General features: G+C 54.9%; 119 protein-coding genes, 1 tRNA gene, 1 other RNA gene and 1 pseudogene (2 of these 122 only partly in view). 52 read left to right on the plus strand and 70 right to left on the minus strand.

The features are described 5' to 3' along the window. A protein-coding gene (locus tag ACI48J_RS18885) for a DNA polymerase IV (RefSeq protein WP_326056347.1) crosses the window boundary here: on the minus strand, positions 1-274 show its 5' end (the start). The gene continues 1,007 nt to the left of window position 1, outside the view; the window shows 274 of its 1,281 coding nt (coding positions 1-274); its start codon is at positions 272-274; the stop codon falls past the left edge of the window. A 255-nt stretch (positions 275-529) separates the two neighbouring features. Here ACI48J_RS18885 and cimA point away from each other — a divergent pair, with 255 nt between their 5' ends. After that, positions 530-2,146: a citramalate synthase gene (cimA, locus tag ACI48J_RS18890; RefSeq protein WP_326056350.1), complete on the plus strand. Its 1,617-nt coding sequence runs from the start codon at positions 530-532 to the stop codon at positions 2,144-2,146. A 124-nt stretch (positions 2,147-2,270) separates the two neighbouring features. Here the strand turns inward: cimA and ACI48J_RS18895 are convergent, their stop codons facing one another. Next, the gene (locus tag ACI48J_RS18895; protein WP_326056351.1) at positions 2,271-2,807 is read right to left on the minus strand and encodes a TlpA disulfide reductase family protein; all 537 of its coding nucleotides are present in this window, start codon (positions 2,805-2,807) and stop codon (positions 2,271-2,273) included. 183 nt (positions 2,808-2,990) lie between these two features. Here ACI48J_RS18895 and ACI48J_RS18900 point away from each other — a divergent pair, with 183 nt between their 5' ends. Then, on the plus strand, positions 2,991-4,292 hold the full coding sequence (locus ACI48J_RS18900) for an MFS transporter (protein WP_405079725.1): 1,302 nt from the start codon (positions 2,991-2,993) through the stop codon (positions 4,290-4,292). 39 nt (positions 4,293-4,331) lie between these two features. Continuing rightward, positions 4,332-4,991 carry a Mov34/MPN/PAD-1 family protein gene (locus ACI48J_RS18905; protein ID WP_405079727.1) on the plus strand — a complete coding sequence of 220 codons (660 nt, stop codon included), beginning with the start codon at positions 4,332-4,334 and terminating at the stop codon, positions 4,989-4,991. Between the two features lie 87 nt (positions 4,992-5,078). Here ACI48J_RS18905 and ACI48J_RS18910 read toward each other — a convergent pair whose 3' ends face one another. The 3 genes from ACI48J_RS18910 to ACI48J_RS18920 are packed head-to-tail and all read right to left on the minus strand — an operon-like array spanning position 5,079 to position 8,422. Then, a complete protein-coding gene (locus tag ACI48J_RS18910) occupies positions 5,079-5,807 on the minus strand; it encodes an exonuclease domain-containing protein (RefSeq protein ID WP_326056358.1) in 729 nt (242 codons plus the stop codon). A gap of 21 nt (positions 5,808-5,828) precedes the next feature. Continuing rightward, on the minus strand, positions 5,829-6,956 hold the full coding sequence (locus ACI48J_RS18915; RefSeq protein ID WP_405079729.1) for a DUF294 nucleotidyltransferase-like domain-containing protein: 1,128 nt from the start codon (positions 6,954-6,956) through the stop codon (positions 5,829-5,831). A 38-nt stretch (positions 6,957-6,994) separates the two neighbouring features. Further along, positions 6,995-8,422 carry an ammonium transporter gene (locus ACI48J_RS18920; RefSeq protein ID WP_405079730.1) on the minus strand — a complete coding sequence of 476 codons (1,428 nt, stop codon included), beginning with the start codon at positions 8,420-8,422 and terminating at the stop codon, positions 6,995-6,997. Positions 8,423-8,728: 306 nt separating this feature from the next. Here ACI48J_RS18920 and ACI48J_RS18925 point away from each other — a divergent pair, with 306 nt between their 5' ends. Together ACI48J_RS18925 and ACI48J_RS18930 are read left to right on the plus strand one after the other, a co-directional pair. After that, a complete protein-coding gene (locus ACI48J_RS18925; protein WP_009674805.1) occupies positions 8,729-9,160 on the plus strand; it encodes a MerR family transcriptional regulator in 432 nt (143 codons plus the stop codon). Between the two features lie 40 nt (positions 9,161-9,200). Beyond that, entirely contained in the window at positions 9,201-9,887 is a 687-nt protein-coding gene (locus ACI48J_RS18930; RefSeq protein WP_405079732.1) for a zinc metallopeptidase, read from the plus strand. 154 nt (positions 9,888-10,041) lie between these two features. Here ACI48J_RS18930 and ACI48J_RS18935 read toward each other — a convergent pair whose 3' ends face one another. Continuing rightward, a complete protein-coding gene (locus tag ACI48J_RS18935; RefSeq protein ID WP_405079733.1) occupies positions 10,042-10,953 on the minus strand; it encodes a LysR family transcriptional regulator in 912 nt (303 codons plus the stop codon). 185 nt (positions 10,954-11,138) lie between these two features. Here ACI48J_RS18935 and tpx point away from each other — a divergent pair, with 185 nt between their 5' ends. After that, positions 11,139-11,657 (plus strand): thiol peroxidase, encoded by a 519-nt coding sequence (gene tpx, locus ACI48J_RS18940; RefSeq protein WP_016423958.1) that lies wholly within the window; start codon positions 11,139-11,141, stop codon positions 11,655-11,657. Between the two features lie 98 nt (positions 11,658-11,755). Here tpx and ACI48J_RS18945 read toward each other — a convergent pair whose 3' ends face one another. The 4 genes from ACI48J_RS18945 to ACI48J_RS18960 form a co-directional block, all read right to left on the minus strand. After that, a complete protein-coding gene (locus ACI48J_RS18945) occupies positions 11,756-12,166 on the minus strand; it encodes a DUF1499 domain-containing protein (protein ID WP_009675019.1) in 411 nt (136 codons plus the stop codon). 237 nt (positions 12,167-12,403) lie between these two features. Next, positions 12,404-13,060 (minus strand): fructose-6-phosphate aldolase, encoded by a 657-nt coding sequence (gene fsa, locus ACI48J_RS18950; RefSeq protein WP_009674996.1) that lies wholly within the window; start codon positions 13,058-13,060, stop codon positions 12,404-12,406. 205 nt (positions 13,061-13,265) lie between these two features. Beyond that, a non-coding RNA gene (gene ssrS / locus ACI48J_RS18955) (6S RNA) lies at positions 13,266-13,446 on the minus strand. 109 nt (positions 13,447-13,555) lie between these two features. After that, entirely contained in the window at positions 13,556-14,362 is an 807-nt protein-coding gene (locus ACI48J_RS18960) for a DUF624 domain-containing protein (RefSeq protein WP_326056373.1), read from the minus strand. A gap of 139 nt (positions 14,363-14,501) precedes the next feature. On the opposite strand from ACI48J_RS18960, the gene ACI48J_RS18965 reads away from it, so the two are divergent. Next, entirely contained in the window at positions 14,502-14,594 is a 93-nt protein-coding gene (locus ACI48J_RS18965; protein ID WP_326056375.1) for a YjcZ family sporulation protein, read from the plus strand. Positions 14,595-14,687: 93 nt separating this feature from the next. On the opposite strand, the gene ACI48J_RS18970 is transcribed toward ACI48J_RS18965, so the two are convergent. Beyond that, complete coding sequence (locus tag ACI48J_RS18970; RefSeq protein WP_405079735.1) at positions 14,688-16,283, minus strand: DEAD/DEAH box helicase; 1,596 nt, start codon at positions 16,281-16,283, stop codon at positions 14,688-14,690. A gap of 301 nt (positions 16,284-16,584) precedes the next feature. On the opposite strand from ACI48J_RS18970, the gene ACI48J_RS18975 reads away from it, so the two are divergent. The 6 genes from ACI48J_RS18975 to tatA all read left to right on the plus strand — a co-directional run bounded on the left by ACI48J_RS18975 (position 16,585) and on the right by tatA (position 20,275). After that, positions 16,585-17,118, plus strand: coding sequence for a DUF4178 domain-containing protein (locus tag ACI48J_RS18975; RefSeq protein WP_009674989.1), 534 nt, complete (start codon positions 16,585-16,587; stop codon positions 17,116-17,118). 152 nt (positions 17,119-17,270) lie between these two features. After that, positions 17,271-17,978: a DUF4247 domain-containing protein gene (locus ACI48J_RS18980; protein WP_405079736.1), complete on the plus strand. Its 708-nt coding sequence runs from the start codon at positions 17,271-17,273 to the stop codon at positions 17,976-17,978. 200 nt (positions 17,979-18,178) lie between these two features. Further along, entirely contained in the window at positions 18,179-18,595 is a 417-nt protein-coding gene (locus ACI48J_RS18985) for a DUF2188 domain-containing protein (RefSeq protein WP_405079738.1), read from the plus strand. Between the two features lie 158 nt (positions 18,596-18,753). Then, a complete protein-coding gene (locus ACI48J_RS18990) occupies positions 18,754-19,575 on the plus strand; it encodes a YitT family protein (RefSeq protein ID WP_405079739.1) in 822 nt (273 codons plus the stop codon). Between the two features lie 156 nt (positions 19,576-19,731). Further along, positions 19,732-19,920, plus strand: coding sequence for a hypothetical protein (locus ACI48J_RS18995; RefSeq protein WP_369995027.1), 189 nt, complete (start codon positions 19,732-19,734; stop codon positions 19,918-19,920). 133 nt (positions 19,921-20,053) lie between these two features. Continuing rightward, positions 20,054-20,275, plus strand: a complete 222-nt coding sequence (gene tatA, locus ACI48J_RS19000) for a twin-arginine translocase TatA/TatE family subunit (protein ID WP_103997610.1) — start codon at positions 20,054-20,056, stop codon at positions 20,273-20,275. Between the two features lie 174 nt (positions 20,276-20,449). Here tatA and ACI48J_RS19005 read toward each other — a convergent pair whose 3' ends face one another. Genes ACI48J_RS19005 through ACI48J_RS19015 form a run of 3 tightly spaced genes read right to left on the minus strand, consistent with a single transcriptional unit; the run spans position 20,450 to position 22,159 of the window. Continuing rightward, a complete protein-coding gene (locus tag ACI48J_RS19005) occupies positions 20,450-21,346 on the minus strand; it encodes an aldo/keto reductase (protein WP_405079741.1) in 897 nt (298 codons plus the stop codon). Between the two features lie 26 nt (positions 21,347-21,372). Beyond that, positions 21,373-21,915: an NADPH-dependent FMN reductase gene (locus ACI48J_RS19010; RefSeq protein ID WP_405079742.1), complete on the minus strand. Its 543-nt coding sequence runs from the start codon at positions 21,913-21,915 to the stop codon at positions 21,373-21,375. A 19-nt stretch (positions 21,916-21,934) separates the two neighbouring features. Then, positions 21,935-22,159: a DUF3906 family protein gene (locus tag ACI48J_RS19015; protein WP_326056395.1), complete on the minus strand. Its 225-nt coding sequence runs from the start codon at positions 22,157-22,159 to the stop codon at positions 21,935-21,937. 155 nt (positions 22,160-22,314) lie between these two features. Here ACI48J_RS19015 and ACI48J_RS19020 point away from each other — a divergent pair, with 155 nt between their 5' ends. Next, positions 22,315-23,271 (plus strand): D-2-hydroxyacid dehydrogenase, encoded by a 957-nt coding sequence (locus ACI48J_RS19020; RefSeq protein WP_405079744.1) that lies wholly within the window; start codon positions 22,315-22,317, stop codon positions 23,269-23,271. A 163-nt stretch (positions 23,272-23,434) separates the two neighbouring features. Here ACI48J_RS19020 and pfkA read toward each other — a convergent pair whose 3' ends face one another. The 4 genes from pfkA to ACI48J_RS19040 all read right to left on the minus strand — a co-directional run bounded on the left by pfkA (position 23,435) and on the right by ACI48J_RS19040 (position 26,629). Beyond that, positions 23,435-24,403, minus strand: a complete 969-nt coding sequence (gene pfkA, locus ACI48J_RS19025; RefSeq protein WP_326056398.1) for a 6-phosphofructokinase — start codon at positions 24,401-24,403, stop codon at positions 23,435-23,437. A gap of 42 nt (positions 24,404-24,445) precedes the next feature. Further along, positions 24,446-25,471, minus strand: a complete 1,026-nt coding sequence (locus ACI48J_RS19030; protein WP_405083251.1) for a tetraprenyl-beta-curcumene synthase family protein — start codon at positions 25,469-25,471, stop codon at positions 24,446-24,448. 37 nt (positions 25,472-25,508) lie between these two features. Further along, complete coding sequence (locus ACI48J_RS19035) at positions 25,509-26,138, minus strand: hypothetical protein (protein WP_405079745.1); 630 nt, start codon at positions 26,136-26,138, stop codon at positions 25,509-25,511. Between the two features lie 176 nt (positions 26,139-26,314). Next, entirely contained in the window at positions 26,315-26,629 is a 315-nt protein-coding gene (locus tag ACI48J_RS19040; RefSeq protein WP_405079746.1) for a hypothetical protein, read from the minus strand. A 413-nt stretch (positions 26,630-27,042) separates the two neighbouring features. Here ACI48J_RS19040 and ACI48J_RS19045 point away from each other — a divergent pair, with 413 nt between their 5' ends. The 6 genes from ACI48J_RS19045 to ACI48J_RS19070 all read left to right on the plus strand — a co-directional run bounded on the left by ACI48J_RS19045 (position 27,043) and on the right by ACI48J_RS19070 (position 33,259). After that, positions 27,043-28,245, plus strand: a complete 1,203-nt coding sequence (locus tag ACI48J_RS19045) for an MFS transporter (RefSeq protein WP_405079748.1) — start codon at positions 27,043-27,045, stop codon at positions 28,243-28,245. Beyond that, positions 28,238-29,020, plus strand: a complete 783-nt coding sequence (locus ACI48J_RS19050; RefSeq protein WP_326056406.1) for an ABC transporter ATP-binding protein — start codon at positions 28,238-28,240, stop codon at positions 29,018-29,020. Before ACI48J_RS19045 ends, ACI48J_RS19050 begins: the two co-directional genes overlap by 8 nt. Continuing rightward, the gene (locus ACI48J_RS19055) at positions 29,017-30,414 is read left to right on the plus strand and encodes an ABC transporter permease (RefSeq protein WP_405079750.1); all 1,398 of its coding nucleotides are present in this window, start codon (positions 29,017-29,019) and stop codon (positions 30,412-30,414) included. The genes ACI48J_RS19050 and ACI48J_RS19055 overlap by 4 nt, the downstream gene beginning before the upstream one ends. A 17-nt stretch (positions 30,415-30,431) precedes the next feature. Further along, complete coding sequence (locus ACI48J_RS19060) at positions 30,432-31,529, plus strand: efflux RND transporter periplasmic adaptor subunit (RefSeq protein WP_405079752.1); 1,098 nt, start codon at positions 30,432-30,434, stop codon at positions 31,527-31,529. 143 nt (positions 31,530-31,672) lie between these two features. Beyond that, positions 31,673-32,320, plus strand: coding sequence for a nitroreductase family protein (locus ACI48J_RS19065; RefSeq protein ID WP_326056413.1), 648 nt, complete (start codon positions 31,673-31,675; stop codon positions 32,318-32,320). A 114-nt stretch (positions 32,321-32,434) separates the two neighbouring features. Continuing rightward, positions 32,435-33,259, plus strand: a complete 825-nt coding sequence (locus ACI48J_RS19070) for a GNAT family N-acetyltransferase (RefSeq protein ID WP_405079754.1) — start codon at positions 32,435-32,437, stop codon at positions 33,257-33,259. Between the two features lie 76 nt (positions 33,260-33,335). Here ACI48J_RS19070 and ACI48J_RS19075 read toward each other — a convergent pair whose 3' ends face one another. Continuing rightward, on the minus strand, positions 33,336-35,579 hold the full coding sequence (locus tag ACI48J_RS19075; protein ID WP_405079755.1) for an MMPL family transporter: 2,244 nt from the start codon (positions 35,577-35,579) through the stop codon (positions 33,336-33,338). Positions 35,580-35,837: 258 nt separating this feature from the next. Between ACI48J_RS19075 and ACI48J_RS19080 the strand changes: the two genes are divergently transcribed. Continuing rightward, on the plus strand, positions 35,838-36,467 hold the full coding sequence (locus ACI48J_RS19080; protein WP_326056417.1) for a TetR/AcrR family transcriptional regulator: 630 nt from the start codon (positions 35,838-35,840) through the stop codon (positions 36,465-36,467). A gap of 111 nt (positions 36,468-36,578) precedes the next feature. Here ACI48J_RS19080 and ACI48J_RS19085 read toward each other — a convergent pair whose 3' ends face one another. Next, entirely contained in the window at positions 36,579-36,776 is a 198-nt protein-coding gene (locus ACI48J_RS19085; RefSeq protein WP_009675016.1) for a cold shock domain-containing protein, read from the minus strand. A 70-nt stretch (positions 36,777-36,846) separates the two neighbouring features. Next, complete coding sequence (locus ACI48J_RS19090; protein WP_405079757.1) at positions 36,847-37,581, minus strand: class I SAM-dependent methyltransferase; 735 nt, start codon at positions 37,579-37,581, stop codon at positions 36,847-36,849. A 264-nt stretch (positions 37,582-37,845) separates the two neighbouring features. On the opposite strand from ACI48J_RS19090, the gene ACI48J_RS19095 reads away from it, so the two are divergent. The 5 genes from ACI48J_RS19095 (at position 37,846) to ACI48J_RS19115 (ending at position 42,083) form a co-directional block, all read left to right on the plus strand. Beyond that, positions 37,846-38,079: a hypothetical protein gene (locus tag ACI48J_RS19095; RefSeq protein ID WP_036740500.1), complete on the plus strand. Its 234-nt coding sequence runs from the start codon at positions 37,846-37,848 to the stop codon at positions 38,077-38,079. Between the two features lie 322 nt (positions 38,080-38,401). Next, positions 38,402-39,238, plus strand: a complete 837-nt coding sequence (locus ACI48J_RS19100) for a TerC family protein (RefSeq protein WP_326056423.1) — start codon at positions 38,402-38,404, stop codon at positions 39,236-39,238. A 160-nt stretch (positions 39,239-39,398) separates the two neighbouring features. Then, positions 39,399-39,587 (plus strand): hypothetical protein, encoded by a 189-nt coding sequence (locus tag ACI48J_RS19105; protein ID WP_042230884.1) that lies wholly within the window; start codon positions 39,399-39,401, stop codon positions 39,585-39,587. Between the two features lie 236 nt (positions 39,588-39,823). Further along, entirely contained in the window at positions 39,824-41,614 is a 1,791-nt protein-coding gene (pepF, locus tag ACI48J_RS19110; RefSeq protein ID WP_405083252.1) for an oligoendopeptidase F, read from the plus strand. A gap of 79 nt (positions 41,615-41,693) precedes the next feature. Further along, a complete protein-coding gene (locus ACI48J_RS19115) occupies positions 41,694-42,083 on the plus strand; it encodes a lipopolysaccharide assembly LapA domain-containing protein (protein ID WP_405079758.1) in 390 nt (129 codons plus the stop codon). Between the two features lie 372 nt (positions 42,084-42,455). Here ACI48J_RS19115 and ACI48J_RS19120 read toward each other — a convergent pair whose 3' ends face one another. Next, positions 42,456-43,337, minus strand: coding sequence for a DUF92 domain-containing protein (locus tag ACI48J_RS19120; RefSeq protein ID WP_405079759.1), 882 nt, complete (start codon positions 43,335-43,337; stop codon positions 42,456-42,458). 152 nt (positions 43,338-43,489) lie between these two features. Here ACI48J_RS19120 and ACI48J_RS19125 point away from each other — a divergent pair, with 152 nt between their 5' ends. Then, positions 43,490-43,822 carry a hypothetical protein gene (locus ACI48J_RS19125; protein WP_326056438.1) on the plus strand — a complete coding sequence of 111 codons (333 nt, stop codon included), beginning with the start codon at positions 43,490-43,492 and terminating at the stop codon, positions 43,820-43,822. A gap of 81 nt (positions 43,823-43,903) precedes the next feature. On the opposite strand, the gene ACI48J_RS19130 is transcribed toward ACI48J_RS19125, so the two are convergent. The 4 genes from ACI48J_RS19130 to ACI48J_RS19145 all read right to left on the minus strand — a co-directional run bounded on the left by ACI48J_RS19130 (position 43,904) and on the right by ACI48J_RS19145 (position 47,288). Continuing rightward, positions 43,904-45,019, minus strand: coding sequence for a CapA family protein (locus ACI48J_RS19130; RefSeq protein WP_405079760.1), 1,116 nt, complete (start codon positions 45,017-45,019; stop codon positions 43,904-43,906). After that, the gene (locus ACI48J_RS19135; protein WP_405079761.1) at positions 44,991-45,221 is read right to left on the minus strand and encodes a hypothetical protein; all 231 of its coding nucleotides are present in this window, start codon (positions 45,219-45,221) and stop codon (positions 44,991-44,993) included. Before ACI48J_RS19135 ends, ACI48J_RS19130 begins: the two co-directional genes overlap by 29 nt. Before the next feature lie 46 nt (positions 45,222-45,267). Further along, positions 45,268-45,894, minus strand: a complete 627-nt coding sequence (locus ACI48J_RS19140; protein WP_405079762.1) for a fumarylacetoacetate hydrolase family protein — start codon at positions 45,892-45,894, stop codon at positions 45,268-45,270. 155 nt (positions 45,895-46,049) lie between these two features. After that, positions 46,050-47,288 carry a spore coat protein gene (locus ACI48J_RS19145; protein ID WP_405079763.1) on the minus strand — a complete coding sequence of 413 codons (1,239 nt, stop codon included), beginning with the start codon at positions 47,286-47,288 and terminating at the stop codon, positions 46,050-46,052. A gap of 249 nt (positions 47,289-47,537) precedes the next feature. Here ACI48J_RS19145 and ACI48J_RS19150 point away from each other — a divergent pair, with 249 nt between their 5' ends. After that, positions 47,538-48,749 (plus strand): MFS transporter, encoded by a 1,212-nt coding sequence (locus ACI48J_RS19150; RefSeq protein WP_405079764.1) that lies wholly within the window; start codon positions 47,538-47,540, stop codon positions 48,747-48,749. A gap of 191 nt (positions 48,750-48,940) precedes the next feature. On the opposite strand, the gene ACI48J_RS19155 is transcribed toward ACI48J_RS19150, so the two are convergent. Beyond that, entirely contained in the window at positions 48,941-49,615 is a 675-nt protein-coding gene (locus ACI48J_RS19155; protein WP_405079765.1) for an O-methyltransferase, read from the minus strand. Positions 49,616-49,891: 276 nt separating this feature from the next. On the opposite strand from ACI48J_RS19155, the gene ACI48J_RS19160 reads away from it, so the two are divergent. Together ACI48J_RS19160 and ACI48J_RS19165 are read left to right on the plus strand one after the other, a co-directional pair. Further along, on the plus strand, positions 49,892-51,052 hold the full coding sequence (locus tag ACI48J_RS19160; RefSeq protein WP_405079766.1) for a class I SAM-dependent RNA methyltransferase: 1,161 nt from the start codon (positions 49,892-49,894) through the stop codon (positions 51,050-51,052). Positions 51,053-51,440: 388 nt separating this feature from the next. Further along, positions 51,441-51,683: a hypothetical protein gene (locus ACI48J_RS19165; protein WP_369994988.1), complete on the plus strand. Its 243-nt coding sequence runs from the start codon at positions 51,441-51,443 to the stop codon at positions 51,681-51,683. A 169-nt stretch (positions 51,684-51,852) separates the two neighbouring features. On the opposite strand, the gene ACI48J_RS19170 is transcribed toward ACI48J_RS19165, so the two are convergent. The 3 genes from ACI48J_RS19170 to ACI48J_RS19180 form a co-directional block, all read right to left on the minus strand. Beyond that, positions 51,853-53,085, minus strand: a complete 1,233-nt coding sequence (locus ACI48J_RS19170) for an MDR family MFS transporter (RefSeq protein ID WP_405079768.1) — start codon at positions 53,083-53,085, stop codon at positions 51,853-51,855. Between the two features lie 317 nt (positions 53,086-53,402). Beyond that, on the minus strand, positions 53,403-54,350 hold the full coding sequence (locus tag ACI48J_RS19175) for an aminopeptidase (protein WP_405083253.1): 948 nt from the start codon (positions 54,348-54,350) through the stop codon (positions 53,403-53,405). Positions 54,351-54,483: 133 nt separating this feature from the next. Beyond that, positions 54,484-55,620, minus strand: a complete 1,137-nt coding sequence (locus ACI48J_RS19180; RefSeq protein WP_405079770.1) for a GNAT family N-acetyltransferase — start codon at positions 55,618-55,620, stop codon at positions 54,484-54,486. Positions 55,621-55,854: 234 nt separating this feature from the next. Between ACI48J_RS19180 and ACI48J_RS19185 the strand changes: the two genes are divergently transcribed. Continuing rightward, complete coding sequence (locus tag ACI48J_RS19185) at positions 55,855-56,760, plus strand: TIGR01777 family oxidoreductase (RefSeq protein WP_326052789.1); 906 nt, start codon at positions 55,855-55,857, stop codon at positions 56,758-56,760. A 63-nt stretch (positions 56,761-56,823) separates the two neighbouring features. On the opposite strand, the gene ACI48J_RS19190 is transcribed toward ACI48J_RS19185, so the two are convergent. Both ACI48J_RS19190 and ACI48J_RS19195 read right to left on the minus strand, forming a co-directional pair. Continuing rightward, complete coding sequence (locus ACI48J_RS19190) at positions 56,824-57,045, minus strand: DUF1450 domain-containing protein (RefSeq protein ID WP_009676710.1); 222 nt, start codon at positions 57,043-57,045, stop codon at positions 56,824-56,826. Further along, positions 57,045-57,347 (minus strand): heme biosynthesis protein HemY, encoded by a 303-nt coding sequence (locus ACI48J_RS19195; protein WP_009676739.1) that lies wholly within the window; start codon positions 57,345-57,347, stop codon positions 57,045-57,047. Before ACI48J_RS19195 ends, ACI48J_RS19190 begins: the two co-directional genes overlap by 1 nt. Before the next feature lie 108 nt (positions 57,348-57,455). Here ACI48J_RS19195 and fosB point away from each other — a divergent pair, with 108 nt between their 5' ends. From fosB to ACI48J_RS19225, 6 genes are all read left to right on the plus strand, one after another. Further along, complete coding sequence (gene fosB, locus ACI48J_RS19200; protein ID WP_405079772.1) at positions 57,456-57,890, plus strand: metallothiol transferase FosB; 435 nt, start codon at positions 57,456-57,458, stop codon at positions 57,888-57,890. 319 nt (positions 57,891-58,209) lie between these two features. Beyond that, on the plus strand, positions 58,210-58,956 hold the full coding sequence (map, locus tag ACI48J_RS19205; RefSeq protein WP_009676742.1) for a type I methionyl aminopeptidase: 747 nt from the start codon (positions 58,210-58,212) through the stop codon (positions 58,954-58,956). 178 nt (positions 58,957-59,134) lie between these two features. Then, positions 59,135-60,241, plus strand: coding sequence for a sporulation integral membrane protein YtvI (gene ytvI / locus ACI48J_RS19210; protein WP_405079773.1), 1,107 nt, complete (start codon positions 59,135-59,137; stop codon positions 60,239-60,241). Positions 60,242-60,368: 127 nt separating this feature from the next. Further along, positions 60,369-60,923 (plus strand): signal peptidase I, encoded by a 555-nt coding sequence (gene lepB / locus ACI48J_RS19215; protein ID WP_326052794.1) that lies wholly within the window; start codon positions 60,369-60,371, stop codon positions 60,921-60,923. Between the two features lie 212 nt (positions 60,924-61,135). Beyond that, complete coding sequence (locus tag ACI48J_RS19220; RefSeq protein ID WP_405079774.1) at positions 61,136-61,315, plus strand: hypothetical protein; 180 nt, start codon at positions 61,136-61,138, stop codon at positions 61,313-61,315. Positions 61,316-61,627: 312 nt separating this feature from the next. After that, positions 61,628-61,831, plus strand: a complete 204-nt coding sequence (locus tag ACI48J_RS19225; RefSeq protein WP_405079776.1) for a DUF2524 domain-containing protein — start codon at positions 61,628-61,630, stop codon at positions 61,829-61,831. Between the two features lie 246 nt (positions 61,832-62,077). Here ACI48J_RS19225 and ACI48J_RS19230 read toward each other — a convergent pair whose 3' ends face one another. The 5 genes from ACI48J_RS19230 to ACI48J_RS19250 form a co-directional block, all read right to left on the minus strand. Continuing rightward, positions 62,078-62,311 carry a hypothetical protein gene (locus tag ACI48J_RS19230; RefSeq protein ID WP_405079777.1) on the minus strand — a complete coding sequence of 78 codons (234 nt, stop codon included), beginning with the start codon at positions 62,309-62,311 and terminating at the stop codon, positions 62,078-62,080. A 237-nt stretch (positions 62,312-62,548) separates the two neighbouring features. Next, positions 62,549-63,064, minus strand: a complete 516-nt coding sequence (locus tag ACI48J_RS19235) for a hypothetical protein (RefSeq protein WP_009676709.1) — start codon at positions 63,062-63,064, stop codon at positions 62,549-62,551. Between the two features lie 562 nt (positions 63,065-63,626). Then, complete coding sequence (locus ACI48J_RS19240; protein ID WP_405079779.1) at positions 63,627-64,829, minus strand: M14 family zinc carboxypeptidase; 1,203 nt, start codon at positions 64,827-64,829, stop codon at positions 63,627-63,629. 210 nt (positions 64,830-65,039) lie between these two features. Further along, entirely contained in the window at positions 65,040-65,849 is an 810-nt protein-coding gene (gene racE, locus ACI48J_RS19245) for a glutamate racemase (RefSeq protein ID WP_405079781.1), read from the minus strand. Between the two features lie 204 nt (positions 65,850-66,053). After that, positions 66,054-67,097, minus strand: a complete 1,044-nt coding sequence (locus tag ACI48J_RS19250) for a polysaccharide deacetylase family protein (RefSeq protein ID WP_405079782.1) — start codon at positions 67,095-67,097, stop codon at positions 66,054-66,056. Between the two features lie 159 nt (positions 67,098-67,256). Between ACI48J_RS19250 and ACI48J_RS19255 the strand changes: the two genes are divergently transcribed. Further along, on the plus strand, positions 67,257-68,714 hold the full coding sequence (locus ACI48J_RS19255; RefSeq protein ID WP_405079783.1) for a YcdB/YcdC domain-containing protein: 1,458 nt from the start codon (positions 67,257-67,259) through the stop codon (positions 68,712-68,714). A 242-nt stretch (positions 68,715-68,956) separates the two neighbouring features. Here ACI48J_RS19255 and ACI48J_RS19260 read toward each other — a convergent pair whose 3' ends face one another. The 8 genes from ACI48J_RS19260 to ACI48J_RS19295 all read right to left on the minus strand — a co-directional run bounded on the left by ACI48J_RS19260 (position 68,957) and on the right by ACI48J_RS19295 (position 77,886). Beyond that, entirely contained in the window at positions 68,957-70,150 is a 1,194-nt protein-coding gene (locus ACI48J_RS19260; RefSeq protein WP_405079785.1) for an acyltransferase family protein, read from the minus strand. Positions 70,151-70,167: 17 nt separating this feature from the next. Beyond that, positions 70,168-71,214, minus strand: coding sequence for a Gfo/Idh/MocA family protein (locus ACI48J_RS19265; RefSeq protein ID WP_405079786.1), 1,047 nt, complete (start codon positions 71,212-71,214; stop codon positions 70,168-70,170). A 220-nt stretch (positions 71,215-71,434) separates the two neighbouring features. After that, positions 71,435-72,289, minus strand: coding sequence for a sugar phosphate isomerase/epimerase family protein (locus ACI48J_RS19270; protein WP_405079787.1), 855 nt, complete (start codon positions 72,287-72,289; stop codon positions 71,435-71,437). Positions 72,290-72,359: 70 nt separating this feature from the next. After that, positions 72,360-73,274: a carbohydrate ABC transporter permease gene (locus ACI48J_RS19275; RefSeq protein ID WP_405079788.1), complete on the minus strand. Its 915-nt coding sequence runs from the start codon at positions 73,272-73,274 to the stop codon at positions 72,360-72,362. Then, positions 73,275-74,219, minus strand: a complete 945-nt coding sequence (locus ACI48J_RS19280; protein ID WP_405079789.1) for a carbohydrate ABC transporter permease — start codon at positions 74,217-74,219, stop codon at positions 73,275-73,277. It abuts the gene before it with no gap. A gap of 194 nt (positions 74,220-74,413) precedes the next feature. Then, positions 74,414-75,679 (minus strand): ABC transporter substrate-binding protein, encoded by a 1,266-nt coding sequence (locus tag ACI48J_RS19285; protein ID WP_405079791.1) that lies wholly within the window; start codon positions 75,677-75,679, stop codon positions 74,414-74,416. Positions 75,680-76,042: 363 nt separating this feature from the next. Continuing rightward, positions 76,043-77,344, minus strand: a complete 1,302-nt coding sequence (locus ACI48J_RS19290; RefSeq protein WP_405079792.1) for an alpha-glucosidase/alpha-galactosidase — start codon at positions 77,342-77,344, stop codon at positions 76,043-76,045. 146 nt (positions 77,345-77,490) lie between these two features. Then, positions 77,491-77,886, minus strand: a complete 396-nt coding sequence (locus ACI48J_RS19295) for a disulfide oxidoreductase (RefSeq protein WP_405083254.1) — start codon at positions 77,884-77,886, stop codon at positions 77,491-77,493. 143 nt (positions 77,887-78,029) lie between these two features. Between ACI48J_RS19295 and ACI48J_RS19300 the strand changes: the two genes are divergently transcribed. From ACI48J_RS19300 to ACI48J_RS19310, 3 genes are all read left to right on the plus strand, one after another. Then, entirely contained in the window at positions 78,030-78,890 is an 861-nt protein-coding gene (locus tag ACI48J_RS19300) for an AraC family transcriptional regulator (RefSeq protein WP_405079794.1), read from the plus strand. 543 nt (positions 78,891-79,433) lie between these two features. Continuing rightward, positions 79,434-80,009: a GNAT family N-acetyltransferase gene (locus tag ACI48J_RS19305; RefSeq protein WP_405079795.1), complete on the plus strand. Its 576-nt coding sequence runs from the start codon at positions 79,434-79,436 to the stop codon at positions 80,007-80,009. A gap of 289 nt (positions 80,010-80,298) precedes the next feature. Next, a complete protein-coding gene (locus ACI48J_RS19310) occupies positions 80,299-80,718 on the plus strand; it encodes a hypothetical protein (RefSeq protein WP_405079797.1) in 420 nt (139 codons plus the stop codon). A gap of 57 nt (positions 80,719-80,775) precedes the next feature. On the opposite strand, the gene ACI48J_RS19315 is transcribed toward ACI48J_RS19310, so the two are convergent. From ACI48J_RS19315 to ACI48J_RS19325, 3 genes are all read right to left on the minus strand, one after another. Continuing rightward, positions 80,776-82,089 (minus strand): ABC transporter substrate-binding protein, encoded by a 1,314-nt coding sequence (locus ACI48J_RS19315; protein WP_326056152.1) that lies wholly within the window; start codon positions 82,087-82,089, stop codon positions 80,776-80,778. Positions 82,090-82,263: 174 nt separating this feature from the next. Then, on the minus strand, positions 82,264-83,100 hold the full coding sequence (locus ACI48J_RS19320) for a carbohydrate ABC transporter permease (RefSeq protein ID WP_326056155.1): 837 nt from the start codon (positions 83,098-83,100) through the stop codon (positions 82,264-82,266). Then, complete coding sequence (locus ACI48J_RS19325) at positions 83,097-83,981, minus strand: sugar ABC transporter permease (protein WP_326056157.1); 885 nt, start codon at positions 83,979-83,981, stop codon at positions 83,097-83,099. Before ACI48J_RS19325 ends, ACI48J_RS19320 begins: the two co-directional genes overlap by 4 nt. A 239-nt stretch (positions 83,982-84,220) precedes the next feature. On the opposite strand from ACI48J_RS19325, the gene ACI48J_RS19330 reads away from it, so the two are divergent. Together ACI48J_RS19330 and ACI48J_RS19335 are read left to right on the plus strand one after the other, a co-directional pair. Continuing rightward, positions 84,221-86,038 carry a sensor histidine kinase gene (locus ACI48J_RS19330; protein ID WP_405079798.1) on the plus strand — a complete coding sequence of 606 codons (1,818 nt, stop codon included), beginning with the start codon at positions 84,221-84,223 and terminating at the stop codon, positions 86,036-86,038. Further along, positions 86,035-87,660: a response regulator gene (locus ACI48J_RS19335; protein ID WP_405079799.1), complete on the plus strand. Its 1,626-nt coding sequence runs from the start codon at positions 86,035-86,037 to the stop codon at positions 87,658-87,660. Before ACI48J_RS19330 ends, ACI48J_RS19335 begins: the two co-directional genes overlap by 4 nt. Before the next feature lie 133 nt (positions 87,661-87,793). On the opposite strand, the gene ACI48J_RS19340 is transcribed toward ACI48J_RS19335, so the two are convergent. The 4 genes from ACI48J_RS19340 to selD all read right to left on the minus strand — a co-directional run bounded on the left by ACI48J_RS19340 (position 87,794) and on the right by selD (position 91,428). Next, on the minus strand, positions 87,794-88,135 hold the full coding sequence (locus tag ACI48J_RS19340; protein WP_405079800.1) for a YtxH domain-containing protein: 342 nt from the start codon (positions 88,133-88,135) through the stop codon (positions 87,794-87,796). A 407-nt stretch (positions 88,136-88,542) separates the two neighbouring features. Beyond that, positions 88,543-89,064 carry a DUF948 domain-containing protein gene (locus ACI48J_RS19345; protein WP_326056167.1) on the minus strand — a complete coding sequence of 174 codons (522 nt, stop codon included), beginning with the start codon at positions 89,062-89,064 and terminating at the stop codon, positions 88,543-88,545. Between the two features lie 192 nt (positions 89,065-89,256). After that, positions 89,257-90,327 (minus strand): tRNA 2-selenouridine(34) synthase MnmH, encoded by a 1,071-nt coding sequence (gene mnmH, locus ACI48J_RS19350; RefSeq protein ID WP_405079801.1) that lies wholly within the window; start codon positions 90,325-90,327, stop codon positions 89,257-89,259. Between the two features lie 39 nt (positions 90,328-90,366). Next, positions 90,367-91,428, minus strand: a complete 1,062-nt coding sequence (gene selD, locus ACI48J_RS19355) for a selenide, water dikinase SelD (RefSeq protein ID WP_405079802.1) — start codon at positions 91,426-91,428, stop codon at positions 90,367-90,369. Positions 91,429-91,775: 347 nt separating this feature from the next. Between selD and ACI48J_RS19360 the strand changes: the two genes are divergently transcribed. Both ACI48J_RS19360 and ACI48J_RS19365 read left to right on the plus strand, forming a co-directional pair. Beyond that, on the plus strand, positions 91,776-92,435 hold the full coding sequence (locus ACI48J_RS19360; RefSeq protein WP_405079804.1) for a bifunctional 4-hydroxy-2-oxoglutarate aldolase/2-dehydro-3-deoxy-phosphogluconate aldolase: 660 nt from the start codon (positions 91,776-91,778) through the stop codon (positions 92,433-92,435). Next, positions 92,423-93,208 carry an MBL fold metallo-hydrolase gene (locus ACI48J_RS19365; protein WP_405079805.1) on the plus strand — a complete coding sequence of 262 codons (786 nt, stop codon included), beginning with the start codon at positions 92,423-92,425 and terminating at the stop codon, positions 93,206-93,208. Before ACI48J_RS19360 ends, ACI48J_RS19365 begins: the two co-directional genes overlap by 13 nt. 310 nt (positions 93,209-93,518) lie before the next feature. Here the strand turns inward: ACI48J_RS19365 and ACI48J_RS19370 are convergent, their stop codons facing one another. The 4 genes from ACI48J_RS19370 to ACI48J_RS19385 all read right to left on the minus strand — a co-directional run bounded on the left by ACI48J_RS19370 (position 93,519) and on the right by ACI48J_RS19385 (position 95,667). Continuing rightward, the gene (locus ACI48J_RS19370) at positions 93,519-94,157 is read right to left on the minus strand and encodes a metalloregulator ArsR/SmtB family transcription factor (RefSeq protein WP_009671457.1); all 639 of its coding nucleotides are present in this window, start codon (positions 94,155-94,157) and stop codon (positions 93,519-93,521) included. Positions 94,158-94,268: 111 nt separating this feature from the next. Beyond that, a complete protein-coding gene (locus ACI48J_RS19375) occupies positions 94,269-94,700 on the minus strand; it encodes a DUF86 domain-containing protein (RefSeq protein WP_405079807.1) in 432 nt (143 codons plus the stop codon). Between the two features lie 5 nt (positions 94,701-94,705). Then, positions 94,706-94,930 (minus strand): hypothetical protein, encoded by a 225-nt coding sequence (locus ACI48J_RS19380; protein WP_326056180.1) that lies wholly within the window; start codon positions 94,928-94,930, stop codon positions 94,706-94,708. 71 nt (positions 94,931-95,001) lie between these two features. Further along, entirely contained in the window at positions 95,002-95,667 is a 666-nt protein-coding gene (locus ACI48J_RS19385; RefSeq protein ID WP_405079808.1) for a tetratricopeptide repeat protein, read from the minus strand. 204 nt (positions 95,668-95,871) lie between these two features. Here ACI48J_RS19385 and ACI48J_RS19390 point away from each other — a divergent pair, with 204 nt between their 5' ends. Further along, positions 95,872-96,165 carry a hypothetical protein gene (locus tag ACI48J_RS19390; RefSeq protein ID WP_326056182.1) on the plus strand — a complete coding sequence of 98 codons (294 nt, stop codon included), beginning with the start codon at positions 95,872-95,874 and terminating at the stop codon, positions 96,163-96,165. 352 nt (positions 96,166-96,517) lie between these two features. Here the strand turns inward: ACI48J_RS19390 and ACI48J_RS19395 are convergent, their stop codons facing one another. The 3 genes from ACI48J_RS19395 to ACI48J_RS19405 form a co-directional block, all read right to left on the minus strand. After that, positions 96,518-96,886 (minus strand): hypothetical protein, encoded by a 369-nt coding sequence (locus tag ACI48J_RS19395; protein ID WP_405079810.1) that lies wholly within the window; start codon positions 96,884-96,886, stop codon positions 96,518-96,520. A gap of 63 nt (positions 96,887-96,949) precedes the next feature. Beyond that, complete coding sequence (locus ACI48J_RS19400; protein ID WP_405079811.1) at positions 96,950-97,453, minus strand: VanZ family protein; 504 nt, start codon at positions 97,451-97,453, stop codon at positions 96,950-96,952. A 65-nt stretch (positions 97,454-97,518) separates the two neighbouring features. Further along, complete coding sequence (locus ACI48J_RS19405; RefSeq protein WP_326056190.1) at positions 97,519-97,857, minus strand: hypothetical protein; 339 nt, start codon at positions 97,855-97,857, stop codon at positions 97,519-97,521. Between the two features lie 200 nt (positions 97,858-98,057). On the opposite strand from ACI48J_RS19405, the gene ACI48J_RS19410 reads away from it, so the two are divergent. Then, positions 98,058-98,130, plus strand: a tRNA-Ala gene (locus ACI48J_RS19410). A gap of 314 nt (positions 98,131-98,444) precedes the next feature. On the opposite strand, the pseudogene ACI48J_RS19415 reads toward ACI48J_RS19410, so the two are convergent. Beyond that, a pseudogene (locus ACI48J_RS19415) lies at positions 98,445-99,041 on the minus strand (Rpn family recombination-promoting nuclease/putative transposase); the annotation flags it as partial. Between the two features lie 186 nt (positions 99,042-99,227). Beyond that, entirely contained in the window at positions 99,228-100,229 is a 1,002-nt protein-coding gene (locus ACI48J_RS19420; RefSeq protein WP_405079813.1) for an NADH:flavin oxidoreductase, read from the minus strand. A gap of 146 nt (positions 100,230-100,375) precedes the next feature. Here ACI48J_RS19420 and ACI48J_RS19425 point away from each other — a divergent pair, with 146 nt between their 5' ends. Both ACI48J_RS19425 and ACI48J_RS19430 read left to right on the plus strand, forming a co-directional pair. Beyond that, complete coding sequence (locus tag ACI48J_RS19425) at positions 100,376-100,810, plus strand: winged helix-turn-helix transcriptional regulator (RefSeq protein ID WP_326056198.1); 435 nt, start codon at positions 100,376-100,378, stop codon at positions 100,808-100,810. 399 nt (positions 100,811-101,209) lie between these two features. Next, the gene (locus tag ACI48J_RS19430; RefSeq protein WP_405079814.1) at positions 101,210-101,869 is read left to right on the plus strand and encodes a FusB/FusC family EF-G-binding protein; all 660 of its coding nucleotides are present in this window, start codon (positions 101,210-101,212) and stop codon (positions 101,867-101,869) included. 252 nt (positions 101,870-102,121) lie between these two features. On the opposite strand, the gene ACI48J_RS19435 is transcribed toward ACI48J_RS19430, so the two are convergent. After that, on the minus strand, positions 102,122-102,457 hold the full coding sequence (locus ACI48J_RS19435; protein ID WP_326056201.1) for a ribosomal protein L7/L12: 336 nt from the start codon (positions 102,455-102,457) through the stop codon (positions 102,122-102,124). Between the two features lie 186 nt (positions 102,458-102,643). On the opposite strand from ACI48J_RS19435, the gene ACI48J_RS19440 reads away from it, so the two are divergent. Beyond that, a complete protein-coding gene (locus ACI48J_RS19440; protein WP_405079815.1) occupies positions 102,644-103,096 on the plus strand; it encodes a DUF441 domain-containing protein in 453 nt (150 codons plus the stop codon). A 98-nt stretch (positions 103,097-103,194) separates the two neighbouring features. Here ACI48J_RS19440 and ACI48J_RS19445 read toward each other — a convergent pair whose 3' ends face one another. The 3 genes from ACI48J_RS19445 to nrdR form a co-directional block, all read right to left on the minus strand. Beyond that, positions 103,195-103,842, minus strand: coding sequence for an FMN-dependent NADH-azoreductase (locus ACI48J_RS19445; RefSeq protein WP_405079817.1), 648 nt, complete (start codon positions 103,840-103,842; stop codon positions 103,195-103,197). A gap of 188 nt (positions 103,843-104,030) precedes the next feature. Further along, entirely contained in the window at positions 104,031-104,642 is a 612-nt protein-coding gene (locus tag ACI48J_RS19450; protein WP_405079818.1) for a YuzF family protein, read from the minus strand. A gap of 186 nt (positions 104,643-104,828) precedes the next feature. Further along, on the minus strand, positions 104,829-105,311 hold the full coding sequence (gene nrdR / locus ACI48J_RS19455; RefSeq protein ID WP_405079820.1) for a transcriptional regulator NrdR: 483 nt from the start codon (positions 105,309-105,311) through the stop codon (positions 104,829-104,831). Between the two features lie 110 nt (positions 105,312-105,421). On the opposite strand from nrdR, the gene ACI48J_RS19460 reads away from it, so the two are divergent. After that, complete coding sequence (locus ACI48J_RS19460; protein ID WP_103997351.1) at positions 105,422-105,652, plus strand: alpha/beta-type small acid-soluble spore protein; 231 nt, start codon at positions 105,422-105,424, stop codon at positions 105,650-105,652. A 70-nt stretch (positions 105,653-105,722) separates the two neighbouring features. On the opposite strand, the gene ACI48J_RS19465 is transcribed toward ACI48J_RS19460, so the two are convergent. The 5 genes from ACI48J_RS19465 to polA all read right to left on the minus strand — a co-directional run bounded on the left by ACI48J_RS19465 (position 105,723) and on the right by polA (position 111,342). Beyond that, complete coding sequence (locus tag ACI48J_RS19465; protein WP_405079822.1) at positions 105,723-106,301, minus strand: lytic transglycosylase domain-containing protein; 579 nt, start codon at positions 106,299-106,301, stop codon at positions 105,723-105,725. Then, positions 106,301-106,894 (minus strand): dephospho-CoA kinase, encoded by a 594-nt coding sequence (coaE, locus tag ACI48J_RS19470; protein ID WP_326056214.1) that lies wholly within the window; start codon positions 106,892-106,894, stop codon positions 106,301-106,303. The genes ACI48J_RS19465 and coaE overlap by 1 nt, the downstream gene beginning before the upstream one ends. 43 nt (positions 106,895-106,937) lie before the next feature. Further along, entirely contained in the window at positions 106,938-107,705 is a 768-nt protein-coding gene (locus ACI48J_RS19475; protein WP_405079823.1) for an MntP/YtaF family protein, read from the minus strand. Between the two features lie 63 nt (positions 107,706-107,768). Beyond that, entirely contained in the window at positions 107,769-108,629 is an 861-nt protein-coding gene (gene mutM / locus ACI48J_RS19480) for a DNA-formamidopyrimidine glycosylase (protein WP_405079825.1), read from the minus strand. A gap of 46 nt (positions 108,630-108,675) precedes the next feature. Continuing rightward, entirely contained in the window at positions 108,676-111,342 is a 2,667-nt protein-coding gene (gene polA, locus ACI48J_RS19485; protein ID WP_326056219.1) for a DNA polymerase I, read from the minus strand. 208 nt (positions 111,343-111,550) lie between these two features. Between polA and ACI48J_RS19490 the strand changes: the two genes are divergently transcribed. Then, on the plus strand, positions 111,551-111,650 hold the 5' end (the start) of the coding sequence (locus ACI48J_RS19490) for an HAD family hydrolase (RefSeq protein ID WP_405079826.1). 650 nt of this gene lie beyond the right edge of the window; the window shows 100 of its 750 coding nt (coding positions 1-100); it begins with the start codon at positions 111,551-111,553; its stop codon lies off the right edge, out of view.

The following is a 111,650-nucleotide window of genomic DNA, read 5'->3' on the forward strand; positions in this document are numbered from 1 at the left end:
GCCGGTACAAATCGAAGTTCGGCTTGATGAGCACAAGCTCCGGACAAAGCCTCATCGCCTGCCGGACGAGCATTCCCGTCTTGACTCCGCGCGCCCTGGCGGGATAGGAGGAGGTTACGATGATGCCCTTGCGCTGTTCGACGCTGCCCGATACCGCGATCGGCTTGCCCCGGTACAGCTCGGGCTCCACGACTTCGTGTACGGAACAGTAAAACGCGTTCATATCGATATGTAAAATGACTCGTCCGTTCTTGGGATACCCTTCCTGTGCCATTATCCGGTTTCCTCCTTCCTGCGGGCGCGCGAAGTCCCGATTAGCATATCGAAAGCGGCCGTAGGGCGCTTTATCCTCTTTATTTCTTCTAATTCTTAGTCTATTCCTGTCCGCCTGAGGAATCAAGAACGGCTATCGTCCAAAATTTGCGAAAATTCATTCTTTATGGTTGAAATTATGGTATAATCGTGCATTATACATTCGAGAAAACATTCGAAAAATGAACAGCCACACGTTTAGAGGGGGAGCACCGAAATGTCCGATTCAATCAAAATCTTTGACACTACGCTTCGTGACGGAACCCAGGGCGAAGGAATCAGCCTGTCCGTGGAGGACAAACTGAAAATTGCCCAGAAGCTCGACGAGCTGGGCGTTCATTATATAGAAGGCGGCTGGCCCGGAAGCAACGGCAAAGACATTGAATTTTTTAACCGTGTTCAGGAACTGAATCTTAAGCATGCGAAAGTAACGGCATTCGGCAGCACCCGCCGCAAGAACACCAAAGCCGAAGAAGATCCCAATCTGACGACGCTGGTGGCGTCCGGCGTTAAAGTCGCGACGATTTTCGGAAAATCGTGGGATTTCCACGTTCACACTGCCATTCAGACGACGCTGGAAGAAAATCTCGCGATGATTTTCGATTCCGTCCGGTATCTGAAAAGCTGCGGTCTTGAAGTCATTTACGACGGCGAGCATTTTTTTGACGGCTACAAAAACAACCCTGACTACGCCCTCCAGACAATCCGCCAGGCGCAGGAAGCCGGCGCGGACTGGATCGTGCTGTGCGATACGAACGGCGGATCGATGCCGGAGGAAATTTTCGAGATCGTTTCGGAAGTCAAGAAACAGATCACGACGCCCGTGGGCATCCACGCCCACAACGACTGCGAGCTGGGCGTCGCCAATTCCCTGGCAGCCGTGAGAGCCGGCGCCCGCCAGGTACAGGGCACGATGAACGGGTACGGCGAGCGCTGCGGGAACGCGAATCTGTGCTCCGTCATTCCGAATCTGCAGCTGAAGCTCGGCTTCGCCTGCATTTCGGATGAGCAGCTGGAATCGCTGGGGCCCGTCGCCCGTTACGTCAGCGAGATCGCGAACATGCACATGCCGATGAACCAGCCGTATGTCGGCAGCGCGGCTTTCGCCCACAAAGGCGGTATCCACGTGTCCGCTATCCTCAAGCACGCGAGCACGTATGAGCATATCGTTCCCGAGAAGGTCGGCAACAAGCAGCGCGTTCTCGTTTCGGAGCTGGCGGGGCAGAGCAATCTCGTTTCGAAAGCGGCCGAGCTCGGCCTCAATCTGGAACAGCAGGACGGCAAAGCGAAAGAAATCATTTCACGCATCAAAGACCTCGAACACGAGGGTTACCAGTTCGAAGGTGCGGACGCTTCGCTTGAACTGATGATGCGTGAAGCCTCCGGCGAGCTGCAGGAGCCGTTCGTGCTGGAATCGTTCAAAATTTTCGTGGAAAAGTCGGCGGATCGTCCGGTCAGCTCCGAAGCTTTCGTCAAGGTGAACGTGAACGGCGAATCCATGTATACCGCCGCGGAAGGCGACGGACCCGTCAACGCGCTCGATAACGCGCTGCGTAAAGCCCTGCTGCCTTTCTATCCGGACATTCACAGAATGCACCTGTCCGACTATAAGGTGCGCGTGCTTGACGACAAAGGAGCGACCGCTTCCAAAGTCCGCGTTCTCATCGAATCCCGCAATTTCGAGAACGAATGGAATACCGTCGGCGTTTCCTCCAATATTATCGAAGCCAGCTGGCATGCGCTCGTCGACAGCTTCCGGTATGCCCTGATCGGCAAGTCCTGCATCGAGAGAGAATCGCTGGATCCAAGACCGGTCGGTCTAGTGAACCACTAATTTATTTTTCCTTACAAAAAGATAAGCCCCGTTTCTTCCGTGTGGGCGGCCTCGCCTTACACACGGACCCGAAACGGGGCTTTTTAAACGTCTCCGAAAATCGGCAGGCTAGACGCGGAACCTTCTAGCGGCCCTTGATCAAAGCATTGATTTTCTTTTCCCACTCCGCCTTTGGAAGAAGGTTTACCACTTCCTGCACGACTCCGTTCTTGTCCACAAGGAAGCTCGTCGGGATCGCCAGAAACTTGAACGATTCCGAGACTTTACCGGGTTCATCCAGCAGCACCGGAAAATTGATTCCATACTCCTTGGCGAAGGCCCTTGCCTTTTGCTCGTCATCCTGACTCGTTACATTTATAGCCACCAGGTCCACTTTGTCCCCGTATTTTGTCTGAAGATCAATCAAATCCGGCACTTCCATCTTGCATGGACCGCACCAGGACGCCCAGAAATTCAAAATAAGCGGCTTATCGCGCGCGCCTCCGACCCGGTAGAGCTTACCGTCCAAATCCGGCAGGCTGAAAGAAGGCACATACATTCCCGGACGGGGGCCCGTTTGGGTAGGCGCAGCCGTTTGTTTTTCGTCTTTTTTGCCGATCTGGACAAATATAGCCGCGGCCAGAAGAAGCACGATGGCCAGAATCGCTGCATTCCGTTTCAATTTCAGCCCTCATTTCCGCATCATTCGCTTTTTATTCTATCACACGGGAAGCTCAAAATCAGGTACATACACGGTCAGTATCCCCATCTTTATCCGATTCCAACATTATGAACGGTTTAAAAAGTATGATCTTCCGCCCCGAGGAAACCCTATCCGTACCAAGTCAGAAGAGAGGTCAACCACATGGAAAAATCGAAATCCCGAGGGCTTGACATCATTTTCGAAAGTGATCAGGACGAGGACTACCAGTTTACCGCCGAACAGACGGCTGAAGGCGGCGACAAAAGCGGAGGCAAAGGCCGGCTTCTTGAATTTATGGCCATTGCGACGGTACCGCTCGTGCTGGTACTCGGCAACTCGATGCTTGTCCCTATTCTCCCGCAATTGGAAACGGAGCTGGGCATCACCAAGTTTCAAAGCAGTCTGGTTATCACACTGTTTTCGATTACCGCAGGACTGATCATCCCTATCTCCGGCTACTTGTCCGACAGGTTTACAAGGAAATCGGTGATCATCCCGTCTCTTATTATATATGGGGCGGCCGGAGTTTTGGCGGCGTTCGGGGCGATCTGGAAATCCTATATGATCCTTATTATAGCCAGAGCCATTCAGGGCATCGGCGCAGCCGGCACGGCTCCCATCGCGATGGCTCTCGTCGGGGATTTGTATAAGGGGGGGACGGAAAGCAAGGCACTCGGCCTGACGGAAGCATCCAACGGGTTCGGTAAGGTGCTCAGTCCCATCATCGGCTCCCTGCTTGCTCTTATTGTCTGGTATATGCCTTTTTTCGCCTTTCCGATCTTTTGTCTTCTGGCTCTGTTGGCTATGATGTTTCTCATTCACGAACCCAAAACCAAAAAGGAACCGACGAAACTGAAGCCTTATCTCCACAAAATCGGAACCATTCTGAAAAAGAAAGGACGCTGGCTGATCACTTCCTTCTTTGCGGGTTCTCTTGCGCTTTTTATCCTGTTCGGTGTCCTGTTTTATCTCTCCAACATATTGGAGGAGCCCCCTTACCACATAGAAGGCGTCAAAAAAGGGCTAGTCCTGGCGATCCCGCTGCTGGGCATGGTCATTACCTCCTACACAACCGGAGCCCTGATCAAGAAAAACGGCACCGTGATGCGCTGGCTGATCAACATCGGCCTTTTAGTTATGACGCTGTCGCTGGCATCCACGATATTCGTTCTCCAAAATCTGTATTTGTTTATCGGGCTGCTTACCTTAAGCGCCATTGGCACCGGGCTGCTTCTCCCCTGTCTTAACACGATGATCACCGGCTCCGTGGAAAAAAGCGAACGCGGTATGATCACGTCTATCTATAACAGCCTCCGGTTTATCGGCGTGGCCTTCGGTCCGCCCATCTTCGGCTGGCTGATGGACAAATCGGACCGGCTCATTTTTATAACCGTATCCTCTCTGGCGGGGTTGACGCTCGTTCTTGTGTTTTTTCTGGTTAAACCGCAGGGAAAAATCAGCTGATCCGTTGAGTGCGGTAAAGGATTCCGTTATAATTAGCGCATGATAAACGCGAAACGGTTAACCGAAATCAACATAAGCCTGACCTTATACACGGAATGGCTGGCGGGGTTCGGCAGCTTTCCGGATGAAGAGGCGTGCGGATTCGTATACGGAAGGATTCGGAGGGAGACCGCTTATGTCTCCTCTTTCGTATGGGTTCCGAATGTTTCGGCTTGCCCCACCCGGTCTTTCCGCATATCCCCCTCCGATATTATGCGTCACTTAGGGGGCGGACAAGCCCCTAGCGACCGGCCCGCGTGCTCTTCATTAGAGGGTCCCGTGCTGCTCGGACTGTTCCACTCCCACCCGCGTACGCCTGCTTCGCCGTCTTGCGAGGACATCTCGGTCTTGCGGCTGTGGCCGGAGCTGCCTTCCTTCTGGATCGTCTCCCTGGAACGTTCCGTTCCCGAAACAGCGGTATACGCGCGGGCGGAACCGCAAGAGAGCGCACTCGGGCCGTCCGAATCGGCGGATTCCGCCTACAAGACTGTCACGACCGAGGATACGGGGCAGACCGGATCGGTTGGTCCCTCCGACACGGACACCCGGACCGATCGGACCTTACGGCGTGCAGTATCCGCTCCGTCGTCCAATCGGTCGGATCCGATGAAAAGTCTCTCGAGCCTCCGTCACATCCCGCTTACCATAGAAGCGCTATGAATCAAAAAAGCAAGCAGGTAACCGCGGCTTCCCGCATTCCTGCTTGCTTTTTCATATCACAGCCTTCTTCTTCGCTTACCGGGAGCCCTAGGCTTTACTGAGAAGCGCGTAAAGATCTCCGAGCGTATCCACGCCCATTTCACTGATTTCTTCCAGAAGCTTCTTCCACAGCTCGGCGGTCATCAAAGAATCGTCCAGGGCGTGGTGTCTTCTCAGCACCGGAATCTCGTACAGCTCCAGCAGAGAATCGAGGGTATAGTCTTTGCGCCGGGGCATCAGCCATTTGGCTACCATCATCGAATCCAGCACCCGGTGGGAGAGACTGACTTTAGAAGTTTTCCAGAGCGCCGCATTCAAAAACGCTTTGTCATGAGCCGAGCCGTGCGCCAGCAAAACCCTTGCCCCTACAAACTCGAAAAATTCACGCAGGGCCGTAATCAAGTCCGGCGCTTCGGCCGCCTCTTCCGTCCGGATGCCGGTCAGCTCCTCGATATGAGGAGGAATCGGGCGGTTCGGATTCGCAAGGGTGTAAAACGTCTTGTCTTCGAGCTTGTCCCCGGCCATAGACACGGCGCCGATCGAAATAATCTCGTCCGCCGTCGATGAGAAGCCTGTTGTTTCCAGATCAAAAACAACGACTTTGAGATTATGCAGGCGAGTGTCCAGCAGCGAATGTCTGCGTTGATCCTTCAGGAGCTGACGGATAAACGCCATCTGCTGGGCGTTGCGCGGGTTAAACATGGATGTAATCGCCGGGGTCAAGCCGCCCATCTTGTAAAGCCTCCACATACCGCCGTCGGGGCCGCTCTCTTTCATCGTTTTACTCCTTTCCCGGTCCTATTGTCCCGTATGCTCGCGCAGGTTGGCGGAAGAAGCGTCCCCGCCTTGCTTGACGGAACCCCGCACCTGACGGATGACCTGCCGCTGAAGCCGCTTTCCGAATTTAAGGCCTCTTTTCAGTTCCGCCCGGCACTTGCGGGTCAGCATTCCGGCAGGCACTATACCCGCAGTCGCGAAGTGTCCGTTTTCCCTGTAATAAGGCGTGTTCAATCTCATCTTCAAGGAGTGCAGAAACACTTCCCGGCAAGCTGTGCCGAACTCAACCGTAACGGCTCCGCGGTCGATGAGCGCATCGATCCTTTTAAGGGTGGAAGAATCGGAAATGCCGTTTTCCAGAGCCAGAAGACGGACCGCATTTACAAGCGGGATATAAAGTCCGTATTTGATGTCGACGCCGCCCGCGTAAGGCCCGTACCGTTCCGTCACCAGACGCCCCAGCAGTCCCAGGGACACTTTATGGTGCAGAGTGTTAGTCAGAAGCGGCAGGAGCAGCTCGCGGTTGAGCGCTATGCTCTCGTGGAAGGCCTGCTTGATCCGGTCCGCCAGAGCTTCGCTGCCGTATACGCACCTCAGGTCGGCCGCGATAAGCAAGTAGCGAGCGTTCTCCCAGACGGGCTCCGCAAACCAGCCGTTAAGCTGATCTTTCCACCCCGCTTCGCTTCTTCTCCACAGCTGGTTTTCGGCCAGCACCTTCCCCGTGCACGGAGGATAACCTACCAGCTCCAGACCTTGGCGGATTCGCTGGGCCAGTTTGCTGAAATATCCGTCCGCCGCCGCTTCCGTGCCTTCCGGGGGATTCTCGTAAACCAGTCCGTTGTCCTGATCGCTCCATGGCGTCTGTTCCTCCCGGCCGCCGCTTCCCATAAGCAGGAATGCGTAAGGGAGCGGGGGCTCCCCCGCTCCTTCCGCTGCCAGGCGTTTTTCCGCCAAGGAAATCATTTTCCGGATCATGGTATCGTGTGTAAAATTGAGTTCTTCGTACAGCAAGGCCGCCGTTTCCTCGCCGAGTTCCCTCCGGAACAAATCCTGCATATCCGCGCGGATCAGGGCCAGTTCATCCGATCCGGCGGCACGGTTGATCCTTGTGCGTAGCAGTTGCCAAGCCGAGCCTAATATCGGTTCCATGACGGCATCTCCTTAGATGAGACCGGTCCGGGACGCGGTCACGAAACCGGCACCGAGCGACCGCCTTCATTGGACTTTTTTGCCGAAGTGTGCGCTTCGACCGCGTGATTCATTTGCTCCGGATACCCGTATGTGCCGTGCTCGGCGAGATCCAGCCCCATGATTTCTTCTTCCTCCGTAACGCGCAGACCCGTCGTAACTTTAATCAGGTAGAGGACGATGAAGGAAACAACAAGGACGAAGACAAGTGCGCCTACTATTCCGATAAACTGCACCCACAGCTGATGGAAACCGCCGCCGTAGAACAAGCCCGCTCCGCCTACATTGACCGTTTTGGCCAGCTCCGGCGTAGCGAAAAACCCTGTGGACAACGTTCCCCAAATCCCGGCGATGCCATGCACGGAGAAAGCGTAGACCGGATCGTCGATCCCTTTCTTTTCAAACCAGATCGCCGTGAAGAAAGTGACCCCTCCAGCGATGGCTCCGATGGCGATCGATGCCAGAGGCGTAACGAAAGCGCAGGAAGCCGTGATCGCGACAAGCGCGGCAAGTACGCCGTTAAGCATGCTTGGAATATCGGATTTGCCGAAGTAAATCCAGGAGACCGCCATAGCGGCCACGCCGCCCGCTGCCGCGGCCAGGTTTGTCGTCAAGGCGATATAGCCGAAGAAACCGTCTCCCATTGCGCTCAGCGTACTTCCCGGGTTAAAACCGAACCACCCGATCCAGATGATGATGACGCCAAGCACGGACAGCACTTGATTGTGGCCCGGAATTTTATTCGGCGAACCGTCTTTATTGAATTTGCCGATACGCGGCTTCAGAAGGATGGTAGCCACAAGCGCCGCTGTAGCACCCTGAAGATGCACAACCGTGGAGCCTGCAAAGTCCTGCATGCCGATTTTGGACAGCCAGCCGCCGCCCCATACCCAGTGAGCCACGATCGGATAAATCACTACGGTGAAAAGCAGTCCGAAAATAAAGTAAACCGGGAGCTTGGCGCGTTCGGCGAAGCCTCCCCACGCGATTGCCAGGGATACACCCGCAAACGCCAGTTGGAACAAAAACTTAATTGTGATCGGGACATCCGAAGCGCTCAAGGAAACGAAGGCATCCGCGTTGACTCCGTCCATGAAGAAGCCGGACAAGCCGAACAGATTGTTATTGAACAATCCGGCCCCGTCTCCGAAAGCGAGCCCGAAACCGAACGCCCAGAATGCGATGGCGCAAATCCCGAAAGTCAGAATGGTTTTACCCGCCACGTGACCGGCATTTTTCATCCGGGTTGAGCCTGCTTCAAGCAAAGCGAAACCGGCCTGCATAAAGACGACCAGCATAGCGGCGACCAGCACCCATACCGAGTTGATGGCGGCTTGCAGTTGCGCCGGTGTCGGAGCTTCCGCAAACGCCAAAGTCGGGAAAACCATACTGAGCAGCGCTAACCCGATCAGTGTCTTTTTAATCATTGATACCAGCCCCTTCATGTTAGGTTTCTTTACAAGTTAATTGATTATTGTCATTATACGCGAACGTTTCGCGAAAAAACAATAGGTTTCGTTCACTTTTCAGATGTTTTTTATTAAAAAATCGACTCTTTTTCAGATTTTTTCAATATATTTATCATGTTGTGTAATATATATGTTAGATATATGCTTGTTCATGAAAATGTCAAAAGCATTACGTTTGACTGTACGGTTTAGGATCGGGTATCATTAGGCTGAGGTAAACACGTGCGAACAACAATTTTAAAGGAGGGGCAAAATCATGGGGATATGAAGCTTCATAGAATCGGAGAGTTGTCCCGGTTGGCCGGAGTCAGCCCCAGGACGATCGATTATTACACCAAGCTGGGCCTGATTCATCCCGAGAAAAGATCGGACACCAATTACCGCCTGTATTCGGATGAAACCTTGCTGCGGCTCAAACGTATTGAAGAGATGAAAAAAGAGAAATATACGTTGGAAGAAATCCGTACAACAATGCTGAAGCTGGATAAAGCCGCCCACGACGAACATGTGACCGACAAGCTGACATCCTACCAGGTGCTGCTCGGCCAGCTGCAGAAAGAAATCAAGGAACTTGATCCTATGATTCAGCAGCTAAAACCGAATCAGCTCAAAAAGATTTATAATCTGATTACCCAGCCCACCGCCGCATGCGTCGAAGCACTGCTCTATTTGCTCGGCAAAGGTCCCTTTACGTAACGGATCCCCACGACTATCTTGACTATGGAGGTCTGCAGCTATGTTTTTTCATCCTATGGATTTTCTTATTCTCATTGCCTTCGGCTTATCCATGTGGGCTTCATTCCGGGTCCGCGGTACGTTCAACCGCTGGTCCCAGGTACCCGTTCAATCCGGTATGACCGGATACGAGGCGGCCCGCCGCATGCTTGATGCGGAAGGGCTGTACGATGTTCCGATCGAACCGGTTCCCGGAGCTCTCACGGATCATTACGATCCGATCTCCAGAACGGTACGTCTTTCCGAGCCTGTCTACTACGAGAGCACCATCTCGGCCGTTTCGGTCGCTTGTCACGAAGTGGGACACGCGATCCAGCACCAAGTTCATTATCCGATGCTTGTTGCGCGCCACAAGATGTTCCCGGTCGTAAACTTCGCTTCAGGCGTGGCTCCGCTTCTACTTATCGCCGGCCTTATTTTTCAGCAGTTTGATATTCTGCTTCTTCTGGGAATCGTCTTCTTCTCCGCCGCGGTGCTTTTCCAGCTCGTGACTCTGCCGGTCGAATTCAATGCCAGCAACCGGGCCCGGGAGCTCATGATTGCAGGCGGCTTTATCACCAACGAAGAAGAGCAGGGCGTAGCGAAAGTGCTTAACGCGGCAGCCTTGACTTATGTGGCTGCGGCTCTTATCTCGCTGCTTGAGCTCATTAAGTACGTAATGATTTTCAACAGCCGTTCCGATGATTAAAACGGCCGTATCCAACCCGGACGCAGCAGATGATGCTGTAACCGCAATAAGCTTTCGTCTACAGTAGACGAAAGCTTTTTTTCTGTATATACACGGAAACGACAGATTATAAGGACAGAGTGTTTTTTCGCACCGTTATCCAGCTAAGATCCGTTTAATCTGCCATGGGCCTGCCCGGATCGGCAGAGGGCTGAAACTCCATCAGAAACCGGCGGAAAAGTTCAGTCACGAGCGGAAGCTTCTCGCCTCTCCGGCGAATGACTCCTACGGTACGCGTCACTTTCGGATCGACCTTCACCACACACGGTTCGATATGCGTCGTATAGCGCAGCGCCAGCTCGGGAAGAAGACTGACGCCCATCCCCGCCGCGACAAGCCCGCGGATCGTATCCGTTTCGTCTCCTTCGAATTCGATCTTCGGCACAAATCCTGCCTTTAGGCAGGCGTTCATAACGATCGGACGAAGGGAATACTGTTCGCCGAACATAACAAACGGCTCCTCCTTAAGCTGCTCCAGCCGGATGCTTTTGCAGCCGGCCAGCGCATGGTTAGGCGGAAGCACCGCTAACAACTCCTCCGTGAGCATGACTTCTCCCTTGACGAGCTCGTGCGTCTCCGGACACGGCGATATGATCGCCAGATCGATTTCCCCTTCCGTAACGTCACGGATGAGACTGGTGTAAGTTCCTTGCTTTAACCGAAATTTAACGTTGGGATGCTCTTTCTTGAAGCAGGATATAAACGCCGGAAGAATGGAAACGGATACACTATGGGGAAAACCGACCCGGATCTCCCCGGCTTCGGGGTTCAGGAATTCCCGCACTTCGCCCACCGCGCGTTCCAAGTCGGTCAAAATATGTTCCGCACGGCTCAGAAACAGACTCCCGGCGGGAGTCAGCTGCAGATTGCGGCCTTTCTGGACAAACAGACGGACACCGAGTTCCTCCTCCAAATGGCGGATTTGCCGGCTTACGGCAGACTGGGCCACGCGAAGCTCTTCGGCCGCTTGTGTCATATGCTGCTTTTTAGCCACTTTCACGTAATACTGAAGTTGTCGTAACTCCACAGATTCCTCCATTAGTAATTTCTGCTATCCCTACCTATTATAGCCGATTTAGGTGCTCCGGAGAACCGTTTCGGGGTCCCATTTGTTTAATAAAGAGTGTATTGGACAACCCCTTTAACGCGAGGGTATAATAGGGAGGGCTGGAATTTCCAGTTCTTTCGGATAATCGATAAGGAGGAATACATATGTCTCAAGAACGCAAGGGTGCAGCCACTTTTAAGGGCAACCCGATCACACTCGTCGGTCCCGAGCTTAAAGCGGGCGATGCAGCACCGGATTTCAAACTGAACAAAGACCTCCTGAACGAAGTTTCCCTTTCCGATTATGCCGGCAAGGTGAAGCTGATCAGCGTGGTCCCTTCCATCGATACGGGCGTATGCGACGCTCAAACCCGCCGTTTTAACGAAGAAGCCGCCAAACTCGGCGATAACGTTGCCGTTCTCACTGTCAGCGTCGATCTTCCGTTCGCGCAAGCCCGCTGGTGCGGTGCCGCAGGCATCGACCAAGTCGTCCTGCTGTCCGATTACAAAGCGAAGTCTTTCGGACAGGCTTACGGCGTTCTGATTCAAGAACTCCAGCTCGACATGCGTTCCATCTTCGTCATTGATGCCAATGACAAGATCCAATACGTGGAGTATCTCGGTGAAATGACAGAGCACCCGAACTACGAGGCCGCGATCGAAGCGGTTAAAAAGCTCGTATAAACTTCGGCACAAAAGAAAACAGCACAGGAATCGATGCGCTCATCGAATCCTCTGCTGTTTTTTTATGCCTGCGAAGCTGCCCGCAAGCTGCCCAATCGTTAGCGACTGATTTTGTAAGCCGCCAGTTTTTTGTCCAGCTGCTTGTAAATGTCCAGGATGGTCCGGTAATTGGAACCGAGATCCCCCATGTTCCCACGGGAAGCCGAATAAATATCAATAGCCGTTGTCGTCGGATTAACCGCAAACAAAGTAATCGTAATATCCTGAGTACGTCCGAGAGCCGTACGTTTTTCCACCACAATCTCTCCGACATTTTTCACTTCGTGAAGGAGTTTGTAGCCGGGTGTTTTTTTGATCATCCCGACGGTTTCTTCCCACACCTGGTCTTTGGATAATTTGTAGTAACGGGTTTTTAATTCCGGATCTTTGGCTTTCTCACCGGTTGTCTCGAAACTGCGAAGCAAACCGACTAACGTTCGTTTCAAAGTCGTTCCCCCTTCATGAAGCATATCCAGACTGCTTGCCAAACCACACTAAAAACAATCTTACCATTCTTTGCAGGGAAGCAAAAGAGGAGAACCGTAAAAACCGGGCATAAATCCCTGGTCATTTTATTGAACAGCGGCTAAATAACCAATTTCATCCATCCTTACCGCTTTTGTATGAATAAAAAGCCTCTCCGCAGAGAGGCTCCTCTAATTCAATGGGGGTTCCGTTCACCCTAACTATGCGCCCCCGGATTATGTTTAGAACGTTTTCTGGTTGGCGCTTTCCCAGTCTTTCATAAACCGTTCCACGCCGGCGTCGGTCAGCGGATGCTTCATCATGGCTTCAATTACTTTGAACGGCACCGTAGCGATATGAGAGCCTAGAAGAGCGGCCTCGATCACATGCGTAGAATGACGCACGCTGGCTGCGATAATTTGTGTCGGCAGCTCGTGCACCGAAATAATTTGGCTCACTTCTTCAATCAGATGCATGCCCACCTGGTTAATATCGTCGAGCCGTCCGATGAACGGAGATACATAGGTCGCTCCCGCTCGTGCCGCCAGAAGCGCTTGTGTGGAACTGAATACAAGGGTCACGTTTGTTTTAATGCCTTGGTCGCTGAAACGCTTCGTCGCCTTAAGGCCGTCCGCAGTCATCGGCACCTTGATGACAATCCCGCTGCCGATTTTGGCAAGTTTCTCGCCTTGCTGGACCATTCCTTCCACGTCCGTGGCGACAACTTCGGCACTGATCGGCAGATCGCCTACGATGCCTACAATTTCTTTGAGGGTCTCAAAGAAATCTCGTCCCTCTTTGGCAATCAGAGACGGATTCGTCGTAATTCCGGAAATAACCCCCAGCTCGTGCGCTTCTTTAATCTCGTTTACATTGGCCGTATCAAGAAACAGCTTCATACACGATCCACCACTTTCGGCAAAATTTTTGATCTCTATGTACATTCACATTCCACTTTTTTACCATAGCATAAAATGGGGTCTAATACAAAAAGGGTCCGTGCCTGTAGCCTCTCTTTAAATTACCCTCTTTCGGACAAAATAAAAACAGCCCCGTTTACGGAGCTGTGTCTTTTTTTATACATATAAAATCCATGATTACATAAGAAAACCCGCAAATGCCGTCCGGTTTAATAGTTTCAAACCTGCTTTAGCAGGTGGGTGATCGCAGAAACGTTTTTGAAGTCCCTTTTCGGGGGCATGTCAGCCGCGCTTCAATATGGATCTCCCGAGAAACAATCATTGGTTTAAAACAAAAGAAACCGAAACGTACATCGCAGGATTTTGTTTGTATCCCTATTATAAGACAATCGCGAACCGGATTCAACTGGAATCGACTGTCTTTTGTAAGAATAGGCCTATCGCTTCAGAACGCCGCTGAAAAAGGGACCAGGGCTACAGTTTGTCAGACTCTTTCTTTGTCGAATCGTCTTCCCGGACGGCCGCCGTATCCAGTTCAGACGCTTGTCCGTTCTCTTCCTGCTCCCGCTCGCGTTCAGCTTCTTCCATCGCCTCCTGCTTGCGTTTGATTTTCTCGAAGCTCCGGTTGAACTGCCAGAACGTAAAAGTCGCGCTGACGCTGCCCGCAAAAAATACGAGCAGGAAACTGAAACGGAAACTGATGATCACGATCGCCACGTTCCCGATAATCGTCATCACGCTAGTCACGGGGTTGCCGATCGTCAGCAGGATGGCGTTTTTGATAATTTGAAGAACCTTCATATGAAGATGGGACATGATGCAGAAAAAATTGAAAAAGGCGCCGATCAGCAGGATTCCCATGGCCAAGAACATATAGGAAAGAAGGGAAAGCGCGCTGTCGAGACCCGCATAAAAACGGTAGCTCACGAACAAAATCAGGGCAAATAAGACGAAGGCGATGCCTCCGATCATACTCTGCAGAAAGTTCTCTTTGTAGCCGCGGAAGAAGGTCTTGAACAGGGGCACATCCTCATCGCCGGTCACCCACTTACGGGCTACCGTGAACATCGCAGCCGTAGAAGGAAACAGTGTAAACGGTGCCAATATTCCCATTAAAACGAGCGATTGCATCATGATATCCGCTTGGCCCGAAGTAAGCCCGGCTAATGCAAAAAAGAAAAACGGAATGCTGCAAAGAATCCACAGCAAATTAATGGCGGACAGCCTCATGATCCATTCGGAAATCCGGTAAAAGCCGCCCATTAGTCCTCTAAATTCCAAACCCTTGTCCCCCTCTGTAGATGTTAATCTTATTATAGCCTATTTTGTAGAGCATAGGTAGCCGCCCTTTCTTTTCTTCCCCTCAGGCATATTCTGTTAAGGTAATACCGATTTAAATTATTCACGAGGAGGAGATTACATGTCTGGTGTTGGCGGTGCTTGGACTTCCACAGGTGCGATTCTGGTGCTCTTCATTCTGCTGGTTATCATCTCTCGTTCTTTCCTCTACTAATCATTCCTTAACAGATCCGCAGGAACCAATTTAACGCGAATCTCCAAAAAAAATGACGACCCGTCAGGGTCGTCATTTTGATATTCGAATCCATTAAGCGTTGGAATCTTCACTGCGGCGGGAGCTGCCGGAACGATCGGAACCGCCGCTGCGGGAGCCGTATCCGCCACCGGAACGGCTGTCACGGTCACGGTCGCGGTAATCGCGTCCGCCGTCTCTTCCACGGGAGGAAGAAGAACCGTAGCGCGATCCGCCTTGGCCGGAGCGGGAGCCGTAGCCTCCGCCGGAACGGCCGTCGCTTCTGCGGTCGCTGCCGTAGCTGAACTTGCGTCCGGAGCTGCGCACATCAACGCGGCGCTTCTTCGCACGAATCGGATCTTCCGGAGTCAGCTCGACGGATACTTCCTTCTTCTCACCACCGGTAAGAAGCTGAAGAGCCGCTGCCAGCAGGTTGACGGAATCGTATTCCTCAAGAAGCTGGATAGCTACGCCTTTGAATTCGTTATGCTTGTCTTCTTGAAGCAAGTTGATGATGCGTTCAGCCGTTACCTTCTGCTTGCCTTCCATAGCCTCGGCCGGGCTCGGCATAGGCTTCTTAGGAATGCGGTGACGGGTCACTTTCTCGATGAAGTGCAGGTGATCGATCTCACGCGGCGTTACGAACGTCCAAGCCGTTCCTTCTTTGCCCGCGCGGCCCGTACGGCCGATCCGGTGAACGTAGCTTTCCGGATCCTGCGGAAGGTCGAAGTTAACGACGTGCGTGACGCCGGAAACGTCGAGACCGCGCGCCGCTACGTCCGTAGCGACAAGCACTTCGATGCTGCCGTCACGGAATTTGCGCATCACGTTGTCGCGCTGATTCTGGGACAAGTCGCCGTGCAGGCCTTCCGCGGCATAACCGCGCTTCTGCAGGGCTTCCGCCAGCTCGTCTACACGGCGCTTCGTACGTCCGAACACGATCGCCAGTTCCGGGGATTCCATGTCGATGAGACGGCTAAGCGCTTCGAATTTCTGCTTCTCATGCACTTCGACGTAAGCCTGGTCGATAAGCGGAGCGCTTACGTGCTTAGGAATAACCGATACATGCTGAGGGTTCGTCAGGAACTGTTGAGCCAGCTTCTGGATGTTAGGAGGCATGGTTGCCGAGAAGAGCATAGTGTGGCGCTCTGCCGGTACAAGGCTCAGAATGGACTGGATGTCATCCATGAAGCCCATGTCGAGCATTTCATCCGCTTCGTCGAGAACGACGGTTTTAACGTCTTCGAGCTTGATCGTTTTACGGTTGATGTGGTCAAGCAGACGTCCCGGCGTACCGATGATGATCTGAGGTCTTTTCTTCAGCGCGCGGATTTGCTTGCCGATATCTTGTCCGCCGTAAATCGGCAGGGAGCGGATGCCTTTGAAGCGTCCGAGTTTGCTCACTTCTTCCGCAACCTGGATGGCAAGTTCGCGGGTCGGGCACATGATAAGTGCAACGATCCTGTCTTCGCTTGGCTCGATTTTGCTTACGAGAGGAATACCGAAAGCGGCCGTTTTACCCGTACCGGTCTGCGCCTGGCCGATCAGATCGTGTCCTTCAATCGCAAGCGGAATCGTTTTCTCCTGAATCGGGGTCGATTCTTCGAAACCCATTTCTGTAATAGCTTTAATTACTTTTGCATCTAAATCAAATTCTGAAAAATTTTTCAATCCGTTCATTCTCCTTTTATCCGATGAAGATTTCTCTTCTTTTATATACCCTTAAGCACGACTTTTCTTCCTTAATATCCGTTCATCCGTGCGGAAACCCTATCCCGAATTGCCCTTATCCTAATTCGTAGAGCCGCCCTTAAGAATATCTCGACTAGTATAACATATTATGCTCAAGCTTTTCCAGTGACTATTTGCCCATGTGCAGGGAGGAAGAGGGTCTGTCATCGAAACCTTAATCGCTTTTCATCGTATATAATGGACAGAAGAACACCAGATTAAACGTAAGGAGCGTCCCTTTATGTCTATATTCAAACGCGTAGGCAACATTATCCGCAGCAATAAACAGCAAGAACCGGTCAGACAAGCGAATCCCTTCGAGGAATCCCGCGTCGGCGATATCGTCAACGTCGATCTCGAGGAATACGTCGTTTCCGGGAAAGTGATTTATTTCGACCGCGGTTTCGAGCCTCACCGGTATGCGTACTATCTTCAAAGCGGCAAAGATGTCCGCTGCCTGCTGATCGAGAAAGGCCGTTCTTACGAGTGCTTCCTCTGCGATTTTATGGAGGGAGCGCTCGACGACCCGAACGACGTGCCTTCCCGGCTCGAGCTTGACGGAGAAGACACGTTCGAACTGGAGCATCACCGCAGCGATGTGACCCGTACGGAAGGCAGCACCGATTTCCGCAGCGGCGACGAAGTCATGATCTGGAGGTACTTCGGACCGGACGACCGCTATTTCTTCCTGCAGTGGCAGGACGGCAAATTCGTCGCCATGCAAGGCGAACGCACGCCGGCCTCGCAGGTCAAATTTATGCGGGCGACGCTTTAACGTCCGGCGGGCGGGAAACCGGTTTGTTCATTCCGGCGGCACACGGCGCTGAGGCTGCAGACGGCCGCACAGACTGTCTGTGCGGCTTCTCCAGTTCAAACGGAGGCTTCTGTTTTTGATTCCCCCTTCAGCCTTCAGGAGGTGCCTTCCGCTTGAACAGATGGACATCATGGATTTCCGGCCTGCTAGTATTTGTTCTGCTCACGGGCTGCGCCCCCAACGCCAGCGATTTCGTCCGGCAAGAGTATACTCTCACCAGCGCCGACGGATCGGGCAGCAATTTATCGAAAGTATACACCGCCGAGAATAAAGACGTCCCGGCAGTGGCCAAGGAACTCGCCGACCGGGAGAAGCCGCGCGAAATAAGCAAGGAATCGCAGGATCAGATGTTTCTGCTCTATCCCGACAAGGTCATCAACCTGCAGCGGGACGATCAGAACCCGGCGAACACCCTGGTCCAGGTGGATTCGATCCAATATGCCAGGGAGCATTACTCGCCCTCCTTCCTGCAGACCTTTCTGACCGTAGCCATGCTTCAATCCGTTCTCGGCGGCGGGTTTTTCAACAACCGCGGGGTCAGCGATTACCGCGGCTACCGCTCTACGCCGACCTACCGGGGGACGCCCGGGGGGTATTCGCCCGGCACGGGTACGGGCACGACCAAGCCGCCCGTAACGTCGGACCGCGAAGGGTCGTTCCGGACTCCGGGCAGCCCTTCCGGCACTACCGGCGGGATCGGTGCCGGAACGGGAGCCGGCGACCGCCGCAGCGAGATCACCAATCCCGGGCGCACAAAGGCCGGGATCGGGACAAGACCCGGAACAAGCGGCCGTTCCGGGTCGTTCAAAAGGCGGCGGTAAACCGGATGCCGGCGGCTGCCCCCTTTCCTTGCAGTACGTGCCAGTTCCCGCGCTATGCCGGGAACTGGCGAGCCGTGCGGCCGTTCGTTAAACGGCCGCACGGCTTTTTTACATAGATCGCTCCTGCTTAATTCTTCCGCGTTTCGGGTAAAAGAACAACGAACGAGCAACAGAACCGTTGCCCGGAAGGAGGAAAGATCATGCCTTGGACCAAGAACGACTATCCGCCCTCAATGAAAAATTTGCCCGAGCGGGTCCGCGATAAAGCCGTTGAAATCGCCAACGCCCTGCTGGATGACGGATACGAGGAAGGCCGCGCGATCGCGATCGCTACCGCGAAGGCGGAGGAATGGGAAGAAAATCATCCCGATCACCGGAGCGGCGGCAAAAGCGGTACGGGACGCCGGGCTTCTTCCTCTCACTCCTCACCGCTCCATGTCGTACCGGACGGCGACGGCTGGGCCGTTAAAGCCGAGGGCGAAGATAAGCCTCGTTATGAAGCGGACACGAAAAGCGAGGCGGTCAAAAAAGCCGACGAACTTGCTTCGGACGCCAACACGAGAGCCGTCATCCACCGGAAGGACGGCACCGTTCAGAACTCGCACAATTACTCCTAACCCCACAAACGGACCGGCTGAAAGTAACCTGAGCGGCAGAATGACAGGTTTATTTTCGAAAAGGTCCGTTTTTTTATTATCCTCCGGTCAATTCCTCTTGATGTTTATCCCGGATGAGTGGTACTTTTAATCTGCATACTACTTCTTGAGGTGATCGTGTGGACAAAAAAGCGATTTCCATCGCGGTTGTAATACTCGGCGCGGCACTCGTCGCGTTCGGCTTTAACATGTTTCTTATTCCGCACGAACTCCTGAGCGGCGGAGTATCCGGTATTGCGATGGTAATCGGTTACTTGACGAACATGAATATTTCCATTTTATACTTCGTCCTGAACCTGCCCTTGATCATCTGGGGGCTTGTCATTATCGGACGCCGGTTCATCATTATCAGCATCGGTTCCGTTATCGCTACGACCTGGTTCATGCAGATCATACCGGTCCGTGAGCTTGTGCAGGAGCCTATACTCGGAGCCGTATTCGGCGGCGTGCTTGTGGGAATCGGCGCCGGCATCACGATGCGGGCGGGCGGCTCCACGGGCGGGTTCGACATCGTGGGGTCCATTCTGACGCGCAAGCGCGATTTTCCTCTCGGCCAGATGCTGTTCGCTTTGAACGGCGGCGTTATTTTTATGCTCGGTTATTTTAAAAACAACTGGGACCTCGCCCTCTTTTCGATGCTGTCCATTTATATTGCCGGCAAGGTGATCGATACGATTCATATCCGCCATATCAAAGTGACCGCCTTCATCGTGACGAAGCAGAGGGAGGCGCTTCTGGAGAAGCTTCTCGTGATTCCGCGCGGGGTGACCGTTATCCGTACGGAAGGGGCTTATACGAATCAAGAGCAGAGTCTGCTGATGACGGTAACGACGCGTTACGAACTGGTCGGCCTGCAGAAAATCATTAAAGAAACCGATCCTAAAGCATTCGTGAACGTGGTCGAAACGGTCGGTGTCCTCGGAGAATTCCGCCGTCAATAGCACCGGATTTAATCGGGAGCCCTCCACGATGTGCCAATGCAACCCGCCGCTCTTTATGGTATAATGAAAGAAGGCTTCAGCTTGGCTTTATTTCGGTTTACGAGTAATATTTCCGCTTAGCTTTCTCATCAAATCCGGATAGGAAGGATGATGGAAATGGAAACCGTAAAACTGTCTCATATCGTGAAGACTTACACCCCAGAGCTTTATACGTTTTTAACGCGTACGGAACTCAATTCCGAAATCGTCCTCGTGAACGGAATGCAGTCCCTGGATCAGGAAGATGTGATTGAAATTGTACAGTTTAGCATAAACGAGAACCGCAAAGACGCCTTCCTCCAGTAGGAGGGCGTCTTTTTTACGAGCATGTTCACAAAAAAGTAGCAAATGAACTGGATTGGTGTCCCATTACATGGTATGATAAGGTCACGATTGAATAGCCTGGTTGCATGCCGGCATCGAATTGGAGGTACATGTAATGAATTTTTTCTCTCCATGGCATTTACTGCTCGTTGTTCTAGTTGCTTTACTGCTATTCGGACCAAGCAAACTGCCTGAACTGGGACGCGGCTTCGGACGGATGTTCAGAGAATTCAAAGACGCGACTAACGGTCTCGTTTCCGACGAACCGAATCAAGCGGCTCCGGCGCGTAAAGAAGTCAACACTAATTCTTCCGTTGAAGAAGAAGCGCGGAAATAATTTTATACGCCCCTCTATACACACAAGACTCCGCGTCGATGCATGCAGGGTCTTTTTTATTTGTACATAAGCTGTAAAATAAAAAACAGACCGGCGAGAGAGTTCTCCAGCCGGTCTGTTTTGCGAAAGGCTCTTGCGGATTGAACCATCCGGACGAAGCGTCCCGGCTCTGTTTCAGCGCAATCCCGGCCAGTTCCCCCGGGACGCCTGCTGCCAGCGGCCTCTGATTTCGGCAATCGCTTCGATCGGCAGCGGCCCCCGGGAGAGGAAGGCCGCATTCTCTTCCCAGCGTCCCGGACGCGTCGTTCCCACGATGGCCGTATGGACGCCGGGCACCGACAGAGTGAACCGGAGCGCATAAGCGATGGCTTCCGGTACGGATTCGTTCAGAAAATAGTACCTCAGCTGCTTCAAGCGCTCCCAGTACTCGTGGTGATAACTGTCGGCAGGCTTCTCTCCCGTCCGCCAAGCGGCGTTAGCAAGGGGCCTCTTCGCGATGACGCCCATCCCCCGCTGCCGGGCTTCGGGAATCGTCAGCTCGATCGCCTCCTGATCGGCTATGCTGAGCGACGTCTGAAGCGTGTCGAACAACCCCGTCCGGACGGCGTACAGGGCGGCTTGCCCGTCTCCGCTGCATCCGATGAAGCGGGTTTTGCCCTGCTTCTTGAACTTCTCAAGAAGCCCGATCACTTCCCCCCGGCGTAAAATCTCCTCCGGGCAGCTGTGCAGCTGAAGCAAATCCACATAGTCGGTTTTCAGACGCTTCAGGCTGCGGTCGATGCTTTTCTCAAGCATTCCCAAATCCCAGTCTTCTTCTTGAAAGCCGGCGTTATGGCCGATTTTGGTAAACAAGCTGAATTCCGCCCGGCGGTGCGAGACGGCTTTTCCGATTAATTCTTCGGAATCTTTGTAGCATTCTCCGGTATCGATGACGGTAAGTCCCGCGTCCAGCGCACGGCCCAGCAGATTTTCCACCGTTTCCGGGTCAATGCTCTGGTAGCCGATTTCGGCGCCTCCGAATCCAAGCGGGCTTACCTGCAGGCCTGTCCGGCCCAAAATCCTCTTTTCCATCCCGATGCCCGACTCTCCTTTCGACCTTAAACGGATTTACGGAAAGTCTCTGTCATGGACAGGAAGTAAGTGACCGTTCTAAGAATACGTTCGCGGATTTGAACCGTTTCCGGCTCGCCCTGTTCGTTAAACGTCCGGCCCGCGCCCCCGATGGAAATCCATTCCGGGCAGTTAACGCCGTGAAGGTTGCGGACAACCGTCTGAAGCTGCTGCAGCGAGCTGACTCCGACAGCGCCGCCCGCGGAACTCATCGACAGCACGACTTTGCCGTCCACGTACTGGGCGTCCATGTGATCGAGCGCGTTTTTCAGTACGCCGCTCATGGCGCCATGGTATTCCGGCGTAGCCAGAACGATGCCGTCCGCCTCCATGACCGCTTTTTTCATATGGATCAGATTCTCGTCCTCGACTACGCTCGGATCCGGGCTGTAGAGCGGGACAGGCTGTTTGTACAGGTCGACCAGGGTCACTTCCGCCCCCTTTTCCGTCAATACTTGTCCGACATAGGCGCTCAAAAGGGTTGTGCTTGCCCCTTCGCGGTTGCTCCCGCTAATAATTACGATTTTCATTTTTCCGTTTCCTCTTTTCCTAAACCGGACTCTCGACGGCGGATTCGATTACGTACCCCGCGCCGTTTCCGACCCGTTTTTTCTCAATGATCGTCGTTTGCACGACTTCAGGCGCCACTGTGAAATGACGGACAAGATGACCTTCTACCGCATCGAACGCCTTAGCGTCCGTTTCGGCCACAACAATCAGATAAGCCAAACTTTCTTTAAGCTCCAGCTCTATTTTGTATAAGAACACCTTCATACCCTCCTTCTCCCACCGATATACTCGGCATCTCTGCAAGATTCCCTTTATGTTACCAAATTGTCATGGATTTGCCTAGATGATCCTCGGCTGCCCGCGCTTGTTTTCTTTCTCTTCCTCTTTTGTTTAATATATAGAAAAAGGAGCTGACCCCTATGCTGACTATAACGGCCTTGACGAAAATGGACTTGACGTATTTGCAGGATCATCTGCCTGAAGATTTAAAAAACGCCGTCTCTCTGGCGCAATTTCCGACTGCCGAAGAGGCGGGAGACCGGCTCGCTTCCACGGATATACTTCTCACTTCCGGAGCGTTTCAAGACGACTGGCTCCCTCTGCTGCCCAAGCTGCGCTGGTTTCAAAGCCTCTCGGCCGGTGTCGACAAGCTGCCTCTCCGCCAATTGGACGAGAAAGGCATCCAGGTAACCAACATGAGCGGTGTCCACTCCATCCAAATGAGCGAATATGCGCTGTCCGTCATGCTGGACTTCGTCCGCCGTACACATACGCTTAGGGAGAGCCAGAGCCGCAAGGAATGGAATCACCGGATTCGTACCGCAGAGCTCCACGGCCAGACGCTCGGCCTTATCGGCACGGGAGCGATAGGTTCGGAAGTAGCCCGGAAGGCGAAGGCATTCGATATGAAGGTGATCGGCTACAGCCGCTCCGGCCGGGACAAGGAATATTTCGACGATATGCGAAAAGGAAAGAGCGGCCTTCACTCTCTCCTGCGCGAATCCGATTTTGTCGTCGTGATCGTCCCCGCCACGCGCGAAACGGAAAACCTGATCCGGGCCGAAGAGCTGGCCCTCATGAAACCGTCGGCGTTTCTCGTCAATATGGCCCGCGGCAGCGTGATCGATGAGACGGCTCTGATCGAGGCACTGCGGAAAGGCACCCTTGCCGGTGCGGCGCTGGACGTATTCCGGGAAGAGCCGCTTCCCGCGGATTCCCCGCTCTGGGGAATGGAGCAGGCTGCCCTTACGCCTCATATCGCGGGAAATACGCCGAAATATGTAGAGCGGTGCGCGGAAATTTTATTTCCGAATATCCGCCGTTTTATCGAAAATAAACCGTTGATGAACCGGATCGATCCGGACCACGGTTATTAATAAGCGCCGCTTTGCGCCGGGTCTGCAGTCGGATAGGACGGGACTCGATGCGGCCGCATTTATCACAAAAGCCTTCCTCCTCCATATGCCCGCTGAGGCCGTGGAGAAGGAAGGCTTTTGTCTGCTTGCTTGTCCCGGCGTACCGGCCACCTGCATCGCAGGATTACTGCGACAAGCGGAGTGCAAGATTGTACAATTCCATGTTGAACGGACGCTTCGTATTCACGACAAGATCGATATCCGTCGCAACGAGTTCGCCTTTGATCACGCCGCAGGATTTGCCGGAGTCGCCCTCGATGAGTCTGCGCACGGCGAAGTCTCCGAGGCGGCTTGCCAGAATGCGGTCCGTATGAGTCGGCGTTCCGCCGCGCTGAATGTGGCCGAGAACGGTCACGCGGGCATCAATTCCGTTATGCTCCATGATCTGGCGGGCGATGTCGTCCCCTTTGCCGGCGCCTTCGGCAACGAGAATAATGCTGTGACGCTTGCCGTGGGCGAAGTTATCGCTCATCCGTTTCGCGATTTCCTGGCAGTCGTGAGGCACTTCCGGCACGAGGATCGTCTCGGCGCCGCTCGCGAGTCCCGCGTACAGGGCGATTTCGCCGCAGTGACGGCCCATGACTTCGACCACCGAGGAGCGCTCATGCGAAGTCATCGTATCGCGGAGCTTGTTAATCGCGTCTACGACGATGCTGACAGCGGTGTCGAATCCGATGGTGAAATCGGTGAAGGCAATGTCGTTGTCGATGGTGCCCGGAAGACCCATGGTCTTGATTCCGAGCTTGCTCAGCTTGTTAGCCCCTTGATAAGAGCCGTCTCCGCCGATAACGATCAGGCCGTCGATGCCTCTGCTGCGGAGATTGTCCGCCCCGAGCTGCTGGCCTTCCGGCGTCATGAATTCCTTGGAACGGGCCGTCTGCAGGATCGTTCCTCCACGCTGGATAATATCTCCTACGCTTCTTAGATCCATTTCCGTAATATCGTTCTTAATCAGTCCCTGGTAGCCGCGCTGGACCCCGAAAACCTTCACACCGTGATAGAGTGCGCTGCGCACAACGGCGCGTACGGCTGCGTTCATTCCTTGGGAATCGCCGCCGCTCGTAAGAACTGCGATGGATTTTACTGCTGTCATTAAAGTTCCTCCTTGCTTATCTATGAGCAATATAATGAGAGATCAGGACGTTTTGCGGATCACAAGGCTGTTTATCCAGAAAAACAAACGGCTGATCGTACTGTCTTTCATCAAATTCCGGGATATTTGCCGGACAACCGGCTGGTCTTTCACTTTGGGGTCGGACAAATAAAGGGCAAGCAGCCCTTCAATAACCATGCGGTGGAAAGCGGCGTCTTCCAGCTTCGAAGCGCCTTCCTTGGCCTGTTCGGCCACATAAGCGATCCGCCGGATCGTTTCATCCATATCCGCGTAGTAAAAACAAAAATTCAAATCTCCCCCGACACGGTCTTCTTCCTGGTCGATGAGATAATCCAGCAGAATATGAAGCCCGCATACGTAAGGGAAATAGGCGCTTTTAATCCCCTCCACCCGCCGACGGTCCAAATTGCGGTCCGAAGCCGCCGCGAACAGCATGAACATGCCGAGCGTCGAGCCGGTTGCCGCCGAAAATTCGTTCCAAGTCAAATCGGGGTAGTTCGCGCTATGTTCCTCCCACCAGTCCAGCAGGGCTTGTTCGCGAAGTTCCGGGCGAATATGTTTGTATACCTGCAAATCACAATACAGCCCCACAAGCGAGCGGACCGCATCGGCCGCCAGCCCGTATGAAGGAAGCTCGGCAATGCTTTTCTGGCAGGTCTGTACGAGTTTGACCAGATAGCCGTTGTCTTCTTTCTCAAGACGGTAGGCGTAATAATCGTGAAGGGGGGCCGCCGGGTCGACCGCGTCCAGCATGGATTGATGCAGCATCCGGAAATCCTGCGGGTCCAGTGAAGTACTGCGGTCGCACAGGTTGTCCAAGTAGTCGCTGATGGTCTGGAACGCGACAATCAGCGAAATGAGCGCCTGCCTCATCGGTAAATTGATTACCGCATAAATGGCGCCGCCCTGACAGTGAAACTGTTTGGATGTCATGCTGGCAATCGCCTGCGTCCGCAGCTCCGCGTCCGGAATCCGCTCCGCTTCGCGGCGCCAGCCCTCCAATTCCCGTTTAACGCCCGGAAGCACATATTTGTATACCCGGTACATTAGGCCCAAAGGCCCCCGGGGAACGTTTAAAGATGGTTTATTCGGCAAGTTCAACGAGTTCTCCTCCATAACACTGGCGATAGCAGTAGGCAAGCAGCAGTTTAAACTCCAGGTATTGGATATGGGTGAGCCAAGCTTCAATGTCCGGATTTTGCAGCAGGGTTACCTGAAGCTCGACGGCATCCGCAAATACGGAGGAATTCCATTCTGGAGAAGTGACGAGAACGTCAATCTTCGCTTTCATCGCTTCATGCTCTATCGCCCGGAGCCCCGGCTGACGGTCCAGAAAGGACCGGACCTCGTTGACCAGGTCGGTATGGATCGGATGGTTGCCCGCGTCCTGCAGCCAATACTTCGCATTGCTGTAGTCGCCTTCCATCCGGTGCATCAGACCGTGCCAATAGCTTCCGGTTTCATTTGTAATGGACTGGGAAATTTCATGACTGTTGTCAAGACTCTCATTTAACAGATAGAGTCCCGATTTTAGCGCCAGTGCATAAGGTTCTTTATCTGAATTGTCTCCGCTTAACGCGGAAACCTGAAGTTTGTCGATCCGGACATCGATCAGCGAATCCCATTCTTCGATCGGATACAGCGAAGGCTGCCTCCCGAGCAAAGGCTTGACGATCAGTCTGATCCAAGACGGTTTCTCATTTTCTGTTGGCACCTCGAGCACTCCTTCCTGCGGCTCAGACCTGGCGCTTCAGATCCAATCTCAATTTTTCTTTCTATCTTACCAGAATTGCGGAGCTTTTACACCTTGTCTCCTCCGGCAGTCCTGCCGCAGCAGAAACCCGTGCGTATCCGCGCAGAGAGAAAATCACCGGAAGGAGCCCTCTGCCGTTAACCGTGTATCTTGCTTTCCACTTCCTGATTCATCCGGAACCAGAGATGAAGGTCGTTGATGGCGCTGGCCAGATCGGCAATCTGCGAATTAAGCGTGCAGGAAACCGGAAAATCGTCCTCGACGTTCAACTTGTTCTGCTTGGCGATAATCTGTCCTTCAAGCTGCTTGATCCGGTCCGGTATCGTTCCGCGTATTTGCTCCCACTGAAACAGTATGGACTCTCTTTCCCTTAAAGAGTATTCTTCCCACTCCTTATCGAACTCGGGGACCGGGATTCCCAATCGCTCGTCAAAAATAAAACGGCAGGTCACAAGGCACCCCCTTCAGCTTAATCCGGCGCGATGTCTAACAATCTTATCTTCTAATGTATCACGATGCGCCGTGACCTTTCCACTACAAGTTACCGGTAATTTGCACCCTGCCGTTACCCGCATCCTACTCCATCCCAATTATACCGGGATATGACTTTTGTCATGGCCTCGGAGGGTCCATGCAGGTCCTCAGGACTAATGAACGGACCCCAACGCCTCTGAGCCGGGATATGGCACCGGATTTGTTCGTATAGGAGCAACCGGGATAAGTAGCCGCCCCTATTCTCCAAACGACTGCCGATAGCGGTGAAATGCTCAATTGCGCCACTGCCTGCGGCCTCCGTATACTGGATGGAAAGAATAAGGGACGCCCTTACGGCGTCCTCCGTTTTTTTACAGAACAAAGAAGACAGGTGGTCGCCTTGAAAAAACAAAATGATTTCGTCTTGCGGGGATTTACGTTTTCCTATTATATGATGATGGCCATTATCGCCTCATTCTTCCCTCTTTACTTCGATTCGCGCGGCTATTCCAAAGCCGAGATCGGACTACTGTACTCCATCGGGCCGATGGTCAGCATCTTTGCCAACCTCGCCTGGGGATTCGCGAGCGACCGGCTGCAAAAGATCAAGCCGATTATGATCACCCTGTATGTCGGACAGCTCGTTTTTGTCGTCTCCATGTTCGGAACCGATTCGTTTACCGTGCTATACGCCTTGATGGCCGGGTTTTACTTCTTCCAGCAGCCCGCCCAATCCCTGAACGACAGCCAGCTCCTGCTGCATGCCAGCCAGACGGGAAAGAGCTATTCCTCCTTCCGGATATTCGGCTCCATCGGCTTTGCTTTCTCGGCGCTTTTTTTCGGGCTCCTTATAAAAGAAACTAATATCGGCCTTACTTCGTCTATTAGTATAGCGGTTATTGTCATCGGGCTGATTTTCACCTTCGGCCTGGTCGATACACGGGTTGCTTACAGCAAAATGGACTTTAAGGGCATGGGAAAAGTGATCGGTTCTCCCCGGCTGCTGATCTTCCTCCTGCTCGTCCTTATCATGTCGATTTCGCACCGGATCAATGACGGCTTTCTGGCTCTGCATCTGCGCGAGCTGGGGGCCTCGGATATGACGGTCGGTACGGCGATGATGCTTTCGTCACTAAGCGAAATTCCGGTGTTTTTTCTGCTGGGCAAATACGGGAACCGCTACAAAGAGCTGCCGCTTCTGGCCATTGCCGGATTTATGTACGCCATCCGCTTCCTGATCGTCAGTCTGTCGGATCATACCGGCTGGGTTCTGTTCGCGCAGACGATGCACAGCGTGACCTTCGGCATTTTCTTCGTCACGGCGCTGCGCTACCTCGCCCAGATCATTCCGGATGAGTACAGAGCGTCCGGGCAGGCTATTTTCGCCGTTACGTGGGCCGGCCTTGCCGGGATCATCAGCGGAAGATTCGGCGGCCTGATCTATACGGATTACGGAAGCACGGTCCTCTACGGAATCGGATCGGGGCTTGCCGTTGCGGCTGCGGCCGGTTTCCTCGTATTCCATGCCCGTCTGAACGCGCTGGAAGCCAAATTAACTGCTATTTCAACGAAAAAGGAGGATTCGCATGCTTGAGGTAAGCGGGCTTTCGCATACCTTTCTAAGCGGTACGGAACAGTCCCAGGTGTTGAAAGACATCAATTTTACCGTGAACAAAGGAGAAATCGTAGCCCTGCTCGGAAGCTCCGGCTCCGGTAAATCCACCCTGCTCAACCTGATGGCCGGACTTATGAAGCCGACGGAGGGCAGCATTCTGATCGACGGACAGCCGATCGAGCGCATGAGCGAAAACAAGCTCGCCGAATTCCGGCGCCATCATATCGGATTTATTTTTCAATCCTATGAGCTCATCTCGCATTTGACCGTCCGGGAGAACGTCGAGCTTCCGCTCGTCTTTCAAAGCGTCAAGCCCGGCGAACGGCGCGAGCGCGCCATGAGTCTGCTAACGCAGGTCGGACTGGCGGAGAAGACGGAACTCTTCCCCTCCCAACTGTCCGGCGGACAACAGCAGCGCGTATCGATCGCGCGTTCGCTGATCACCCGTCCTCCCGTCGTCTTCGCGGACGAACCTACGGGGAATCTGGACACCAAGACCGAGAAGGAGATCATCGACCTGCTGCTCGAATTGAACCGCACGCTTCAGCTAACGTTCATTATCGTCACGCATGAACGAGAAGTGGCGGCCAGAACGCAGCGGGTCATTCAGCTGAAAGACGGACGGCTCGCCGAAGACAGCGATTACCTGCACGGTGAGGATGAGACGGCTGCGGCCCTGGCCGATGAAGCTCCTCCGGCAATCGCGCCGGATCCCCTGCTCCACGCCGGACAAGCCGGAGGTGAGCGGCCATGAAGATGCGCGATTACATGGGGCTCGGCTGGGATCAGCTCAAACGCCGGAAAGTCGTCACCGCTCTGTGCGCGCTCGGGATTTCCATCGGGTCCGCCGCTATCGTTGTCGCCCTCGCCGTAGGGGAATCCGCTTCTCACTACAGCGAGCAGCAGATGAAAGCGTACCTGAAAACCGATGAGATTACGATCCGCAGCGACCAGAGCCAGGACCGGGGGTCAGAGGGCTCCGCACCGGACAAATCCGGGTCCGCTGCCGGCTCCATTACAAATCAGAAGCTCGATCTGATCCGGACGCTGCCGCACGTCAAAGCCGTCGCCAGCTTTCAGCAGGTCGGTCACTTCTTCTTTAAGCTCGACGACGGCAAAATCGGCAGTTTCGAGCTGGTCGCCACGGATCTGGATACGCTCGAAAAGTTCGGGCACGAGTTCCAGCAGGGCGGTCCTTCCGATATCGAAAACACGATTATTTTGAACCCCGGCGCCACTATGGGACTTCTCGACGAAGAAACCATGAAGAACCGGGATCGTCAAATGCGGGCGAATCAGAACGATCCGGCGATATGGGAAACGTTCCGGGAATTCGATAAAATTCCGACATCTCTTTATCAGAAGAAGATTACGCTGACGCTGGAACACCCAAGCGCATCGGAAGGCAAAGCGCAGGCGCAAATCCCCGTACGAGTCGCAGGCGTCCTGAAAAAAGGGGAAAGTGTGCCCGCCAATATGGTTATGTATGACAAGAAAGGGTACATATCCCACGCCCTTGCCAAACAAATCCGCGAAGCCATTAAAGCTTCGGCACCCCCGGACAGCGAAACTGCCAAGCGGATGGGAGCGGGCGAATCCTACTCGGAGGTACTGGTTAAAGTCGAGAACTCGAGCCATATCGAAACCGTCGACAAGCAGATTCAGAAGCTTCGTCTGAATACCCAGAACAATCTTCATCAGGAAGAGAGAATGCAGGGAGAATTCGTCATCATCCGGGTCGTCTTTCTCGGCGTCGGATTGTTCGTCCTGTTCATCGCCTCCATTTCCATTGTGGTTGCCATGACAATGTCCACCTACCAGAGACGACGCCAAATCGGCATCATGAAGGTGCTAGGAGCCAATCTGAGGCAAATCCGTAACATGTTCATCGTAGAGTCGGCGCTCCTGGGGCTGCTGGGCGGAATTCTCGGCATTCTGCTGTCCTACTGGGTCGTCTGGGGGATTAACGCTCTAACCTTCATGATGGGCAAAAATTCTGCGGGCGAAGACTCTCAAATCTTGTTTATCTCCACCTGGATCCTTCCCGTAGGTCTCTTCTTTGCCATCATGACAGGGGTTCTCTCAGGTATCTATCCCGCTGTGAAAGCGTCCAAAACCGACGCCCTGACAGCTATCAAACGCGAATAGGAGTGAAAACGGTAACGATGAAGAAAAAAGTGTGGGCACTGGCGGCGGCGGTTGTCGTCATAGGAATCAGCGCGTTTTTATACATAAAAAGCCATCCTCAAACAGGTCCTAATCCCGCCGATATGGCGATGAACAATCCCCTTTCTTTCAAAGTGACCCGCGAAGAGCTGGTCGGCTCCATTGAAGTGAAAGGCAAATCATCTTATGAAAAAGAGACCTGGGTACACGCCCCGTTCAGCGGGGATATCGTGAAGTGGAATGTAACCGAAGGCGCTCAAGTGAAAAAGGGCGACTCTCTTTTCGTCCTCGACAGTACGGCAATCGAAGCCGAAATCGTTCAGATGCAGGCCAATCTGAAAAAACAGGACCTGGAAGCGCAGCTCGCCAAATTCCAGGAGCGTTCCGCCGATGCTCCGGCAGGTTCCGGCGAATCCGGCGGCATGTCGGAATCGGACGCCAAGAAACGCTATGTCGATGCCGAAAGCGCCAAAGTCCAGGCCCAGCTCAATACCATGAACCGCGAGACGGCCCAGAATCAGCTGGGAGAAAAACAGAAAATGCTCGCCAAAGCGAATTTTAAAGCACCAGAAAGCGGCATTTTTCTTTTCGAGGATTCGTCCAAAATTCCGCAGGCCCTTCAGGCCAATAACCGGATCGGCAAAATTGTCGATTTGTCCAAGCTGGAGCTGCTCTGTTATGTGGGAGAATTCGATGTTTTCCAAATCAAGCCGGATATGCCGGTCCAAGTCAAGATCAATGCACTTGCAGACGTTCCGCTGAAAGGCAAAGTCAAACAAGTGTCCAAATTCGCCAAATCGGGAACGGAAGCGGCGGCGGCCTCCGCCACAGCCCAGTTTGAAGTCATCGTCTCTCTGGAGCCCAACGACAGGCTTATCGCCGGACTCAGTTTAACAGGGACCATTGAAACGGCCCGCAAGGCCGACGCTCTTGTCGTTCCTACCCTTGCCGTACAGCGTGATAAAGACAAGCATTTCGTCATGCTTGAGACACCGGGCGGCGTGGAGCGCAAAGAAATTGCAATCGGCATGGAAACCGCCGATAAAACCGAAGTGATCAGCGGCTTGAACGAAGGAGATACCGTCGTCCTCCAGTAATCATTCCGGGCCGAGAAGACCGCTTGTCCGTCATCGGCTTTCCCTATGCAAACTGCCGGATTTGGACTATAATTAGGAGAAGATATTAGTACCAAGTCTTAAGAACAGTATCCAGGAACCAGCGGAAAGTAGGGACTGTACGCATGAACTATGAAGATTTCAAATCCGTCGTGCTCGAAAGACGGAGCGTCCGGAAATTTACGGAAGACCCTGTCTCGGTTGAGGACGTACGCGAACTGATTGACTGCGCCAGATACGCACCGAGCGATACAAACTCACAAACATGGAAATTTATTGCCGTCATGAACGGCGACCTCATCAAAACGATCGAAGACGTAACGTGGGAAGAACTCCACAAAAGAGCGGCCGATGCCGAAGAACGCGGCTTATCCCGTGAAGGCCGCCTTCTCGTCAAGTCTTTCGGACCGTATGCGACCGCGTTCTCAGGCGCGCCCGTGCTGATTATTTGCCTGGCCACCCCTTACGCGTCCAAATTCCGTGAGCGCATTTTCGACCCGATCGAACTCGTGGAAAACTCCGTTTGGGATGAAGAAGGCATCAAGAGCTCCTGCCTCGCCGCCCAGAACCTGATGCTTGCCGCTCATGCGCGCGGCTTGGCGACTTGTCCCATGACCGGACCGGTCCTCCTTGCCCAGCACAGGCTCCGCGAGCTTCTCCCGATTCCGGAAGAAGCGCAGGTCAACATGGTCATCGCCCTCGGTCATCCGCAGGAACGTCCGGGCAAGCTGGCCCGTAAAGAAGTGGATGAGATACTCGAAATCATCAACTGACCGAACTAACGCAGGCAAACTTTCAAAGCCTCCCCTTTCCAAACCGGAAACCGGGAGGCTTTCTTTTCACGTTTTCTATTTATGCTCACCCCGTAACAAACTTCAGGAGGCGGTATGATGGCACAATTACCCGTACTTACACAAGAACTTGTAAAGCGCCTGGAGCAGGCGGAAACGGCTTTCTGGACCTCGCGCGTAGAAGCCATCGGAAGCCGCGAAGGCAACCCGATGGGCGTTCATACGGCGCGGTTCGGTCATACAAGCGCGATTTGCACGGAAAATATGCCCTGGCCCTTGTTCAACACCGTCAGGGGCCTGGGTTCCGGCGATGTCGGAGAACTCGGGGCGATTCTCCGTTTTTACGCGGAATACGGCCGTTCCTGCACGTTCGAGCTCACTCCCGGCAAAGCGGACAAGTCCGTTACATACGCGCTGGCACGACAAGGCTTTTATCAGGAAAGCTTTCACGCTTATATGTACGGTCTGCCGGAACCTATCGCTCCCGTGCTCCCGCCTCACATCCGGATTGAGCCGGTAACGTCGGCAGACCGGTTCGACCTATACGGGGAACTGCACTGCCTGGGAACAGGGATGGAGATTAGCGCGAAGCAGCATTTCATCGACAACAACATCGTTCTGCTTAACCGGCCGGGATGGCATATATACGTGGGCTATGTAAACGACGAGCCGGCCGGCATCGGCGTGATGCACATCGACGGCGACATCGCTTCTTTCACCCTGGCCGCGACCGTGCCGCAGTACAGGGGCCGCGGCCTGCACTCCGCTATGCTGCAGGTGCGCATGCATGAGGCGGCCAAACGAGGCTGCCGGCTAGTGGCCGCGCAGGCCGCCTTCGGCAGCGTGAGCCAGAACAACATGGAGCGTGCCGGCATGAGGCTCGCCTATACGCGCGCCGTCTGGAGCGCCTTGGGCGAGTAGCCCGGCGCGGCCGCCCTGGCGCGGTACACAAAAAGGGAGAGCGGAACGGCTAATGCCGCTGCTCTCCCTTTTTGTGTCAATTTCCCGGCCGCGATGCGCTCCGCTCGCCCGCCGGCGTTCCCGGCTTGCCCGGCCAGAAGGCCGCTCTGCCGAGCAGAAGCGTGATCGTCGGCACAAGAAACGGACGGACGATGAACGTGTCCAGCAGAACGCCGACCGCACAGATCACGCCGAACTGCACGAGCACCTGAATCGGCAGCACGGACAGCACCGCAAACGTGCCTGCCAGAATCAGTCCCGCCGAAGTGATCACACTGCTCGTCGAGCTGACGCCAAGCCGGATCGCTTCTTTCAGCTTGTGCGTTTTGCTTGCTTTCCATATCCCCGATACCATGAAAATATTGTAATCTTCGCCCAAAGCGACCAGGAACACGAACGCGTAAAGCGGAATCAGCCCCTGAATCGCTTCGGTTCCGAAGAACGTGTGCAAAATAAGCCAGCCGGCTCCAAGAGCCGAGAAATAAGACAGCAGAACGGTGGCCATCAGATAGATCATCGCAACGAACGAACGGAGGTAGACGAGAAGCAGCAGCGCGATGATCCCGATTACAATCGGGATGACCACCTTCGTGTCCTTGCTCGTCACATTCTCGGTGTCGTACTGCTCGGCGGTTTGTCCCGAAACCCTCACACGGAAGCCGGCGTCCGCAACTCCCGCATCTTGAAGGGATGCTTCCGCCGCCGCATACAGATCCGGAATGCGGTGAATCGATTCCAGCTCGAACGGATCCTCCTTGAACAGCACATCATAGGCTACGATGTCGGGATTCGTTTTCCCTTGTACAGGTTCGGAGACGGAATCCACAAAAGAGAGTGCCTTCAGTCTGGCTCCAGCATCCACCTTATTCCCTTCCGTGTCCACCATCACTTTGGCCGGAGCCAGAGTCCCCGGAGAATAGTGTTCCGAAAGCAGAGTAAACCCTTCTCTGGACGGCATCGTTTCCGGAAAAGAGGAAAGCAGATTAAATGTATATTTGATCTGCGACGAAACCCCCGCCAGTGCAATCAGCGCAACAAGGCTTATGACCAGAATCGTCTTCGGCTTTTCCGTTACCATCCGCCCCAAAGTTTCGCTCATACGCCCGACGGCCCGCTGTCCGCGGACGGGTTTTCCCCGCTTCGCTTCCTTCACGGCTCTCTGTTCCGGCGTAAGCGGAGCAAACGGATAGAAAGACTTGCGTCCCAGAATGCCTAGAATCGCCGGCACAAGCGTTACGCTCGCTGCGGCCATGATGAAAACGGCCAGAGAGAACGGGATGGCAAACCGGTGGTTGGCCCCGTATTTGGCGAAAAGCAGCGCCAGCATCGAAACGATTACCGTCAGCCCGCTCATCCCGATCGCACCGCCCGAACCGAGCAGCGCTTCTTTTACGGCGAGGTGCTTATTCTCGTGCTCCAGGAGCGCAGTCCGGTACCGGGTTGCAAAAAACAGGCAATAGTCCGTCCCCGCCCCGAAAAGCAGCACAGTCATAATCGAAATAGATTGCGCATCCACCACGATCCAGCCAAGCTGCGCCAGCTTTCCGAGTATCGGCGAAATAACGCCGTAAGCGAAGGCCACCCCGACAAGCGGCACAATCGCCATAACCGGCGACCGGTAAAGCAGAATCAGCAGCACGAGCACGAGAACGACGGTCGCCATCAGCAGCGAGAAATCCGCTCCTTTGAACAAATCGTTCGCATCCATGGAAATTCCGACTGGACCGGTAATACGCGCGATCAGGCCGTCCCCTTTCAGGTCTTTAACGGCAAAAGGATCGCTTCCCGTCACGGCGGCGGATATCTCTTTGAGCTGTGCCGCGCTCTCCTTGAGCACCTTGGTTTCCGTTTTTTCTTTAAACGAGACCGGAAGCACGATGGTGGTCCCGTCTTTGCTCACGGACTGCTTAAGGGCCGGTAAAGGCAGCTTGTCAAAAGGAGCCACCGAAGCCTGCTCCGGAAGCGGCGTTTCCGTCAGCCGGCCCGCTATTTTCTGCAGGGCGCCAAGATCTCCTTCGGTCAGTCCGGCCTGCCGGTAAAAGACCACCAGCGCCGGGACTCCGCCGCTTGCGGGAAACTGCTCTTTCTCGAGCGCCGCGGCCTGCACGGAGAGCGAATCCGCGGGAAGCTGGTCCGCCGCGTTATTTTCCTGACTGTTGACGCCAGGCCACAGAGCGCTCAGCAGAACGGTCAGCACGATCCAGACTGCTACCGTAACCCATTTGCTTCTGGGACCCGCAACCCGGGAAAGCACTCCCTCCATAAAGGACGATGATTTCATTGAGACGTTCTCTCCTTTTATCCGGATATTTAAAACGGTAAGTTCCTTCTCTATAGCAGAAAACATTCAGGCCCGCTATAATTATATATACCGGTCAGTTAATTAATCAACCAAAAATTTTCCGGTTCCCGCTTCTTATCCTTTTTTAAGAACCGCGAGACTTGCCCCTAAGGCGCTTTGACCGAGATCCTTTCCCGGTTTGTGGTATACTACTTTTTAATGAGCTTCTCAGATTCCGTTTTGAAAGGAACACTGCCAATGTCATCCACTTCCCGAAAATCTCCCGGAAGGCCCCGTTCCAGCGAGCAGGCGGCCCCCGTTTCCGACCGGATTCTCCAGATAGCCATGCACGAATTTATCCGCAGCGGATATGATGCCGTTTCCATGGACGATATAGCGAAAGCGAGCGGCGTCACCAAAGCGTCGGTCTATTATTATTTTCCGTCCAAAGCCGTGCTGCTCACCGAATCGACGATCCGGCTTATGAATGTGGTGCGTGCGGCCACGCTGAAAATTCTCCAGAAGCCCCTTCCTCTCCGGGAACGGCTGCTGGAAGTCACTTACAATCACCTTCAAGCCACGACAAGCTTCGATTTCGAGGGCTTTATGAACAAAATCGAGACCGTCCTCACTCCCGAGCAGACGGAAAATATGCGAAAAGCGGAGCATCAGCTTCTGGAAGCGCTGGCCGACGCATTCGCCGAAGCTTCGGACAAGGGGGAAATCGGCACCGCGGATTCCTGGCTCGCGGCACGTTCTTACATGGCCCTGCTTATGATCGGACACAGCAAGCAGCCCGACGGGTCGTTTACCTACCCCGACAAGCGGCTCGCCGCCGATAAAATCGTCAGCATGCTCTGGGACGGAATAGGAAACAGTCCCGCATGAGCCGGTTATCTACAAATTTAGACCGCAAAAAAGACAGTTCCCAATCTTTCGATCGGGAGCTGTCTTGGTTTGCTATGACACTATTTATAAGAAGGTGGTTATCCCTGGATCTTATAACTTGGTGACGTTAGCTGCTTGAGGACCGCGGTTACCATCCGTGATCTCGAATTCTACTTCTTGGCCTTCGTCAAGAGTTTTGAATCCATCGCCTTGAATAGCGGAAAAATGAACGAATACGTCTTCGCCGCCTTCTACTTGGATGAAGCCATAGCCCTTCTCTGCGTTAAACCATTTAACTGTACCTTTCAAGTGAACAACCTCCTAAATGTATCGCCATCTATGGCGAATATGGATATTATATCATCCTTTGTCTGCCAGTTCAACTGCCAGAAAGGGGTCTATCCGCAACTTGATGCAAAGTCAAGTAGTCCCTCGAACCCGGGATAAAAGCGAGCCGTGTCGGCCTATATACGGCGGTGACACCCTCTCCGGCTAGCTCTGCCAGCAGCTCGGGAAGCTGAGGATACAGCTCTCCGCCGAATGTCAGCAGCGGATAAATCCGCACTTCTCCGCCCGGTTTACAAACCCTTAGCAGTTCTCTCATCGCCTGGAGGTGAAATTCGGGGCTGAACTGCTCTCCGTACAGAAACAGGAAGTGGCTGCACAGCACAAGATCGAACTCGCCTTCCGAGTACGGAAGCTCCGGCAGCGAAGCCGCCGTGTATCTCTCTCCGCGGGAAGCGGGATTCGCATAATCGGCGGCGAAATCCGCGAAGGATCGTTTGCGCAGCTCCTTCAGGAGCTCGGGCCCCCCGTAGAAATCCCAATTGTACATGTGTCTTCTCTCCGTCAGCTTGGCAATAAACCGGTCGATCTCCTCCAGACCCAGCCCTTCGATTTCCGAAGGCTCCATTGCATACAGGGGATCTGCCGCACTGGCCTTGATTTCCCTGCGGGAAGCCTCGGCCGTAAATGCCGAAGCGCCGGCGCCGGTATCGAGCACGCGCTTGCCGCGCAGCTTCTCCGGCTCCAAGTCAAACATCCGGACGTATTCCTCGAAATTGCGGCATGTCATAGCGACACCCGTCTGCTCATAAAAGCGTTTTGTCTCCATCTCAACTGCACTCTCCTCTTCTCGGCTCATCTCAACTGATTTTCCGTCCCTGCGGACGTACGGATAAGCGACGGCGGCTCTCTATCTACCCCATCCAACTTTTCCCATAAAGATTGAATGTATTGTACCACCTCCGCCCGATCCAAGCTAGTGAAATTTTCAATCCCTTATGCTAAAGTAAGATGCAAGCGGTTGGGGCATTCTTACCTTTATATTCGTCCCTCATCCTTCAAACCAGATTAAAGGAGAATTCTCATGTCACACGTGATAAAAAAACATGTCATCTTCAAAAGAGACAAATGGAATATGGTTACGGTTGAAGTGAACGGTTCCCGGCTTGTCGCCAGGGAAATTTCGGACCAATGGGGCGAAGACACCCATACTTTTCTCAGCCGGCCGGCTTTGATGCATTGGGCTCAGGAAAGATTCCCGCGGGATTCGTTCGAAGGAACCGACGAAGAATATGACGCCATGATGGAAGCTTTCCGCAACGTCTGAATCAGGCGAACAAATGTCTTGACGTAATTGCGACACGCGCGGTATACTGAGCACATAAAACTAAATGTACGGGACAGTCAAAGGGGAGTAGCTTCTACAGTAAAGTCGTCAGTTCGGGTTGGACAACAGCCCCGGCTTTATTGGCAACGAGAGTTGTTAGCAAGACCTTTGCCAGCACGCTGGTAAAGGTCTTTTCTTCTTCGCTGGAGAAAAATGCCTTTACCGGATAATTCGGTAAGGCATTTTTTTTGTAGGCTGCCGCCGAATTAGAAGTCCCTGACTTGCAAACCCTATTTTAAGATGAAGGAGTGAACTCACTATCATGGATTGGTTCTCAACAGCATCCTTGCTTACCTTACTCAACATCATTATCATCGATCTCGTGTTGGCGGGAGACAACGCCATCGTCATCGGGATGGCTGCCAAAAACGTACCCAAGAACCTGCAGAAGCGGGTCATCCTTTGGGGGACTGCAGGTGCGGTCGGCATCCGAGTAGTCGCGACCGTTCTCGTTGTGTATCTACTTCAAATTCCCGGCCTGCTCTTCGTAGGCGGACTGCTGCTGGTCTGGATCGCGCTCAAGCTTCTCACGGATAAAAGCGATCATGACAATATCGCGGCTAAAAATACGGTCGGAGCCGCGATCACGACCATTATCGCGGCAGACGCGGCAATGGGCATCGACAACGTGATTGCGATTGCCGGCGCGGCTCACGGCCATATCGGCCTCGTCATTATCGGACTGCTGGTCAGCGTGCCGATCGTCGTCTGGGGAAGCACCATTTTCATTAAGGTCGTCGACCGGTTTCCGATTGTCATGTACATCGGTTCCGGGGTGCTCGCCTATACCGCCGCCAAAATGCTGACGGAAGAAAAATTCATTATGCACGATTATTTCTCCGCTAACCCGCTTGTAAAATGGCTCTTTATCGCCGTCGTTATCGTCGGGGTACTCGTGACCGGTTATGTCGTGAAAATGTCCGGTTATTCCGTTAAAATCAACGACCGCGGCCAGCTCACCCTTCCCAAGCATGTGGGCCACGCGGCCAACATCGCACCGGAAGACCGGTTCACCGTGCAGTCGGACCCGAGCGGCCGTCTCGTCTTCGTCAAGGTCGGACCGGACCATGATCCGAAGTCCGTTAAATCCGCCGGCTGACGACCGGCTCCGTGATACCGAGTAACTACCGGACCCGCCCCTTTCTGCTGAAAGGCCGGCGGGTTTTGTGCATTTGCCGGAAAAGAGGGAAAACGCCCGTATGAGGCGAAGTTGTATGGAATACTAGTTAAAATGCTTAATGGCAAGAGGTGAACGTATTTTGGGGATTTCAAACGATGCATTGCTCTTTATCATCGCGGGCTTCGCTTTCGCGCTGCTTGTGCTTTATTCGCGCAACCGCATACCGGAGCAGCTGCGCAGGCCGATGGCCATTTTCGCGCTGATCCTGGTGGTCTGTTCTTTTTCGCTGGTGGTCGTATCTCTGTTTAAATTAGGAATGGCGGGGTAAAACGCGGGCGAATTTACTTCCCAAACGCATTCCCCTATAATGATAATTAATCTTCCGATCGGTCATACTAGACGGGATTCCCGAAAAGTCAACTGGGAAAATCCGTCTGGGGAGCGTGAAACCGTATGCGCCTCTTACCGATCGCCCTTATGGCCGGATTGCTCGCGTCCACGCTGGTTCCCGACAGCGGCGCGCATTCGGCCGCCAATCCGAAATCATCTGTCAGGAGGGTTCCCATGAACCAAATTCCCGTTCGTAAAGACGTTCCGGCCGAGCACCGCTGGAAGCTGGAGGATCTTTTCGCCAATCAAGAAGCCTGGAACAAAGAATACACCGAAACGAAAGAAGCGCTGGGCAAAATCGGTCAGTTTCATGGCAAGTTAAGCGATCCTGCCGCTGTGAAGCAATGCTTCGAGCTGGAGGACGATATTTCTCTACATACCGAAAGACTTTACGTGTATTCCAACATGAAGCATCACGAGGATATGACGGATCCCACTTACCAGGCTCTGTCGGATAAAGCCCAGAAGCTCAGCGTGGAAGTGAGCCAGGCGCTCTCTTTCATCTCTCCCGAAATCGTCAGCCTCTCCGAGGAGCAGTTAAAGGCGCTCGTGGAGAACAAGGATCTGGCGCCATACAAAACGACGCTGGAAGAAATGATCCGCCAGAAGCCTCACGTGCTGTCCAAGGAAGAAGAAGCGCTGCTGGCGATGGCCGGCAATATGTCCGGCGCTCCAAGCAACATTTTCGGCATGATCAACAACGCGGACATGAAATTTCCGAAGGTGAAAAACGAGAACGGCGAGGAAGCGGAGCTGACCCACGGAAGCTACATTCAATTTCTTGAAAGCCGCGACCGCGAAGTACGCCAACAAGCTTTCAAAGCCGTTTACGAGACGTATGCCAAACAAAAAAACACGATAGCCGCTACGCTTTCGTCCAACATCAACAAGAACATTTTTTATTCGCAGGCGCGGAAATATCCGTCCGTTCTGGAAATGTCCCTGTTCGGCGACAACATCAAACCGGAAGTATACACGAATCTGATCGAAACGATTCACGAATCGCTTCCGCTTCTTCAGCGCTACATGAAGCTGCGCAAGAAGCTGCTCAAACTCGACGAGCTTCACATGTACGACCTGTTCGTGCCGCTTGTCGACGATCTCAAGATGAAGGTCACCTACGACGAAGCGAAAGAAACGATTAAGGAAAGCCTGGCACCGCTTGGCAAATCCTATGTGGAAACGCTGGAAAAAGGCTACAGCGACGGCTGGATCGATATTTACGAAAATCAGAACAAGCGCAGCGGCGCCTACAGCTGGGGCGCTTACGGCACGCACCCGTACGTATTGCTCAACCACAAAGAGAATCTGAACAGCATGTTTACGCTGGCGCATGAAATGGGCCACGCCATCCATTCCTATCTGTCGGACGAAAATCAGCCGTACCGGGACGCCCAGTACACGATTTTCCTGGCCGAAGTGGCTTCCACGCTCAACGAAGCGCTTCTGATGGACTACCTGCTGAAGCATACGGACGATCCGAAGAAGAAGCTGTACCTGCTTACTTACTATGCCGATCAGTTCCGTACGACTGTGTTCCGCCAGACCATGTTCGCCGAGTTTGAGAAAATCACGCACGAGAAAATGGAGAAGGGCGAATCGCTTACGGCGCAGGAGTTCAGCAAAATCTATTATGATTTGAATACCCTCTATCATGGTAAAGAAATGGTAGTGGACAAAGATATCGAAATGGAATGGGCGCGTATTCCACACTTCTATAACAGCTTCTATGTGTATAAATATGCGACGGGCTTCTCCGCTGCCACGAGTTTCTCCAAACAGATTCTCGACGAAGGCCAGCCTGCCGTGGAACGCTACCTCGGCTTCTTGAAGAGCGGCGGAAGCGACTATTCCATCAACATTCTGAAAAAAGCCGGCGTGGACATGTCAACTCCAGAACCGATCAAGCAGGCGATGAGCGTATTCGCTTCCGTGCTCGATCAGATGGAAGAGCTGACGAAGTAAGTCACGCGGACTTTACCCCGAGCTTAAAGGCCGATGAACGGTTTCCCGGCCTTTTCGCCGGTTTAAGGAGAGATTTTTCATGAAATCGAACCGTATTCAATGGCTGTTGATCGGCGCTCTTATTTTTGCTCTCATTACGACGGTTTTTGCCGTGGTGAACATGGATCAGGTTCGTGTCAATTTCGTGTTTATCGAAACGAACGCGCCCCTCATTCTGGTCATCGTGATTTCTACCGTTCTCGGCGGACTTATCGTCGGTCTGTTCGGCATTTTGCGTCAGGTTCAGATGCAGAAGGAAATCAAGGAGCTTCGCAAACAGCTGAAGGGAACCGCCGTTCCTGCCGATACGGAAGTACTGCCGGGCACCGCCGCCGCAGAAGCCGCTTCCGCTTCTTACGAAGATCGTCTGCCGGGTGAGGAATCTCCCGTCAAGAAAGAATTCGGCAAAAACAACTCCGGCGCGCTGTAAGAAAAACGAAAAACCTCCGTCCATGGGGCCGATAAGGCCTGCCGGGATGGAGGTTTTTTTCATGTTTCGGCGCGTTAGGCCGAAGTTTGCTGCCGCGGCCGGAACGCCGGGTAGCGGCAAAGGCCTGCGCAGCCGGCGCGTTCGTGCCGTGATGCGAAACACTGCGACGGATGCGCTTGCGGGCGTCCCATCGGCGGGAGAGCAGCTGGAGCGCCGGGCAGCGCGGGCGTGTGGCCTCGCGCCGGGTGGCGCGGAATTGCTGCGCGTTGGCGGCCCTTGCCGGATAGCAGCGCCGGGCGGTTCCCGCCGTGACGCGAGCACCATCGGCGGGCAGCGGCGGCGCTCAAAGCCCGGCAGCGGCCCCCAGGCTGTTCACAGCCAGCCTGCGAGCAGGGACACCGCAAGCGCCGCCGAGCCGCCGAAGAGCGAACCGATGACGTTCACGGCATCGTTCGTCATCCAGACGAAGCCCCGCAGCGGCTCGGCGGGCGAGCCGCAGTGTGAGCCGCGCTCGATGTCGCGGCCGCATACGGCGCAGCGGTACATCGCCTGCCACTTCGCGCCGATCAGCGAATCGGAAAGCGATCCGGCGAGACCGCCGGCCAGACCCGCTGCAAGCAGCGGCAGCAGCATCTCCAGCGGATGCTGTTGGCCGGCCGCTGCCGCCCCGGCGGCTGCGGCGCTAGCGGCTCCCGTGACGGCGCCGCTCCCCAGCCCGGCCAGCAGCCACGCCGCCGTGCCGATGAAGAGCCCGCCCGCGCAAGTCGCGAGCAGCCCGAGCGCGGTAACCCCGCCGGACGTGCCGGGGGCGACTTTGCGCCCCGTCAGGATGGAGCGGGGAGCGGTCCGGCTCAGCCCGCCGATTTCCGTGGCCCAGGTATCGGCCGTCACGGCGGCCATAACGCCTACGAAAGCGGCCCACCAGGCGGGGTGAGGGGCGAACGCCGAGCCGATGCAGAGCAGAAGACCCAGCCCCCCGTTTGCGGCCACTTGTCCGGCGTCCCGGTTGCCGCTTTTGGCGTAGCCCGATTCGATGGCCGCTTTTCGCTTGTGCTTGTACTTGGACAGCAGCGTCGAGGCAACAAAAAACGCGATCAGGGTGCCGAACCAGGCGGCCGAGCCGAGCGAATACATCAGCGTGCCCAAGACAACCGCCGCGGCCGCACCCGACACGGTCAGGGAGCGCTTCGAATAGGCCGCCCCCGCCACCAACACGCTTCCCAGCAGCCCCATCCACACATCCATTCCCGACATTCTCTCATCCCCTTCTTTCAATCATCCGAGCAAGTCAAAGCATGCCTGCAAAATCCGGCGGCTGCAAACCGCGGGTTTCGTTTTCCGTATTTCGGGTAAAAATAAGCGTAGAACCCGTATCACACATTCGTTTATGAGGGGAGATTTTAATCATGGAAACCAACCAAAACAAACCGAACGAGGACATCAACCCGATTACGGATGAAAATAAGCACAACCCCTACACCAATCAGAAAAATAACGTCCGTAAATATGAGAATGAAGATCTCGAAACCGTAAAAGAGCATGAATACCACGACGCCAAGCAAAATTCCGCGGATCGCGATATCAATGAGGTCATGAACGGCTCAATGGCGCCGAACATGGATGAAATCAAACAGCTCGGCAAAGACATGGAAGGCATGAAAACCAACGAGGACCTCACGGAAGAAGGCCTTCTTCCCGACCCGATTCAGAACGAGCGCGAGGAAGAAGCTTCCCGCTAAATTCCGCCTTAGGTCCATTATGGCAAAAATCTCCCTTTCAAGCAAAACACACCCCCGTTCGGGAGGTGTGTTTTCTGGTTTTCAGGAAGCGGGTTCGATGGCTTTGCCGCGTATCTTGACGCCGTAAGAAATGGACTGGAGAAAATCCATCTGCTTTTTGTCGTAAGCCGCGTCCCTTTTCACAATCTGATCTTTTTGAATGTAATACGGATTGAATTCTGCCGTGATCTTTCCGTTGATCAGCTTTAATTTAAGAAGTCCGGTGTCCGCTTTCGCGTCTCTCACATAATCGGGAAATAAAAAATTGCCGATGGAATACGCGATGGGCTTGCCTTTGTAAAATTCGAATCCTTGCAGAACGTGCACGTGGCTCCCGATGATTCCGTCGGCCCCGGCATCGATCATTTCTTTGGCGAAGGTCCGCTGCCACTCTTCCGGTTTGTGGTTTTTCTCCACCCCCCAGTGCATATAGACGAATACATAGTCCGCGTCCTTGCTTTCCTGCCGGATGACCGGCAGAACGGCGGATTTGTCGTAAGCCTGAGCAATCCCCGGCGTATCGGGACCCGCAAACCAGTCCCGGCTCGGAATGAACCGGGAAAAGGCAAGAAATTTGATCTTGGCCCCGTTAATTTCGACGGTTTTGGCTTTGTACGCTTCCGCAGCGTTGCGGCCGCCCCCGATATAAGGGAGCCCCGTCTGTTTCAGGTGATTCAGCGTATCCAGAAAACCCTGTCTACCGAAATCGAGCACATGATTGTTCGCTATGGAAACGAGATCGAATCCGGCATTTTTTAAACCTTTCAAGGACGGCGGGTCCGATTTGAAATTATAGAGCTGGTTCGTATCCTTCTCGGTCGCGTCGGTCACCGACGTTTCCAGATTCACAAAGGCGTAATCCGCCTTGGAGACTTCCGCTTTTACAAACTGAAAAGGATAATCCGGCCCCTTCTTCTTGATCGTTTCCTTCACGGACCAATCCATCAGTGCGTCCCCGGCAAAAATGAGATCGACGGCTTCATGATCGCCCACTTTTTTGCGGACGGCAGGAGCCGTGTCCTGCGAACCCTTCGGCTTTTCGGCCGCTTTGGCTTCCCCTGGCTTCGCCGGTTTGGCTTCTTTACTGCCTTTCGGTTCGCTTGCGGCAGCTTCCGCCGGCTCCTCCGCTTTATCCGGGACCGGAGATGCCGCGGGCACGGGCGATTTTTCCGGAGCCGGCACCGCAGAAGAGGAGGGCTGATTGTCGCCGGGCGTCTTGGCAGCCGGCTGCTCCGAAGACGATGCGGGGGGGCGGAACGGATGCCGCGTCCATTTTTATTTTGACAAGCAGCAATCCCGTAACGAGAACGGCGCTGAAGATCGCAGACACGATAAGAAGTGTCAATCTCTGTTTCTTCATCGTTCCCCTCTACTTTCCGCGGCAGGACATTTCATCCTATCCCTCCTTACAGCTTAACTGTGCAGCGGCCGAAAGTCTCCCCGCCCCAGAGAAGCTCGAACACATCCCCGTCCGCGCAGGCTCCGACGCCGGCAGGCGTGCCCGTATAAATCAGGTCCCCCGCTCCGAGGCCGTAGTTTGCGGCCACATAATCGACGATAGCCTGCAGCGGGAAAATCATTTCCCCGATGTTGCCCCGCTGGACGGTTTCGCCGTTGCGCACGGTCTTAAATTCCGTCTTTTCCAGTTCTGCGGCACCCGGAAACGGGCGAAGCGAACTCAGAGCGGCGGAGTTCAAAAATCCTTTGGCGGCCAGCCAAGGATGGCCTTTTTTCTTCAAAACGCTTTGAACGTCGCGAAGGGTGAAGTCAATCCCCAGTCCGAAAGAATCGACAAGCTCATCCACCGCCATTCCCGGCGAATAAGGCTTGGAAATATGAAGAACGAGCTCTCCCTCGTAGTGAATTTCTCCTTTGCCTTGAGGCAGCTCGAGCAAATCCCCTTCCATTGCGGCAAGCGCATGCGTCGGTTTCGTAAAGATCATCGGCTCTTCCGGCACGTCGTTGCCCAGTTCGGCGGCATGAAGCTTATAGTTGCGTCCTACACAGTAAATGTTGCGTACAGTTCCCGTCATCGGTCACTCAACTCCCCGTTCTGAATAAGGGCATTCATGGAAAAAGGCCCTCTAGCGATTATAAACGTTCCGCTAAGGGGCCTCAAGGAGAACACCGGTTTTAAACTGATTTTTATCGGAAGCTTAACGGCTATCGCGGTTACGCTTCTTAATGCTTATTGAATCGGATTGGAGGAAGATTCGCCCGCTTTGGAAGTCAGCGTCCCGCTGTCGGGTTCGTCCGTTTTCTCTTCCTGCCCGCCTCTCTGAGAGTTGACAGGCGTCTGGGCGTGGGAAGAAGCCTGCCTGGTCCCGGCGGCGGATGCGGCGTAGCCGGACTGGTGCTGCTGCGTGCCGCTGTGCTGTTGGGTTCCCGAACCGTTTTGCGGCGTGTAATTCCGGTCTCCTTGATACGAGGAATTGGAAGCCTGGGCGTAGGACGGGTTTTGCGTCTGGTAAAGCGCCTGCTGGCCTGCGCTCTCATACCCGTAAGCGGAGCCGTAGCCGGAAGCGCCGCCTCCAGTATAAGAGGACGGCTGTGCGGAGCCGTAAGCATCCGGCTGCTGCCCTTGACCTCTGTAAGCCGAGCTGCCGTAAGAATGATCCGCGTAGCCCGTTTCCGTTCTTCCGTATGAGGAGTAACCGCCATTATCCGGCTGTGCGCTGTAACCCCCGTTATAGCCGTAGGCGCCCGGCTGTTGGTTTTGCGGTTGGTAACTTTGCTGCGGGCGGCTTTGCTGGTGCGGCTGGATGCCCCCGGCACCCGGATAGCCGTACAAATGATTTTGGCCGTAGTCGGGAGCATGGCCGAATTCCTGGGCGTATCCGTAACCTTGGCCGTAATTTCCCGCCGTCTGGCCGAAATCCGTTTCATGGACCGGCTGGAAGGTGTGCAGGTAGGTTTTGGCCGTATGATCGTGAAGCGTCGGAACCTGGTACTGGCCTTGACTGTTCATGAACAGAAATACTTCATAGGCATGGTCCGCGGCCGCGTCGGCTGCCGTAAGAAGCATCCGGCGGACGTTGGGATCGGCGCATTCCAGCGCGGCCGTCATTTGGTTTTTCGCGTTGTTTTTATGGCAGCAGAGCATGGCGGATAAAATCTGCTCGTCATTGAAAGAGCCGTCCGTTTCCGGTGATACCGGAGCAGGATGGCGCAAGCCGTACAAAATATCCTGGACCGAGACAAACGGCGGCTGACCGTAGGGCGCCTGTCCCCGCGCGGCGCTGTAATCATGCGTGTAAGCGACCAGCTCGTTATAGTGCTGCACCCCCGCTTGCAGGTGATTCCCGGCGATCGCTTTTACCTGCGGATGCCGGGCCTGCCGGGCGTAAAAAGAAAAATGCCGGATCATATTTATTTTTTCGGTCAATACTTCGTGGACCTCTAATGTTTCATGGGCTCCGAATGGCATTGGGAAAACAGCTCCTTTTGTAAATTCCTTTACGCTTACAATTCCCTTTCCATGGGAAATTTATGCATAGGAAGCCGCTCGTCTCCGCCTTACCGGGTTAAAGATAGGTAGAACCCAAGAAGCGTCCATGGGCAAAGCCGCTTCCTGAGGATGAAAGGAAAAAATATCTTCTTTTTGTGATATAATAAGGGGATGAATTCCAGGACGGCGCAAAAGTATAGCAAATACAACTAGAAATGGGGGAATTGCATGATCAATTGGAGAGTAAACTTGGCGGTTTTGTGGGTCGGACAGTTTTTCGTAATGGCAGGCATGACCATGATCATGCCGTTTCTGCCCTTATATCTCAAAGAGATGGGCCTGCAGGACGCGCAGGAAATCGCAACTTGGACAGGCATTATTTTTGCCGGCAACTTCGTCACTTCCTTCCTCTTCCAGCCGTTCTGGGGCGGAATGGCGGACCGCTACGGACGCAAGGTGATGCTGCTGCGCTCCGGCTTCGGAATGGCGGCCGTCATGACGACGATGGGCTTTGCGCATGCCCCGTGGGTGCTCCTGCTGCTCAGGCTCGTTAACGGCACGATCTCCGGGTACGCTCCCGCTTCCGTGGCTCTCATGTCGACGAACACGCCGCGCGAGCATATCGGATTTGCGATGGGTACGCTCCAGTCGGGCGCGGTAGCCGGTTCCATTCTCGGCCCGTTTATCGGCGGCCTGCTGGCCGAGCTTATCGGCTTCCGGTACATCTTCTATGTAACCGGAGCCATGCTCTTTATCGCTTCGATGGTGACGATGCTGCTGGTCAAGGAGAAATTCAATGCGGCCGAAGCCAAAAAACAGCCGAAAATATCGGTCATTCAGGGCTATAAGGACCTGAGGCCGATCCGGCAGCTGCCGACGCTCTATTCGATCACGTTCGTGATCCAGTTCTCCATCCAGTGCTCCATGCCGCTGATGGCCCTCTTCGTCGAGGAGCTTCACGGCTCGGGGGAACTGCTCGCCTTCTACGCGGGGCTTGTCGCGTCGATCACCGGGTTCTCGAACATGGCGGCCGCCCCCCTTCTCGGAAAATTGTCCGATAGGATCGGCCCGCAGCGCATCCTGTTCGTCTCGCTTATCGGAGCGGCCATCTTCTTCATTCCGCAGGCTTTTGTGCAGAACGTCTGGCAGCTGATGGCGGCCCGGTTCTGCCTCGGCATTTTTATCGGCGGGCTTCTGCCGACGGTCAACTCCCTGATCCGGACCTACACGCCGATCGGAATGGAAAGCCGCTCGTACAGCTTCAATACGAGCGCGCTGGCTCTCGGCAACATGCTGGGACCGGTTATAGGCGGCGCCCTGTCCGGCTTCCTGAACATTCGCGAACTGTTCCTGTTCGCGACCGTGATGCTTGCCATTAACGCGGCCTGGTCGTACCGCACGCTGCTCGGCAAGCACAAGATTTCGGACGGAACCTTGTAAAACCGAACGGATGGATGGGCGGAATAGAAAGCGCTAAACGGAACCGCTTCGGCGGTCAGACGCCTTCAACCGCCAACTCCAATAAAAAAGAACGATCCTTTTACCGGCTGCGTCCGGGCGGATCGTTCTTTTTTAGGATAGGCGGAAAGCCCTCGTGCTCCGGAAACATGCGCGGTGCGCGCCCCGGAGTCCTATTTCACCCGCGCCACCGCAAGCCCGTCGTAAGCGGGAAGCATCGTGCTTTCAAGGCGGGGATCGGAAGCGAACCGGCGGTTGAACTCCCTCATCGCTTCGACCGATTTCTTCGTAACGGCCGCATCGATCGTCCGCCCCCGCATCAGAATATTATCGCCTATAATAATGGCGCCCGGATTAGCCAGCTCGATGGCATAATCCAGGTAAGCCGGATAATTCACTTTATCCGCATCGATAAAAAAGAAGTCGAACTTCGCGCCTTCCTCCTTCAGCGCGGCTAAGCTTTCTAAGGCGTCAGCCACCCGGTACCCGATCTTGTCCCCGAAACCGGCCTTGGTCACGTTCTGCCGTGCCGTTTCCGCGAAGGCGGCGTTCACCTCCAGAGAGAGCACCTGTCCGCCGCCGCCAAGCCCTCTGGCCAGGCAAATGGCGCTGTAGCCGCCAAGAGCACCGATTTCGAGCACCCGCCTGGCGCCCGTCAGTCCCACGAGCATGGTGAGCAGACGGCCATAGCCGGGAGCAACCGAAATATCGGGCATGTTGTTGTCCCGGATAGCCTCTTTTACCAACTCCAGCGCCTCATCTTCCGCGTAGAGTGCTTCCAGGTATTCCTCAGGCCCCGGAGCCGCTTTCTCCGAGCCCCCGTTTGTTTGATCCGTCCTTTTTTCCACGGGTCATTCCTCTTTTCTGCATATGTATTCAGAGACTGTCCTCAATGGACGGGACCGTCCTGGAACAGCCGGATCGCCGGCCAAGCCAAACGCACCGTTGCGACGCATGAACCCCATGCGTGCATACGGCGTTGATCTGTGAGGTCATTGTATATGAAAAAACAAGCGCGTTCAACCGTCCGGAGGCCGATTTCGGCAACATTGGCATTTGTCTCCCGCGCCTCTTTCGCCTATACTTAGAAATTACACGGATATCACCCGAAAGGAAATGAAAGCATGGCTAAATTGGATTTGATCGCCACCTGTCCCATGGGGCTGGAAGCGATCGTAGCAAGAGAGGTCAAAGAGCTCGGTTACGAGGATGTAACCGTCGAGAACGGACGGGTTACCTTCACCGGGGACGAACTGGCGATTTGCCGGACGAACCTGTGGCTGCGTACCGCCGACCGCATTCTTGTCAAAATGGGGCAATTTGAAGCACGGACTTTCGATGATTTGTTTGAAGGCACCAAAGCACTCGACTGGCCCGCCTGGATTCCCGAATACGGCGAATTCCCCGTAGAGGGCCGTTCCCATAAATCACAGCTTTCCAGCGTCCCGGCCTGCCAGGGCATCGTAAAAAAAGCCGTCGTTGAGAAAATGAAAGAACGCTACCGGACGGAATGGTTCGAAGAAGACGGCCCCCGCTATGTGATCGAGGTCGCTCTCCTTAACGACATCGCCACGCTGACGATCGATACGACGGGTCCGAGCCTGCACAAACGGGGATATCGGAAGCTTGTGACCGAAGCTCCGCTCAAAGAGACGATGGCTGCGGCTCTGGTAAACCTGAGCCGCTGGAAGCCGGACCGCCCGCTCTACGATCCGTTCTGCGGCTCGGGCACGATTCTGATCGAGGCCGCCATGGTGGGCTGGAATATCGCACCCGGCCTGCGCCGCTCCTTCCCCTCGGAGGATTGGGACATCATCGGCCAGGATCGCTGGGAGCAGGCCCGGGAAGAAGCCTATGATTCCCTGAACGACGACATTCCGCTGGAAATAGCGGGCTCCGACATCGATCCGAAAGCGATTGAGGTCGCCGAGGCGGCCGCCAAAGCGGCCGGCCTTTCCAAGGAGCTGAAGTTTTACGTCGAGCCGGTAGCCAAAGCGAAGCCGCGAAGCGACTTCGGCTGCCTGATCACAAACCCGCCATACGGCGAGCGGCTCGGCGAACAGAAGGAAGTGGAGCGCGTTCTGCGCCAGCTCGGACAGCTGACGGGTTCGCTTCATACATGGAGCACGTTCGTCCTGTCACCGAGCAAGCAGCTGGAGCATTATTTCATCCGTCCGGCCGACAAGCGCCGCAAGCTGTTTAACGGACGGATCGAATGCCAGCTGTATCAATATTTCGGGCCACTGCCTCCGCGCCGCCGGAATACGGAACCCGCCGAACAATAACGGCAGATTTGCGCTATCCGGTTTAACCGTAACCCCGGTTCGTTCATTAGCTGAACGGACCGGGGTTTTATTTTGTCCGCAGGCTGCCATGGCCGCGATTCAGCCCCGAAAATTCGGTGAACCGTCATGCGACGCCACACCGCGCAACCGGGAACTGCAAGTAATAAGCCAAGTGTAAGTACGGGCAGAGGACAACGCCATTTGTGGAGCTTGAACCCGGAAAAACCGGGCCTATATACTCATAAATCCCGCAATAATGAACGAAAACAAAAAAACTTGATAAATTTTTGATAAAATCTTCCCATTTTCCTTTGTATATGGTACTATTTACATAGGAAATAGTACCCAATCATTTCTGACTATTTTATTATTTATAGGGGGAACCGCTATGCAAGGTATTCTGGCGCTTGTCTTATTTTTTATCTCTATGCTTATGTTCGCAGCTCTCGTTCATTCGAAATCGAAAGGCCAGAACCAGCGGTTCCGCTTTCTTCATCACCCGCTATTCCGTAAAACGGCCGTGGTCGTTTCCGTTCTCGCCTTTCTGCTCGCGGTCGTAGTCAGCCCCAAAGCGGATGAGGGTCTGCAGACCGAAGCAAAGCTTACAACAGCGGCCGTTACGGTACGATAAAGTCCGGAAGAGAGTCCGGAAAGCAAGAATGAACACCGCAGTCAGTCACCGCTCTGAACCTTACCAGAACTAATTAAAAACGGCCTCTTCGCCCGCATGCATGCGGGCGAAGAGGCCGTTTTTTTCTTTGTCGGATAAGTCCGGGAAACGAAATCCATTTGTTTCGCAGCTATGCCGAACCGGTGGTGGCGGCGGCATAGTCGCCTTCTATCCGTTTTGTAAGCAGGTGACTCCCCCGCCAATATAAAAACGAGCTGGCGACCGTCACGACCGCCATGACCAGGAACATATTGCCGGCGATCGAGGCCAGCAGAAGACCGCCGATCCACGGGCCGACAAAATGTCCGAGGCTGGTAAGGGTCTGCGCACCGAAGTACGTGCCTCGCATATGGTCCGGGGCGATTTTGTCCATAAGCATCGTCGATGCGGGAAAATTGAGCGTCTCCCCGATAGTGAAAACGACCATCGAAGCGATAAGCAGCAGCCAGTGGTTCGAAAGCGCGAAGCCGACGTCCCCGAGCGCGAACAGGAGGTTCCCCACGACGATCGCCGTAAGCGGAGACTTCCGGTCCGCCAGCTTGGACAACGGAATCTGGAGCACGATCACGGTGACGGCATTGACGCTCATCATCGCCGCGAACAGCTGGACCCCTTGGGCAAAATTTTCGTTCACGTACTGCGACAGGGTAATGGACATCTGGGAATAGCCGATCGCGCCGATCATCCCGCCCAGCAGCTGGTAGCGCAGGATCATGTCCTTGCGGACGACTCTCCATGCGGCTGCGAACGTTACCCTCTCCTTGACTTCCTTGGATACGGTCTGAACCTGGAATTTTCTCATCATAACGACGAGGAAGATCCCGTAGAACAGATACACGATCCCTGTAAGAAGAAAAGGAAGCGAGCCCTTCACCATCCCGAAGGCCGCACCCAGCAGGGGACCTACCGCCACTCCGACATTGATCGCCAGGTAGCGGAGCGAGTAAACCTGCAGCCGTTTTTCTTTTACAGTCAAATCCGCCATGAGCGCCTGAGAGACCGGCTCGTAGAACGAACGGCACAGGCCGCTGATCAGATTAAGCAGAAGAAACAGCAGAGGGTGCGTCACCAGCGAAAAGCCGACAAAGACGGCCGCCCATGTAAACAGCGCCCCCTGCATGACCGCTTTGCGGCCGATCCGGTCCGAGAGCGTCCCCCCGATAAATCCGCCTACCGTTCCCGCCAGCGAGCTTGCGCCGATAACGAGACCGATCATCCCTTTGCTCATATCCGTCGTGGCTACGAGGTAAAGCGCCAGAAACGGCATACTCATGGAGGAAGCTGCCCGCGCCATCACTGTACCGAACAGAAGCGTGTGCACGAGCGGGTGATACGAAGATAAAAAATGCCGTATTCGATTCAAGCCAATCAGTCTCCTTCCGAACATTTCCGGGAATCCGGCCGCCCGGGTAACCAGGAAGGCATTCGTTTACCTTCGGTCAATTGTTGTATATTTTTGTTATTATACACGACAATTCGTCCAGCACAACAAAAAAAATCTTGCCGCCCGGTACGGGCAGCAAGATCAAGGACGGAGAGCTCCGGCTCTTCCGCCGGTCGGACAAGTTTCAAGCCGGACGGATATACGTTCGTCTAAATCACGCGACTCCGCCCCCGGCACGCGGTGCAGCGTCGCCTGACAAAACGCGGCTCGCAAGAGAGCTCCGTCCATGCGACGGGTCACACGAGCAGACGCCCGTTTTCCAAAATCAGCTCGTCATCGATATACACGCGCGGTGAAAGCACCATGAGGTCGATGTGGACGCCGGCCGCTACGATTCCGCCAAACGTATTGTTGCTCCCGAAGGCCACATGGATCGTGCCGTACACCTTCTCGTCTTCAAGCACGACGCCGGTAATCCGGGCCTTGTCGTTCGTCCCGATGCCGAACTCGCCCAGCAGCCGGCCGTCCCCGTCGCCAAGCACGGCAAGCAGAGCCTCGCCCTGCTCCCCCTCCGCTCCGACAAGGCGGCCGTTCTCCACGGTCAGCGTGAGCGGAGACGTTACCTTGCCGAGCCCGGCAATGGAGCCGTCCACGAGCAGCGTGCCCGAAGCGCTCCCTTCCACCGGGGCGATATAGCCTTCTCCCGAAGGGAGGTTGCCCGACTCGCCCGGATTCAGGTAGACGCCCGTGCTGGGCACGCCCGCTCTGCCCGCGATCGAGAAGGTGAGCGCCGTGTGCTCCTTCTCGATCTTAACCCGGCTCCCGGCGGTCAGCCGGGCGGTCACGCGCTCGGTCAGCTCGCGCACTTGGGCGTAGTCGGCCGAGATCGCCCCTTCACGGAACATATCTTCCGTGATGGTCGGCATCGTCGCCACGCGTGTGCCGCTGGCCGCCGCTTCCTTGCGCGCGCCCGTATGCGTCAGCGAGTACTGCGTCAGGCAGATGGCCACATCCGCCTCGCGCATCGCCGCCGCAACCGGAGCCGGAGGCTCCTCGCCGGATTTCTCGCGGTGCTTCATGACGACGAGGGAGGCATCCGCCCCCAGCTCCAGTCCGGCCTGATGCACATGCTCGGCAAGTTCTTTCTTATAGTCGTCGGCCACAACGACAAGCAGCTCGCCCGGCTTTACGCCGAGGCTCGACTGCAGCAGCGATTTGCTGATCTCGATTAGGGAACGGTCCATAGTCATCGTTACAATCTCCTTTAAATCTTTCGGATTGCCCGGCGGCGGAATAACACGGTCGACGGCGCCAGGTCTTCTTTCGACCCGGGACACCGCCAGCCTTCCTGCCGGCCGGAGCTGTCCCGCTATCGTATCACGCCCGGCCTTCTTCCGTCATGTCCCGGGTCATCCAGACCATCTCGTGAGCGGTTTGAAACCCTCTCTCCTCCAGCAGGCGGAGCAGATCCGTCCGGCTCGAAGGAATATGAGAAGCGCTGAGCGAGGCTTCCCCGTACCCGTCCAGGACGGTCTCCAGCAGAGTCCTGAGCACAGTCTCGGGGTCCCGGCTGTCCGGCGAGGCTTCGCACTGGTAAAGGGTGACGCCGGCAAGTTTGCCCGAAGCTTCGTAGACGCGCATGTACAGGGCGTAGCCGGCCGGCTTGCCGTCTTCGAGCATAATCAGCGACTCTCCCGCCGGCAAGCTGGCCCAATGCCCCCGCCACGCACCCAGGGCCGGATAGAACGGCAGGAGGCCGGCGTCTCTGGCGGTGCCGTGGCGCAGCGTATACCGACCGGCGGCATCGTTATGCCGCGCCGCTGCCGCTTCGGTCCTGCCGGCGGACCGGCCCCCATCCGGCTGCCCTGCTTCCGCTGCCGACAGGGCGCCATGCCCTCTCCGGCCTTCCTCCGGCGCATCCGCCTGGCGCGCCGCCGCTATGAAGCCGGAGGCATCGGCAGACCCGTCCGCGCGTACAGCCGCCGCATCGGTCTCTATGGCCCCCGGATGCAGCGCATCGCCCAATGCTCCCCGGCTCTCACCGGTTCCCTCTGCCGGACCGACACTCGCAGCTCCGCCCGCTTTCCGGAGGATCAGCAGCGTGTCCCGCGTGACGTATCCCACGCTTTCATAGAGAGCGATAGCCGGGGCATTGCCCGCAATCGCTTCGATCGTAGCCGTATCGACGCCTTCTTCGCGGTAAATGTCCAGCGAGGCTTCGATCAGCTTGCGGCCGACTCCTCGGCCTCTGTACGCCGGAATGATTCCGGTGCCTCCGTTCCAGGAAATTTTACCGCCCCCCGCCATACGAATTCCGTTCAAAACAAACCCGACCGGCTGTTCCCCGTCGAAAGCGACAATGGAATGCTGGGGCGATAATTGTTCGTACGCCTGTCTCGTCATATAGGCACCCGGATTCGTCGTCATGTCGACAAAGTACCCGAAAAACCCTTCGTTCCATACCTGAACGGCCTGGTCAAGGGTACATTCGGATAATTTTCGGATAGCAATCATCGGTCTTTTCCTCCTCTCCCTATGTATATCGCTATTATACCACTGGAAAGAGCCCAGTAAAAACCAGTTTTGACCCGCTTCTTCCTCCGGAAATACCGTGCTTTTGCGTTCAAAAGTACTAGCTTCGTCCCGGCGGGAGGCCGCTAAGGTCCTGAAAAATTCCACCCTGAGCAGGTTTGTGGAAAAAAACGGTTCGGCATATAATGGAAATTAGAGAGAAGGAGGAGAGAGCTCATGCGAATTGCCATCAGCGGAGGAACCGGGTTTATCGGCGGACATCTTATTGCCCATTTCAAAAAGCGGGGAGATGAACTTATTCTCATTTCCCGTTCGGCTTCCGGACATGCTTATGCGGGCGTCCAAACCGTAACCTGGTCGGAGATTGAGCACAATCCCCGGTATCTTGAAGGCACAGACGCCTGGATCAATCTGGCCGGCTCCACCATTAATCAGCGCTGGAGCGAAACCGCCAAGCGCCAGATCCTATCTTCCCGCCTGAAAACGACGGCGGCTGTCGCCTCAACCCTAAAAGCGCTCCAAAACAAGCCCCGGGTGGTCGTAAACGCTTCGGCTATGGCGATTTACGGCACATCCGAAACTCATACATACGATGAATTCAGTCCCGTCCGTGCCGATGATTTCCTGGCGGAGGTCGTGAAGGAATGGGAGGAAGCCGCCGACCGGATTCCCGCAGAACGGATCGTCAAAATCCGTACGGGTCTCGTCCTGGGAACCGACGGCGGCGCCTTTCCCAAAATGGCTCTTCCGTTCAAATTCGGCGCAGGAGGCCGGATCGGCAGCGGAAGCCAGTGGATGTCGTGGATCCATATCGCGGATATGGTCGCTTTGATCGATGCCTGTATCCGCAATGAGGATATATCCGGTCCCGTGAACGCGACCGCTCCTCATCCGGTCCGCAACCGGGAATTCGCCCAAACGCTGGGCAGCGTGCTGCGGCGGCCTCATGTCCTGCCGGTCCCCGCCTTCGCCTTGAAGCTTGTCCTGGGGGAGCTTTCCATGCTTCTGCTGGAAGGACAGCGCGTTCTTCCCCGCAAGCTGCTGGAGCATGAGTTCCAGTTCCGCTATCCGACGCTGGAAGAAGCGCTTCTGGCCCTGACCGGCGCCGAGAGGCCCGCTTGAACAACCGGAATCGGGTCTTCAGCCAAATAAAAAACGGCCCGGTTCCCCGGGCCGTTTCTTTGGCTACTTCACAAATTTCTTCGCGTGCTCGATTGCTTCGTCTTCGGTCGGCGCTTTGATGTAACGGCCGTTAATAAAAACGAATGCGTAGCGGGCGCAAGGTCCGCAGTATGATTTGCAGCCGACTTTGACTTCGGCATCCGATGCAAGCTTCTGAAGCTTAGGCAGCGCCGTTTTCACCCGCATATGCTTGCATTTATCGCAAATCCGGATATCATTAGCCATTAATGATCCCCGTGATTGCCCTTGCTCGGATTCGTAATCATGAACCCTTCTTGAGGAATGTAGAAGTAATCGATCCGAATGCCGTCGAGCAGCGGCTCATCTTTCTCCAGCAGGACGTCGACATCCTTATCGGTAGAAACGACTACATCGTTATCCGTTTGTGTATCGAGACCAAGCGCATAGTGAGCGTGATCGCCGTGGTTATGGCTTACCTGGACGCGGACCAGAAGACCCTGGTTCTCTTCTTTCTCCAGTTCGAGTTTCAAAACTTTAGCTGCGTTGCGCGAAATTTTGACGTTCATAGTGTAGTCACATCTCCTGAAAAGTTATCATTCTTTCTTTTAATCTTTATTGTAAAGAAAGCTTCGCCTGAAATCAACAAGAAGTCGCAAGCCGGAGGAGGCAAAGCCGTGACAATTCGCGGTATTAACCATTTACTAGTTTCCGTTTCCGATCTGGAGCGCTCAATCCGTTTCTACCGGGAGGTGCTAGGGGCCAGACTGCTCGTGAAGGGGCGCTCCCTCGCCTATTTCGACCTGGGAGGGCTGTGGCTTGCCCTGAACACCGAGCGGGGCATTCCGCGCAATGAGATTCGCCAGTCCTACACGCATCTCGCTTTTACGGTGGACGAGGAGGATCTGCCCGCCCTCGAAGCGAAGCTTGCCGCCTGCGGGGCTCTTCTGCCGGGCCGCGAACGGGACAGCCGGGACAAAAGCTCGCTCTATTTCGAAGACCCGGACGGGCATAAGTTCGAATTTCACACCGGCACGCTTCAGGACAGGCTGGATTATTACCGGGCGGAAAAAGGGCACATGCGGTTTTTCGGCGATCCGCCGGCGGATTAAAAGCTCCGGCAAGAGCGACCTCGCATGCCTTCCGCTTCCGGGGCATCGGCGCCGCGCCGCATGACGGACCGCCGCATAATCTAATTCTGCGGCAGGGGAAATTCGGCCCGGACGATTTGAATTTTATGCGGTTATTTTATACTATGGAATTTGGGCTTTCTTACGGGCTTCGGAAAGCTTGTCAAGCTACGCTGACCTTTATCGGGATGTCAATCGCGCACAACGGCGTCTTTTTTTGACCCGAACGAAACTAGAAGCTGCCGAAAGGTCATACTGATGGAATATACAAAATCATTCGGCAGAGGAGAGATACGCTCTTATGGTAACGATTAAGACCAAAGACGAAATCGAAAAAATGCATCGCGCAGGCAAACTGCTGGCGGCCTGCCACCGCGAAATCGCGAAAATGATCCGTCCGGGTGTGACCACTTGGGAAATCGACCAGTTCACGGAACAATTTCTGCACGAGAACGGCGCCACCCCGGAACAGAAAGGGTACAAAGGATATCAGTACGCAACCTGCGCCTCCGTGAACGATGTCATCTGCCACGGTTTTCCGAAGAAAGAGCCGCTGAATAATGGGGATATCGTAACCATCGATATGGTCGTCAATCTGGACGGATGGCTCGCGGACTCCGCCTGGTCCTATGCGGTCGGCACGGTTTCGGAAGAAGCCGGCAATCTGCTTGAGACGACGAAGGAATCGCTGTACAAAGGCATCGAGCAAGCCGTCATCGGCAACCGGATCGGCGATATCGCGCATGCGATTCAAGTCTTCGCGGAAGAACGCGGCTACTCGGTCGTCCGCGATTTCACGGGCCACGGAATCGGCCAGAAGATGCACGAGGAGCCTCAGGTGCCCCACTACGGCCCGGCCGGCCGCGGAACGAGGCTCAAGGACGGCATGGTGCTGACGATCGAGCCGATGCTCAATACGGGCATGTACTTCGCCACCGTGGATCTCGACGGCTGGACGGCCCGTACGGTGGACGGAAGCCTGTCCGCCCAGTATGAGCACACTATCGCGATCACGCAGGACGGACCGCTCATTCTCACTGCGCAGTAACCGCGGTTCTCCTGCAGCCGGGAGGCTGACGGGCAGCATGCCTGAAGCTTGCGACCTGTCCGTCCCCGGTTGTTTTTTTACCTACATAACCTGCCAGAGCACGGCAAACCTGCCCGGCAACTACCCTGTCATCCCCCACACATCCTGCCAGCGGCCATAACGATTACGGAGGAATGCTATGATATCGTTTTACAAACGGTACTACAAAACCATCCTGGACATTGGGCTGATCGTCCTCACTGTTTTTCTGTTCATGAAATTGTTCAGCTTTATTTACTCGATCGCCACGCCGATTTTCTGGGCGTTCATCATTTTCGCCATGATCGAGCCCCTCGCCCGCTTCCTTCACCGCAGGGGGTTGAAAAAAATGCTCGCGACGACAATTTCGACGCTGCTTTTCATCCTCGTCATACTGGCCGTCTTCACCGGAGCGGGATTTCTGTTTACGAGCCAGATCGACAATCTGGTTACGGCGCTCCCCAAGTATACCCAGATGCTTCAGGAACAAATTACAAAACGCACGATCGATCTGCAAAACAGCATCGAGGCGCTCCCTCCCGATGTGATCGAGAAATCCAGGGAAATCGCCAATCAGATGGCGACGAAAGCGACAAGCTTCGCCACGAATTTCCTGAAAACCCTGCTTAATTTCCTGACCAGCGGCGTCATGGGACTCGTTACTTCTTTTTCTACGTTTATGCTGAATTTTGTGGTCGGCGTCATTCTGGCCTTCTTCCTTTCTCTTGAAATCGACTGGTGGAAAAAGAACGCCCGCGAAAAAACGCCCAAAACGTTCCGTAAAGCGTTCGATTTTCTTCGCGAGAACGTTATCAAGGGCATCGTGAGCTACCTGAAATCCCAGCTCATTCTCATTTCCATCACGTTCGTCATGGTTCTGATCTCGCTCATGATTCTCGGTGTCGACAACGCCTTCACGATTTCGCTGCTGGCCGCTTTCTTCGATGTGCTGCCGCTGCTCGGCGTCTCGACCCTGTTCGTGCCGTGGATCGTGTACCACTTTATCGCGGGAAGCACGATGATGGGCATCTGGCTGACCGTCGTGCTGGCCGTAGTCGTTCTCGTCCGGCAGGTGCTGGAGCCCAAGATTACCGGCGAGTCGCTCGGAGTATCCGCTTTTACGATGCTGTCCTTTATGATCATCTCGCTGTCCCTTTTCGGAGTCGCAGGCGTTATTCTTTCCCCGATTCTGATTATTCTGATCAAAGCGTTGTACGACCAGGGCTATCTGCGCAAGTGGATCCGTTCCCCGGAGGATGAATATTGACCCTGCCCATATAGACAAGCTTAAAGAAGAAAGAGGCCCCGTCGGCCTCTTTTTTTGTCTAGGCGTGAACAGCCGTGATATACTGAAGCCAGGAGAGATTTGTAAACCGGAAGGCAGGGAACTTGCGATGAGTAAAGTGGCAAAAGAAATTGGAGGCTGGGCGCTTTCCCTCGGAATCGCGTTCGTCATTGCACTGGTAATCGGAATCTTCGGTATTCAGCCGACCAAGGTGCTGGGTCATTCGATGGACCCGACTCTATCCGACCAGGAACGTATTTACGTATCCAAATTGTCGCATACGCTGGGCTACGAGCCGGACTACGGGGACATCGTCATTATCGACAGTCGCGTAAACCGGGAGCGTACGCTTAAGGACGACATCATGGAACATCCCCTGTTTTCACTGCTGAGCGGGAAAGTGGACGATAACCTGTACGTCAAACGCGTCATCGGCAAAGCGGGCGATAAGCTCCAGTTCAAAGACAACAAAGTGTACCGCAACGGGCAGCCTCTGGACGAGCCCTATCTCAACGAAACGATGCTGTACGAATCGAACGAGGAAATTACCGTTCCCGCGGGCCACGTGTTCGTCATGGGAGACAACCGCAACAACAGCAAAGACAGCCGCGATATCGGACCCGTTCCGCTGGATCACGTGCTGGGGATCAAGATCAACGGTTAAATCAGCTTCCCCGCTAAAAACAGAGTTTTCCGGCTGTCCGGAAGCTCTGTTTTTTTCCTTTTTTTGATGTGCGGCCTATTGAGTGACCTTACATCATGTGTTATATTAAAAAGGCGGAGTAAGAAGACTTTCCGCGTCTCACCCGGCAACATTCATCGCTTCCGACACCGAGCAGTCGCACCCTTAATCTTGATTGACAAGGAGTGAAGAACATGAATGGCAATCTGCACATCCCCCAAGGGGACGAAACGATTCTTGTTGAAATGACCGTTAAGGAAGCCATGGCGCTCTCCGGAGAAAAGTTTCACTCGGACCACAAGGTGGAAACAGAGGCCATCAAGAAAGTCAAAAAGAGCCTGGAGAACCGTCTGATCTCGGGCGTTTCGCAATAAATCTTTTTTTAAAGCCGACCTTGAAAGGGGTTACATGCCCGATTCAGGGTCTTTTTTATGGACTCGTAAGGACGGTAAGAAGCGTCATGAAGATCCGGAGAAGCGTATAGAAAACCCGCCGCGCCGTATACTAAGCATCGTGAATGTGCTTCAGTCTTGACCAGTCCGACCGGACAGGGGGTGAACGTCAGTGTCTCACAAACAGCAGGGCCACGCTCGGCAAAACACGACGACCCGCACTTCCGACCGCAAGAACAGCAGCGGCAAAAGCAAATAAGTCATTTCATCCTTGAAACAGGGAGGCAGCGACCGATGATTGAAAATCTCGAAAGCAATTACGATTGCGCCCACGCGGGTCTGGACCTGCACCAGTTGAAGGAAGAGCTGAACGACCTCAGAATCAGCATGATTCCGGGCTCTCTCGTGCATAGCGAGAAAGCGAACCGTCTGGAGAACCAGATCCGGTTTATCGAGAACAAGTGCTCCCTCCATCAGGGGGACAGCCACTCCCTGTAAGGCATTCTCATCCTTTCTGCCGAGGACCGTAGTTTATTCAGGCCGTTTACCGCTTGGACAGCATGCCAAAAAGCCGCGACCGGGGGCGCGGGGTAAACCCGTTCCCGCCGGATCGCGGCGTACAAACTTCTCCGGTACATAGTCGTTCTTGATGCGGCACCAAGCTGCCCGGCCTTTCAGAGTGTATCTTTACCTCTATATTCGGATCATGCTGCCTTGCCTCCCGGCCGGCGGCGCTGGATTCATCTAAGCCTGCGGATACTTGCGCTCCATCCAACCCGTAAACCAGTTGGCTAGCATCATCGTGACGGCTATATCGTCTATCGGCATAAAAGGCAGGACATCGGGAAGTACCCAGTACAACAGTGCCGGAACTACAAAAAGAAGTTTAATGCCGATCGGTACTTGCGGTGACATCAGCAGTTTGCCCGCCCGCTTGAATACATGGCCCCAGTGGCGGAGTGACAATAGTTTTTTCACACGGGTTCCCTCCTTAGGGTGGGACATGATCCCGCAAACCGGAAGTGCGGCATCTGCGCCGTGTCCCGGTCTGTAACGGAAGTCCCTAATAGCCTATACGCGATACGGCCTTTTGCGTTCCAGTTTGGTCCTTCTTCTGCCGTATACTCTCCTCTTACCCGTAATCGCCTTGAAAAGAACAAAGAGCATCTCGCATAAGCCGATGCTCCGTCCTTGAAAACCCTTTACATTTTGCGTTCAACTGTGCGGTTCGCCGGATTGCAGCTCGCTTGTCACGGCATCCGAGTCGCCGAACCGGATGTTCAATTCCACGTTCACGGGAACGTGACTCCGAATTTTAAGAAACAGGCTGAGCCGCTCCAAAATCTGCGCGACCTCTTCGGCCGGGTAGGTACCGTTAACGTTGTAGCGGAAGTTGTCCGAGATCGATAAGGCGGGGGCCGAAACGGCCGGACGATTTTCTGCCTGAACAGATTCGGGGAGGCGCCGGAAGTCGGACGGCTCGGAAGGCCGTTCCAAGGATCTGCTTTGGGAGCGGTAATTTGTATAGCCCATAAACTTGTTGGACGTTCTGACCGTGTCGTTGTAGATGTTCAGTTTTTTCAAAATGGTATAGTAGGTTGCCGCATTGTTGAGCTTCCATGCCGACGTTATTTCGCCTACGGAATAATCTTCTTTCCACTGATTGATTAACCGTATTTGCTCCTCACGTTCCAACTCCTTGAACTGGTCGAGTGGCAGAATCCCGGACATACTATTCCTCCTATTCGGATTGGTCTTACTCTTTATCATAAAACAAAATTAATTAAACTTCAAAAACCTTTATACCTATAATCTCTACTAGTTTACCATTAAAATGCATAATTCATACAATTACTTTATATAGGTATCTTTTACCATTTTAAGTCATGTAAATTAAACCTTAAAAGGCCCGGACAATGTCCGGGCCTGAGTCTTCGGAATCAGTCGGTTGGTTTGGCAGCCGAAATCGACACGCTTTTTAAACTCAATTGAGTTTTCTTCGCGTCAGTATGCAGGGTACTCCTTTGCCGAGAGCCCCGGGCCGGGACATCTGTTCCAGATACCTCAGTCCCCTTACGCATTGTTGTTTGCAAGAAGCACAGGTTGAGGATTCGACAATCCTCATCGTATACTGCGCCCTGCCGGATGATTCAATCTTCTTGGCGCCTTTTGCTTTTCCGCTTTTTCCAGCCATCGTAATTCCCTCCCCTAACACACGCCTGGTTCAGTATATGGGAACCGATTTCAGACGGATTGGACGTATGTACCGGCGGCGGGGGCTTCTTTGCGCGTTTTACAGGGCGAGAGCTCGGACAAGCAGCCGGGCGGTTTCTTCGTAAAGCGCCGGAAACTGCTCCAGCGGGAGCGGATTGATCCCGCTTCCGAGTTCAACGGTGAATCCGGGACGCCGGAATTCGTAGATGAACCAGTCCTTGAACCCGGCATCGCTGCCCCGCAGCTTTACGCTCTTAAAGCCGCTGGCCTGCTGCAGCTTCTGGGCCAGAAATTCCGCGTCATCCGGTTCGTAGTCCCGGTAGTTCCAGTAAATTTCGCGCCCCTGCGTATGCAGGGCGACGACGTGACGGAAGCTGCGGCTGCGGGTAAAATCGGCCACGGCTACCGCTTCCGGCTCGGTCAGCGGAGCCTCGCCCGTATAGTCGCGCGGTCCGGGTCCGGGGACCGCACGGCGGGCCCGCTCCTCTTCCCAGAAGGCGGGGAACTGATCGTTAAGATCGACGCCGTTGATGTTCGCTTTCCACCGGCGGAAATCAAACGACCCTCCGTTCCACTCATGGAGGGAAGTGAACAGGGGATGCGCCGGATAGATGCCCCCGAGCACGAGCTCGACTCCGTCCGGGTTCACCATCGGCACGATCCATAGGCTCGTCTCGCGGAACAGGGCCGCCGCATCGGAACCGTGGAGGTCCCCTCTTTGACGGACAGCCTCCGCGTACTCCTCGAGAAACTTCACCGCCGCCAGGGAGGTGATCCATTCGTTGGCGTGAAACGATGCGTTGACCTGGATCTCCCGGTTACCGGTGCCGATGCGTACAACGGGAATGTTCCGGCCGAGGACGCTGTGCCCGATGCATGTTTCCTCCAGAAACGGGTACCGTTCCTTCAGAAGCGTCAAATCCCGGAGCATTTCGGGGTACCCGTATTCCTCGGACGTGCGGACCACGGACCTGTCGCGGACAGCCGGAACATCAATTGTGACGCCGGGCCTGAGCACGGCCGGGTCCAGGAAGGTATTGGCCTTCCAAAGCTCTTCCTCCGACAATCCGAAACGCAGCGACACGCTTTCCCAAGCGTCTCCCGGTTGAACCGTATATTGATGATCGAGTTTGGCGGGAATCAGGACAATCTGTCCGGGAATGACATACTCATGAAGACTCAGCTGCGGGTTCGCGGCCAAAAGGGAAACGGAATTGACTGCATACAACCTGGCGATCCGCTGCAGCGTCTCCCCTTGCTGAACGACGTGGCGAAACGGCATACCACCCATACCTCCTCAGGACAAGGCAAAGAGAAGCCGGTCTCCTTCACGCACTTGCTTCCCTGTACCCAGTTGTGAGTATATGTCTATGCCCCCTCTCCCTTCTTCATGTCCCGGGCACGCAAAAGGACCGGCGGGTTCCGGCCGATTCTTAACAGAATACGGCCGGGACTTACCGGTCCTGTCGTTTGATTGCGGAATTTGGGCGGGCTAGACGAACGTCGGCACCTGCCACACAACCGGAGTTTCGAGCAGCTGCTCGCGCAGCCAAGAGCCCGTAATCCGATGGAACATCTCGGCGTCGCCGCTGCAGAAAAACTGGTGCACCGGAATGTCCTTGGTGGTCGCCAGCATTCCCCGGTGATAAAGGATCGTGCTGATTTCCCGGGCGGTCTCGTCCGCGGAAGAGATCAGCGTCACGTCCGGATGGACCACACGGGCGATCGCCTCCGTCAGGAACGGGTAGTGCGTGCAGCCGAGAATGAGACAATCCATGGGCTTGTCGAGAAGCGGCTGGAGGGAATCGCGCACGGTATCGACTGCTTCCCTGGAGAAATACAAACCCCTCTCCACGAGCGGCACCAGGGCCGGGCAGGCCAGCGAGTGAACCTGGATCGTGGGCGAGATCGTTTTGAGTGCTTGTTCGTACGCTCTGCTCCGGATCGTGCCTTCCGTGCCGATCACGCCGACAATGCCGCTTCGAGTCGTCTTGATCGCGGCACGCGCTCCCGGAGAAATGACTCCAAGCACCGGAATATCCAGCCGGCCGCGGATTTGTTCCAGCGCGACCGCCGTCGCGGTATTACAGGCGATCACGATCATTTTAGGGTTAAATTGGATCAGGTAATCCACAATTTGATTCGTAAAAGCGAGAACTTCATCGGCGGGTCTGGGGCCGTAAGGCGTCCGTGCCGTATCGCCGAAATAAATCACTTTCTCCTGCGGAAGCTGTCGCATAACTTCTTTTACAACGGTTAAACCTCCGACTCCGGAGTCTAGGATGGCTATCGCTTGCTGCACACTAATACGCTTCCTTTGCGAATGAAATGATTGCTTGTAAATACATGGATAGAATATGATTGCCCAAGCCGAAATGTACCTAGGTATCATACCAGATTTCCGATTCGGTGCCAACGAAAGCAGCTCCGGAGCGGCATGCGCCCGGAGCTGCAGGATTGGCTGGAATAGGATCGGACGAGATCAGGCACTCCTGACACTCAGGGGTCAGCGCTTGATCTCACTAACCAGACCGAAGGAGTAGCCGGCCTTTTTCACGTCTTTCAGAATGCGGTCCAGCGCTTCCATGTTTTCTTTGGAACCCTGGTGCATGAGAATGATATTGCCCGGATGCAGGTTGTTCATGATATCGTTGTAAGGATCCTCGGCTCCGTTGGCGCGGGGCTCCCAGTCACGCATCGCGGTCGACCAGAAAACGGAGGTATACCCCATATCCGAAGTCAGATCGAGCAGATGCGTGCTGTATTTCCCGTACGGAAAGCGGAAATATTTGACGACATCCTGTCCGGTAATGCTTTTGTACAGCTTCTCGAAGTCGGTGATTTCTTTACGTACCTGCTCATCGCTCAGCGTATTCATATCTTTGTGCGTCATCGTATGATTGGCCACGAGATGTCCGTCCGCCGCCAGCTGCTTGATAAAATCGGGGTGGGCCTTGACGTTGTTGCCCGAGATAAAAAAGTTCGCCTTCACGTTGTTCTCTTTAAGCGTCTTGAGCAGTTTCGCGGTGTCCCCCATCGGACCGCCATTGTCTATGGTCAGGTATACGTTTTTGCCTTGTCCGACCCAGACGGCTTTCTCTTTGGCGGTAAAGGATTTCGTTTCTTTCGGAAAATCCGGCACCTGGCCTTTCGGCTTTTTCATGTAATACCACGATAGAGCCTGACGGCTGGCGCCGCTTTCGCCCTTCGGCTGCGAGGACGGTTTCGCGGTTCCCGGGGAAGCGGACGGTTTTGCCGATGGAGCAGCGGATGGTGCGGCCGACGGCGAAGCCGTAACCGCGGACGAAGGCGCGGGAGAAACTCCCGGCGCAGCCGATGCGGACGGAGACGCGGAAGGCTTTAAGCTGCCTGCCGGCGTTTTTTCCGGAGCCGGTGACGGCGCGGTAGCCGGAGACGCGGAAGCGCCGGCGGTCGCCGCCGGAGATTGGACAGGACTTCCGGAATTTGATACGTTGGAATTGCCTGCGCACCCGGCGGCCAATATGCCGGAAAGCAGCAGAACGGCGGAAGCCGCAGCGGTTTTTTTCATGGTATCACCCAAATTTCCTAAAATGTGAGGCTAATCTTTCCTTTTCGACAACAGGCTGAGGAATCCTTGCTCGAAACTGTGTTTTAAACGTAAACGGAACAAATATTTCCGCTATCAAATAGGGACCTACCGTGTCCCGCCGACAAAGGGGCGATTGCGATGCTTATCGACGAACTTAAGCAAAAAGCAGCCGTGACCGGTTCCGTACCGGCACACTTCAACTTGATCATCGAGGACGTGCAGGAACCGGAGGACGGAGAGACACAGGTCCTGTTTGTCTGGGAGGAGCCATCCGGCGAGAGCGGAATCTCCGTCACTCTTGATGCGGCCGGCAGGCTGCTCTCATACTCCGTAGACGAAGAGCTGTGCAAGGAAGCCGCTCCGATCGGCGAGGAGGCTTTGAGGGAACGTGCACGGTCTTTCTTCCTCTCCCAACGTCCGGAAGATGCGGACAGATTTCTCCTGACGGATTCCCGGTTCGAGGAGCGCAGCGTGTTCTTCGAATGGGCGCAAACCGCCCTCGATCTTCCGCTTCCCCAGACAGGCGCCTTTATGCGGCTTACCTTATCGGGCGAGGTAACCAGTTTCACCTACAAAGGGACGGCGGCCTCGCCTCCTCTCCCCGCCTCTCTGGCACAGCATGAGCGGCTCCGGCAGCAGCTGGCCGAAAGCGTGCGGATGAGTCTGGCGATCGTCAAACTCATCCCGGCATTATATGCGGGTGGCGACAACCGGCTCCGTCTCGTTTATCAGCCGGAACCCGGCTACCGGCGTTTCGACGCCGTGACGGGTCTGGCGCAGGGGACGGATGCCGAGGCGGAAGAGGAGCACGAGGCTTACAAGGCGTACGAGTTATCGCCGAAGGAGACCGATGATTCGCTCGGCGGTCTTGAAGAGCTGATCGGCATTTCCACCTATCCTCTCGTAAGAAACAGGGAAAGGGATATGGACGAGAACCTCAAGGGAATCGTCTGGCACGCTCCGGACCGGGAGGAAAATCCGGCAGACCTCTCGCTGGACGGCTACTTCCGCAGAAGGATGGAAGACACGGTGAAAGCGACCGCAGACAAGGACACCGGGCGCCTTCGCTCCTTCATTTGGATGATCCGCCGCCCGGGGAAGCTTGCGCTCTCGTACGAAGAATGTTTGGAACGGGCGGACGCTTTTCTGCGCAAAGCGATGCACGACTGGCTGCAAGTGCCAGGTCTCGCTTTTTATGTTCAGGAAAAAAGCGACGAGGACGTCGGATCGGAATCGGAAGGCCAGCTCCGGTACTTTTTTACGTGGCAGCTCCGCTATGAAGACGTTCCTCTCTATTTGCAGTTCGTGACGCTATGCGTGAATGCTTCCACCGGATATGTGGACCGGTTCTCGGGACCCGACTGGAATCCGGAAGAAATCCGGAATCTTGCTCCCGCTGCGAAGCTGAACGCAGACGAAGCTCATCGGCTCTACGTGGAAGCAACGGACTTCAAGCTGGAGTGGGAGCGGGATTATGACGCCGTAACGCCCGAAGGGGCCTACTATCTTCTGTATACGCCCATCCTCAAGGGAAGCGGGCGGAGCCGGATCGCTTTTATCGATGCCGCAAGCGGCGAGTTTGTGACCCAGGCGTAATCTGTCCGCCGTTTCCTCGTTTCGCATAGGAAGACTTGGATAGCAAAAAGCCGGCTCCCTTTCAGGGAACCGGCTGTTCGGCTTTGGCCGGATCGGCTCGGCTGCGCGTATGCGCGTATGTCCGTTTCGCCGCTCCGGCTTACGGAGCCTCTCACCGTGCTGCCGGTGCGGTTAAACGCCGCATGGGGGCGGTCAACGCCGGATTCAGGATTTCGGGTTTGCGGCGCGTATACGCCCGCAAGCTACAGGTCCGCTTCCGTCCCGGCATGTCTTACGGCGGCATCGGTATTCCTGCGGCTTCGCGCTGCGAATCGCACCCGCGAAAGCAGGCTGACGACCGGCTCGTCGATCAGCCGGTACATTAGGTGGGCGAGCGCAAAGATAAGCGGGAGCGAAACGAGCGTAGTCACGAGGATGTTCTGCCCGTAAGGCAGCCAGCCGTCAAGCCGCAGAAACAGCAGGCAGGAGAAGCTGCAAAGCACGGCAAAATGAACGAGATAGAGCGAAAAAGACAGCTTGCCGAGATAAGCCATCGGTCTGCCGGCGAACAGCTTCTGCCAAGACGGGCTGTTCAGCAGCGCAAGCAGGACCAGAGCCGCGCCCGCGGTCCGGTAGGCGACGACTCCGGGGAAGCCGTCCGGTTCAAGCGGCAGCCAGGCGTAGACGGTTCCCTGCCAGCCGACATAAGGAACCGAGCCGAGGAAGAGGCCCAGCAGCGCAAATATCGCAGGAACGGCTCCGGGACGCAGTGCAATCAAATTCCGGCCGGGGACGGCCGATAAATCGCTGAGCAGCATGCCCAGCACGAAGCCCAGATAGTAAGAATCCCGGAACAGCCATACCCCTGCGGCATACAGGATGAACCGGAAACGGGACATGCCGAAGACCAGAAGCAGACCGTAAACGAGGAAGGAACCGAAAAGCTCGTAGGTCATCGTCCAGAGTACGGGGTTATAAGCCATGCCATACCCGAAGAACGTATGGATAAAGCCCTGCTCCAGCAGCGCCCCAAACGACGGGACCGTCGTGTACGGGTCGGGCATCGCAGCCCGCGTGTACCCCCTCGCCTCCTCGTAAAAATTCCAGTCCAGCTTCATAACCGCGAAAGCGAGGAGCAGCGAGCAGAAAGCCGGAATGGCGAGACGGAAATACCTTTTCAGAAGCGCGGCCGTCACAATCGAGCGTTTGCGGTTCCGGAAGAAGCGGCGGCTTAGGACGAATCCGCTCAATACGAAGAAAAGGCAGACCGCAAAATTGCCGTTGAACAACAGATTGAGCGGCGTACGCGGAATCCACTGATCGAACGCAAAGTGGGAAAGCTGCGGCCGAGCTTCGAACATGGACGGCAGAAACACCTGAAGAAAATGGGCAAAAACGACAACCAGTGCAGCCGTACCGCGCAATCCGTCCAGATACGTAATTTTCGGCTCGTTCATGACGGCTTGACTCCGGGCTACAGCCGGATCAGCTCACCTGACTCCGAGGAGAGCCGGATGGCTTCCAGCATCCCGACGACCTCGCACCCCTGCGCCGCATCCGAGAGCGGCTGGCGTCTGGTTTTTACACAGTCGATAAAATGGGCGATCTCCGCCTTATAGTAGTCCACGGACGGAACGGAAAGCTTGTGTTCCACCGGGAAGCCGTTCACTTCCGTGAATACGCTCAGCGGCTCGAGACTTCCCCCGCCCCGCGTTCCGTAAAGCTCCACCTTAACGGCGTCATCCTGGCTGCCGTTGACAGCCCAGCTTGCTTCGACGGTCAGGACGGCGCCGTTTGTAAACGTGATAAAAGAGGTGCCCAGATCTTCCACATCGTAGACGCCCTCCGACTTGTTGATGTCGGAATGAGCCGTATAAGCCGCTATCCCCTTGGTCGAGTAAGGGGCGATTTTGCGGAACAGCTTGCCGGTGACCGATTCGGGCTGAGGACAGCCCATCATCCACCAGGCCAGGTCCAGCACATGGACGCCGATGTCCATCAGAGGTCCGCCGCCGGAATAGCGGCTGTCCGTGAACCAGCCCTCGGGCACACCGCGCTGCCGCAGGATCTTGGTCTTCGCGTAGTAGATGCTGCCGAGCCCGCCCGACGCAACCATGCCCTGCAGCGCCTGCGCGTCCGCGCGATACCGGTGGCTCATGCCGACCATGACGAGCCGGTCGCTCCCGGCCGCCTTGTCGTGGAGCCGTACGGCTTCGCCATGGTTCATGGCCATCGGCTTCTCGACGAGCACGTCGAGGCCGCGTTCCAGCGCCAGCAGCGACAGCGCCACATGGCTGTCGTTGAACGTGCAGATGCTGACCGCATCGAGCCGCTCGGCGTTCAGCATCTCCTCGGCCGACGCGTACGATGCCGTCCCGTATTCGGCGGCCGTCTTGTCGGCCCTGTTCTTGTCGATATCGGCCACGGCCGTAAGCTCCACATCGGGGTGATCCTTGTAATGCTTCAGGTGAAACATATGGGCAATGGAACCGGTCCCGATGACTCCAACGCGAATACTCATCGTCTTTTCGCTCCTTTGCGTGTGGGCTGCCCGGCAAGCCGCTCTGCAAGCGGCACGCAGGCGCCTTTTTTTGGATGACGGTCCGGTGTCCGGCCGGTCTGTTTTTACGGATATCCGCTCAATCGGCCGATTGCCGGCGGTTCTAGCGGGTATCTTTTCCGGCCGGCGGCCTCTGTTCCGTTAGCCTCTTCCGCTTGCCTTTGTTTTCGTTATCGTTTCGCTATTCCCGCTTCAGAAGCTCCAGTTGTTCATGCACGTAGTCGAGAGCCTTTACGGAGCCTACCGCAGGCTCCTCCAGTCCTTCGAACTCGACCGTGAGCCAGCCGTCGTACCCGCTCGCCGCCAGCTCCCGGAAAATATACGGCAGGTCCACGTCACCTTCTCCCGCTATACGACCCGCATAGGGCGTGCCGTCCAGGGCGTTTATGCTCCCCTCCGCACCCGGCTCCGTCCGCAGGAAGTCCTTGACGTGGACATGCCCTACCCGGCCCCGCAGCTCTTGTACGGCTGCAGAAGGGTCTTCGCCCACCAGCAGGAAATTGCCGGTGTCGAACGTGCTGAGCAGAGCCGGAGAACCCACCTCGCGGATGATCTCCAGCACCTGGTCGCTGCGGCCCGCGAAAAGCCCGTGGTTTTCCAGGCACAGCGCCTTGCCCTTCTCTTCCGCATAAGCGGCAGCCGCCTTCAGACCTTCCAGCACGTAGCCCATGCCCTCGTCCACGGGCATCGTCTCATCCGGCCGGTCTCCGGAGAAAACCCGCACGACGGGCGCTCCGAAATGGACCGCTATATCGACGGCTTCCTTCACTTCCCGGAGCTGGGCGGCCCGTTCTGCGGCATCGGCCGTTACGAAGTTGTTGCATGCGCAGAAGCACGCGACCTCCAGTCCCAGCTCATCCAGCACCCGGTCGATCTCGGGCAGCTCGCGCTCCCGGTCCTTCCAGAAAACGGACAGGAGCTCTACCCCTTCCGCTTTCGTCCCGGCTGCAAAACGGAGAAAATCGGTGATGTCCCATTTTCCCCCGTACCAATAAGCATGAACGCTCCACATGCTGAGGCTAATTTTCATCGCCATTCTTCCCCTCCCTAATTCTTCTCTGCACGGATCGGCAAGTCCCCGCCCATTACCGATCGGCACGAGGCCCTTATTTAAAACCGGAAAGCGTGGAACCGGCTTTCATAAAATATTTTTGCCCGAAAAAATACAAGACGACCATCGGAATCGTAAAAATGGCGGAAGCGGCCATCAGGAGCTCCCATTGAGCGCCGTGATCCTGCAGAAACCCCTGCAGCCCGACCGTAATGGTCCATTTCGTATTGTCGTTCAAATAAATGAGCGGCCCCATAAAATCGGTGTAGGTCCCCACGAACGTGAACAGGGCAATCGTCATCAGCGGCGGCTTCAGCAGCGGAACGATGATCTGGCCGTACGTCCGCAGCTCGGATGCGCCGTCCATTTTGGCCGCCTCGCACAGCTCGCCCGGAATCCCCATCATAAACTGGCGCAGCAGGAAAATGTAAAACGGAGCGCCGAAGAAGCTGCCGATCGTCAGCGGCAGGAACGTATTGATCCAGCCCAGCTTCGCGAAAATGATATAGACCGGAATCATCTGAACTTGGGCCGGCAAAATCATCGTCGCCACGACGAGCGAAAAAATAATTCCCCTTCCGCGCCACGGGATTTTCGTGATGGAATAGGCCACAAGCGGCGCGGAGAAAAGCTGGCCGACGATATTGACCGCGCACAGCAGCAGCGTATTGCCCATGTACAGGAAGAACGGAATCGACCCGATGGCGTTCCCGTAGTTGCTCCACTGCCACTTTTCCGGGAAAAAGGCGGGCGGGACCTGGAAGATTTCCGACGGGTTCTTAAGCGAAGTCAGCAGCAGCCAGATGAACGGAAACAGAAAGATAAGGCCGAGCAGCGACAGCGCCGCATGCGGCAGGACCGTCCTGCGGAGTACGAGCAGCGGGCGCCTGCGCCTGTTCTCGGGCATCCCGGGAGACGTACCCGGCAAGCCGCTCATTCCGCCCCTTTGAAGGTTCGTGGAAGCTGCCATTCAATCACCTCCGTAATACACCCAGCGGGCGGACGTTTTCAGCACGAGTACGGTCATAAGGACGACGATGACGAACAGAATCCAGGCCAAGGCGGACGCGTAGCCCATTTTCAGATACATGAAGGCGGTCTGATACAAATATACGGCGTAAAACATCAGGGAATGATCCGGTCCCCCCAAGGCGCCGCCCTGGTTGCCTCCCGTAAGAATGAACGATTCCGTAAAGATCTGAAACGATCCGATGAGGCCCATAATGAGCTGAAAGAGGAGGACCGGAGAGAGCCCCGGCAGCGTAATGTGCCAGAACCGGCGCCACACACTTGCCCCGTCGATCGAGGCCGCTTCGTAAAACTGCTGGGGAATCCCCTGCAGCGCCGCCAGAAATATGAGCGATCCCGCTCCGGAGCCCCACAGTCCCATCAAGATGAGAGAAGGCTTCGTATAACGCGGATCGAGCAGCCAGGCCGGGTCCGGAAGATGCAGCGACCGCAGCAGCATGTTGATCAGCCCGTAGTCCGGATTAAGCAGCCACGTCCAGAGGATAGCGCTTGCCACTACCGGGATCACCGCCGGCAAATAATAGACCGTCCGGTAAAAAGCGATCCCCTTTACCTTGACGTTCAGCAGCAGGGCGATCAGCAGCGAGCTGAGAAGCCCGATCGGCATGGAGATAAACGCCATGAAGAACGTATTGCGCAGCGATTTGTAGAACGTCTCGTCTTTTAAAATCTCCATGTAATTTTGCAGGCCCACCCACTGGGGCGAATTGAACAAATCGTAGCTTGTAAAGCTGAAGTACAGGGAACCGAAAAACGGATAGACGGTAAACGCGAGAAACCCGATGATCCAGGGCAGAGCAAAGGCCGTACCGACCCAGAAATCCCGTCTGGCTTTGCGGGAGCGCGGAGGACGGCCGGCGCGGGCATTCAGCGTATCGGCGCTCATGTCGGATCTCCTTTCGGAAAATCGGCCTCCCGCCTGTCTGGAGGCGGAGCGGCCGGAATAGCGCCGCCCCAGGTCCCGGACTGACAGGCGGGAGGCAGCTTGGTCGTGCGCTAACGCAACATCGCCATTAGCATCAAGATCAACATTAAGTAAGCGTTTCCAATTATTGGGCGCAGGTCTTATTTACCTGCTGATTATTTCCCGACCAGCGGCTGAATTTTATCCTTGATCAGTCCCAGTCCTTCGTCCACCCCGACTTTTCCCCGGAGAATGTCATTGTACTTTTTCGTAATTTCGTCCATATATTCGTTCATAAAAGGCAGCGTCGGGAACGACTTGAGATTCGGACTCTTCGCATATTCGGTATATTCCTTGAAGCCCGGAACACTGTCGTACGTCTTATCGTCGAGCGACGAAAGCCGGGTCGGCAGGTTGCCGAGCGCAGCCGTGAATTTCACCATCTGCTGCTTCTCCGTCAGCCACTTCAGGAACGTCCAGGACTGATCCGGATGCTTGGCGCCTTTGGGGATGTAAAAGACGCTGGTGGCGATGCTGCCGGCGTTTTTCAACTCCGGTTTATCCTCGCTGTAAGGGATGGGCGCGATGCCGTAATTCAGGCCCGGCGCATACTGCTTAATAAACGTCGGCAGCCATTCCCCGTCCAGGGCCATCGCGTATTTTCCCGAGAAAAACGGGTTCTGCGAAGACTGGTACTTGCCGAGGGATGCCGAGAAACGGTCGAGGTTTTCCGTGCCGTACTTATCCCACAGCTCTTTGGATAGCAGGATGGCCTGCTTGAAGCCCGGATCGTCCGGCGTGACTTCCTTTTTGTCCGGGTCCCAGAACTTGCCTCCGAACACTTGCGTAAAAGTATATGCGTCCGCTCCGGGCCATAAACCCAGCCGTTCGAGCCTTCCGCCCTCCTGGACCACGCTTAATTTTTCCGCGTACGTTTTCAGTTCGGAGATCGTTTTGGGCGGACCGTCAAAGCCCGCTTCCTTCAGTAAATCCTTGTTGTAATAGAGCATGCTGAAATGCATCGCAATCGGGAGAGCATAGGTTTTGCCTTCGTATTGGGAAGTGGACAGGGCGGAGGGGATAAAATCGGCAAGATCGACCTGGTCTTTCTTGATGTAATCGTCTAAGGGAATCATCGCGCCTTTCACGCCCCAGGAAGCGACGTTCTGGCCGAATTGGGAAGCGAGATCGGGGGGATTGCCGCCGGTAATGGCGGTCAGCTGCTTCTGGTAGTCGCTCTGGCTGAGGCCTTTCACTTTGATGCCGTCATGGGTGTCGTTAAATTCCTTGATCAATTTCTCCAGCGCTTCGGCTTCCGGTCCGGTCCAGCCGTACCAGAAGTTAAGCTCCGTCTTTCCGCCGCCGCCGACTGCGGAACACCCCGACAGGGCGGCCGCCGACGCCATAACGGCAGCCAGCATACCCGCTGTGAATTTACGCATACCTGGACCTCCTCGTGAATAAATGAACGTGATCCTTCCAGCATGGCGAATCCTTTATGCAGTTTTCGGCCTCCTTTTCGCAACGCTCGAACTTAAGATGGGGTTATCATAGCACCCTCAAAATGAAAAGGAAACAACTTTTTTTATTACATTTTTAGGCGGAAATAATTTTCAAAATATCGTCGAACGGTGCATTAAGAAATGAATACCTGGGCATCTGGCGGTGAGCTTAAAGAGGGACTTCGGGAGGAGATGCCCGACGTTTTTTTGCCTAACGGTCGGAAAATGTGTCGGAAACTATTTTTTGCGCGAAAAAAAAGGACCGGAATTCATGGAAAAGAATTTCGGTCCCTTTCTCTCCTATCAGGATGTATAGGCAGGCAGCCAGTCTCCGTGCGCTTCGATCAGTTCATCGCAGAGGGCCGTGATATCGTCCATCGAGAGTTCCGCGGACGTGTGGGGGTCGAGCAGAGCCGCATGATAAATATGCTCCTTCTTGCGTGTAACGGCCGCTTCGATCGTCAACAGCTGGGTGTTGATATTCGTGCGGTTCAGCGCCGCCAGTTGAGGAGGCAGATCGCCGATATACGTAGGCGTAATGCCGCCGGCATCGACCAGGCACGGCACTTCCACGCAGGCTTCCTCCGGCAGATTCGTAATCAGCCCGGTATTCATTACGTTGCCCCCGATCTTGTACGGGACGTTCGCCTCCATCGCTTCGATCATGTAGGAAGCATACTCGCCGGACCGTTTGTGCTCAAGCTGCGGGGTGTTGACCAGCTCCGCACGAAGATTTTTCCAGCGCTCGATCTGGTTTACGCATCTGCGGGGATATTCGTCCAACGGGATGTTGAACTTCTCAATCAGTTCGGGGTAATTCCGTTTGATGAAATACGGATGATACTCCGCATTGTGCTCGGACGACTCCGTTACATAATACCCGAACCGGAACATCAGCTCGAAACGCACCATGTCGTGGTGTTTTTCTTTCTGTTTTTCCTTCGCCAGCCGCTTGATTTCGGGATATAAATCTTTGCCGTCCTTCGTCACTTCAAGCAGCCAAGCCATATGGTTGATACCGGCGATTTTGGACTGGACGCCTTCGGGGTCGATGCCCAGATGCCGGAACATATACGGAACGCAAGCCTGGACGCTGTGGCACAGGCCGACCGTTTTGACGCCGCCGTGCGTATTGAGCACGTTCGTAAGTACGGCCATCGGATTCGTGTAGTTAAAGAACCAGGCGTCCGGACACACTTCCTCGATGTCCCGGGCGAAATCGAGCACGACCGGGATCGTACGCAGATTGCGGAAGATCCCGCCGATACCGACCGTATCGGCAATCGTCTGGCGCAGGCCGTACTTCTTCGGAATTTCGAAATCCGTAATCGTACACGGATCGTATCCGCCGACCTGAATCGCGTTGATGACCACTTTAGCTCCGCGGAGCGCTTCCTTGCGGTCGCTGTACGCCTTGATCCGGCACGTGCTGCCTACGGTGTTTTTGATATGGTTCAGCATCGTCTCGGAATCGCGCAGCCGCTCCCCGTCGATATCGAACAAGGCGAGCTCGTAGCCCTGCAGCGCCTCCGTTACCATGCAGTCCCCTAATATATTTTTGGCGAACACCGTGCTGCCTGCGCCCATGAACGTAATTTTGGACATCTCTTCTCATCTCCCGACTAAAAAAAGTGGAATGCCTATACCTAGCACTATACCGTCTTAAGGCGGCACCGCACATGGAGACATCCCACTTTCGTATGGAGATTTGTAGTGTGAAAACGGCCGGCAAATAATCCGAACGGAAAGTCTTATCTTTCTTTGCGCATTTGGACCCACAGAAGGCCGAGAATAACGGTGATCAGCGTAAAAGCCGTGAAGGCCAGCAGCGGGATCGTAATAAATCCGAGCCAGTCGATGTAATCTTGATCGCATGCGACGATGCCGCATTTGGAAGCTGCCTCTTTAAAAAGGGGTGTTTTTTGCATAAGATAGTGATAGAGGGAAATTCCCATCCCCCAGACGGAGAACGGCAGCGCGTAAATGACCTGCTTGTTATCCTTGCGCGTTGCGGCGATTCCGAGAATCAGCACAAGCGGGTACATCAGAATACGCTGGTACCAGCACAGCTTGCACGGCGTAAAATCCATTATTTCCGAGAAATAGAGGCTGCCGAGCGTAGCAACCACGGAAATGGCCCAGGCCATGTGAAGGGCGTTATTTTTTAGAAAAGAGTTCGATTTCAATGCGGTATTGCTCCTCTCCCGGCTCAATCTTGACGTGCATGTTTTATTATAAAAAATGAAGCGTCCGAAGTCTATCGTTCTTCTATCGTGATTGGAGGCTTACCATGCTTAAACCGTTTCACTCCGTGTCGGTCAATCCCCATAACGGCAAAGGAGAGCTGTTCGTCCTGTTCGCGGGTTACGGCCAAACCGCTCCGTGCCACGAAGTCGGTCCGCAGATGCTGGATTACTACCTGATTCACACCGTGGAATCCGGGAAGGGCCGCTTCAGCTGCCTCGGCAAAGAATACGAGCTCGGACCGGGCGACACCTTCGTGATCTTCCCCGGCGAAGTCGTCACGTACGTCTCCGACAAACGCGACCCGTGGCGTTACAGGTGGATCGGCTTCAAAGGCAGTTCCGCCGACGACCTGCTGATCCGCCTCGGCATTACGGCGCAAAGGCCGGTCGTACATGCGGAGGGGCTTTCCCGCCTGCCCGTCTTCCTGCGCCGGGCCGAGCGGGCGCTGCGGGAAGCGGGCCCGGCCTGCGACCTCCAGGCGGAGGGCGAGCTGCGGCTGCTGCTTGCCCGGCTTGCATCGCACGCCGATGTCCCCCGCCGCAAAGGCGAGGAAACCGACGCCGGTCGGCGGCAGATCGACCGTGCCGTAAGGTGGCTGCAGCTGCAGTACGCCCAGCCGGTGACCATCGAGCAGCTTGCGCAGCATATGGGCTATCACCGCACGTACTTGTCGAAGCTGTTCCGGCAGCATACGGGCCTCACGCCGACGCAGTTTCTGCTCAAAATCCGGATGGAGCGCGCCAAGCTTCTCATGACGGAAGGCTCGACGATCGAGCAGATCGCCTACTCCGTCGGCTTCTCGGATCCGCTCTATTTCTCGAAACAGTTCAAGAAATGGTTCGGCTGCACGCCTTCCGAATATCGTGTCAAGCACGGCCGGCTTGCCTACGACTGCTCGCGGTAGAGAAAGCGGAGCGAGGCCAGGAAACGGGCGGGCGTATGGAAAAGGACGTACGTACGGAAAGGGACAGCGCGAGACGGCATTAGCGGAGATGGCCGTCTAACGGCACGATCGGCTTGACGCCGGCCGCTCCTCACAGCGCGGGGAATGTGGATGACCGCCGTACAGACGACGCCACCCTTGCCGAGCGCTGGGAGGGGGCAGGTCGATCCGTCCGTTCAGAAGAGCGCGCTTGGTGAGCTCACTAGGCTCGGCAGCACAACGAGTGGCAGACGGCCGCCGTCTGCCACCCGTTGTGCTGCCGCTCCACCGCTGCTTGCCACTAGCGGATGGAGCGGCCTCGCGGGGCTCGCCTGACGCCTTGCTCTCCGGATGCCGCAATCGCTGCACGTGCCGTCCTGCCCATACTGTCGGGCGGTCAGAGCGGCTCGCCCGAATCGCACGCCGACCGTTCGGTATGGGCGACAGCGTCCCGGCTCCTTGCTCACTCACACGATTTTGCGCCCATATAAGCAAATACACAGACAGGAAAGGAATCCAAAACCTATGAATCGCATTTCCCTACTCTCCCCCGGCGGCCGCTTCGAAACCGGCCGCCTGTACCTCCGGCTGTTAGCGCCGGAGGATGCCCCCGCGCTGCTGGACTACATGCAGCGCAACCGCGCCGAGCACGCTCCGTGGGAGCCCGTGCGCGGCGAAGCGTTCTTCACGGCCGAAGCGCAGCAGGCGGCCATCCGCGGATTCGAGGACGAATCCGCGACCGACCGCGCTTACAGCTTCGGCGTGTTCCATCAGCCGGACGGCCTCCTCATCGGAAGGGTCCGGCTGAGCAGCATCGGCCGCGGTCCGTTCCAGAACGCGTACGTCGGCTACAGCATCGACGCGGCGTACGGCGGCCGCGGCCTGATGACCGAGGCGATGCGCGAATGCCTGCGCATCGCCTTCGGCCCCCTCGGCCTGCACCGGGTGCAGGCCGCGATCATCCCACGCAACGTGCGTTCGCTGCGTGTGGCGGAGAAGTGCGGCTTCGTGCGGATCGGCCTCAGCCCGCGGTATTTGAACATCGCCGGCGTATGGGAGGATCACATCTTGTTTGCGCTTACAAGTGAGGATTTCGCTTGATCCGTCCGGAGCTTTCTTACGACGGAAACATACATTTTTTTCTAGTTCTACTGCAATTATCATACAAAAACGGACAAGTTTCAAGCATTTGTCTTATCTATTCTTTCTTTAGAATCACCTATCAATTATAAAAATGATAGGTGATTTTATTTTGAATATTTAAGACTAATATTTCCTCTATAGTTGATCGGACACACCCATCTCAATAAAATTTACAAAAAATATAAATATTATTTTTTACATTTATGGTATATTTTATTAGAATTTTAATATCAAAGGGAGTGTACATATGAAAACCATTTTCAAGTTATTGGTCACGACAACATCGCTCACAGTTTGTCTTACAGCACCTTTTGGTTACAACGCATCCACAGTAAAGGCAGAAAGTAAATCGGCTCTGATTCAGCCTTTTTCACTTATCGCATACGAAGATGCATCATTTACTGGTCAGCTGCAAACAGCATTCACATACTCCAGCGGCAAATTAAGAATTTTTGTCCAAAATAAAAGTACGAAAAGTATTAATTACAGTGTGACAAACTCTAATGGCTATAAAATATGGAGTGGCAGATTAGCCGGTAATGATTCCGTCACTGGATTATTTCTTCCATCTGATGGTGATTTACCTCCAGGACGCTATAAAGTTAATTTGTCTAACGATGATGGCAGTACTTCCGCCTATCTTTTATCAGCGCGTGACGAACTTTAAGAGTAAAAAAGCCCGGTATCCGTCTTAAACGGATGCCGGGCTTTTCCTCATATTCCGTTATTTCTTCAAGCTGTCCCAAGCTTTCTGGAAGTCTTGGAGCATTTGATCCTTGCTGATCTGTTTGCCTACATAGCCCTGCATGCTGTCGCCGAACTTCTTGGAAGTCGCTTCGCCGCCAGGGAATTTGAACCAGTTCCAGGAAAGCGTTTTGCCGTCTTTCGCGTATTTCATAATGTCGGCGGCAAGAGGGCCCACGACTTTTTCATCCACGGAGATCGTTTTGAAAGCCGGAATGAACTTGAATTCGTTGGTGATATACTTTTTACCCATATCGGACGTTACGAGCCAGTTCAGGAACTTTTTCGCCTCATCCTTGTTCGGGGAGTTCTTGTTGATGACCCAGTTGTTCGGCACGCCCACGAGCAGCTTGTCGTTAGCGGCGGCATCGTCAGAGATCGGCATCGGAAGGAAGCCGATGTTGATGTTCGGGTTCGTTTTCGAAATTTGAACCTGCGTCCAGTTGCCCTGCTGCGTCATAGCGGCTTTGCCGGTTGCAAACTCCGTTACTTGCGTGTTGTAGTCGGTTTGCAGCGGGTTTTTGTTGCCGTATTTGAGCGTCAGGTCAAACAGCTTTACCCAGTTGTCGAACACGGCATTGCCCGGAATTTTTTGCGAGCCGTCGTTTAGGCCTTTAATGAATTTGTCGGGATCCGGCTGGTTTGCAAACGGAACGTTCACGAAGTGGTTGCCGAGTACCCACCACTCGCCATAGCCGTTCACGAACGGCGTAGTGCCTGCCGCCTGAAGTTTCTTGGCCGCGTCTTCCAGCTGTGTCAGCGTCTTCGGAAGCTCGGTGATTCCGGCTTTCTGGAACAGATCTTTGTTGTAGATATAGCCGTAGCCTTCGAGACCTACCGGCATGCCGTAAATTTTGCCGTCTTTGGAAATCGGATCGCCCGCGCCCTGCGCCAGGTCTTTCACCCATGGCTGATCGGACAGATCTTCCAGATGCTCCTGCCAGACGTCCAGATCGGAGTTGCCCCCGTTGTTGAAAATGTCGGGCTTATCGCCGGAGTTGAATTTCGCTTTCAGCGCCGCGCCGTAGTCCGCGCCGCCGCCGACCGTCTGAACCTCGATTTTGACGCCGGTTTCTTTCTCGTATTCGGCAATCAGCTTGGAAAGAGCTTCGGCGATTTCCACTTTAAACTGGAACATTTTCAGCGTGACGTTTTTCTTCTCGCCGCCTGCCGCGGGGGAACCCGATGGAGACGCTCCGCCCTGTCCCTGGTCTTTATTGCCGCAGCCTGCGAGCAAACCGCCTACGAGAGCGGTGGTCAGACCTACCGCGATCCATTTTTTATTTCTAGTCATGAAAGAAACCCTCCCTTTTCTAATGCATACCTGTTTGCTTGCATAAGCCTGATCTATCGGTGCTGCTCTATGCGGTAAACCCCGGTTATCGGGATAATCGCCGTACTCTGGTGATGATAAAATTGTTGCCCTGGCGATAAGTACCGGTTCCGGCCAATGTTAAGCCGGGTGTGCTCAGCCTTTGACCGAGCCTGCCGTGATGCCTTCGATGATGTGCTTTTGCAGCAGCAGGAAGAAGATGATGATCGGTAGAACGCCCAGCGTCAGCGCCGCCATCGCGAGATCCCACTGCTTCGTGTACTGGCCGAAGAACGCGTAAGTGGCGAGCGGAATCGTATGCAGCTTCGTATTCGTCAGAACGAGGGACGGAAGCAGGTAATCGTTCCAGATCCACAAGCTGTTAAGCAGAATCACGGTTACCGCGATAGGCTTCAGCAGCGGGAATACGATCCGCCAGAAAATGCTGAACCATCCGCAGCCGTCCACCGTAGCCGATTCCTCGATTTCCTTCGGAATGCTCTTGATAAATCCGTGGAACAAGAAGACGTTCAAGGAAACCCCGAAGCCGAAGTAGCAGACGACAAGTCCGAGCCGGCTGTCCATCAGCCCGAGATTGTTCGCAACCTTTACGAGAGGAATCATAATGGACTGGAACGGGATGACCATGGCCGCCACGAACAGCAGGAACAGGATGTTGTTCAGCTTGGTAGGCTTGCGGACGAACCGGTAAGCCGACATGGAGGCGAAAATAACGAGTCCGATGTTCGACAGCACCGTAATCATCAGCGAGTTGCCCATCACTTGCGGGAAGTGGATGATATCCACGACTCTGGAGTAGTTATCCAGGCTGAACGATTTCGGGAGCGAAGCCGTGTTTTGCAGCAGCTCCGCGAACGGTTTAAACGAATTTACGAGAACGAAGTAGAACGGGACAAGGAATAGGATGCCCAGTAAAGCCGTAAGAACTTCCAGAATAAAGGTCCCCGACGTATATTTGCTTCCGCTGCTCATGATTCCACCTCTTTCCGCTTGGTGTAGGAAACCTGGATGAGGGAGATCAAAGCGACCACGAAGAAGAAGATCAATGCTTTCGCGGTACCCAGGCCGAGCCGGTTATTGCGGAACGCTTCCTGGTAAATGTTCAGCGCTACCGATTCCGTGGAGTTGAACGGACCGCCTTTGGTCAGGGACAAGTTCAGGTCGAACATTTTGAACGCCCAGGAGATTGTCAGGAACAGGCAGACGGTAAAGGCCGGCATAATCAGCGGCATCGTCACGCTGCGCAGCAGCTGCCATCTTCCCGCACCGTCGATCGTGGCCGCTTCCATCAGGTCTTTGGGCACGTTGGCCAGCGCCGCGATGTAAATGACCATCAGGTACCCGGCTCCCTGCCACACCGATACGATGACGATTCCCCAGAAGGCCGTAGGCGCGTCGCCCAGCCACGGAAGATTAAAGAACGAGATTCCCGTCATCTCCCCGATCGAGGCAAAGCCTTTTACGAAAATGAACTGCCAGATAAAGCCGAGCAGCAGACCCCCGATAACGTTCGGCATAAAGAACACGGTCCGCAGAACGTTGCGCGTTTTGAACGCTTTCGTCAGGAGCAGAGCCAGGACAAACCCGACCAGGTTCGTTAAAATAATCATGGCCGCCGAAAACCGAATCGTGAACCAGAAGGCATTATGGAAATCGGTATCGTCGAAGATGATCCGTTTGAAGTTGTCCAAACCGATAAATTTGACCCCTTCGCTGACTCCGTTCCATTCCGTAAAGGCGTAGTAAAGGCTCATCAGAAACGGAACGACGACGATCAGGGTGAAGAATAAGAGCGCGGGTCCGACAAATACCCATTGCTGGAGCCCGTCGTGCGTTTTGGAGCGAGTAGTCAAGATTTCCCTCCCCCTTTCTGAGTGCAATCGCTTTCAAATGTGTCTTTTTTTGATTTATACTGTGATTGTAATGCAGTTTAATGACGTTAAACACACCTTAAATTGCTCCTTTGGTGGACTATTTTGCGCTAGGGGCAAAACTTTCGCCCGTGTATTTGCACGCCCGGCATCCTGATGTACACTTACTATGCCGACACGAAGCCGGCATGACCACTAAGCAGCGACAAGGGGGAATTGCGATGCGGTCCAGACTCCGCAACAAGCTGATCGCCTTTATTCTGGCGGCTACGATCCTGCCGATCGCGACTTCTATTCTCGTCTCTCACTTCTATACGCAGTCCAGGCTGGAAGACAAAGCGATCCGGGACAATCTGAATCTGATTCACCAGGGAAAGCTCAATCTGGATACGTACCTCCAGAGCGTCGAGCAGAATATGAGGCTTCTCTACCACAATACCGTGATGATGGAAATACTGGAGAACCGGACGGATAACTTCTTCTCCGAGTCGCGTCTGTTTCTGACGGAGCAGGAAATTTTGCGCTCCATGCAGACGCTGAAATATGCGTCGCAGGATGTGCGGCAAGTTTACTTATATGTGGAACAAGCGCGCAAATCGTATCTTTTATCGGAAAACAGACTCGTGCGGACCGACCAGGGAGCCGCGCCGTTCAAACCGGACATCCGCCGGGAAGAGAGCCGGATTACGCCTCCCCATCCGATGTCCGCCTACGGCAAGCAGTTTTTCATCTACTCGTCCGGAGACGTATTCACCTACCAGACGGCTTTGACCAACATCGTGGACAACATTCCGCTCGGCTCTCTGTCGCTGGATTTCTCGCCCGACACGATCAAAGCGATCTGTGACGAGCTTTACACCAAAGGAAGCGAAGAACTTTATATTATCGGGCCGTCCGGCGAAATTATGTACCAGGCCCATCCCGATCCCGAAGGAAGCAAGAAACCCGTGCCGTGGCTTCAGGAACTTAAGAAATCGGAAGCCCGGGCGGAACGCGGTTACTTCCGTTCGGAGGATGCTTCCTACAACGGCATTCATATTTACGAAACCATTCATGCACCCGGAGGCAGCTGGCTTCTCGTCAAAGGAGTTCCGGACTCCGTTCTTTACAAAAACCAGCGGGAGCTTACCGGCATATGGACGCTCGTCGGCGTTATTTTTCTGGGACTGGCTACCGTCGTGACGATCTATGTGTCCCTGCGGATGACGGCCCCCATCTCCGCGCTGATCGGCTATATGAACAAAATCGAGTCCGGGAACATGAACGTGGACATCCGGGTCAAAGCCGACGACGAGCTCGGCATACTCGCCAGACGCTTCCGTTCGATGATGCACACCATCAATGAATTGATTCTCCGGGAATATAAGCTGGAAGTCGCGAATAAAACGAATGAGCTGAAAGCGCTGCAGGCTCAGATTAACCCGCATTTCATTAATAATGCCCTGCAGTCGATCGCCGCCCGTTCCCTCCAGAAGGGAGACCGCGAGGTATATTCCCTGATTTCTTCGCTCGGCAAAATGATGCGGTACAGCATGAAAACGGAAGAAACGATCGTTCCGTTAAAAAGCGAATGGGACTATGCGAAGTCCTATATCAAGCTTCAAAAACAGCGTTTCCGGGACCAGTTTGAAGCGGAAATGGAGCTCGAACCCGGACTGGAATCGATTCTCGTGCCCAAAATGGTCGTCCAGCCGCTTGTCGAAAACTATTTCAAGCACGGATTCGACGGCAGCCGGAGCGATAACATCGTCCGCATCGTATGCCGCTCCACCGGTGACCGCAGCCTGCTTCACATCGAAGTCTCCGATAACGGACTGGGCATCGGAGAGGACGAATTGACGGCGCTGCGTGCGGACCTGGAAGCCTGTATGGCCGAAATGGGCGAGCCCGGAAGCCATATCGGCCTGGCCAACGTGCTTTCCCGTCTGAAACTTTATTACCGGGAGCAGACCACCATGGAAATTGACCGCGGAGAAGACGGCGGTTTCCGCGTCTTGCTGACGATACCGATTATGCAGGAAGAAGGTGAACCTGAATGAAGGCGCTCATCATCGATGACGAAGCTCACGTCCGTGAGACGATCCGGCTGCTCGTGGACTGGCGGCAGTATGGCATCACCGAAGTGCTGGAGGCTTCTTCCGGCGAAGAAGGCATCCGGCTGATGACTGCCGAGAAACCCCAGCTTGTCTTTACCGACATCATGATGCCGGGCCTGACGGGGCTTGACGTGCTCAGCCGGATCGCCGAGAGCGGCGTTCCGACCAAAGCGATCGTCATCAGCGGCTATGACGATTTCACTTACGTACGCAGCGCTCTCCAGTTCGGCAGCTTCGATTATCTGCTGAAGCCGATCGACGAGGATGAGCTGGAAGAAGCGGTCGGCCGGGCTGTCGCGGCCTGGCGCAGCGAAGAGAACGAACGCACCCAACGGCTGCAGTCGGAGACAAAAGCGAACCTGTACAAACCGATGCTGGCCGACAAGAGCTTCGTCCAGCTGCTGCTCGATCCCGAGCAGTATCCCCTTCACGCGGAAACGCTGGAGCGTGAATTCGGCATCGGGCGGGATCAGAAACAGGTGCTCGCCGCCGTCGTTTCCCTCCAGCCGCTCGATGCGAGGCTGCAGGCGAAGTTCGAGAGCGCGATGGATCTGCTCTTGTTTGCAGTCACGAACATATGCAGCGAATTTATGAGCAAAAGCAATCTCGGCCTCGCGTTCCGCCACTGGCACCGTCATGCGGCCGTCCTGCTCTTCTTCGACCGTTTCCACCAGGCGGGCGCCATACTGGAAGAGATCAACGCGGGTCTGTACGCCGCCCTGCGCGGGAACTTCCACCTCGGCTACGGAACGGTCCAGCCGTTTCCCTCCGGGATTCAGCGCACGTTCCACGAAGCGGAGACGGCCCTTCAGCTGCGCAACCTCCGGGAGCAGGACATCTTCCTGCATCCCTACCACGTGCGCAGGCAGGCCCTCGGCACTCTGCAGGCGCCGCTGGCCGCACGCGAGGACGAGCTGACGCTGGCAGTCCGGATGAACGACTTGGCGGGCATCCGCCGCGTACTGGAGCAGTGGGAGCTGCAGATCCGCAAGCTCCCGTATATCCACACCCGCCAGCTGGAAATGTGGTGGCAGGAGTTCACCCTCCTGCACAGCCGGCTGCTGCTGGAGAACGAGGTCGATGAGGACGGCGAGGAACAGCTCGGCGCGGCGGACGACTTGTCTTTCTGCCTGCCGCTTGACGAGCACGGAAAGCCGGACCTGTCCATCTGGACGAAGCGGATGGAATCCATTCTGACCGGCATCGCCCGGTTTCTGCTGCGGGGCGACCGGAATTCGGCGATCCGCAGCATCGAGAAATACGTGCGGCTTCATTACCGCGAACAAATTCTGCTTGACGATTTGTCCGAGAGGTTCCATCTCAGTCCAAGCCATATTTCCCGCTCGTTCAAGACCGAATTCGGAGAAAATTTATCGGATTACGTGACGCGTCTGCGCATTAACAAAGCCAAGCTGCTGCTGGCCGATCCGGAGCTGAAGATCAATACGGTCGCGGAAGCGGTCGGCTACCAGGACGAGAAATATTTCAGCCGCGCTTTCAAAAAAAGCGAAGGCATCTCCCCGAATCTGTTCCGGAAGCGGAACGCTTGTCCGGCAGTGGATTAAAAGGGCGGCTGGCCGGCTGTACAAGTGCCTTCTTACCCCGGTTTCATGCCGGCATTCCATGCAATCGATCTTTGCTTTGGTTCCATAAAGAAGCGGCGGCCCGCTCACGGGCCGCCGCTGTTCTTTTGCTTTTTTATTTGCCGAGAATGACCAGATCCTGCGCCGCCTCGGAAGCCGCAATTTCCTCCGCCGCCAGCTTGCCGGGAATTTGGCCTTCACCGCCTTTAAAAGAGCGGATTCCTTCCGCCGCGTTGAGCGTAACTTCTTTCGCTTTGCCGACCAGCTCAGACGTCTTCTCCCCTACGGTGCGTGCGATTTCCTGCGTTTTCTCCGACACGTTGGCCGCCTGCACGGCAATATCCGAACGCAGCTCCTTGCCCGACTTGGGAGCGAATAGCAGCGCCGTCACCGCGCCCACAACACTTCCGAACAACGCTCCGAATACCAGATCTTTCGTTCTTGTCGAGTTAGCCATTTACCATCTCTCCTTTAAAATTGGTGGGTCTTTCCGGACCGCGCGAACGTTATCCGGCAGTCCGGCTTTCCGGTGCATCCGCTCTCTGCCGATCGGCAGTCTAGCCCTTGCGTCAGCGGGGGGCGATACGTCGGTGGTCTGGCGGCTTTGGTTTGCGGCGTACGGCTCCTGGCTCCGGTTGCCTGCTTACGCCTTACGGCGTGCGGCTGTTGGCTCCGGTTCTCTGCTTGCGCCCTGCAGCGGACGGCTCCTGCCCTTCAGCCTTAAGCTCGATCCTCAGCTCGTGCCTTCAGTTCGACTCGGCTCGTGCCTTCAGCTGTACCTTCCGCCTTTGATGCCGCGGCTTTAAGCTGCCGAAGACGGTAACGCCTCATAGCTTCGGCTCCCGTATCCGCGGTTCTGCGCCATTACTGACCTTCCGGGGAAGCGCCGTTTCCCCGAGGGTCCGAGGACGGAGCGCCTGAATCCGGCGAAGATGCGGAGGACCCGGCTGCGGCTTCGCTTCTGCTGTTCTGCCACCGGCGCCACAGCTCGATTCCCGCAGCCGTCCAGTCGGCTGCTTCCACAATCCGGTTCTGCCGGGTATGTACAGCCTGCTGTACCTTCAGAACCGACTCCGCCAGTGCGGACGCCGCGCCGCCGACAGCTTCCGCGCCTTCATGCAGGGCGGCGCCGAAATTTGCCGCTCCGTCCAGAACACTCCGGGCGGTGCGGAGGTGCGACCGTGTCTCCGCGGCGAGCTCTCTCGTCTCCTCCAGAAGCTCCGCTGTCCGGTCCGCCGTCTCCTCCAGCCTCAGCCGGGACTGTCCGAGCGCTTCTTCCAGCCGGATCAGCGACTGCCGGAACGCCTGAAGCGCCAGCACCGCCTGCCAGACCAGGATCGCAAATGCGATTGCCGCACAGACGGCGGACAATTCGATCCACGTCATCCTTTCGCCACCTCCGCTGTTAGTGTGCCCCCGCTGCGGCTGTCTGTCTTCTAGACGAATGCCCAGGGGATAATACAGTATAAGCGTATCTCCCGTTTTTGACACAGCTTCCGGAAGAAAAATGGGGAAAAACGTAAAAACACCCGTCCATCCCGCATAAAACGGGAGGAACGGGTGCATGAAAAAAAATCGTCAGACCGCGTTCGATGACTGAACTTTAGGGCGGTAGCCCGGGAAACGCTCTTTCAGCTGAGCCGTGACCAAGCGGAAAGCTTCGTCCGTATCCGCGGCCTGCAGAGTAACGGTTTCCTTCTCATAGTTCTGCGCGGCATGCGCATAGCGGGGGTCGTAATAATGCTCCAGCATCAGAGCGACCGCCTCGCCGAACCGGTCTTCCTTCAAATACTGCTCGATGGCAGCCGCAATGGGCGAATGAATCCGCTTTTTAATGAGCTGATACGCATCGATACATTCTTCCTTATGCAAAGACGGCTGGTAGTCCGCCACGATATTGGCCACACGGCGCTCCATCGGAATATCCAGGAAAAGGGGGATGCCCGCTTCCTTGGCATTGAACAGGAAATCGGGCATGACTACCTTCCCGACGCGTTTGCTCTCGGCCTCCACGAGGACGAAAGGCTGTTCATTGACTTCCATCAGCTCATGGACCAGCCTCGATTCGAACGTCTTCTGATTGCTGGGACGCAGGCCGATCTGGCCGAAAATAGAGCCGCGGTGCTGAGCCATCGTCTCCAGATCCAGCACCGGATATCCCGCTTCTTTCAGCTTCTGAAGCAGCTCGGTTTTGCCCGAACCGGTCGGACCGCCGATCACGACGCAGACCGGCTTGAACTCGAACGTTTCCAGCTTTTCATGCGTCCATTTGCGGTAAGAACGAATTCCGCCCGACAGCCTGTACATCTGAATCCCCATCAGGGATGTCACGGTCGCGGCGGTTTTGCTCCGCATGCCTCCGCGCCAGCAGAAGACGGCCTTCTGGCCGGGAATTTCTTCGAACTGTTTAATAAACGACGGCAGCTTGGCCGAAAAAATCTCCAGCCCCTTCTCCTTCGCCGCCTGAACGCTGACCTGTTTATAAATGGTGCCGACTTCTTTGCGTTCTTCGTTGTCGAACACCGGGATATTTTGGCTCCCCGGGATGGTGAATTCTTCGAACTCCCCCTCCGAGCGCACATCGATCAGCTGGATGCCCCGCCGCTCCCGCAGCTCAAGCAGTTGTTCAACCGTTATATCACGAAACATTGCTGCAAACACTCCTTTGATTTTCCGGAAAACGGGCAGTTAACGGATGGTCTTCGCGACGGCGATCCGTCCCGGATGATCGGCCGTCGTTTCGCCGATCATCGCCGCTTCGACGCCTGCGGCCAGCAGTCCGGCCAGCAGCTCGTCCGCATCCGCAGCCGCTGCCGAAATGAGCAGCCCGCCGGATGTCACCGCGTCGCACAGCATCCACTGGCCGATTTGATCGATAGACGGATCGAAATCGACCGTATCCTGTACGTGCGCGAAATTGTTCTTCGTGCCGCCCGGTACGAAGCCGGCCTCGGCCAGTTCCCGCACGCGCGGAAGAAACGGTACGTCATCGGCGCCGATGCGGATGCCGACACCGCTGCCTTTGGCAACCTCGGACGCGTGTCCGAGAAGCCCGAAGCCGGTTACGTCCGTGCACGCGTGGACTTCGAAACCGTCCATCACTTCGGCGGCCGTTTTGTTGAGGGTCGCCATCACCGACGTGACGCGCTGCACTTCTTCCTCGCTGAGCTGATCTTTTTTGATGGACGTGGTCAAAATGCCCACCCCGATCGGCTTCGTCAGAATCAGCTTGTCCCCGGGCTTGGAACCGGCATTGGTCCGGACCCGGTCCGGATGGATCAGTCCCGTAACGGCAAGGCCGAATTTCGGCTCGTTATCGTCGATGGAATGGCCCCCCACAAGCGTAGCGCCGGCTTCCTGGACTTTATCGGCCGCCCCTCTCAAAATATCGGTAAGCACCTGCTTATCGAGCGTTTTGATCGGAAAAGCCACGATGTTCAGCACGGTCAGCGGCTTGCCGCCCATGGCGTAAATATCGCTGATCGCGTTCGCTGCCGCAACCTGGCCGAAAGAATAAGGATCGTCTACAATCGGTGTAAAAAAATCGACGGTCTGCACGAGAGCCAGATCATCGCTAAGTTTATATACTCCCGCATCGTCGCTCGTATCCAGACCGACAAGCAGATTCGGATTCGGCAGCGGAGCCGGCATCCCCCGCAGAACTTGGGACAGATCGGCCGGACCGATTTTACAGCCGCAGCCTCCTTTGCTGGAGAGGGAAGTTAATTTGACAGGTTGAGCATCTTTCATGGGGTTCACCCTTTTCACACAGAATGGTTGACGCGCTTCTTCTATTGTATACCAAGCTTGCGGTTTCTTAAAATAATCTTGTCCTTATAAGGCTTGTTGACCGTATTTTCGGATAGCGCTTGTTGACAGTACTTGTTTAAGCCTATTGATCGTTCACGCGGAGTATATGGAAAACGCTTCTCCCTTTGATCGGTTACAGCGGAACGCTGCCGGTCGTCGGCTTACATATCGGCTCGTTCTGTCCTTCTTCCCTCCCGGTTGCTCATGACGGCGCGCCTTTTCATGTGATAACATGAAGCTATACGGGAGTCTCTCCCGCTTAAACAACCGAAAGCGAGTGAACGACAGTGGAACGTGAACAGGGACTCCAGGAACTGGAACGCACCCGACTAATCGCCATTCTCCGGGGCGTCAAACCGGGACAAATTATCCGTACGGCCGAAGCGATGCTGGAAGGCGGTGTTACCGTTCTCGAAGTAACGCTTAATACGGACGGGGCACTGGGTATGATCCGAGAACTGAGAAGCAGGCTCGGCGGCCGCATGTTTATCGGAGCGGGCACCGTTCTGGATTTGGAGGACGCCAGGCAGGCCATCGAAGCCGGCGCCTCCTTCCTCGTCACTCCGAACACCGATGAGGCCGTGATCGCTTATTCGGTTTCGCAAGGCATCTCGATCTTCCCCGGCGCGATGACGCCGACCGAGATCGTCCGGGCCTGGAAAGCCGGCGCGCAGGCCGTCAAAGTATTCCCGAGCACCGGACTAGGGCTCACCTACATACGCGAGTTGATGGGACCGCTGGACCGGGTGCCTATGGTCGCCGTCGGCGGCGTCACGGCCGGCAATATCGGCGAATATTTGCAAGCGGGCTGCTATGCGGCCGGCGTAGGCAGCTCCTTGTGCAAGCTCGCCGATATCGATGCGGGCCGCTTCGACGTCATCACCGCGAATGCGCGCCGGTTTGCGGAAGCCGTCTCCCAGTGGAGGGAAGCCGCGTGGACTTCCTGACCTTTCTCGGCACCGGCGACTCGATGGGCGTCCCCCGCGCCTACTGCGATTGCGCCGTCTGCACGGAAGCCCGCACAACCGGGGCCAACCGCAGACTGCGCTCGTCCGCCCTGCTGGACACCGGCGCGGCCGAAGGGAGCCTGCTCCTCGACTGCGGGCCGAGCTGGGGCCTGCAAATGGAGCGGGCCGGCCTTAGAGATCTGCGCCATGTGCTCATTACCCATGCGCATTACGACCATATCGGCGGCCTTCCGGAATACGCCGATCTATGCCGCTGGCTGGGCATCCGCGGCAAAGTGTATGCCGCCGCGGAGGTCGTGGACCGGATCCGCGCCATCTTTCCCTGGATCGACCGCAATCTCGATTATATCACGGTCGATGAAGGGTTCTCCTTCGGCGGATGGGAGATCCGCCTGTGGAAGGTAACGCACGGGGCAAACGGATTTTCCTTTGCCCTGCGGTTCGACCGCAAGGAGGACTACAGCTTCGTCTACTGTCCCGATTCCATCAGTTTGAACGAACAGGAAAAAGCTCCTATGCGAGGTCTTGATCTCCTTGTGCTCGGCACGAGCTTCTACAAGGAAGAAGGGGCCGGCCGCTCCGTCTACGATGTGACGGAAGCGCTTGAGCTGCTGCGGGAAGTGCAACCGTGCCGCGCTGTTTTCACGCATCTGTCGCACGGAATCGACCTGCTGGAGGACTACGCGCTTCCCTCCGGAGTCAGATTCGCCCAAGCCGGGTTGAGTATTGCTCTTTCCCGCGATTCCGGCTAACGGCAGGCTCCTGCGCTCCGTGCGGATAAGAAGCGCGATGCCGCACGAGCAGCCTGCTATACAGCCGCTCCCGCTCCAATGATGCAGCATTGTGTTCTCCGCAGCCTCCGGTGAAGCTTGGCCGCTGTCTTCATCCCGTCATCTTATTCCGGACCGGTACCCGGTAGTAGAAGGAATGGCCCTAGGCATGGCCCCCGTTCCCCCATATTCTTAGGCAGCTCCATACAGGCAAAAAGAAGAAGCCCGCCCCGACGTCCGTAAGGACAAGGTTGGCTTCTTCTTTTCGTTTTAACGCGGCCGGTTCTATAAATCAGAAGCTCTCCGCCCGGCGAATCTGATACACGCACTTGGTCCCGCCTTTGGCCAAACATTCGGTGCGTTCCACCGGCGTTCCGAGCAGTTCCTGGAACAAGGCAAGCTCACATTGACAGGCCTGCTGGTATTGGTCCGCAACCTGGGCGATCGGGCAGTTATGTTCATTCAGAATATAATCCCCGTTCTCCCCCTGCTCCAGACTTACCATATAGCCGTTGTCGTTCTGAATCCGGGCCAATTCGGCGACCTTCTCCGGGAAAGACTTGCCTTCCATCCGGGAGCCGTAGCGCTCCGACAGTTTGTCTTTACGCCTTTGAAAAAGCCGCGTCAGCTTCCCTTCGCCTTCTTCCGCAACAAGCTCCTCCAGAAGATCCAGAGTCAGCGCATTGTATTTCTTGGGAAATAAATCATCCGCTTCCTTCGTGAGCGAATACATATGCAAAGGCCTGCCCATTGCCTGGCGTGCCAGCTTTGATTCGATAAAACCATCTCGATCCAGCGTGTTTAAATGGCGTCTGACGGCCATCTCCGTAATCCCAAGCTCCTTGGCAAGTTCCCCTACACTGAGAGGGCCCCGGGTCCTGAGCAGAGATAACACGATTTTGCGGGTCGACAGCTCTGCGTCGCGATACATGAGAATCACCTGCCTGATGCCTAGATAGTCTCATTGTATCGTAACCTTTGGCATAAGTAAATTATGAAACATAAAAGTATAAAAACACCGGGATGCGTCTCTCCCCGGGTGTCAGATCATTTCTTTTTCGATAAAAGCTTCCACCGAACGGGTGAAATCCGGGAGAATGGCGGGCAGTTCTTTCAGCAGAGGGTGAACCCCTTCTCTGGAAAACGTATCGTACTCCTGTACGAGAGGCCTGCGAAGTTTCACCAGCGACAGCAAGGCCGCCGTCGTTTCCTCCGAAAACACTTTTTCCGTTCCCAAAATGTCGATAATGTCCTCATAGCTGCTCGCGTCTCGCATCAGAAAGCCGTCAATGATCAGGCTCCCCACGTCCGTGACGGTTTCGATCGCCAGATGAAGAACACGCTCCTGGGCCAGGTACGTGATCAGGCGCTTGTCCCCGCTTGAGAATGCCTGCCCCAGCTCGCTGCAGCCTGTCAGCAGTTCGGGTACGAAAGCGAGTCTTTGCTTGATTTGATCCACATTAACATAATACATGGCGGTTATTTCCGCCTCCTTTTCTTGCTCCATTTCGACCAGACCAGCATAATCACGAACATAATCACGACGATTATGACCAGAAGTACGCTCTGCATCAAGTATTCCATGCTGAGCTTGGACTTCCCGCTATCTCCGGCGGCCGCTGCAATGTACATTAGATCCATCCGTGTTCCAGTACCTTTCTTGTCGGCTTGCGCCCCTTTCTTCTCTCCACTAAGTGTAGCCAACCCCCGGCGCCGCCGTCAAGCGAAGCCGCGGGCTTCAGGCAGCAACTTTCGCAAGCGTTTGACGCCAACCCTCACTTAAACCGGGCGAGGATCGCCCAGCGGCGCTGTTTACGCTTGCTGTATTTAGGCAGAGATTTGTACACGTCGACGGATTCCCGGAAAGCTTCCTTCGCTTTTTCGGTACGGCCGAGTTTGCCATAAAGCAGCCCGAGCCGGTAGTAGGCCTCCACCGAAGAAGACTGCTCGTCTCTGAAACGCTCCAGCATATCCACCGCCTGCCGGGGCTCGCTTTCCGCGAGGGCTTCGCCCATTTGCAGATAGGGATCGCCGTATTTGACGCGAGGGTTAAGCTCCAGCGCTTTTGTCATGTAAGCAAGGCCTTCTTGCAGCTGATCCATTCTCAGCAGACACAGGCCGATTTCGTAGGAAACATCCGCCGATTCGGGCATGACCGGCTCCACCTGGCGCAAATAGACAAGCGCCTCGCGGTATTTCCGTTTGTCGATCAGCAGACGCGCCAGTTCCAGCTTCGAGGAAGCGTGGTGCGGATTCGCGCGCAGCTCCTGCCTCAGTTGCGAGATGCGGCGGTTTCTTTTCAAGGGCCGCAGCAGACTGGGTGAAAGACCGATAAAGCGGCGGTCGATGACATACAAAAGAACGAGCAGAATAATCAATGCGAGCAGAGGACTCCGGGTGATATAGAGCAAGAGCGAGAACAGAAAAAATTTCCCAAGCAAACCTATCTCTCCTTCCGACCTTTTCTTTCCGCAACTTATCGTACCATAATTTCCAAAAAACCTCATGAAATTGTTTCTGTGACATAGTTGTGACAGCCGTCTGCGGAGACCGGGACATTTTTCCTGAAGGAGGTGTGTGCTTCCGTCCTCTTTTTAGTATAATTAGACTCAGCATTCTCACGCAGAAAGGATTTCGGTCTGGATATGAATGAACAACAAGCGCGTAAATGGAGTGTTATGCGGCGCAAAGGTCCCGGTATGTACGTCATGCTTAACTTCGCACTCCCGGTGGGACTTGTCCTGACCGCTCTCGTCTCGCTTCTGGAATACTCGCTGGCCGGCGAACTGATCGGGATCTGGCTGCCCATCCGGATTATCGTGTTCTGCTTTATCGGGTTCTTCATCGGCATGTTCCGCTGGCAGACGGTGGACAAGAAGTATCAGCAGGTAGCGCCTAAATACGGATTGCCCGTTCAAGTGGAAAAAGGAACTAAGTAATCTCCGGTCAAGGGCTTCCTTTCCCCGCGGGGTTCCGGAATTAAAAAGATCGCTTCTTCGTCCTCCGGACGGAAAAGCGATCTTTTTTACGGGACGGGGTTTTGCGGAGAGGCCGGGAGTCGGGCATCGTGCGGGCATCCGTGTGTGAATGACCGCCGACATGCGAGGTCATACCCCGCACTGCAACTGCGCAGCGTGAAAAGGAGTTGTGCAGCTGCACAACTCCTGCGCGGCTCGCATATGCTCAGGCCCGGAATATGGCGAGTGAGCTTGCTCAAACTCCTCGGCCTCTGATTCGCCGCAGCCTCGGGTTCCGCACGCCTCTATTACCTGAGGGGGTCTTCCGGGACGTTTAAAAGGTCCCTTCCTCAAGTTCACGCTTGACGTCGCCATGCTCCAGGAGCCTCGCTTCCAGCTGGTCTTTTTGCAGCTCGTAAATGTTGGTCGAGCTGGAAAGCAGCTCGGCGGTAATATCCTCGTACTCGTCATGCAGGTTGTTGTTGTACCAGTCCAGAGTCAGATCGGCGTCATTGCGGTAAACCGGACCCAGCTTGAAGGACGCTTCCCCCGCGCTGCCTGAGGACAATGCCCCGTGAGGCTTTTCGAACTTGGCCAGCAGCGGCTTGTCAAAGCCCTCTACCGCAAATTCGACATCGGCTATTTTGGCGTCTTTGTGATTTGTAATGCGGGTGACTTTGGCGTGCTTGATGTAGGTATCCATAGCTCTCTCTCCTGTCTTTGGCATCGTATCCTTTAGCAGGTAGTATGCCCGGAGGAGTGTATTTTATCGGCCGCGAACGTTCCCGGACCGGATCAGCCGGATTGCCGCGAAAACGGCCATGACCAGCAGCACGCCAACGCTGTCCATTCCCACGTCGATGGCGTGCCCTGTCCGTCCCGGAACGAAGCTCTGGTGCCATTCGTCGGATGCGGCATACAATACGGCCAGAAAACCGCCGGCCAGCCATGCGGTCCAGAAAGGCCTTTTCATCGCCAGCAGCGTTCGGATCCAGAGAAAAGCGAGCAGCGCGAACTCCGATACGTGGCCGGCTTTACGGATGATGAATTCGATGAAATCATACGGCTTTTTGTACGTGACCAGCCCGCCGTCGTAAGTAAATTCGACTTGGGGAATCCACTGCCGGAGCACATCTTCCTGAACCAGCCCCCGGAAAAAGGGCCGCATATCCTGCTCCTGGTACGTCTCGGCGGATTTTGCGAAAATAAATATCATCCACACCAGCGTCACGGCCAGCCACCAGCCATACGTGCGTAAACGGGGCTTCATGTCTCTGTGCCAGCCTCCTTGCAGGAACTGCCTGAATTTGTCTCTAACTGCGAGCAGTCGGACAATCAGGTGTCCCCGTATTCTTCTTCGTATGTTTTTTTGCGTTTTTTGGCTCCTTCGCCCGATGTCTTTCTTTGGATACTCACCAGCGCAAAAAAGTCGATAATGATGACATTGAAATAGCCCAGCAGGAAAAACGCGTTATGAAACAGCACACTGTAGGCATCATCCGTAATACGTGCCCACCAAAGGCAGACCAAAACCGTCATCACCGTATTGAAAAGAGTCGAAATTCCAAAGGATAGCCATAGTTTACGGGTGCGCCGCATCAGGACGATTCCCATGATCAGCGTGATTCCGAATACCAGAATCGTAAACACCCAGTAGAGCGTATTATTCGACAATTGGACCACTCCTGCCAAAAATTACGTTCCGGCGGAACGCATACTGACCTAAGGGTAGCATGAAAACGCGGCCGCTTACAACAAAGTTCCCCGGATGAATACGTCAAAAAAAGTACTTTTTCGGGTGTCTTGGGCCGGAATGAGACTTGGCTTGCTTTGAGCCCCGGATCTATGTATAATACAAATCACGGGTATAATACGGGGCCTTAGCTCAGCTGGGAGAGCGCATCGCTGGCAGCGATGAGGTCAGGGGTTCGATCCCCCTAGGCTCCATATAAGACAAAAAAGCACTCTTCGGAGTGCTTTTTTGTTGTTTGAGCCAGCGGGGCCGAACCCCGGGGGTTCAGTCCGCGCGCACGGAACGAGTGAATAGGCTTCGCAGCTTTGCTTCCGTGCAGGAGCACGGCGTCCGAATCTTCCGCTGGAATGCTGCTCCGAGTTAGCTTCATCAGCCGTTTAATCAAAGATACGGACATCCCTCAGCGGATAGCCGAGTGCTTGAGAGGCATATCCCCCTAGGCTCCATACAAGACAAAAAGCACTCTTACGAGTGCTTTTTGTTGTTTGAGCCAAGCGGGGCCGAACCTCTATTGAACCGATTTTAACGATTCGACTTCATCTTCTGATAGACCGCTTGCCTTGGCGATAACTGAAACCTGAAGGCCCAAGGCAAGCATATTCTTAGCAATTTGGATGGCCTTCTTTTGCTCTCCTTCGGCTATTCCTTTAGCCATACCCTGGGCCATGCCTTTAGCCATGCCCTTTTCCGTCGCCCATTCAATCATGGAAGCTTCATCGTGCAAATACTTCTGCCGTTCTTCATATAATCGGCGGGCTTCCCGGTCCTGGCTCAGAAACTCCAGCGTATCCATGGCTTTTTTCAAAGTAGGTTCATTCATTTTCAGCACCTCCCAATTAGTTTTGTCCACACCCTTCAAGAACAACAGCCAGTTGATCAGACCGCCTTCAACCGGAGCAGCCTTCTCGTCCAGTTTGGACAGCTCCATAAAATGGACCTCGATATCGTCACACAACTCCAGCCCCGTATGATCTTCCCTCAAATGATAAACATTATGATACCGGTCATTGGAAATAAACGAGTAGTTTAAAATATTAATTGTGACGCATTTTTTCAATTCCTTGTAGGTTTGACCTTCCTGCAACTGGCCGGAGTAACGTTTGCTCGCCCGATTCCGCAAAAGTGCGATTCAACTTTTTATTTTACCATGCCGGTTATGCTTTTTTGCATGATTCCGCCATTTTTCCCTATATTAGCGTTCTTCCGTAAAAATAAAAAAAGCACTCTGTCGAGCGCCTTTTTCAGTTACGAAATGTTCGAGACCTGCGGTCAGCGACCGGCCCCCCTACCCTTAACCGGCATTCCCCGCCGTTTCCCTAACCGTCAACATCCCCTCCGCGTAATCCGGATCTTCCAAAAGAGGGCGGCCGATCGCGATAACGTCCGCTAATCCGTCTTCAAGGATGCGGTCGGCAAGACTCCGGGTATAAATCTTCCCGACAGCAATAACCGGAATTTCGAAATGCTGCTTGATCGCGGCCGCATGAGGCAGCTGATACGCAGTGTATACGTCGCTGGGCTGCACCGGGAGAAGCCCGCCCGAAGACACATGGATAGCGTCCAGTTCGGACTCCAGCGGCTTTAACATGCGTGCCCATTCTTCAGGGATCAGTCCACCTTCGCTGTAATCTGTGGCCGAAATCCGAACGATGACCGGATAGTCTCTGCCGACCTCTTCCCTGACCGCCCCGAGAACCTCCTTCAAAAACCTCGCTCTGTTCTCGGAACTTCCTCCATAGTTATCGGTCCGCACATTCGACAAAGGCGATAAAAACTGGTGAATCAAAAAACCGTGCGCCGCGTGAAGCTCAATTCCGTCAAATCCCGCTTCCACACTGCGCCTTGCCGCCATACAATAATCCCGGATAATGTTATGGATACCCTCTGCCGATAGCTCTTGGGGCATGCCGTATTGATCGTCGAATGCAATCGCACTCGGCGCGACCAGAGCAGCCGTAACCTCCGGCGAGGATTTTCTTCCCCCGTGCGACAATTGGATAAAGACCGGGGTGTCGTGCACATGGACGGCATCCGTTACTTTCCGCAACATCTCCACGTGCCGGTCCGTATAGATGCCGATATCGTTTGCCCACAGTCTTCCATTCGAAGAAACGGCCGTCGATTCCAAAACGATAAGTCCCACATGCTTCGCTCTGCGCCCGTAATGCTCGATGTGGTGTCCGGCGGCAAATGCTTCGGGGGTTCCTTTATACTGCTGCAGCGGCGCCATGATCAGCCTGTTTTTTAATGTGATTCCGCCGATAGTTATCGGGTCATTTAAGGTCTTTGTCATCTCTCATTCCCCTTCGCGATTAATTAATGACATTTTATAATGAAATGCACCCAGGTCACATAGTATCATTAAGGAAGATTAGTCTAAATAACTAAGTTATCAAGTTACATACTTTCTATTACCTTTAATAATGAGGTGTTTCTTCCATGGACCAAATCGACTCGAAAATTTTAGCTTTGATGCACGAAAATGCCCGGATCCCCATCTCCGAGATGAGCCGGATGATCGCGATGTCACAGCCGGCCGTAACCGAAAGACTGCGTAAATTAGAAGAGCGGGGAGTTATTACGGGCTACCGCGCAAAGCTTTCTCCCCCGAAGCTCGGCAAGCAGACCACGGCGTTTGTTTTGTTCAAAACGACCGATTGCAAAGGATTCGCCGCTTTCAGCGAAAAATCTCCGGAAATCGTCGATCTTTACCGGATCAGCGGGGAGTACAACTTTTTGATGAAAGTGCTGAGCGCAACGACGGAATCGTTGACCGGCTTTCTCGATGAATGCAGCGCTTTCGGCTTTTCAACGACTCTAATTGTGCTTTCGACCGCATTTGAGGATAAAAGTCTAGTAAAGAGCGGCCAATAATGCCGCGCTAAACGAACATACACCTCTGCCGCCTAAAAAGGCGGGGCGTTTTGCTTTGCCGTTGGTCCTGGAATCGGCGGTTCGAGGCTTCCGCTGCGGATACAAGACAAAAAAGAGGAAGGATTGCCTCCATACCGGTAAAATTTTTTTATAGCTGTTTTCGGAATTGCAGCGATTCCCGTGTTGCTTTAAAATGGTCGGGTAAAAGGAGGTCGGTACAAATGGCAAATCAATTTGCCGGTACAAGAAGCGGCTCATGCGAAGCCTGATTATGGGGCGATACTTTGCATGGGCGGACGGTTCACGATAACATAGTCGCCCGAAACCGCTGATATCGTTTCTAATAATGGGCTTTGCACTTATTTTTTTAGCTTGGACAAAAAATAAGGGGCTGCGAGCATGATTCAACCATTCATTAGAAACCATCAATATAATGTCATTAAAAAGCAGAGTCTTCTGCTTCAGAAAACCCACGAAACCGTTTCCGACCCGAAAGTCATGGAATCGGTAAAAGCCAGCGCTCCGTTCAAACTGCTTGAAGCATTCCCGGACGCAGACGGCTCTCAAAGACAGCTGCTGGAGAAGATTTCGGGACTGCGCACCCCAGAAGAATTTAAGCTTTTTCCGGAATCGCTGGAATCTTACTTGGCGCCGTTCCCGGCACTGACGGGAAAGCAGATCGCCAAACTTTTTCCGAAGAATAAGAAACTGAAGTTGCCCGACCTGTCCGAAATCGACTACCGCTATGTCACTTATCTGGGCTGGACCGACATCGCGACGAATAAATTGTTTCTCGTCTACCCGTTGAACGGGAAACTGATCGGCATCGAAGGACGATATACACCCGCGAACAAAGGCGTTTGCTTTCTGTGCAACAAGCACGAAGAAGTCGCACTGTTTACCGCGGTCACGAAATCAAGACCGGCCAAGGCGTCATCCGATTACTATAAGGCGATCGGGAACTATCTGTGTGTAGACAGTAGCGTCTGCAACCAGAACATCACGAATGTCACTACCCTCGACAAATTTGTCAGGGAAGTGGTCGGCCAGGAATCGTAAATAAGTAAGTAAATAAACGCAAATATCCAAGAGCCTGCCGCTAACGGCAGGCTCTTTTTGATTTTTCGGAATGAGCGCCACCGCAAAAAACCGGCGGCGTTTGAAGCAGGCCGGCAGCAAGTGCCTCGGCCCGCATTTGAATTATTCTAAACAAGAATGAGAGCGCAACATTTCAAATCCTCTCCTGTGGACCGGACAGCCGGTGGGTAACCGGCCAACTGATCGACGCAAGCGGAGGATCACGCCTGTAATCTAGCCGCGCTCCAGATTCTCCACATAATCCTTGGCTTCCTTCAACCCGATCCCTTGTTCCGCTCTCACGATTTTGATCGCTTTGATCTTATCGCCTTGTGCAAGCAAGTGGTGCACTCTTTCGTCAAGAAGGGACAGCTGTTCCGAAGCGGGCTTATCGGACACGGCGGGCGCCGACGGCTTTAAGCGGTTTATCGTCTGGCCTTCCGCCCGTCCTTTCAGCCACTCCAGATCGGATTGGATGGCGTTAACCCGGCTTTGAAGGCTGAATACTTTAATCAGCAGCAGCAGAGCGAGAATCAAAGCCCCGACCGCTATCATTTCAATCGTTTCCATGGAATCGTGCTCCTTTCGCCAGGGGTAGTTTTTGGATCACCTACCCATACGTATGAAAAGTATACCATATCACTTCGCGGGGTCTCACAGCGGCTTTCGGCTTTCCTCCTGACCGGTCTCTTCCTTGTTGACGCGGCTTCAATGCTTTACAATGGAAACAAAAAAGAACTAAAGGGGAATTTGAAGATGGCCCAAGTGGACATGCCTTCCATCCTGCTGCTCGGTTTGGCCCTTCTCGGGCTGCTCAGCAGCAATTCGACCGTTACGATTGCCATGCTCGTTCTCCTGCTCTTGCGGGTGATGAATGTTCATCAAGCCTTTCCCTTTTTGGAAAAATACGGACTTACGATCGGCGTCGTCATTTTGACCATTGGGGTCATGACGCCGATCGCCAGCGGCAAAATGCCCGTCCAGACCATTCTCCAGTCCTTTATGCACTGGAAATCGCTTTTGGCCGTGCTGATCGGAATCACCGTTGCATACCTGGGCGGCCGGGGCGCCCTGCTCATGACGAACCAGCCGAATTTGGTAGCCGGGCTGCTTATCGGCACCGTGCTCGGAGTTGCCCTGTTCCGCGGCGTTCCCGTCGGCCCTTTGATCGCGGCCGGGCTGCTCTCTCTACTCATCGGCAAAGGCTGAGACAAAACCGCCGAACCGCCGGCTCCAAACGCAAAAAACTGCCCTTCATAAAGAGGGCAGTTTTTTGCGTTTATATGGGAACACCGCAAGGAGCAAGCTTATACTCGCGATGGGGTTTTCGCAAACTGAACGGCTGCTTCCGCGGCTCTTGTTTTGGCGCCCTGCACAAGCTCTTCCGCTTTGTCCGGGTAAGCCGCGATGCCTTCCACGTAGACATGCTCGTAGTTCGTGATCCCGATGAATGCCATGATTCCGCGCAGATATTTGTCGGTAAATTCAAAGTCCGCTGCCGGCCCTTCGGAATAAATGCCTCCGCGCGCCTGGATGTGAACGACTTTTTTGCCGGTCATGAGCCCAACGGGACCGTTCGCGGTATAACGGAACGTTTTTCCCGCAATCGCGATGTTATCGATGTAAGCTTTCAGCATCGGCGGGTAGCTCAGGTTCCACATCGGAGTGACGAATACGTAGCCGTCGGCCGACAAAAACTGCTCCAGCACTTCATTCATCCGGTTGATGGCAGCCGCTTCCGTTTCGTTCAGCGCTTCACCGGCACGCAGCTTATCCCAGCCGTTCAGAACATCGGCGTCAATGAGGGGAATATGCTCTTCGTACACATCTACGCGTTCCACTTGAAGATCTGGATTTTCTTTCGATGCCGCCTCCAGAAAATGCTCCCCGACCTGAAGACCGAAAGAACGGTCCACTCCTCTTGGATTCGCGGTGATATATAATAATTTGTTCATTTTGATTTCCTCCTAGTCGGATTTCGAATATTTTTACATGCTAACTTGTTTTCAACAACTTACTTTATGTAAGTATACTATCACGTTCACTTTCTTTTGTAAAGCAGCTATAAAAAAATTTATTTTTTCAACCCGGTCCACACCAAAAAACCGCCGGAATCCGGCGGATCTTAGGCTCCTATAAAGCTCTACTCCGGCATCACCCAAATGATTTGGGCCGTCCGGATAAAAAATTTCTTTCCGTCCTCCTGAACCACGACATGATCCGGTTTCACGTCCGCCAGAACGCCCCGGTTGCTGCCGCGGACCGTTTCTACCACGACGCCTCTGCCGACAATCGTTCTAAGCGTCTGATACACATAAGGGTCGATACTGAAAAAAGGCTGCGGCACCGCGACCGGCACGCCTCCCCCTCCGGAAGGGACTCCAGCCTCAAGGGCGCCGTAACCCCCCGGCTCCGCTCCTCCGCCGACCGATCCGAAGCCTCCTTGAGGGAAAGGCGCCAAACCTCCGCCTCCCTGTTGAAAACCGGGAGGGAAGCCCGCCTGTCCGGACCAGCCGTCGGGTGAGCCGAAGCTCCCCGGGTACTCTCCCGGCGGCGGATAAGCCCCGGTCAGCCCTTCCGGCGGCTGACTCCGATTGCCCTGGGGTTGATTGACCCCGCCGCCGAACGGAGACCCCTGCTGGTGCGGATACCCCGGCAGCTGCGCCTGCCCCAGTGTCACCTTCGTGTAATCGGGAACTTCGGGTTTCCCGAACCCCCACGGGACTCCCTGCCCGCTTCCTTGCGTACTCGACATATCGTCGCCTCCTTTGCCGTTCCACCCTGAAACATATGGCGGCCACTGCGGAGATATGCCTGTTGTCTTCCGGCTGTTTTCGTCGGCTGCGCGGCATAAGGCCGTATTCGGGACTTTCCCCCTGGCTGTACGGCAAAAAGGCTTTCCTCTTTTAAAGAAGAAAGCCCCGCAAGCTTGTCCCGGCCTCTACCCGTCCGGTTTCAATGTGCTCAAGTTCGTTTTGCCAAGAATTTGCTCCAGTTCCTTCAGGAACATGTTGATATCTTTAAACTGCCTGTACACCGAAGCAAAGCGGATATAGGCCACTTCGTCGACCGGGTAAAGCTGCTCCATCACGAGTTCTCCGATCCTCATGCTGTCCACTTCCGCGTGAGCCATGTTGCGCACCTGCATTTCGACCTCGGAGACAATTTGCTCCAGCCGGTCCACGGACACCGGACGTTTCTCGCAGGCTCGGATTAACCCGCGCAAAATTTTATCGCGGTTAAATTCCTCTCGGCTTCCGTCTTTTTTGATGACGATAAGAGGTGTTTCCTCCACCATCTCGAACGTCGTAAACCGCCGCTGGCACTTCTCGCATTCTCTGCGCCGGCGGATCGATTTGTTGTCGTTAGCCGAGCGGGAGTCCAGTACTTTCGTGCCGTTGTGCTCGCAAAACGGGCATTTCATCGGGGCTTCCTCCTCTCGTCCGTTCTTTATTTTTCTCCCAAATGTTGCTTGTTATCAAGCTTACAAAAACGCACATAATAGTTCTACCAACGACAAGGAGGTGAACAGAAATGGGTGCAGGACAATCTCGCAACAGCAACGTACTGGTTGTTCCACAAGCTAACCAAGCATTGGATCAACTGAAATATGAAGTTGCCCAAGAGCTTGGTATTGCGATTCCTCAAGACGGTTACTACGGTAACATGGCTACTCGCGACACGGGTGCTATCGGGGGTCACATTACTCGCAGACTGGTGCAAATCGCCGAACAACAACTGGCCGGTCAAGGCCAATCCCGCTAACTTCTAGCGGAAACCAAGCAACACGGAAGTATCGGATCCGGCGGCTACACCCGCCGGGTTCGGTGCTTCTTTATTTGCTTCCCGCGTTTTGACTCCATTCCTCGCCGTAAAGCTTCTTGAATTTCTGCTGATAATACAGCACCCTTTGTACATAATGCCGGGTTTCGCCGAACGGGATTTTGTTGATGGTTTCTTCCGTCCCGTCCCAGACGCCGTTGTTCTTCCACTTGCTGACGTTTCCCTGACCCGCGTTATACGCGGCTATGGAATAAAGCCAGTTTCCCTTGTACTGCTTGTTCAGCCAAGCCAGGTACCAGGAGCCAAGCTGGATATTATGCTTTGGATCGCGGAAATCGGCCGATTTCGTATTGGACGTTTCGCGAATCCATTCCGCTGTATCGGGCATGAGCTGCATAATGCCTACGGCTCCTTTTTTGGATTCCCGGTCGTGGTTGAAATTCGTCTCCACTTTGATGATAGCCGCAATCAGAAACGGATCGACCTGGTACTGTGCGGCATTCTGCCGGATTTCTTCGCGATAGTGAATGGGATAGATCATTTGTCCGATAAAAAGTCCGTTGCTGAACAAAAGAAACACAAATCCGAGCAGCAGCAGGGCGAATACCCGCTTTTTCCGGAGAAGCTTCATTACAGCCCCCTTTGAAGCCAGAAAAGCTCGACAAGCCGCTCCGTCTGCTCCAGGGTCCCCGAATTATCGATACAAATATCCGCGAGCTCTTTTTTACGTTCAATGGGCCACTGGGCCGCAAGCCGCGATTCCGCCTGTTCGGCGTTCAGCCCGTCCCGCTCCATCAGTCTCCTCAGCTGAGTTTCTCTCGGCACATAAACGACCATAACGGACGAAAACATGCTTTGAAGTCCCGATTCGTAGAGCAGCGGCACGTCCACCACGACAAGCTTGTCCGGAAAATCACGCTCCGCGGCGGCCATTCTTTCTTTCATGAGGGCACGGATGGACGGATGCAAAAGATCTTCGAGCGCTTTCCGGGCTTCTTCGTTCCCGAAAACCGTCTCGCCCAGTCTTTTACGGTGGAGCGAGCCATCCGGCAGCAGCATATCTTGTCCGAAATGCGCGGCGACCTGAGCCAGAACGGGGCTCCCCGGCTCTACCACTTCGCGCGCGATCCGATCGGCGTCTATAAGAATCGCACCGCGGCGGACAAGCATGGCCGAGACCGTGCTTTTGCCGCAGGCGATACCTCCCGTGAGTCCTATATTCATTTCACTCGACTCCCACGTCAATCACATTTTTAAAGGATAACAGCTAAAACAGCTTGGAAATGCCCATCAGGATCAGGACGACACCCGGCAGCACCGATACTTTACGGATCCAGCCGAGCCCGGAATACGTGTAACCGATTTTGAGGCCGAAGTAAATAAACAGCCCGCTCGTTACCGCAATTACCGTCGATGTCAGCAGCGGGGTATACCCGATCAAAGCGGCGCCGATTCCCGCGCCGAAAGCGTCAAGGGACAACGCGATTCCGAGCAGCGTCGCTTCCGAAGAAGAAATATTTCCGGACCGGTCCACGTCGGCCGCGGAAGGCGTACGCAAAATCTGGATCACGAGTCCGAGCCTCTTGATCTCGATCGAAAACATCCGCGGCTCGCGCTCCGGCTCTGCCCCTTGGGCTTCAGGACGGCGGGCCGTAACCGGATTCGTCTGGAAAACGGCTTCAAGACGGGCTGTTCCGGCCGGCACCGCCGTTTCATTCGCCCTCTGTGTACGTTCCTTTTCATCACCGTCGCCGTCATTGCCCTGCTTCTGTGTCAGAAACTGAACCAGCGCCCAGATTCCGATACCGATCAGAATGACTGCACCGAGCATCCCGGCATAGTCCGGAGATAAATACCGCGTCAGCCACACTCCAAAACTCATCGAAGTGTAAATGATGATTCCCGAGCACAGGGAAATGATCGCCAAGGACGGGAGAGGGATACGGATTTTACGCAAGCCGTACATCATCCCTACTCCAAAGCCGTCCAGACTGACGGCCAGAGCCAGAATCAACAGAGAAAAAAATGGAAGCACGCCTCATTCCTCCTACCTGCATTTTCTACTCACTTATCATATGGAGGGGTAGGAGGAGTTGTGCTAAAGCTTATTTTTCGGCACGCTGCGCTTTCTTTTGAGAGGCTGGCATTTCAGACAGAAATGCGTGCCACGGCCGCCGACGACGGTCTTCTCGATCAAGCTGCCGCAGTTGACGCAGGGTTTGCCGTTCCGGCCGTAAATGTTCAGGGAATGCTGGAATTTTCCGGATTCGCCTTGGCCGTTCACGTACGATTTAATGGAAGAGCCCCCGGCTTCGACCGAGCTTTGGAGGGTATGCACAATCGCTTCGTGAAGTCTCTGAAGCTCAAGGCGGGTCAGCGAAGCCGCCTCTCTCTCGGGATGAATTCCCGCCCGAAAAAGCGCTTCGTCTACATAAATATTACCGAGTCCGACGATGTATGCTTGATTGAGCAGCAGCGGTTTGATCTTCGTGCTTCGCTTGCCGATGGCCTGCCGGAAGGCTTCGAACGTAAAAGACTCGTCCAGCGGCTCGATGCCCAGCTTATGAAGCGGCTTGCTGCTCAGATCTTCCTCTCCGGCGAAAAGATGCATCGTGCCGAACTGCCTCACATCGCGGTATCTCAGTTCGGTTCCGTCCGTAAAACGGAAAATCACATGCGTGTGAGGTTCCACCTCGTCCGAAGCTTCGTAGAGGCCGTAGCGGCCTTCCATACGAAGGTGGGATACCAACACGCCGTCATCGAGCAGGAAACGCAGAAACTTGCCTCTGCGGCTCACGCCCCGAATCGTCTGGCCTTCCAGAAGATCGGCGAATAGCTCCGGCTCTTCGGGTTTTTGAATAATCCGTTTCAGGCGGACTTCCACTTCTTGAATCGTCTTGCCGACGACCAGTCGGCTGAGCGTCCGTCTGACGGTTTCCACCTCCGGTAATTCCGGCATGGCGTTTCACCTCGGTTCATGCTGTGTTTTCATGATCACATATTCCTTATTTCGCTTCGTACCAGTTGGATCCGTAATCCACCTCGGCGAGCAGAGGCACGTCCAGCGCAAGCGCGCCTTCCATGACCTCGGGCACGATGCGGCGCATCGTTTCAAGCTCTTCGGGCGGAACTTCGAAAATCAGTTCATCGTGTACTTGAAGAAGCATCCGGCTTTTCAGGCCTTCCGCTTTAAGGCGCTCGTCCATCTGCACCATGGCCAGCTTGATGATATCGGCCGCCGTTCCTTGAATCGGCGTATTCATCGCCGTTCTTTCCGCGAAAGAACGGAGGTTAAAGTTAGAGGCGGTAATCTCCGGCAAATACCGGCGCCGCTGCAGCAATGTCGTGACGTAGCCCTGTTCGCGGGCCAGTTTCACAATGTCATCCATATATTGGCGGACACCCTGGAAAACGGCGAAATACTGCTCGATAAACTGGCTCGCTTCCTTACGGGTGATAGCCAGATTCTGGGAGAGACCGTAGTCGCTGATCCCGTAAACGATGCCGAAGTTGACGGCCTTCGCCGAGCGGCGCATATTCGCGTCCACTTCGGATTCGGCTACGCCGAAAACGTCCATGGCCGTTTTCGTGTGAATATCCATATTATTCGTAAAAGCTTCCTTAAGATTCTCGTCACCGGAAATGTGAGCGAGCACCCGAAGCTCGATCTGCGAGTAGTCCGCGGCCAGAATGGACCATCCCGGCTCCGAAGGCACGAACACCTTGCGGATTTTACGCCCTTCCTCCAGCCGGATCGGAATGTTCTGCAGGTTCGGATACTGGCTGCTGAGCCGGCCCGTGGCCGCGATCGTCTGCCTGTAGTACGTATGAACCTTGCCCGTTTCCTTCCGCACCTCTTTCAGCAGCCCTTCCACATACGTGGACTGGAGCTTGGCCAGCTGCCGGTAATGGAGAATGCCCTGCACGATTTCATGGTAAGGGGCCAGCTTTTCCAGCACCTCGGCATCCGTGGAGTAGCCTGTCTTCGTTTTCTTCTGGACGGGAAGCTGGAGCTTCTCGAACAGCACTTCACCCAGCTGCTTCGGGGAGTTGATATTGAACTCCATGCCGGCGTGGCGGTAAATCTCCGTCATCGTCCGTTCGATCTGTACGGCGAGTTCATCGCCCAGCTGCTTCAATCCGGCCGTATCGACCTTGATGCCGCGCATCTCCATATCCGCGAGCACACCCGAGAGCGGAAGCTCCAGCTCGTAGTAGAGCTGCTTCATATCCGCCTGCTCCAGCTTCTCGCGCAGCGAGACGTCCAGGCGGAAGATGCGGTCGGCCTTGCGGACGAGATGTTCCGCAACGGCTTCCTGCTCCGGCAGACGGAACTTCGCGCCTTTGCCGAAGACCGCTTCGTCCGGCGCTACATGAAGCGCGCCGTACTTATCCGCGATGCCGCTGAGCGTAAGCGACGACTCCGTCGGATCGAGCAGATACGCCGCGAGCATGACGTCGAACGTCACGCCGGCCAGCGTGATGCCGTTCCAGGCGAGCACCAGCTCCGCGCGGTGGCGGTCCCACGTGCTCTTCGGAGCACGCTCGTCCGCCAGCCAGGCGCGCAGCGCTTCCGCTCCGGGAGCGGTCAGCACGGCCGCGGGCACGTAGTAGCCCGCTTCCGGCGTGTGGAAAGCCGCCCCGACCAGCTCGGCCGTGTGGGCATTGTCCCCTACGGCCTCGACGTGCAGCGCGCTTACGTCTTTCAGCGCGCCGGTCAGGTCCGTGATGTTGTCCGCGTCGATCAGGCGGACAACCAGCTCTTCCGCGGGGCCGGGCTCCGCCCCATCGGGGGAGTCCGCTCCCCCCGCGCCGGAGAAGTCCAGCCTCTCGAGCAGCGACTTGAACTCCAGTTTGCGGAACATGGCCGCAAGCTCGGGCGTTTCGAAGCCGGAGAAGGCGAGGCTGCTCCAGTCCGTATCCATCGGCACTTCGCGGTAAATGGTCGCGATTTCTTTGCTCATCCGGGCGGAATCCGCATGGTCGCGGATCTTTTCCTTCATCTTGCCCTTCATCTCGTCCGCATGCTCCAGCACGGACTCGACGGAACCGTACTCGTGCAGCAGTTTTAGGGCCGTTTTCTCGCCTACTCCGGGGATGCCCGGAATATTGTCGGAAGAGTCCCCCATCAGACCCTTAAGGTCGATAATCTGGGCCGGAACGAGCCCGTACTTCGCTTGGATCTCGGCCGGATCGTAACGGTCCACTTCACTGATGCCTTTGCGGGTCAGGGCAACCGTCACACGGTCCGATACGAGCTGCAGCATATCCTTGTCGCCGGTAACGACCAGCACGTCCTTGCCTTCCCGCTCCGCCGATTTGGTCAGTGTGCCGATGATATCGTCCGCTTCGTAGCCTTCCAGCTCGAACTGACGGATGCCGAAAGCGTTCATCAATTCTTTAATGAGCGGAAACTGCTCGGACAGCTCCGGCGGCGTTTTGGCTCGTCCGCCTTTGTATTCCGTGTAATCTTTATGTCGGAACGTCACTTTGCCCGCGTCGAAAGCCACGAGAAAATGAGTCGGTTTTTCTTCTTCAATCAGTCTGAGGAGCATGGTCGTGAACCCGTAAACGGCGTTCGTATGAAGACCGGCGGAATTGCTCAGCAGAGGCAGCGCGTAAAAGGCGCGGCTCGCAATACTGTTTCCATCAATAACGATCAATTTTTCCATCTTACACCCCGAATTTTGGACATATACGTTCATGATAGCACAGGCTGGACGAATATGAAAAAGTTTCAGCCCGGTAATTTTTGAGCCTATCCTCCCGGGCTTGCGGTGATGTTCTCCGCTTTCCGCACATAGACTGATAGTACGATGCAAAGCCGGCGCGTCCGGTGTTTTCAGCTGGATTTCGTCCGGCGAGGGAAGGAGGACCGAGATGAGTCCCTTTTTTTTTCCGGCTCCCAAGAAATTGGTTTTTTTCGATATGAACAATACATTGGTCGACCGCAGGCAGTGCTTCGATTCGGCATTCACGG

The sequence above is a fragment of the Paenibacillus chitinolyticus genome (genome assembly GCF_045038035.1).
Classification (GTDB): domain Bacteria; phylum Bacillota; class Bacilli; order Paenibacillales; family NBRC-103111; genus Paenibacillus_F; species Paenibacillus_F chitinolyticus_A.

Bases quoted from the DNA above. Each gene is read 5' to 3' on its own strand.
- cimA (WP_326056350.1), top strand. From the start codon at position 530: ATGTCCGATTCAATCAAAATCTTTGACACTACGCTTCGTGACGGAACC.
- ACI48J_RS18900 (WP_405079725.1), top strand. From the start codon at position 2,991: ATGGAAAAATCGAAATCCCGAGGGCTTGACATCATTTTCGAAAGTGAT.
- ACI48J_RS18905 (WP_405079727.1), top strand. From the start codon at position 4,332: ATGATAAACGCGAAACGGTTAACCGAAATCAACATAAGCCTGACCTTA.
- ACI48J_RS18910 (WP_326056358.1), bottom strand. From the start codon at position 5,807: ATGAAAGAGAGCGGCCCCGACGGCGGTATGTGGAGGCTTTACAAGATG.
- ACI48J_RS18915 (WP_405079729.1), bottom strand. From the start codon at position 6,956: ATGGAACCGATATTAGGCTCGGCTTGGCAACTGCTACGCACAAGGATC.
- ACI48J_RS18920 (WP_405079730.1), bottom strand. From the start codon at position 8,422: ATGATTAAAAAGACACTGATCGGGTTAGCGCTGCTCAGTATGGTTTTC.
- ACI48J_RS18925 (WP_009674805.1), top strand. From the start codon at position 8,729: ATGAAGCTTCATAGAATCGGAGAGTTGTCCCGGTTGGCCGGAGTCAGC.
- ACI48J_RS18930 (WP_405079732.1), top strand. From the start codon at position 9,201: ATGTTTTTTCATCCTATGGATTTTCTTATTCTCATTGCCTTCGGCTTA.
- tpx (WP_016423958.1), top strand. From the start codon at position 11,139: ATGTCTCAAGAACGCAAGGGTGCAGCCACTTTTAAGGGCAACCCGATC.
- ACI48J_RS18945 (WP_009675019.1), bottom strand. From the start codon at position 12,166: ATGCTTCATGAAGGGGGAACGACTTTGAAACGAACGTTAGTCGGTTTG.
- fsa (WP_009674996.1), bottom strand. From the start codon at position 13,060: ATGAAGCTGTTTCTTGATACGGCCAATGTAAACGAGATTAAAGAAGCG.
- ACI48J_RS18965 (WP_326056375.1), top strand. From the start codon at position 14,502: ATGTCTGGTGTTGGCGGTGCTTGGACTTCCACAGGTGCGATTCTGGTG.
- ACI48J_RS18975 (WP_009674989.1), top strand. From the start codon at position 16,585: ATGTCTATATTCAAACGCGTAGGCAACATTATCCGCAGCAATAAACAG.
- ACI48J_RS18985 (WP_405079738.1), top strand. From the start codon at position 18,179: ATGCCTTGGACCAAGAACGACTATCCGCCCTCAATGAAAAATTTGCCC.
- ACI48J_RS18995 (WP_369995027.1), top strand. From the start codon at position 19,732: ATGGAAACCGTAAAACTGTCTCATATCGTGAAGACTTACACCCCAGAG.
- tatA (WP_103997610.1), top strand. From the start codon at position 20,054: ATGAATTTTTTCTCTCCATGGCATTTACTGCTCGTTGTTCTAGTTGCT.
- ACI48J_RS19005 (WP_405079741.1), bottom strand. From the start codon at position 21,346: ATGGAAAAGAGGATTTTGGGCCGGACAGGCCTGCAGGTAAGCCCGCTT.
- ACI48J_RS19010 (WP_405079742.1), bottom strand. From the start codon at position 21,915: ATGAAAATCGTAATTATTAGCGGGAGCAACCGCGAAGGGGCAAGCACA.
- ACI48J_RS19015 (WP_326056395.1), bottom strand. From the start codon at position 22,159: ATGAAGGTGTTCTTATACAAAATAGAGCTGGAGCTTAAAGAAAGTTTG.
- ACI48J_RS19020 (WP_405079744.1), top strand. From the start codon at position 22,315: ATGCTGACTATAACGGCCTTGACGAAAATGGACTTGACGTATTTGCAG.
- pfkA (WP_326056398.1), bottom strand. From the start codon at position 24,403: ATGACAGCAGTAAAATCCATCGCAGTTCTTACGAGCGGCGGCGATTCC.
- ACI48J_RS19030 (WP_405083251.1), bottom strand. From the start codon at position 25,471: ATGTACCGGGTATACAAATATGTGCTTCCGGGCGTTAAACGGGAATTG.
- ACI48J_RS19050 (WP_326056406.1), top strand. From the start codon at position 28,238: ATGCTTGAGGTAAGCGGGCTTTCGCATACCTTTCTAAGCGGTACGGAA.
- ACI48J_RS19055 (WP_405079750.1), top strand. From the start codon at position 29,017: ATGAAGATGCGCGATTACATGGGGCTCGGCTGGGATCAGCTCAAACGC.
- ACI48J_RS19060 (WP_405079752.1), top strand. From the start codon at position 30,432: ATGAAGAAAAAAGTGTGGGCACTGGCGGCGGCGGTTGTCGTCATAGGA.
- ACI48J_RS19065 (WP_326056413.1), top strand. From the start codon at position 31,673: ATGAACTATGAAGATTTCAAATCCGTCGTGCTCGAAAGACGGAGCGTC.
- ACI48J_RS19070 (WP_405079754.1), top strand. From the start codon at position 32,435: ATGATGGCACAATTACCCGTACTTACACAAGAACTTGTAAAGCGCCTG.
- ACI48J_RS19075 (WP_405079755.1), bottom strand. From the start codon at position 35,579: ATGAAATCATCGTCCTTTATGGAGGGAGTGCTTTCCCGGGTTGCGGGT.
- ACI48J_RS19080 (WP_326056417.1), top strand. From the start codon at position 35,838: ATGTCATCCACTTCCCGAAAATCTCCCGGAAGGCCCCGTTCCAGCGAG.
- ACI48J_RS19090 (WP_405079757.1), bottom strand. From the start codon at position 37,581: ATGGAGACAAAACGCTTTTATGAGCAGACGGGTGTCGCTATGACATGC.
- ACI48J_RS19100 (WP_326056423.1), top strand. From the start codon at position 38,402: ATGGATTGGTTCTCAACAGCATCCTTGCTTACCTTACTCAACATCATT.
- pepF (WP_405083252.1), top strand. From the start codon at position 39,824: ATGAACCAAATTCCCGTTCGTAAAGACGTTCCGGCCGAGCACCGCTGG.
- ACI48J_RS19115 (WP_405079758.1), top strand. From the start codon at position 41,694: ATGAAATCGAACCGTATTCAATGGCTGTTGATCGGCGCTCTTATTTTT.
- ACI48J_RS19120 (WP_405079759.1), bottom strand. From the start codon at position 43,337: ATGTCGGGAATGGATGTGTGGATGGGGCTGCTGGGAAGCGTGTTGGTG.
- ACI48J_RS19125 (WP_326056438.1), top strand. From the start codon at position 43,490: ATGGAAACCAACCAAAACAAACCGAACGAGGACATCAACCCGATTACG.
- ACI48J_RS19135 (WP_405079761.1), bottom strand. From the start codon at position 45,221: ATGAAGAAACAGAGATTGACACTTCTTATCGTGTCTGCGATCTTCAGC.
- ACI48J_RS19140 (WP_405079762.1), bottom strand. From the start codon at position 45,894: ATGACGGGAACTGTACGCAACATTTACTGTGTAGGACGCAACTATAAG.
- ACI48J_RS19145 (WP_405079763.1), bottom strand. From the start codon at position 47,288: ATGCCATTCGGAGCCCATGAAACATTAGAGGTCCACGAAGTATTGACC.
- ACI48J_RS19150 (WP_405079764.1), top strand. From the start codon at position 47,538: ATGATCAATTGGAGAGTAAACTTGGCGGTTTTGTGGGTCGGACAGTTT.
- ACI48J_RS19160 (WP_405079766.1), top strand. From the start codon at position 49,892: ATGGCTAAATTGGATTTGATCGCCACCTGTCCCATGGGGCTGGAAGCG.
- ACI48J_RS19165 (WP_369994988.1), top strand. From the start codon at position 51,441: ATGCAAGGTATTCTGGCGCTTGTCTTATTTTTTATCTCTATGCTTATG.
- ACI48J_RS19175 (WP_405083253.1), bottom strand. From the start codon at position 54,350: ATGGACCGTTCCCTAATCGAGATCAGCAAATCGCTGCTGCAGTCGAGC.
- ACI48J_RS19180 (WP_405079770.1), bottom strand. From the start codon at position 55,620: ATGATTGCTATCCGAAAATTATCCGAATGTACCCTTGACCAGGCCGTT.
- ACI48J_RS19185 (WP_326052789.1), top strand. From the start codon at position 55,855: ATGCGAATTGCCATCAGCGGAGGAACCGGGTTTATCGGCGGACATCTT.
- ACI48J_RS19190 (WP_009676710.1), bottom strand. From the start codon at position 57,045: ATGGCTAATGATATCCGGATTTGCGATAAATGCAAGCATATGCGGGTG.
- ACI48J_RS19195 (WP_009676739.1), bottom strand. From the start codon at position 57,347: ATGAACGTCAAAATTTCGCGCAACGCAGCTAAAGTTTTGAAACTCGAA.
- map (WP_009676742.1), top strand. From the start codon at position 58,210: ATGGTAACGATTAAGACCAAAGACGAAATCGAAAAAATGCATCGCGCA.
- ytvI (WP_405079773.1), top strand. From the start codon at position 59,135: ATGATATCGTTTTACAAACGGTACTACAAAACCATCCTGGACATTGGG.
- lepB (WP_326052794.1), top strand. From the start codon at position 60,369: ATGAGTAAAGTGGCAAAAGAAATTGGAGGCTGGGCGCTTTCCCTCGGA.
- ACI48J_RS19220 (WP_405079774.1), top strand. From the start codon at position 61,136: ATGAATGGCAATCTGCACATCCCCCAAGGGGACGAAACGATTCTTGTT.
- ACI48J_RS19225 (WP_405079776.1), top strand. From the start codon at position 61,628: ATGATTGAAAATCTCGAAAGCAATTACGATTGCGCCCACGCGGGTCTG.
- ACI48J_RS19235 (WP_009676709.1), bottom strand. From the start codon at position 63,064: ATGTCCGGGATTCTGCCACTCGACCAGTTCAAGGAGTTGGAACGTGAG.
- ACI48J_RS19240 (WP_405079779.1), bottom strand. From the start codon at position 64,829: ATGCCGTTTCGCCACGTCGTTCAGCAAGGGGAGACGCTGCAGCGGATC.
- ACI48J_RS19250 (WP_405079782.1), bottom strand. From the start codon at position 67,097: ATGAAAAAAACCGCTGCGGCTTCCGCCGTTCTGCTGCTTTCCGGCATA.
- ACI48J_RS19255 (WP_405079783.1), top strand. From the start codon at position 67,257: ATGCTTATCGACGAACTTAAGCAAAAAGCAGCCGTGACCGGTTCCGTA.
- ACI48J_RS19260 (WP_405079785.1), bottom strand. From the start codon at position 70,150: ATGAACGAGCCGAAAATTACGTATCTGGACGGATTGCGCGGTACGGCT.
- ACI48J_RS19265 (WP_405079786.1), bottom strand. From the start codon at position 71,214: ATGAGTATTCGCGTTGGAGTCATCGGGACCGGTTCCATTGCCCATATG.
- ACI48J_RS19270 (WP_405079787.1), bottom strand. From the start codon at position 72,289: ATGGCGATGAAAATTAGCCTCAGCATGTGGAGCGTTCATGCTTATTGG.
- ACI48J_RS19275 (WP_405079788.1), bottom strand. From the start codon at position 73,274: ATGGCAGCTTCCACGAACCTTCAAAGGGGCGGAATGAGCGGCTTGCCG.
- ACI48J_RS19280 (WP_405079789.1), bottom strand. From the start codon at position 74,219: ATGAGCGCCGATACGCTGAATGCCCGCGCCGGCCGTCCTCCGCGCTCC.
- ACI48J_RS19285 (WP_405079791.1), bottom strand. From the start codon at position 75,679: ATGCGTAAATTCACAGCGGGTATGCTGGCTGCCGTTATGGCGTCGGCG.
- ACI48J_RS19290 (WP_405079792.1), bottom strand. From the start codon at position 77,344: ATGTCCAAAATTACGTTCATGGGCGCAGGCAGCACGGTGTTCGCCAAA.
- ACI48J_RS19295 (WP_405083254.1), bottom strand. From the start codon at position 77,886: ATGGCCTGGGCCATTTCCGTGGTTGCTACGCTCGGCAGCCTCTATTTC.
- ACI48J_RS19300 (WP_405079794.1), top strand. From the start codon at position 78,030: ATGCTTAAACCGTTTCACTCCGTGTCGGTCAATCCCCATAACGGCAAA.
- ACI48J_RS19305 (WP_405079795.1), top strand. From the start codon at position 79,434: ATGAATCGCATTTCCCTACTCTCCCCCGGCGGCCGCTTCGAAACCGGC.
- ACI48J_RS19310 (WP_405079797.1), top strand. From the start codon at position 80,299: ATGAAAACCATTTTCAAGTTATTGGTCACGACAACATCGCTCACAGTT.
- ACI48J_RS19315 (WP_326056152.1), bottom strand. From the start codon at position 82,089: ATGACTAGAAATAAAAAATGGATCGCGGTAGGTCTGACCACCGCTCTC.
- ACI48J_RS19320 (WP_326056155.1), bottom strand. From the start codon at position 83,100: ATGAGCAGCGGAAGCAAATATACGTCGGGGACCTTTATTCTGGAAGTT.
- ACI48J_RS19330 (WP_405079798.1), top strand. From the start codon at position 84,221: ATGCGGTCCAGACTCCGCAACAAGCTGATCGCCTTTATTCTGGCGGCT.
- ACI48J_RS19335 (WP_405079799.1), top strand. From the start codon at position 86,035: ATGAAGGCGCTCATCATCGATGACGAAGCTCACGTCCGTGAGACGATC.
- ACI48J_RS19340 (WP_405079800.1), bottom strand. From the start codon at position 88,135: ATGGCTAACTCGACAAGAACGAAAGATCTGGTATTCGGAGCGTTGTTC.
- ACI48J_RS19345 (WP_326056167.1), bottom strand. From the start codon at position 89,064: ATGACGTGGATCGAATTGTCCGCCGTCTGTGCGGCAATCGCATTTGCG.
- mnmH (WP_405079801.1), bottom strand. From the start codon at position 90,327: ATGTTTCGTGATATAACGGTTGAACAACTGCTTGAGCTGCGGGAGCGG.
- selD (WP_405079802.1), bottom strand. From the start codon at position 91,428: ATGAAAGATGCTCAACCTGTCAAATTAACTTCCCTCTCCAGCAAAGGA.
- ACI48J_RS19370 (WP_009671457.1), bottom strand. From the start codon at position 94,157: ATGTATCGCGACGCAGAGCTGTCGACCCGCAAAATCGTGTTATCTCTG.
- ACI48J_RS19375 (WP_405079807.1), bottom strand. From the start codon at position 94,700: ATGTATTATGTTAATGTGGATCAAATCAAGCAAAGACTCGCTTTCGTA.
- ACI48J_RS19390 (WP_326056182.1), top strand. From the start codon at position 95,872: ATGAATGAACAACAAGCGCGTAAATGGAGTGTTATGCGGCGCAAAGGT.
- ACI48J_RS19395 (WP_405079810.1), bottom strand. From the start codon at position 96,886: ATGGATACCTACATCAAGCACGCCAAAGTCACCCGCATTACAAATCAC.
- ACI48J_RS19400 (WP_405079811.1), bottom strand. From the start codon at position 97,453: ATGAAGCCCCGTTTACGCACGTATGGCTGGTGGCTGGCCGTGACGCTG.
- ACI48J_RS19420 (WP_405079813.1), bottom strand. From the start codon at position 100,229: ATGACAAAGACCTTAAATGACCCGATAACTATCGGCGGAATCACATTA.
- ACI48J_RS19425 (WP_326056198.1), top strand. From the start codon at position 100,376: ATGGACCAAATCGACTCGAAAATTTTAGCTTTGATGCACGAAAATGCC.
- ACI48J_RS19430 (WP_405079814.1), top strand. From the start codon at position 101,210: ATGATTCAACCATTCATTAGAAACCATCAATATAATGTCATTAAAAAG.
- ACI48J_RS19435 (WP_326056201.1), bottom strand. From the start codon at position 102,457: ATGGAAACGATTGAAATGATAGCGGTCGGGGCTTTGATTCTCGCTCTG.
- ACI48J_RS19440 (WP_405079815.1), top strand. From the start codon at position 102,644: ATGGCCCAAGTGGACATGCCTTCCATCCTGCTGCTCGGTTTGGCCCTT.
- ACI48J_RS19445 (WP_405079817.1), bottom strand. From the start codon at position 103,842: ATGAACAAATTATTATATATCACCGCGAATCCAAGAGGAGTGGACCGT.
- ACI48J_RS19450 (WP_405079818.1), bottom strand. From the start codon at position 104,642: ATGTCGAGTACGCAAGGAAGCGGGCAGGGAGTCCCGTGGGGGTTCGGG.
- nrdR (WP_405079820.1), bottom strand. From the start codon at position 105,311: ATGAAATGCCCGTTTTGCGAGCACAACGGCACGAAAGTACTGGACTCC.
- ACI48J_RS19460 (WP_103997351.1), top strand. From the start codon at position 105,422: ATGGGTGCAGGACAATCTCGCAACAGCAACGTACTGGTTGTTCCACAA.
- ACI48J_RS19465 (WP_405079822.1), bottom strand. From the start codon at position 106,301: ATGAAGCTTCTCCGGAAAAAGCGGGTATTCGCCCTGCTGCTGCTCGGA.
- coaE (WP_326056214.1), bottom strand. From the start codon at position 106,894: ATGAATATAGGACTCACGGGAGGTATCGCCTGCGGCAAAAGCACGGTC.
- mutM (WP_405079825.1), bottom strand. From the start codon at position 108,629: ATGCCGGAATTACCGGAGGTGGAAACCGTCAGACGGACGCTCAGCCGA.
- polA (WP_326056219.1), bottom strand. From the start codon at position 111,342: ATGGAAAAATTGATCGTTATTGATGGAAACAGTATTGCGAGCCGCGCC.